Genomic DNA, 113986 nt, shown 5'->3' with positions numbered 1-113986 from the left:
GGCTTGTCCGACTGCTCGCCGACGGCCGCGAGCACGTTCGCCACCTCCTCGCCGCCCGCGTCCAGGGGCGGGATGTAGACCGCCACCACGGCGTCCACGTGCCCGTCGTCGATCGCGGCGTCGAGGGCGTCCTCGAAGTCCTCCGCCGTCGCGTCGGCCCCGAGCGCCGTGGCGCTGGTGACCGTGAGCCCGCTGGCGGCGGCCGCGTCGACTGCGAGGAGCCCGAGGGCGTCGGAGTTGCCGACGATCGCGACCCGGGGGCCGGTCGGCAGCGGCTGGTGGGCGAGCAGCTGGGCGACGTCGAACATCTCGTCGAGGGTGTCCACCTGGATGATCCCCGCCTGGCGGAACATGGCGTCCACGGCCTCGGGCGGCGCGGCGATCTGGCGTACGGCGTGGCCCATCGGCACGCCCTGGGTGCTGCGCCCGGAGCGGACCGCGATGATCGGCTTGGAACGGGAGACGCGGCGGGCGATTCGGGAGAACTTGCGCGGGTTACCGATGGACTCCAGGTAGAGCAGGATGACCTCGGTCGCTGCGTCCTCCTCCCAGTACTGCAGCAGGTCGTTGCCGGAGACGTCGGCGCGGTTGCCCGCGCTGACGAAGGTGGAGAGCCCCAGGCCACGCCCGCGCACCTTCTCGAGGATCGCCGAGCCCAGCGCACCGGACTGGCAGAAGAAGCCCGCCCTCCCGCGCGGTGGCATCAGCGGCGCCAGCGATGCGTTCAGCGAGACCTCGGAGGCGGTGTTGATCACCCCGAGGCAGTTGGGCCCGATCAGGCGCAGCCCGTAGGAGCGCGCGAGGCCGACCAGCTTGCGCTGGCGGTGGCGCCCCTCCTCGCCGGTCTCCGCGAAGCCGCTGGAGATCACGATCAGCCCGTGGACGCCCTTGGCGGCGCAGTCGAGGACGACGTCCTGCACGGCTTCGGCCGGCACGGCCACGATCGCGACCTCGACCTCGCCGGGGATGTCGCTGACGCTGGCGTACGCCGGCATGCCGGCCACGGCGTCCGCAGCGGGGTTCACCACGTAGACCCGGCCGGAGTAGTCCCCGAGCACCAGGTTGCGCACCAGCAGCGCGCCGATCGTGTCGCTGCGCCGCGAGGCCCCGATGACGGCCACGCTGCGGGCGTTGAGGAAGGCCGCGATGGACGCCGCCTCGGAACGGTGCTCGCGCGCGGCGAGCACGCCGATCGAGGTCTCGGTGGGGTCGATGTCGAACTCGAGGTGCATCACCCCCTCGTCCCAGCCGCCCTTGACGACGTACCCCTGCTCCCGGAAGACCTGGATCATCCGGCGGTTGTCGGGCAGCACCTCGGCGACGAACCTGCCCACGCCCCGCTCGCGCCCGGCCTGGGCGAGGTGCTCGAGGAGCAGCTGCGCGATGCCGCGGCCCTGGTGGGCGTCCTGCACCAGGAAGGCGACCTCGGCGCGTCCCTCCTCGACCACGTCGTAGCGCCCGACCGCGATGATCTTCTGCGCAACCGTCATCACGAACGCGACCCGGTCGCGGTAGTCCACGTGGGTGAACCGCTCGACGTCGCGGTCGGAGAGCCTGGGCATCGGCGCGAAGAACCGGAAGTACTTCGACTGGTCGGAGACCTGCGCGTAGAACTCCACGAGCCCCTCGGCGTCCTCGGGCACGATCGGGCGCAGGTGGGCGGTGCGCCCGTCCCGGAGCAGGACGTCGGCCTCCCAGTGCTCGGGATAGTCCCGGGGGGAGGGGGCTGGGTCGACGCCCGTCGCGGTCACGAGTGAAATGTACCGTCCGCGCCCCTACGGCGTGCCCCCTGATCGATCACCGGCGCCGGTTGGGAGAATCCCCCCATGGCCCGTCGTACCGCACCACCTCCCCCGGAGGACTTCGAGGAACACATCGTCGACATCGACGTCGGCGACGAGATGCGCACCAGCTTCCTGGAATACGCCTACTCGGTCATCTACTCGCGGGCCCTGCCGGACGCACGCGACGGGCTCAAGCCCGTGCAGCGCCGGATCCTGCACGCCATGCACGAGATGGGGCTACGTCCCGAGCGCGGCCACGTGAAGTCCTCCCGCGTCGTCGGTGAGGTGATGGGCCGGTTCCACCCCCACGGAGACGGCGCCATCTACGAGGCACTGGTCCGGATGTCGCAGTCGTTCTCGATGCGGCTGCCCACCGTCGACGGCCACGGCAACTTCGGCTCGCCCGACGACCCGCCCGCCGCGATGCGGTACACCGAGGCGCGGATGGCTCCCGCCGCGGTCGCGATGACCGCGACCATCGACGAGGACACCGTCGACTTCCGGCCCAACTACGACGGCCGCGAGATCGAGCCCTCGGTGCTCCCCTCCGCCGTGCCGCACCTCGTGGTCAACGGCGCCACCGGCATCGCGGTGGGCATGGCCACCAACATCGCACCGCACAACCTGATCGAGGTCGTGCAGGCGCTGCGCCACCTGGTCAAGCACCCGAAGGCCGACCTCGACGCACTGATGCGGTTCATCCCCGGCCCCGACCTGCCCACGGGCGGGAAGATCATCGGGCTGGACGGGATCCGGGACGCCTACGAGACGGGTCGCGGCACCTTCCGGATGCGCGCCACCACCCGGATCGAGTCGGTCACCCCGCGCCGCAAGGGCATCGTGGTGACCGAGCTGCCCTACGGCGTCGGCACCGAGCGCGTGATCGCGGCGATCAAGAAGCTCGTCCAGGCCAAGAAGCTCCAGGGCATCTCCGACGTCAAGGACCTCACCGACCGCTCCCACGGCCTGCGCCTGGTGATCGAGGTCAAAAACGGGTTCCACCCCGAGGCCCTGCTCGAGCAGCTGTTCAAGAGCACCGCGATGGAGGACTCCTTCGGCATCAACGCGGTCGCCCTGGTCGACGGCCAGCCCCGCACTCTCGGCCTGAAGGAGATGCTGGAGGTCTTCCTCGAGCACCGCTTCGACGTGGTCCGGCGCCGCTCGCGCTTCCGGCGCGGCAAGGCGGCCGACCGGCTGCACCTTGTCGACGGCCTGCTCGTCGCGATCATCGACATCGACGAGGTCATCCAGCTGATCCGCAGCAGCGACAACACCGAGATGGCCCGCAACCGGTTGATGGACGTCTTCGACCTCACCGAGACCCAGACCAACTACATCCTCGAGATGCCGCTGCGCCGGCTGACCAAGTTCTCCCGGATCGAGCTCGACAAGGAGCACGCGGAGCTGCTCGCCACGATCGCCGCCCTCGACGAGATCCTCGGCGACGAGAGCCGGCTGCGCAGCGTCGTGTCCGACGAGCTCGCCGAGGTCGCCAAGACGTTCGGCACCCCGCGGCGTACGGTCCTGCTGGAGTCCTCGGGGCAGACCGCCACCGCCTCGGCCACGCCGCTGGAGGTGGCCGACGACCCCTGCTACGTGTTCCTGTCCTCCTCCGGCCTGCTCGCGCGTACGACGACCCTCGACCCGCCCGGGGACGAGGGGGGCCGGGCCCGTCACGACGTGATCGTCTCCGCGGTCGCCTCCACCGCCCGCGGCGAGGTCGGGGTGCTCACCTCGGCCGGCCGGGTCGTCAAGCTCGGCGTGCTCGACCTGCCGACCCTGCCCAGCACCGCCCACCACCCCAACCTCGCGGGCGGGGCGCCGGTCGGGGAGTTCCTGACCCTCGAGGGCGAGCGCGTGCTGGGACTGACCAGCTTCGATCCCGACTCCCCCGGGCTCGCGCTCGGCACCAGGCTCGGCGTGGTCAAGCGGGTCAACCCGGAGTACCTCTCCGCACGCGACGACTGGGACGTGATCTCCCTCAAGGAGGGCGACGAGGTCGTCGGGGCCGTGGAGCTGCGCACGGGGCAGGAGAGCCTCTGCTTCATCACCAGCGACGCCCAGCTGCTGCACTTCGGGGCCGACCAGGTGCGTCCGCAGGGCCGCTCCGGCGGCGGCGTCGCCGGCGTGAAGCTGGGCGCCGGTGCCCACGTCACCTCGTTCACGGCACTGGACCCCGAGGACGCGGTCGTGGTCACGGTCTCGGGCGCGTCCTCCGCGCTGCCGGGCACCGAGGCGGGCTCGGTGAAGGTCGCACCGTTCACGGAGTACCCGCCCAAGGGCCGGGCCACCGGGGGCGTGCGCTGCCACCGGTTCCTCAAGGGCGAGGACGAGCTGGTCTTCGCCTGGGCGGGACAGTCCCCGGCCCTCGCGGCCGCCGACAGCGGCGCCCCCGTGGAGCTGCCCGACCCGGTCGGACGACGCGACGGTTCGGGCCTGCCGGGCAGCCAGCCGATCGTCGCCTGCGCCAGCCCGGTCGCGGCCGTCCTTCCGGCCGGTCCGGGTCCGGACGCGACTGCCGACGTGGCAGGGTGACCCCATGATCGGACCCCGACGCACTCGCGCCCTCTCCCTGCTCGCCCTCGCCCTGGTGGCACCCGTGCTGGCGACCGGTTGCGGCGGCGACGAGGCGGCGAAGAAGGCGGAGAAGTCGCCGACCGAGGTGATGGAGACGGCCAAGGGCAAGTTCGACGACGCCAGCAGCGTGCGCATCGCGCTGTCCACGGAGTCGACCCCCTCGGCCGGCAACGGCGTCCTCGGCGCCACCGGCGACATCGCCCACCCCGCGGCGTTCGAGGGCGACGTGAAGGTGGTCCTCAGCGGGCTCACCGCCACCGTCCCGATCACCTCGGTGGACGGGGAGGTCCACGCCAAGCTGCCCCTGCAGACGAAGTACTCCGTGATCGACCCCGCCGAGTACGGCGCCCCCGACCCGGCCCAGTTCGCGGACCCCGAGCAGGGCCTCTCCGCGCTGCTCACCCAGCTCGAAGGGCTGAAGAAGGGCGAGAAGAAGCGCAACGCGGACACGATCGTGACCACCTACACCGGCACCCTGCCCGGTGCGGCGGTCAAGCGGATCATCCCCAGCGCCGTCACCAAGGAGAGCTACGACACCAGCGTCGGCGTGGACGACAAGGGCTACGCGACGACCGTGAAGGTGACCGGACCGTTCTTCTCCGGCGGCGGCGACGTGACCTACGACGTCAAGCTCACCGACTACGACAAGGGCGTCAAGATCACCGCTCCCACGAGCTGATCGGCCGACCCCTGTGACGACCTCACGCCCCGGCCGCAGGCGGTCGAGCAGCGAACGCGCTGAGCGGGCGGTCGAGCCCCAGGAGGGCGCCACGGGGCCCTCCCGCTCCGCGAGGGTGCTGCTCGCCCTGGCTGCGGTCGCGGTCGCGTTCGCCGCGGCGGACACCTACGTCGTCGTCCTCTCCCTCCCCGACATGATGGGCTCGGTCGGCCTCAGCGTGGACGAGCTCCAGCGGGCCGCCCCGATCGTCAGCGGCTTCCTGCTCGGCTACGTCGCGATGCTCCCGCTGATCGGCCGCATCGCCGACCTCCGTGGCCGGACCCCGGTCCTCGTCGCGGCGCTGGTGGTGTTCGCCTTCGGCTCGCTGGTCACCGCAGCGGCGTACGACCTCGGCAGCCTGGTGGCCGGCCGATTCCTGCAAGGGGTCGGGGGCGGCGGACTCGTCCCGGTCACCCTCGCCCTGGTGGCCGACCTCTACCCCGCGAACCGTCGCGGCATCCCCCTCGGCATCGTCGGCGCCGTCCAGGAGCTCGGCAGCGTCATCGGCCCCCTGTACGGCGCCGTCGTGCTCTCCTTCGGCACCTGGCGCGACATCTTCTGGATCAACCTCGCCGTCGGCCTCGTCCTCGCCGCGGCCATCGTGACCATCACAAGCACGGGTAATCCCGGTCGTTCGGCAGGTCGGCACGCCGGTGAGGACCTGCCGAACGGCCGGGACCATCCGAGGTGGCGGCACATCGACTGGATCGGCCTGATCCTGCTGGTCCTGGGACTGGCCGTGATGCTGCTGGTGATGTGGCAGCCGGGCAGCCTGGTGTCCTCGGTGGAGCTGGGTGGGCCGTTCGTGCCGTTCACCAGCGGGGCCTCGATCTGGTGGTCGCCGATCGGGCTGGTGGCGATGGGCCTCGGGGTGGCCCTGGTGGCGCGGCTCGTGCTGGCCCGCAGCCCCCTGGTGGACCTGCCCGACTGGTGGCGGTCGGTGCGCGAGGCCGACCTGGTCGGCGCCGGGCTGCTCTCGCTCGCGCTGGGCGGGATCATCCTGGCCTTCGCCACCGCCGACCCCGAGGTGCAGGTTTTCTCCCCCGCGGGCCCGTGGTACCTCGCCCTCGCCGCGGTCTCCATCGTCCTGTTCGCCCTGCACAACCGCCGCTCACCCGCGCCGCTGATCCCGCACGGGGCGTTCGCGCAGCGGCCTGCGTGGGGGGCGGTACTGGTGAGCTTCTTCGTCGGCGCCGCCCTGATCGCCGCGCTGGTGGACATCCCGATCTTCGCCCGGCTCACCGTCGCCGACGGCTCCCAGATCAAGGCGGCGCTGGTGCTCGTGGAGTTCCTGGTGGCGCTCCCGGTCGGCGCCATCCTCGGCGGCGCCCTGACCCGCCGGGTCTCCGCAGGCGTGCTGACCGCGGCCGGGATGCTCCTGGCCGCCGCCGGGTTCTGGCTGATGGCCGGGTGGGGCCTGGAGTCCCTGGACCACCTGTCCTCCTCCGCGGTGCTCGCGACGACCGGCCTCGGCTTCGGCCTCGCGCTGGCCCCGGTGAACGCGGCCCTGCTGGCGAGCACCGAGGACAGCGTCCACGGCGTCGCCAGCGCCCTGCTCGTGGTCTCCCGGATGGTCGGCATGCTGGTCGGCATCTCCGCGCTCACCACGATCGGCCTGCGCCGCTACTACGCCGTACAGGTCGACATCCCCTCCCCCAACGACGTGTGCTCCGACGGCAAGACCCGGTGCGCGGAGTACACCCGGATGCTCGAGGTGGCCGGCATCGAGCAGCTCCAGGCGATCTTCCTCGGCGCCGCCATGTGCGCCGTGATCGCCGCTGCTGCGGCCATCTGGTGCTTCCGCGGCGCGAACACCCGTCAGGTCCGATCCTCCGGCCTGACCCCCACCCTGTGAGCCGTACGCCGTCGACCGGTCACCGCTCCCGGGCAGCCGGCCGCCCGGTGTTGAACGTCACGTCCTCAGGGGCTTCACAAGGGACTAGGTTCCTCCTGTGACCAGCAACGACTTCGAGGACCTGCTCGCCGCCAACCGCACCTTCGCGGACACCTTCGACCTGGCCGGGTTCGACGGTGTCGCCCACGCCGGGATCGCGATCGTCACCTGCATGGACTCCCGCATCTCGCCGCTGGGCATGCTCGGACTCGTGCCCGGCGACGCCAAGATCTTCCGCAACCCCGGTGGCCGCGTGACGCCGCAGGCCCTGGAGGCGCTCGTGCTGGGCGTCCACCTGCTCAAGGTCGAGCGCATCCTGGTGGTTCCGCACACCAGGTGCGCGATGGCCAGCTCCACCCTCGATGAGATCCGCGCCAAGGTCACCGAGTCCGCCGGCCAGGACGCGTCCTGGCAGAACTTCGGCGTCGTCGAGGACCAGCTGGAGGCGTTGCGCGACGACGTGCACAAGGTCCGCGCGCACCCGCTGATCCCGGAGCGGGTCGCGGTCGGCGGCTTCCTCTACGACGTCGACAGCGGCCTGCTCGAACAGCTCGCCTGAGGGTCGACGCCCAGCCACGGGTGACTGGCTCAGTGCCCGTCCGGCTGGCCCGGTGCGAACGGCCACTCCTCGAAGTGCCGGCACCGGCCGTCGTCGGCCGGCTCCGCCCACGGGGAGGCGAGGTAGGACGCGTCCTCGGTGAACAGCGCGGACAGCGCCTCGGTCCCCGGCGTCCGCCACAGCTCCTCGTAGCGCGTCAGCCAGCGGCGTACGTCGTCACGCTCCATGGGAAAGATCCTGCCCGAGCGTCACAATGGCGTCATGGACCTGGACCAGGCACGTGACTTCGTGCGCACTCACCACCACGCCGTGCTGGCGACCCGCAGCCCCGACCGCGTCCACCAGAGCCCTGTCCTGGTGGGGGTCGACGCCGAGGGGCGGTTGACGGTCAGCAGCCGGGAGACGGCGTACAAGACCAGGCAGCTGCGTGCCGACCCCTGGGTGCAGCTGTGCGTGATCCCGGACGGCTTCTTCGGCGAGTGGATCTACGTGGAGGGCGAGGCGGAGGTGCTCTCGCTCCCGGAGGCGATGGAGCCGCTGGTGGACTACTACCGCGGCATCAGCGGCGAGGCCGAGGACTGGGACGACTACCGGGCCGCCATGGAGCGTGATCGCCGCGTCATCCTCCGGATCACCCCGACCCGCGCCGGTCCCGACCGCCAGGGCTGAGCGCCGCGACCACCCGTCCCAGGACCGCGCCCACCAGAGCGCCCGCGGCGTTGCGCGTCATGTCACCGGCCTGGCACGCGCCGATGTCCAGCGCCGCCTGCGCGAGCTCCGCACCCAGGCTCAGTGCCAGCGCACCCAGCACGACGGGCCAGATGCGGCGCAGGGCCCACGCGGCGAAGAAGCCCGCCGGCATCAGGAGCAGCACGTTCAGCACCTGCTCGGCGTTGGTCGGCTCCAGCGCCCAGGCCCAGTCGCACGTGGGACTGCGGCGCAGGTCGACCCCTCGCCGGGCCAGGGTCAGCGCGGGGAACAGCGCCAGCGCCAGCGCGGCCGCCACGGCGACGCAGGTGCGGCCACCGCGCCAGCGGGCCCGCCAGGTGGCCACCAGGGTGAGCGCCACCAGCCCGAGCGCGGAGACGACGTAGCCCAGCTGCACCGAGCGTCGCCCCAGCAGCAGCGTGAGCAGCCCCCAGACCTGGTCCCAGGCGGCGGTGAGCGTCTCGTTGTCCACGCGCGTCAGGCGTCGATGGCGTCCGCGTCAACCTCGTAGGCGCCCGCCACGATGAAGTCCTTGCGCGGCGCCACCTCGGCACCCATCAGCAGCTCGAAGACCTCGGCGGCCTGCGCCGCGTCGTCCGCGGTGATCCGGCGCAGGGTGCGGTGGCGCGGGTCCATCGTGGTCTCGGCCAGCTGGTCGGCGTCCATCTCACCGAGACCCTTGTAGCGCTGCACGGGGTCCTTCCAGCGCACGCCCTTCTTGGTCAGCTCCGCGAGCTTTCGCTGCAGCTCGGGGTCGGAGTAGGTGTAGACGTACTTGTCCATCCCCTTCTTGGGGTTGGTCAGCTCGATCCGGTGCAGCGGCGGCACGGCGGTGAACAGCCGGCCGGCCGTCACCAGCTCGGGCATGTACTTGAAGAACAACGTGGCCAGCAGGCAACGGATGTGCGCGCCGTCGGAGTCGGCGTCGGCCATGAAGATCACTCGGCCGTAACGCGCCTGCTCGAGGTCGAAGGTGCGCCCGGAGCCGGCACCGACGACCTGGATGATCGAGGCGCACTCGGCGTTCTTGAGCATGTCGGCCACCGTGGCCTTCTGCACGTTCAGGATCTTGCCGCGGATCGGCAGCAGTGCCTGGAACTCAGAGTTGCGGGCCAGCTTGGCCGTGCCCAGCGCGGAGTCCCCCTCGACGATGAACAGCTCGGATCGCTCCACGTCGGTGGACCGGCAGTCGGCCAGCTTGGCCGGGAGCGCCGAGGACTCCAGCGCGTTCTTGCGGCGCTGGGTGTCGCGGTGCTGACGAGCGGCCAGGCGGGTCTTGGCGGCACCGGCCACCTTCTCCATCACCAGCTTGGACTGGGCCTTCTCGGCCCGCTTGGTGGAGGTGAGGAAGTTCTTCAGCTCGGCCGCCACCACCTTGCGTACGACGGCGCGCGCCGCCGGTGTACCGAGCACCTCCTTGGTCTGCCCCTCGAACTGCGGCTCGGCCAGACGCACGGTGACCACGGCCGTGAGGCCCTCGAGGACGTCGTCCTTGACCACGTCGGTGTCGTTGGCCTTGAGCACCCGGCTGTTGCGCATCACGTCGTTGAACGTCTTGGTCATCGCGGCCTCGAACCCGGCCACGTGCGTGCCGCCCTTGGGCGTCGCGATCACGTTGACGAAGGAGCGCAGCTCGGTCTCGTAGCCGGTCCCCCAGCGCAACGCGACGTCGACCCCGAGCTCGCGCTCCACGTCCTGGGGCGTCATGTGGCCCTTGGCGTCGAGCAGCGGGACGGTCTCGGTGAACACGTCGGAACCCTGGAGGCGCAGTACCTCGGTCACCGGCTCGTCGTGGCTGAGGTACTCGCAGAACTCGGCAATGCCGCCGGCGTGGTGGAACGACTCCGTCACGGGCTCCTCGCCGCGCAGGTCGGTGAGGGTCAGCTCGAGACCGGGCACGATGAAGGAGGTCTGTCGGGCCCGGGTGACCAGCTCGTCCCAGGTGAAGGTGGCGTCCTTGGTGAAGATCTGGCGGTCCGGCCAGAACCGGACGCGGGTGCCGGTCACGCCCTTCTTCACCCGAGCACCCTTGTGCAGCCCCGACTGGGGTGCGAAGTCGGTGCCCGGGCCCTCGCCGGAGAACACGCCGGGCACGCCCCGCTGGAAGGACATCGTCTGGGTCGCCGGCGGCCGGTCCACCTCGACGTCGAGTCGCGCCGAGAGGGCGTTCACGACCGAGGAGCCCACGCCGTGCAGCCCACCGGTGGCGGCGTACGAACCGCCGCCGAACTTGCCGCCCGCGTGCAGCTTGGTGAAGACCACCTCGACTCCGGAGAGCCCGGTCTTGGGCTCCTTGTCGACGGGGATGCCACGGGCGTTGTCACGGACCTCCGCGGAGCCGTCGGGGTGCAGGAACACCCGGATGTGGTCGCCGTGCCCGCCGAGGGCCTCGTCGACCGCGTTGTCGATGATCTCCCACAGGCAATGCATCAGCCCCCGGGTGTCGGTCGACCCGATGTACATGCCCGGCCGCTTGCGCACCGCCTCGAGACCCTCGAGGACGAGCAGGTGCTGGGCGTTGTAGGTGTTGTCGATTGGTCTACCTCTGGCTCTGGACGCGGCATGGCTGGCCCCACGGCTGCGGTGGGGAGCAGGTCCGAATCTACCGACCGCCGGGTGCCGCTCATCCACCGACGCGCCACCGTGGTTCGCGACACGCTCGGACACGATTCGGCAACGTTCCTCAATGCGGGCCTTGTGCGGTGTGCTGAACTAGAAAGAACGGGTACGCACACAACGAGTTGGTCCGTTTCGCCACGTTCGAGAACACGGCGCGTCAGACTCGACTCAGCGTGTGAGGAGCGCCACCACCGTCTCAACGAGGAGGTGCGCTTCCAGCAGGAAGTATCCAGCGTGGTTGACTGTTGTGACTGATGAAGCAATCGAGCGGTGGAACTTCCACTCGTCTCGGTCGTTGAGGAAGTTACCCAAACGAGAGTGAGGCCAGACGTGACTACTGCGACAGCCCCCAGCCCGGCCCCGCTCACCGCGGTGGACCGGTGTGACCGATGCGGCGCACAGGCCTACCTCCGCGTACAGCTCAAGACCGGCGGTGAGCTGCTCTTCTGTGCCCACCACGCTCGTGAGCACAGCGACAAGCTTCGCGAGGTGGCCCAGCACGTCCAGGACGAGACCGGCCGTCTGGCCGACAAGCCCTCGACCGACTGAGCGCGCCCGCCCGGAACCTGACCGAGGCCCTGGTCCCTTGTGGACCGGGGCCTCGGCCCTTTCCAGGGGTCTCCACCTGCACGTGCTGCTGACCGCGCGCCGAGGTGAGAGGGTTCGGCCATGAGCGGTCTGGAGGTCCTCGTCGCCCTGGCCATCGCCGTCGGCGTGGTCGGCGTCGTCGTGCCCGTGCTCCCCGGCTCGCTGCTGGTGCTCGGTGCGGTGCTGGTGTGGTCGTGGGATGTGGGCACCGCCACCGCCTGGATCGTCTTCGCCGTGGCGACGACCGCGATCGCCCTGGGCAGCGTGGTGAAGTACGCCGTCCCGGGGCGGCGCCTCACCGCCAACGGCATCCCGGGCTCGACCCTGATGCTGGGCGGGGCCCTGGGCATCGTCGGGTTCTTCGTCATCCCCGTGGTCGGGCTGCTGGTCGGCTTCGTCCTCGGGGTCTACCTCGCCGAGCTCCGCCGCCTCGGGAGCAGGGACGCGTGGCCCGCGACGGTGCAGGCGCTGCGCGCGGTGGGTCTCTCCATCGTGATCGAGCTGCTCGCCTGCCTGACCGCCGCGGCCACGTGGGCCGTGGGCGTCGTCCTGACCTGATGGCGGTCCTGCTCGCCCTCGGCGGCGCCCTGGCCTACGGTCTCTCCGACTTCGTCGGCGGAGTCGCGTCCCGGCGTACCTCCGTGTGGCCGGTGGCCTTCACGGCGTGCCTGGGAGCCACCCTGGGCACGCTGGTGCTCGCCGTGGCCATCCCGGGCGACCCGACCGGGGCGCACTACGCCTGGGGGCTGCTCGCGGGCGTGGGCAGCGGGACCGGCACCGCGTTCCTCTACCGGGGCTTCGCCCGCGGCCGGATGGGCGTGGTGGCCCCCGTCTCCGCGGTCGGCGCGGCACTGCTGCCGGCGACCATCGGCGTCGCCTCCGGCGAGCGACCGACGCTGCTGGTGTGGGTCGGCATCCTGGTGGCGCTGCCGGGCATCTGGCTGGTCTCCCGCGAGCCAGTCGCCGCCGATGCGCCGGGCTCCACCGCCGAGGGACTGCTGGACGGCGTGCTCGCCGGGCTCGGCTTCGGTCTTCTCTTCGCCGCGCTCGGGCAGGTCCCCGAGGCCGCCGGCTTCGGGCCGGTGCTCGGTTGCCAGGCGGTCTCCCTGGTCGCGGTGACCGCGTCGGCCCTGCTCCTGGGCGGCGACCCGCGGCCGCGGCTGGACAACGCCGGCGCCCACTGGTGGGGGCTGGGCGCAGGCCTGCTCGCCACCCTGGCCGTGGTCGGGTTCCTGCTTGCCCGACAGCTCGGCCTGCTCAGCGTCGCCGCGGTGCTCACCTCGCTCTACCCCGCAGCCACGGTCCTGCTCGCGGTGCTGTTCCTGCACGAGAAGCTGCACCGCGAGCAGTCCGTCGGCCTCCTGCTGTGCGCAGGCGCCGTGGTGTGTGTCGCCCTGGGCTAGGTGAAGATGCTCACGCCACCGGGACCGACGAGCAGCCCCGCGACGATGAGCAGGATGCCGAAGAGCATCTGCCCCCTGATCAGGGTGACGATCCCGCTGATCACCAGCACGACGGCGATGATCCAGAGAATGGTTGCCATGTTGACCTCCCAGAGTGTGCGGAGCACCCACCATGGCACCTTGAAACCGCACTTCGCCGGGTCGCCACACGTGTGACGCAGATCACTTTCGCGGCGTACTGCTTATTTGCGCCGCGGCTCCTTGCGCCACCAGCGGCCGAAGGACCCGTCGATGAGCATCATCCCCACGAAGCAGACACCCCCGGCCAGGAACGTCCAGGGGGTGCCCTCGTCGAGGATGGAGAGCACGATCAGGAGCAGCGCCAGCACCCCCACGACGTTCGCGAGGCGGGAGCGCCACTGCGGCACCGTCGGCCCGGGCGCGGTCGCCCTGGCCTGCGGTCGAGGCACGGCCGACTCAGTCGAGGTAGTCGCGCAGCACCTGGGAACGGCTGGGGTGCCGCAGCTTCGACATCGTCTTTGACTCGATCTGGCGGATCCGCTCGCGGGTCACGCCGTAGACCTTGCCGATCTCGTCGAGCGTCTTGGGCTGGCCGTCGGTGAGGCCGAAGCGCATCGAGACCACGCCGGCCTCACGCTCGGAGAGCGTGTCCAGCACGGCGTGCAGCTGCTCCTGAAGGAGGGTGAAGGAGACGGCGTCCGCGGGGACGATCGCCTCGGAGTCCTCGATCAGGTCGCCGAACTCGGAGTCGCCGTCCTCGCCGAGCGGGGTGTGCAGGGAGATCGGCTCGCGGCCGTACTTCTGGACCTCGATGACCTTCTCAGGGGTCATGTCGAGCTCCTTGGCGAGCTCCTCGGGCGTGGGCTCGCGGCCGAGGTCCTGCAGCATCTGCCGCTGGACGCGGGCGAGCTTGTTGATCACCTCGACCATGTGCACGGGGATCCGGATGGTGCGGGCCTGGTCGGCCATCGCGCGGGTGATCGCCTGGCGGATCCACCACGTCGCGTAGGTGGAGAACTTGTAGCCCTTGGTGTAGTCGAACTTCTCGACCGCACGGATCAGGCCGAGGTTGCCCTCCTGGATCAGGTCGAGGAACAGCATCCCGCGGCCGGTGTAGCGCTTGGCCAGCGAGACCACGAGTCGCAGGTTGGCCTCGAGCAGGTGGTTCTTGGCGCGGCGCCCGTCCTCGGAGATCCACTGGAGCTCGTCGAGGATCTTGGGGCTGATCTTGCCGCCCTTGGAGAGCTTCTCCTCGGAGAAGAGGCCGGCCTCGATCCGCTTGGCGAGCTCGACCTCCATCTCCGCGTTCAGCAGCGGGACCTTGCCGATCTGCTTGAGGTAGTCCTTGACCGGGTCGGCGGTCGCACCGGCGACCATGACCTGCTGCTCGGGCTCGTCGGTCTCGTCGGCGGCCGAGACGATGAAGGTGGCGGTCTTCTCGTCTTCCTTGATCGTCGGATCGGCCTTGACGTCCTTCTCGAACTGCTCGTCAGGGAGGTCGAGGAGGATCTTCTTGCCGTCGGGTCCGACAGCGGCCACCTCGGCCTGGATCTGCTCGGCGGTCTTGACCGCTGCCTTCTTGGCGGGGGCTTTCTTGGCGGCCGTCTTCTTGGCGGTCGCGCTTGACGAACTCGAGGACACGAACTACCTCTCGATTGTCGTTCAGGAACTTTTCAGGAAACTGCAGGGGCGCGACAGGACCCGTACCTGTCAACAGCCGCATTCTCATTGTGTCACGACCCCCAAGCCGGGGGCGCGCCGGTCATGCTCCGGCCGCGGCCTTCTTGGCCTTGGCGGCCTTCTTGAAGCTCCGCACGCGCTCCAGGGACGCGGCGTCGACCACGTCTGCGACCGAGCGGTAGCCCTCGAGACTGTAGTCGCCGACCACGGCCTCCCACCCCTGCGGACGTACGCCGAGCTGCTTGGCCAGCAGCGCCACGAAGATCTGGGACTTCTGCTTGCCGAACCCCGGGAGCGCGGTCATCCGCTTGAGCAGGTCGCGCCCGTCGGCCGCCTCTGTCCAGATCCGCTCGGCGTGCCCGTCGTACTCCTCCGCCACGACGCGCGCCACCGCCTGGATCCGCTCGGCCATCGAGCCCGGGAACCGGTGCACCGCCGGCGGCTCGGAGCACAGCGAGGCGAACTGCTCGGGCTCCGCGGCCGCGATCTGCGCCGGGTCGAGGTTGCCGAACCGCTCCAGCAGCTTCGCCGGTCCGGCGAAGGCACGCTCCATCGGGAACTGCTGGTCGAGGAGCATCCCGACGAGGAGGGCGAACGGGTCCTCGGTGAGTACCTGGTCGGCGTGCTCGTCGCCGGTGATGTGGATGTCCATGGCGCCATCATGCCAACGCAGCCTGTGGACCTCCCACCAGCCACTGGTGGGAGGGCAGGCGGTGCCCGCGGAGCCCGAGCTCACGACGGCCGTCGACTCGTCCCTCGCCTACAGGTAGGTGGTCGTGGGGCCGTTGATGATCGTGACCCCGGCTCCGGCGAAGTTCTCCAGGTCGGCGATCGCGGCCTGTCCCTCCGGTCCCGCGATCGCGGCCTCGAGGGCCTGCTGGTCGTCGAACGCCAGGGCGGCGATGAAGTAGTAGGGAGCGGGAGCGCCGTCCTCGGGCCCGGGGTGGGTGCCGGTGAAGGAGCGGAGCCCGGGGAACGCGAGGCCGAGCTTGGCGTGCGTCTCGGCGTAGTGCCGGTCGAAGGCCTCGGTGTCCTCGGGGTGGTTGTACATCGCGAGCAGGGTGTGGGTCATCACTCTCTCTTTTCTCGGGGGTTCTGCGGGGCTGGAGAGATGCCGGAAGGGCTGGTCAGGCGGTGGTGCCGGCCCGGCTGAGCAGGTGGGTGCTGAACCAGTCGAGCTGGACCTGCGCGGAGATCTCGAAGCCGTCGACGTACGCGTCGAAGTGGCCCCCCGGGAGGACCACGAGCTTCTTGGGCTCACGCGCCTCGTGGAACCCGTCGATCGCGATCTTGGTGGGCGTCAGCACATCGTTCTCGGCCACGCACATCAGCAGTGGCGTCGGCGCGATCAGCCGCAGGTAGGCACCGGGCTGGTACTCGGAGAACCGCTCCACGCTGCGCAGGGTGCAGGAGTTCACGTAGCTGGGGGCTCGCAGCTCGTGGGTACCGATGAACCACCTGTAGGAGTCCGGGGTCGGCAGCGCGGCGGGAGCCATCGGGTCCTCGTTGACGACGTCGATCATGGCCGGCTCGCCGCCACCGAACCGGGCACGGCGGTCCTCGTCGAACCCCGCGCGGGCACCGGCGACGAAGTCGGCACGGACCAGCTGGCGGAAGTTGGCATCCCCGTCCACGACCGGGACCTGGGCGCTGACGCACTTGACCCGGCGGTCCTGGGCGGCGACGACCAGGACGTGGCCCCCGGAGTAGGAGGAGCCCCAGATCCCGATGCGGTCGGGGTCCGTGCCCTCGAGGGTCTCCGCGAACGTGATCGCGTTGCGGTAGTCGTCGATCTGGTGACACGGGGTGATCTCGCCGCGTGGGGTGCCGTCCGAGGCGCCGAGGTTGCGGTTGTCGTAGACCAGGACGTTGAGCCCGTTGGCCGAGAAGTGCTCGGCGTACTTGTCGAGGTACATCTCCTTGACCGCTGCGAAACCGTGGCTCATCACGATGGTCGGCGCGCTGCCGCCACTGGTGGCCCGGTAGTACCAGCCGCGCAGGGTGACGCCGTCGGAGTCGAACTCCACGTCGCTGCGGTGGTCGGGGGTTGCGATGGCTGAGGGGTCGTCCAGGGTGCTGGTCATGTGGGTCCTCCGTGGGTGCGTTCCCCAGCAACCTAGGACGTGACCTCGGTCACAGCCATGCCTGCGAGTGCCGTCCTCATGACGTTGCGTGCCACGGCCCCGAGCCCCCTTGTTGGGCCCCGGGGCCGGACCTATCGTGAGGTGGCAGTGACCACGGTCACGCAGACGGGAGCTCAGATGAATGCACCCAGCGGAGCGGGCCGGGCCGCGAACCGACCCGCGACCCGTCCCGGGTCCGGTGAGCCCGATGAGTGGGACTTCCACGCCCGTTCGCGCGCCGACGCCCACGAGGCCTGGTCACGGATGCTGTCCTCGACCCACCTGCCCTGGAGCATCCAGGAGCTCACCGGCGACCCGGACACCTTCGACGCCTCCGTACGGCGACGCCATCTGGCCGACCTGGTCCTGGTGGACTGCTCGTGCGACCCCTCGACCGGCGCCCGGCGCGCCCACGAGATCTCGCAGACCGACGACGAGTACCTGGTCATGCTGATGACCCTCAAGGGACGCGAGGTCGTCGCCCAGGGGCGCGGCGAGTCCCAGCTGGAGCCGGGAAGCGTCGTGATCTGGGACTCCGCCCACCCTGCCCGGTTCGCTGTCCAGGAGCCGCTCGTCAAGCGCAGCTTGTTCGTGCCCAAGAGCGCCCTGGCCGAGGTCGGCAGCCGCGGGCTCCTCCAGACCGGGACCGTGCTCGACCGGGCCGCCCCCGCGGTGATGCTGCTCGCGGGCTACCTCGAAGGGCTCTCCCACACCCTCGACCGGCTGCCCCTGGGAGCACTGCCCGCGGCACGCAACGCGACCATCGAGCTGCTCGCCGCCGCCCTCCAGGACCTCCCGCTCACTTCCACCGACACCTCGACGGCCCTGCGCACCGCCGCCGAGACGTTCATCGAACGCAACCTCGCCGATCCGGCCCTGAGCCCTGCCAAGGTCGCGTCCCGTCTCGGGGTCTCGCTGCGGTCGCTGCATCGCGCCTACGAGGGCAGCGCCGAGAGCGTCTCGGGCACCATCCGCATCCGTCGCCTCGCCCGTGCCCGCGACGACCTCCTCGCCGGCCGCAGCGTCTCCCAGGTCGCGAGCAGGTGGCGCTACTCCGACGCCAGCCACTTCTCCCGCGCCTTCAAGAGTCACTTCGGGTACAACCCCTCCGACCTGCACCGGCTCGGCCAGGCCTCCGGGTCGGTCTAGCGCCGGCTGGCAACGGAGCCTGTGGAGCGCCCACACCGGCGGCTCGCACGAGGGCAGGCTGGGCCCATGGAGCCCGAGGTCGCAGCCGCCGTTCGCCGAGAGCTGCAGGACTTCGTGACCCGGTCCGGCACCCGGCGCACGCTGCCACCGACGTGCCACGTGGGCCACCCGGGCCGTGACCGGGTCTCGATCCCGCAGCTCACCGACGCATCGATCCCGCAGCTCACCGACGCATCGGTGCCGCTGCGCGCCGACCTGGTCGAGCGGGCGCTGGACGGGCTCGCCGAGCCCGGTGGGGCCTGCGCGTGGCTGACCCGGGGTGGCGGGCTCGAGCGGACCGACGCAGACGCGGAGTGGTTCGCGGCGTCCCTGGCGGGGTTCGGGCGCCACGGGCTGGTGCTGCCGGCGTTCTTCGTGCTCAACCGCAACGGCTGGGTCGACCTGGTCAGCGGTCGGTCGCGGGTGTGGAGCCGGATCCGGAACCGCTCCCCCGTCTCCGGCTGAGGCGCGCGAGGACCAGGTGACTCACACGGGCCAGGTGTGCACCGGCTCGTTGGCGTGCATCAGCTCCCTGTAGGCGAGCAGGGCCAGCCGCATTGCCTCCTCGCGGTCGGCGCCGGCACGCTCGTGGGCGGTCACCTTCTCGACGAACCACGAGGCACCGTTGCGGTGCAGCACGCACCGCTGCTCGATGATCGAGAGGACGCGGGAGGCCTCGTCGTGACCGACGCCCCAGCGCGAGAGCCCCTCGTAGGCCAGCGGGAGCAGCCGGCGCAGCACCAGCTCGGTGGCGCTCACCTCACCGATGCCGGGCCAGTAGACGCGTGCTTCGATGCCGTGCTGGGCGGCGACGTGGAAGTTCTCCTCCGCCGCGGAGAACGACATCCGCGACCACAGGGGCCGGTCGTCCTCGGCCAGCGCACGCGTGAGGCCGAAGTAGAACGCCGCGTTGGCCATCGTGTCGACCACGCTCGGACCGGCCGCGAGGACACGGTTCTCCACGCGCAGGTGCGGCACGCCCCCGGAGGTGTCGTAGACCGGCCGGTTCCACCGGTAGATCGTGCCGTTGTGCAGCTTCAGCTCCGAGAGCGCCGGGGTCCCGCCCGACTCCAGCACCTCGAGCGGGTCCTCCGCGTCCGTGATCGGCAGCAGCGCCGGGAAGTAGCGGACGTTCTCCTCGAAGAGGTCGAAGATCGAGGTGATCCAGCGCTCGCCGAACCAGACCCGGGGCCGGACGCCCTGCTCCTTGAGCTCCTCGCCGCGGGTGTCCGTCGCCTGCTCGAACAGCGGGATGCGGGTCTCCTGCCACAGCTGCTTGCCCAGGAGGTACGGCGAGTTGGCGCCCACCGCGAGCTGGATGCCGGCGATCGCCTGGGAGGCGTTCCAGTACGCCGCGAAGTTCTCCGGGCTCACCTGGGTGTGCAGCTGGGTCGAGGTGCAGGCGGCCTCCGGCATGATCGACTCCGAGGTCGTCCGGAGCCGTTCGACGCCCTGGATGTCGATGACCAGGTCCTCCCCACGGGCCCCCAGGATCTGGTCGCTGAGCAGCTTGTAGCGCGGGTTGGGGCTGATCCGCGAGGGACTCAGGTGGCCCTCCTCGAGCGTCGGCAGGATGCCGATCATCACCATGTTGGCGGCGACCTCGTTGGACTTGCCCTCGGCGTGGTTCAGGGCCGAGCGCAGGTCCTCCTCGAAGCCGGAGATCCCGCGTGCCCCGAGCCGTCTTGGCAACACGTTGATCTCGAGGTTGAACTGCGCGAGCTCGGTCTGGAAGTGGGGGCTCGCGATCGCCGCCAGCGCCTCGGCGCTCTTCAGCGAGGGCCTTCCGTCGCCGTCGACCAGGTTGAACTCGATCTCCATTCCGGTCATCGGGTCGTCGACGTCGAAACGCGACTCCCGCAGCATCCGCGCGAACACGTCCAGACAGCGGCGTACCTTCTCGCGGTGTCGGGTGCGGTCGGCCCGGGTGAACTCCTGCAGCTCGACTTCTTCTCCCATGGCCGAAACAGTAGTGGCCACAGGCGGGTGTCACGAGGCTCGGTCGGCCCGTCCGTGCAGCGGGGTGGATGCAGCGAACACGGTCAGCTCCTCCTGCGGGATCGGGACCCACACGCTCGGCGGCACCGCCCGGGTGAGCACCTCGGCCACGCAGTGCGCCATCGAGTAGTCGGGCTCCACCTCCAGGCACCGGTCGATCGCGCACCAGGCCAGAGCGCCGTCACCGTGCTGCCAGGCGGCGAACGCGAGCAGCGCGGACGCCCCGGGGAGCAGCTCGCGGGGGCTGCGCCGGACCAGCTCGCGCCACAGGTCGACGTGGCCAGCGGAGGTCACCCGGTCGATCTCGGCCCAGGCGACGTCACGGGTGGGGACGAGCGAGGTGAGCACCAGCACCCGGCCGGCATCGCGGGGGTGCAGCGGCTCCCGGTCCGCCAGCCGTGCGCGGATGCGCTGCTGCAGCCACTGCGCCTCGCTGCGCAGGAAGCCGTGCACGGGGTCCGCGGTCTCCTCCGAGGTCGCCACCAGGTCGGTGAACCTCGTCGCGGCCAGCGCCACCGCCACCGAGTCCTCCTCGTCGGTCCCCACCAGTGAGTCCGCCAGGTCCTCACGGTCGCGGTGGACGACGTGGCCCTCGAAGACCCGCTGCGCGGTGAACGGGTGCGTCTCGAGCTCGTACGCCGTGCCGGGGAGCCCGTCGTCGGGCACCGGGTGCCAGCGACCGTCGTCGACGCGCAGCACCTCGACGACCTCGACCCCCTCGTCGAGCAGCCGGCCCACCAGCAGCAGCGCCATCGCGTGAGCGGCCTCGGCGTCGTCGGTGTAGAGCAGGACAGCGACCCGGCGTGCCTGGTTGGCGACCACGGCCTCGAGGAGCAGGTCGGTCACCTCCTCCTGCTCCCCCGGCTCCAGCGGCAGGTCCACCCGGGCGTGGAAGCCGCCCGCGGGGGGCCCGAACGTGAGCAGGACGACGGAGTCCCGGGGATGGAAGCCCAGGACTCCGGGGACGACGGCGATCAGGTCGGTGGGCGTCCGGGCCACGAAGGTGGGCGGGTCCAGGGGCGACTCGGGTGTGGGGGTCATGCCTGTCACCCTCGGCCGTGCGGGGGACGTGCGCCGAGGCCGTCGATCGGCCTGTGCAGAACCGGTGCAGCAGGCCGGCTGTGGACGGGAGCCGGTCATGGGGCGCGCTCCCTCGTCGGCCGCTCGTGGCACGATCACGACGTGCGTTCCGAGCCGACGATCCTGCACATGGACCTGGATGCGTTCTTCGCCTCCGTGGAGCAGCGGGACAAGCCCTCCCTGCGGGGCAAGCCCGTCGTGGTGGGGGGCGTGGGAGGCCGCGGGGTGGTGGCCACCGCGTCGTACGAGGCCCGGACCTTCGGCGTGCACTCGGCGATGTCGACGGCCGAGGCACGACGGCGCTGCCCGAACGCGGCCTTCTTGTCGGGGCGCTTCCACGCCTACCGCGACACCAGCCGCGCGGTGATGGAGGTGCTGCGCTCGGTCAGCCCGCTGGTGGAGCCGTTGTCGCTCGACGAGGCGTTCGTCGACCTCGAGGCCGCGGACCTGGCGGACCGTTCGATCGCCTCGGTCAGCGCCCTGGCCCGTGACCTCAAGGCCCGCATCCGCGAGGTCACCGGCGGCATCGCGGGATCGGTGGGCATCGGCACCTCCAAGCTCGTCGCCAAGATCGCCAGCGACCTCGACAAGCCGGACGGCCTGGTGGTGGTCGCACCGGGGATGGAGCAGGACCTGCTGCGGCCGATGCAGGTCACGGTGATCCCCGGGGTCGGTCCCGCCACCGCCGAGCGCCTGCGCCGCGTCGGCGTGCACACGGTGGAGGAGCTCGAGCGGCTCACCGAGGAGGAGCTGGTCCGGCTCCTCGGGCGCGCCCACGGCGCCGGCCTCCACGCCCTGGCGCGGGCCCGGGACAGCCGCCCGGTGGAGCCCGAGCGCGAGGCGAAGTCGATCAGCGTCGAGGACACCTACGACACCGACCACGTAGACAAGCGGCTGCTCGAGGCGCTTCTCGACCGCCAGGCGGGCAAGGTCGCCGAACGGCTGCGCAAGGCACGGATCTCCGGTCGCACCGTCTCGATCAAGGTCCGGCTGCACGACTTCTCCACGGTGAGCCGCTCGGCCACCCTCTCCGAGCCCTCCGACGACGTGCGCCAGATCGCCCGGGTCGCCCGTCGCCTGCTCGCCGAGCTGGACACCTCGAGCGGCGTACGGCTGCTGGGGGTCGGCGTCTCCGGGTTCGCGGACTGGATCCAGGAGTACCTCTTCACCGAGGAGGACGACGAGGCCGCTGCCGTCTCCGACGAGGTCACCCTGGCCGCCGTCGCGGCCGCCTCAAGGCACCGCGCCTGGGCACCGGGCATGGACGTGACCCACGAGGAGCACGGCCCCGGCTGGGTGTGGGGTTCGGGCAGGGGCGTGGTCACGGTGCGCTTCGAGACCTCGGACACACCTCCCGGCCGGGTGCTCAGCTTCTCGATCGACGACCCCGCGCTGAAGCCGGTCAGACCACGCGAAGAGTGACCTGCTCCCCCGGTCGCAGCTGGGCGCAGACGGCGAGGTCCTCGAGCGCCACCACGCCGACCACCGGGTACCCGCCGGTGGTGGGATGGTCGTTGAGGAAGACCACTGGCTGTCCGTTGGGCGGCACCTGCACGGCACCCAGCACCATCCCCTCGCTCGGCAGCTCCTCGTCGTCGCGCCTGCGGATCGGCTCCCCCTCCAGGCGCAGCCCGATCCGGTTCGAGTCGCTGCCTACGGCGTACGACGACCCGTCGAGGGCCGCCAGGCTCCCCTCGGTGAACCAGTCCTCATGTGGACCGAGCCGCAGCCGGAGCACGCGCGAGGCCGGCGGCAGCCGTCCGGCGTCGACGGGCACCGGTGTCCCAAGCGGTTCCCCCACCGGCAGCTCGTCGCCGGCGGACACCGGCTCGGGTCCCAGGCCCGAGAGCAGGTCCGTGGAGCGCGACCCGAGCACAGCGGGCACCTCGATGCCGCCCGAGACGGCCAGGTAGGCCCGCAGTCCCTCGGTCGGCGCCCCGAGCTCGATCTCGGCCCCGGGAGGCACGGAGACCGCACTCCCCCACTCGCTCGGACGGCCGGCAACGCTCACCGCGACCCGGGCGCCGGTGACGGCGATGGTCAGGCCCGTCCGGGCCCGGACCCGCAGCTGCCCGGCCAGGCACTCCAGCGTCGCCGCGGACTCGTCGTTGCCCACCAGCCGGTTCGCCAGCCGGTGTGCCGGCTCGTCGAGCGATCCCGAGCGCGGGACCCCGAGATGCGCCAGACCGGGACGACCGAGGTCCTGCACGGTCACCTGCGGACCGACGTCGAGCACCTCCATGCACCGTTCAGCTCCCACTGCTGCTCGCCTCCACGAACCGCACCCGGGTGCCGGGCGCGAGCAGGGCCGGAGGATCGCGGTCGAGGTCCCACAGCGGCGCATCGGTGCGTGCGACCAGCTGCCACCCACCCGGCGAGGACCGCGGGTAGACGCCGGTGAAGGCGCCGGCCAGTCCCACCGAGCCCGCCGGGACCCGGGACCTCGGGTCCTCGCGGCGCGGCACGTGCAGTTCCTCGGGCAGGCCGCTGAGGTAGGCGAAGCCGGGAGCGAAGCCGCAGAAGGCAACGACGAACTCGGTCTCGCGGTGCAGCCGGACGACCTCACCGACCTCCATCCCGCAGTGCTCGGCGACCGACTCCAGGTCGGGACCGTCATAGGTCACCGGGAGCTCGACGAGGTCACCGTCGGCACCGGCGTCCGGGTCGGGCTGGTCGAGCGACCAGCCGGCGAGCAGCCTGCCGACCTCGCCGGGTTCCCGTACGCCGTCCAACAGGAGCGTGCTCGCCCCCGGGACGACGTCGGTGCAGCTCAGCTCGCCGTTGTCGCGGCGACGCAGGACCTCGGCGTACGCCGCGCGGACAGCGTCGGGCCCCTGGCACTGGAGCAGCAACCCGTGGTCACCGAAAGGCCGGACATCCATCTCGAGGATCCTCGCAGAGAAGCCGGCGCCGCCGCAGCCCGCGGGCCGAGGCGACCTCGGACGTAGTCGTGGGGTCCGCGGGAAGTATGAGTTGCCGCGGACCCCACTGGTGGGACGACGTGATGTGACGTCCCGGACCAGCGACCCCACGGGCTTCGGCCGTCCACACCACCGACGGCTCCGACGGGTCTCCTCGCCGGGCTGATCCCACGGTCCTCATCTGGTCCACCGCTGCCCTGACGGGCTCGGTGCCCATTGTTCTACGCGACGGCGGGACGAGCGCACAAGACCCTGACCGCGCGGGAACCCGACATTTCCACCGCGCTGCGGCGTTGCCCACAGGGACTCGGGAGCCCTCCACAGGTTCGCGCCGTTTTCCACAGGTTTTCTCCGTGCTCTGTGGAAAACCCGGTCACCCGGACCGTGCTGCTCCCGCCCAGGCAACGAGGCGGTGCCCGGTCCCCTCCAGTGCTGCTCGCACGGCGCCGGCGGTCCGGACCGCACCCGGTGAGTCACCGTGCACGCACAGCGACTGGACTACACCGCGCAGCGCCATCTCGACCGCGTTCCTGGCGACCGCATCGGCCCCCTCCACCAGTGCGCCCGGCTGGTCGCGCGGCACCAGCCGGCCCTCGTCGGTGTACCCCCGGTCCGGGAAGCCCTCCGCCACCACGGTCCGGCCCGCGGCCCGGGCCAGCCGCAGGATCGCCGACCCGGGTAGACCCAGCACCGGCAGGGAGCCACTGCCGCGCAGCACGGCGGCCGCCTGCCCCTCGTCGTCGACCACCCTGTTGTAGAGCGCGCCGTGCGGCTTCAGGTAGGCCACCTCGATGCCACATTCCCCCGCGATCCGGGACAGGACCTCCACCTGTTCGGCCACCCAGGCCGCGAGCAGGTCGCCTTCCACGTCCATCGAACTGCGCCCGAAGTTCTCCTTGTCCAGGTATGAGACCTGGGCTCCCACCACCACCCCGCGCGCAGCGGCGGACTCGCACACCCGGCGCATGGTGTCTTCGTCACCGGCGTGGAACCCGCAGGCGAGGTTGGCGCTGGTGACCACCTCGAGGAGTCCTTCGTCGTCGGTGACGCCCTCCCCGAGGTCGGCGTTGAGGTCGATCCGCATGGCAGAAGTGTGCCCGTTTTCCATCGCCGGGCGTGCGGTGGCCCGAAGGCGTGCCGGGGGCCGCCATCGCTGAGAACTGACTGAGAACTCGCGTACGCCGCAACTTCGCGGGGTACTAGCACGTCTACAAGGGTGAGAGGCGGATTTCGGGCCTCACCCCCGACACGGTCGGGAATCCCGTACCACCGCACTGTGTTGGACCAACAGGACCAGCCGTACCGGTCCACCTGCAGAAAGGGAAAGGCCGCCATGACCACCACCACCACCCGCAACGACCGTGAGATCGAAGGACGCGACAGCGTCGGTCTCTACCTCGACGAGATCGCACGGACACCGTTGCTGGACGCCGCGACCGAGGTCGAGCTCTCCAAGACCATCGAGGCGGGGCTGTTCGCCGCGAAGCTCCTCGAGGAGGGCCGGGTAGGCAGGCGGAAGGGTGGTGCTCCCAAGCTCGCCACCGAGGAAGAGCTCACCTGGTTGGCCGAGGAGGGCGAGCGCGCACTGCAGCGGTTCATCAACGCCAACCTGCGGCTGGTCGTCTCGATCGCCCGCAAGTACGGGCGCAGCCAGATGCCGATGCTCGACCTGATCCAGGAGGGCAACACCGGGCTGATCCGCGCCGTGGAGAAGTTCGACTACGCCAAGGGCTACAAGTTCTCCACCTACGCGACGTGGTGGGTGCGCCAGGCGATCACCCGCGGAATCGCTCAGCAGGCACGCGTGGTGCGGCTGCCGGTGCACGTGGTCGAGGAGCTCAACCAGGTGGGCTCGGCCCGTCGTACCCTCGAGCGCCAGCTGGGCCGGGCACCCGACCCCGAGGAGATCGCGGTCGAGCTCTCCATGGATCCCGAGCGCGTCCTCGACCTGATGGCCTGGGGCCGGGACCACGTCAGCCTCGACACCCCGATCGACGAGGACGGCGACACCTCGCTGGGCGACCTGATCGCCCAGGAGAGCTCGCCCGGTCCGGACCTGACCGTGCTCGACACCGAGTCGCGTGACCGGCTGAGCACGCTGGTCGGGTTGCTCGACGACCGCTCCGCGGACATCGTGCGCTCGCGCTACGGCCTGGTCGACGGGCGCCAGCACAAGCTGGCCGACATCGGCGCCCGCCACGGCATCTCGGCCGAACGGGTCCGGCAGCTCGAGCGTGAGGCGATCGCGAAGCTGCGCCGCCTCGCCGATCCCGACCTCGCCGCCTGAGCACAGGCCTCAGACCGCTCGACGGACCGGGCCGGTTTGCTCACCCAGCTGATCCGGGACCCGTCGAGACCACTTCCGCGAAGACCTCCGCGACGCGCGCGCGGAGGTCTTCGCGCGTCCCGCTGTTCTCGATGACGTGGGTCGCGATCGCGCGCCGGTCCTCGCGGGACGCCTGTGCCCGGATCCGGGAGCGGGCGTCCTCCTCCGTCCATCCCCGGTCGCGCGTCATCCGCTCGACCTGCAGCTCTTCGGGAGCGTCCACCACGATCACGGCGTCGAAGGTCCCGGCGCGACCGCTCTCGGCGAGCAGCGGGATGTCGTGTACGACGACCGCGTCCTCGGGCGCCTGTTCCTCGAGCTCGACGATGCGCTCGAAGACCAGGGGGTGCACGATCGCCTCGAGACGCCTCCGCGCCTGCTCGTCGTTGAAGACCAGCCGACCCATCGCGGGCCGATCCAGCTCACCGTCGGGACCGAGCAGCTCCTCGCCGAACTCCTCGACCACGGCCTGCAGCCCCGGGGTGCCCTTCGCGACGACCTCACGTGCGAGGGCGTCCGCGTCGATGATCACCGCACCGAGCTCGGCGAGAGCGGTGGAGACGGTGCTCTTGCCGGAGGCGATGCCGCCTGTGAGTCCTACGCGTGTGGTCACCGGGCGATCATCGCAGCACGAGTCCGGAGACGTCCCTCGGCCCCGCGGCGCCGGCGCCGACTGAGGGACTCGGTGCCCGGAACCGGACGAGCGGGTTCAGGAACCGGCATCGGGCTCGTCGGGCTGCTCGCGCCGGAGCCGCCGCTCGAGCTTCGCCTGCTCCTCGCGAGCCCGCTCCAGCTCGGCCTCGCGGTGCCGGCGGCGCTGTTCCTCGGCACGCTCGCGCACCCTGCGCAGGAACGCCTCGTCGTCCTCCGGGCTGGTCGCCGCCGCGCGTCCGGGCCGGTCGTACTCCGGGAACCCCGGCGCGGCGCGCTTCTGCTGTGCTCGCCACGACGCCCCCCGGGGCCGCCCTGCCAGCAGGTAGGCCACCGAGCCGGCGAACGGGAAGAACAACACCAGCAGGATCCACGCGACCTTGGGCAGGTTGCGGACCTCGTCCGCGCTGCGGGAGATCACGTCGACCAGGCAGTAGATGCACAGCGCGAGCGTCACCAGGCCCAGGGCCAGCTCCAACCGGATCATGACCGAGAGTGTGCCGCAGGCGAGACGGGGGCGTCTGCGGTTCGGCGTACACGTCTCGCTCCTGGCACGGCAACCTGCCTCTCCACACACGGCGTGAGGTGTGCGAAGAGGCAGGTCGGGTTCATCACCTGGGAAACTGCCCCCGGCCCGTCGGTCACTGCGGGGCGGAGGCTGGCAGGATCGGCGGCGTGGATTCGCTGGACCTCGCTCCCGGCTCCCGGGTGGCGCTGCTCGTGCCGGGCTCGGTGGCGTACGCCGAGCTGGTGATCGCGCTGCTGCGCCGGGGCGTGTTCCCGGTCCCGATGGACGCGAAGCTGACCGCGAGCGAGCGGTCGATGCTGCTCGAGGACCTCGACCCGGCGGTGGTGGTGAGCACGCCGGAGCAGCTCGACGCCCTGGGCCGAGTCGTGGCCGGCGACCTCGCCGGGCCTCCGCTCGGCCGGCCGATCCACCTCACGAGCGGCACCACCGGACGACCCAAGGGGGTCTTCTCGGGGCTGCTGGCGACACCGGAGGCGGAGGCGCTGCTGGCCGAGGAGCGCGACCTGTGGGGGTTCGCCGAGGTGGACGTGCACCTGGTGCTGAGCCCGCTGCACCACTCGGCCCCGCTGCGGTTCGCGACCGGCACCCTGCTCGCCGGCGGCCGGGTCGTGGTCCCCGGGCCCTTCGACGCCGCGGTCGTCACCGAGGCGATCCGCGAGCACCGGCCGACCACGATGTTCTGCGTCCCGGCCCACCTGCAACGGCTCTTCGGCCACTGGGACGAGCACGGCACCCCCGACCTGTCGTCGTTCCGGCTGGTCGCCCACGCCGGGGCGCCGTGCCCGGAGTGGGTGAAGCGGCGCCTGGTCGCGGACTTCCCCGAGGGCTCCACCTGGGAGTTCTACGGATCCACCGAGGGGCAGTTCACCGCCTGCCGCAGCGAGGAGTGGCTGCAGCGGCCCGGCACGCTGGGGAGGGCGCGACCCGGTCGCACGATCACGGTCGACGAGGAGGGCCACCTGTGGTGCGCCGTACCTGCCCATGCGCGGTTCACCTACCTCGGCGACCCGGACAAGACAGCCGCCGCCTGGCGGGAGACCGACGCGGGACCCGCGTTCACCGTCGGGGACCTCGGACGGATCGACGAGGACGGCTACGTCTTCCTCGACGGACGGCGCGAGGACCTGATCATCAGCGGCGGCGTGAACGTCTACCCTGCCGAGGTGGAACGCGTGCTCGGCGAGGTGGCTGGAGTCACCGACCTCGCCGTCTTCGGGGTGGCCGACGAGGACTGGGGCCAGCGGGTATGCGCGGCCGTGGTCGGCGAGGCGGGCACGGCCGACCTGGAGGCGCATGCGCGGGAGCACCTCGCGCCCGCGAAGCGGCCCAAGGAGTACCACCGGGTCGACGCCCTCCCCCGCACCCCCACCGGGAAGGTACGCCGCCTCGACCTGCCCGACCTCGTCGAGGACGGGCGCTGATGGGCTTCACCAAGGCCGAGCTGGCGCAGTTCAACGGTGTGGAGGTCCCCGACCTGCTGCCCGAGGACCTGCGGCTGCTGTTCGTCGGGATCAACCCGGGCCTGTGGACGGCGGCCGTGCAGGCGCACTTCGCCCGCCCCGGCAACCGCTTCTACCCCGCGCTCCTGCGGGCCGGGATCCTCACCGAGCCGGTGGCCCCGTCGAAGGGGATGAGTGAGAACGAGCGCCGCCACCTGGAGTCGCGGGGACTCGGGATCACCAACCTGGTCCCCCGCGCGACCGCCGGTGCCGCCGAGCTGACCCCGGCCGAGCTCCGCGAGGGCGGCGAGCGCCTGCGAGCGCTGGTGCGCGCACGCAGACCGCAGGTCGTCGCCGTCGCCGGCATCACCGCCTACCGGCACGCGTTCGGCCGGCCGAAGGCGACCGCCGGCCGCCAGGACGAGCCGTTCGAGGGCGCCGAGCTGTGGGTCGTCCCCAACCCCAGCGGCCTGAACGCCCACGAGAACGTCGCCTCGCTCGCCGAGGCCTACGCGGCCGCCGGCCGGGCCGCCGGGATCATCTGACCTCTCCCGTACGGGAGCCGCAGGGGACGACGCCGAGCACCCCTTGAACGTGCCGGAGCCCGGCCCCCACGCATGGGGACCGGGCTCCGGAACTGGGTTCAGCCTGCGGGTCAGACGCCCCCGCCGGTCAGCTTCTCGCGCAGTGCCTGCAGTGCCTCGTCGGAGGCGAGCGAGCCGCCCTCGGCCTCGGAGCCACCGTCGGCGTCGCCGCGGGTGTCGCCACCGCTGGAGTAGGACGTCGCCTCGCCGGCCTCGGCCTCGGCCTGCTTGGCCTCGCCCTGCTGCTTGAGGTGCGCCTCCCAGCGAGCGTGCGCCTTGGCGTACTGGTCCTCCCAGGTCTTGCGCTGCTCCTCGAAGCCCTCGAGCCACTCACCTGTCTCGGGGTCGAAGCCCTCCGGGTAGATGTAGTTGCCCTGCTCGTCGTAGGTCGCTGCCATGCCGTAGAGGGTCGGGTCGAACTCCTCGCCCTCGACCGCGGTGGCGGTCTCGTTGGCCTGCTTCAGCGACAGCGAGATCCGGCGACGCTCGAGGTCGATGTCGATGATCTTGACCATGACGTCGTCGTTGACCTGGACGACCTGCTCGGGGATCTCCACGTGGCGCTCGGCCAGCTCGGAGATGTGCACCAGGCCCTCGATGCCCTCCTCGACGCGGACGAAGGAACCGAAGGGCACCAGCTTGGTGACCTTGCCCGGCACGATCTGGCCGATCTGGTGGGTCCGGGCGAAGTGCTGCCACGGGTCTTCCTGGGTCGCCTTGAGCGACAGGGAGACGCGCTCGCGCTCCATGTCGACGTCGAGCACCTCGACGGTGACCTCGTCACCGACGGTGACGACCTCGCTCGGGTGGTCGATGTGCTTCCAGGACAGCTCGGAGACGTGCACCAGGCCGTCGACGCCACCGAGGTCCACGAAGGCACCGAAGTTGACGATCGAGGACACGACACCCTTGCGGATCTGGCCCTTCTGGAGCTGGGTGAGGAAACCGTGACGGACCTCGGACTGGGTCTGCTCGAGCCACGCGCGACGCGAGAGCACGACGTTGTTGCGGTTCTTGTCGAGCTCGATGATCTTGGCCTCGAGCGTCTGGCCCACGTAGGGCTGCAGGTCGCGCACGCGGCGCATCTCCACCAGCGAGGCGGGCAGGAAGCCGCGCAGGCCGATGTCGAGGATCAGGCCGCCCTTGACGACCTCGATGACGGTGCCCTCGACGACGCCGTCCTCTTCCTTGACCTGCTCGATGGTGCCCCAGGCGCGCTCGTACTGTGCGCGCTTCTTGGACAGGATCAGCCGGCCTTCCTTGTCCTCCTTCTGGAGAACGAGGGCCTCGACCTGGTCACCGACCTTGACGACCTCGTTGGGGTCGACGTCGTGCTTGATCGAGAGCTCGCGCGAGGGAATGACACCCTCGGTCTTGTAGCCGATGTCCAGCAGGACCTCGTCGCGGTCGACCTTGACGATGGTGCCTTCGACGATGTCACCGTCGTTGAAGTACTTGATCGTCGCGTCGATCGCGGCGAGGAAGTCCTCCTCCGAACCGATGTCGTTGATGGCGACCTGCGGAGCGTCGGAAAGAGTGGGGGTGATTGTCATAGGGAAAGAGGAACCTTCGGGTGGATAGAAGTCGTACGGGCACGCGCAGAGGCCCGTTTCACCATCACGATTGTTGGTTCGTTGCCCTACACGGTTTCCCGCAACGGGCCGACAGCGAGCGAGAGGCTGCTACGTCTGAGACTCAGGCAGACTTCTGGCGCATCGCACAGTCTATCCACGCACCCCATCGAGCGTCCAACCGAGCGGGTCCCGTCCCACACCCGGCCGCCCCGGCGCCAGCTAGGACCCCTCGACGACGAGTACGCCGGAGGCCTCCGCGGCCACGGTGACCGGGTCACCGGAGGTGAACGCACGCGCCTGCGAGCTCGGCATCTGGGCAACGACCGCGACCCCGTCGCGAGTGGTCAGGTGCACCCGGGAGAACGGCCCCAGGAACTCCACGCTGGCCACCCGGTCCGTCCCCTGGGGGTCGGCGGTCACGGTCACCGCCTCGGGGCGCAGCATCGCGACGCCGCTCCCGGACGTGATCGAGCCCTCCAGCACCGCGACCCGGGAGCCCAGCAGCTCGGCGACCTCACCGTCCACCCGCGCGGCGACCCGGTTGCTCAGCCCCACGAAACCGGCGACGAACGGGGTCGCGGGACGGGTGTACAGGTCCGCCGGGGCAGCGAGCTGCTCGAGCCGGCCCTGGTTCATCACCCCCACCCGGTCGGCGACCGCGAGCGCCTCCTCCTGGTCGTGGGTCACGAACAGCGTCGTCGTACCGACCTCCGTCTGCACGCGCCGGATCTCCTCACGCAGCTGGACCCGCACCTTGGCGTCGAGCGCCGAGAGCGGCTCGTCGAGCAGCAGCACGCTGGGACGGATCGCCAGCGCGCGTGCCAGCGCCACCCGCTGCTGCTGCCCGCCGGAGAGCTGGCTGGCGTACTTGTCGCGGTGCTCTGCCAGCCCGACCAGCTCGAGCATCTCCTGTGCCCGCCTGCGGCGTTCGGCCCCGCCCTGGCCGCGCAGCTTGAGGCCGAAGGCGACGTTGTCGAGCACGGTCAGGTGCGGGAACAGGCTGTAGGCCTGGAAGACCATGCCCATGTCGCGCTTGTTCGCCGAGACCCTGGTGAGGTCCTTGCCACCCACCAGGACCGTGCCGGAGGTGGCCTCGTCGAGCCCCGCCAGGATCCGCAGCGCCGTGGTCTTCCCACAGCCGGACGGCCCGAGCAGTGCCACCAGCTCTCCCGGCTCGATCGCCAGGGTGAAGCCGTCCAGCGCACGGACGGTGCCGTAGACCCGGGTGAGGTCCCTCAGCTCGACCGCCAGGCTCGATCCTGGCGTCGACGCGGTGGCGGTGGCCGGGCTGGGCGAGGTCATCGGGCTCCTTGGGGCTGCTGGGCGGTGAGGGCTGCCATGGCAGGGTCCCCGGCGTCGGCACCGGGACCGGCACCGGGCCGGCCACCGCGACGTCGGCGACGGGTCAGCAGGGCGAGCACTGAGAGCAGGACGAAGCCGAACAGCAGCGTGGCGAGCGAGGCCGCGACCGAGGTGGGCCCGTCGGACTTGCCGATCTGCACGATCGCGACCTGCAGATTCTGGTAGCCGCTGAGCGACGCGATGGTGTACTCCCCCAGCACGACGGCGATCGAGATGAACGCCGCGGACAGGATCCCCGACCAGATGTTGGGGACCACGACGCGCAGGATCGTGGTGGTCCAGCCGGCGCCGAGCGACCGCGCCGCCTCGGTGAGCGTCGCCAGGTCGATCGAGGCCAGGGCAGCGTCGATCGCGCGGTTGGCGTAGGGCAGCACCAGCACGACGTACACGAAGGTCAAGGTGAGCGTGGACTCGCCGAGGAAGTAGGTCACCCACTCGTAGACCCCGCGCATCCCGACCACGATCACCAGCGCCGGGATCGTCAGCGGCAGCAGGCACAAGAAGTCGACCATGCCCTTGGCCCAGGGCGCGCGCAGCCGCACCCAGATCATCGTCGGGACCAGGATCAGCAGCATCCCGACCACCGTGAGAGCGGCCAGGGCCAGCGAGATCGTGATCGCGGAGTAGAGCGTGTCGTCGCGGACGAGGTTCTCCCACGCGGCCAGGGTCCGGCCGCCCTGGATGAGGTTGCGAGTGCTGAAGTCGGCCATCGCGACCAGCGGGAACAGGAAGAACACCCCGAACAGCGCGAGCAGGACCACCCGCACCACCCGGTCGCGGGTCCGGGCACGTCCTTGGGCGCGACTCACTGCAACCACCTCGACGTACGCCGCACCAGGGCGCTGTAGGCCACCATCACCACGGCGACCACCACGATCATCTCCAGCGCCAGCGCATAGGCGAACCCGGCCTGGCCGAGGACCACCTCGCTGGTCAGCGCGGCGCGGATCAGCAGCGGCAGGATCGGGCTCCCCTGGCTGACCAGCGCCGCCGCCGTGGCGTAGGCGGCGAACGCGTTGGCGAACAGCAGCAGCGCCGAGCCGAGGAAGGCCGGGGTGAGCAGCGGAATCGCGACCTCGCGCCAGTACTGCCACCTGGTCGCGCCCAGGCTGACGGCGGCCTCGCGCCACTGCTCGCGCAGCCCCTCGAGGGCAGGCAGGAACACGATCACCATCAGCGGGATCTGGAAGTACGTGTAGACCAGGATCAGCCCGCTCAGGCTGTACAGCCAGCCGGAGCCGGCGAGGTTCCACCCGAGGTGCTCCTGGGCCCACAGGGTGAGCACCCCGTTGAGGCCGATCGTGGCGACGAACGCGAACGCCAGCATCACCCCGCCGAACTGGGCCAGCACGCTGCAGATCGAGACCACCGTGCGCCGGAACAGCGAGCTCGGCGGGCTGCTCACCACCAGCCAGGCCAGCACCGCCCCCAGGGTGGCGCCGAGGACCGCGGTGGTGCCGGAGAGCAGCACGCTCTTCCACAGCGCCGAGAGGGCGGTGCCGGTGAACAGCGCCTCGATCCGCCCGGTCGAGAACACGCCCTGGTCGTAGACCGAGCCGACCACCACGGTGATCGTGGGCACCAGCAGGAAGACGAACACGAACGCCAGGAACGGCACCAACGGCAGAGCCTCGCGAGCCCTGCGACTGATGCCGCCCCCAGCGGTACTGCGTGCCATCGCTCGGATCAGCCGACTGCCTTGGCCCAGTTGGCGGTGAGGTACTTCGTCGCCTTGGCGCTCTGCTCCTCGGTGACGATCACGGGCTCACCCTTGACCACCGGCAGCGCGTCGTAGGCCTCCTTGTCGATGGTGCCGTCCTTGACCATCTGCTCGGCCCGGACCGGACGGGCCCCGCCGGCGAGCCACAGGTTCTGGCCCTCGTCGCTGTAGAGGAACTCCTCCCACAGGCGCGCGGCAGCCGGGTTCGGAGCGAGCTTGTTGATCGCCTGGAAGTAGTAGCCCGCGACCGCGGCGCCCTCGGGCACGACCACCTTCCACGAGGGCAGCTTCGCGGTCTCGGCCGCGTTCAGGTAGTCCCAGTCGATGACGACCGGGGTCTGCCCCGACTCGATCGTCGCGGCCGTCGGGTCGACCGGCAGGAAGTTGCCGGCCGCCTTGAGCTTCTCGAAGAAGTCGACGCCGGGCTTGATGTCGTCGGCGGACCCGCCCTGGGTCAGCGCCGCCATCACCACCCCGGAGAACGCGGCGCCGGCCTGGGTCGGGTCGCCGTTGAGCGCGACCTTCCCCTTGAAGTCGGGCTTGAGCAGCTCGTCCACCGTGGTCAGGTCCGGGACCTTCTTCGAGTCGTAGCCGATGGACATGAACCCGCCGTAGTCGTTGACCCAGGCGCCGTCCGGGTCCTTGTACTGCTCGGGGATCGAGTCGAACTCCTCGACCTTGTACGGCGCGAACATCTCGGTGTTGGCCAGGGCCACGGACTGGCCGAGGTCGAAGACGTCGGGGGCCGTGCTCTTGCCCTTCTGCTGGTTTGCCGCGTTGATCTCGTCCTGGCTCGCCCCGTCGGGGAGCTGGGAGGTGATCTTGACGTCGTACTTCTCCTGGAACCTCTTGATGATCGCGCCGTAGTTGGCCCAGGTCGGCGGCAGCGCGATGACGTTGAGCTTGCCCTCCTTCTCGGCCGCCTTGACGAGCTCGTCCATGCCACCGAAGTCCGCGGCCGAGGTCGCCTCCGACGCCTTGCCCCCGGACTTGGTGGTGGAGCTGTCGTTGTCCTTCTCCGGCGGCGAGCACGCCGCGAGCGAGGCGGCGACTGCGAGCGCGAGCGTGGTGGCAAGAAGCTTGTGTGGTCTCTTCATGGCGGCGAACCTTCCAGTGAGCGGGTGCGCCACGGTGTCGTGGCGGTGGCCCCGGGGCGACGCTTTGATGAAGGTAACCCTGCGAGGGGGCCCGAGTCGGGCAAGCGCGCCCCTTCCAAGTGTTGCGCGTCGGGTGTGGACTAGCCTTCGACTGTGTCTGGAGTCCGCCCCGAACGACGCCCCGTCGACGAGGCAGAGTCGTTGCTCGCCAACCGCGCCGACTGGGATGCCTACGCCGACGAGTACCAGGCCACCCACGGCGAGTACCTCGGCGACGCCGGCTTCCTGTGGGGGCCCGAGGGGGTGCGCGAGGACACGGTGCACGCGCTCGGTGAGGTCAGCGGCAAGGCGGTGCTCGAGATCGGCTGCGGCGCCGGCCAGTGCTCCCGCTGGGTGCTCGCCCACGGCGGGCTGCCCGTCGGCATCGACGTCTCCATGCGCCAGCTCCAGCACGGCCGGCGCATCGACGAGGAGCACGGGGTCGCCGTACCCGCGGTGTGCGCGACCGCCGCACAGCTGCCCTTCGGGGACCTGAGCTTCGACGTGGTCTTCTCCGCCTTCGGCGCGCTCCAGTTCGTCGCGGACGCGCCGGCCCTGGTCGCCGACGTCGCCCGGGTGCTGCGGCCGGGCGGGGTCTTCGCCTTCTCCGTCACCCATCCGACGCGGTGGATGTTCCCCGACGACCCCGGCGAGGAGGGGCTGGTCGCCGCGCACTCCTACTGGGACCGCACCCCCTACGTCGAGGTCGACGACGAGACCGGTGCGACGCGCTACGTGGAGCACCACCGGACCCTGGGCGACTGGGTGGGCACACTGTCGCGCAACGGGTTCGTGCTCACCGACCTGCACGAGCCGGAGTGGCCTGCCGACCACGACCGCACCTGGGGCGGCTGGAGCCGGGTCCGGGGCATGCTGACACCCGGGTCCGCGATCTTCGTCTCCAGGCTCTCCGCCTGAGCAACGACAGAGCCGCTGCCGGACCGTGTGACCGGTCGGGCAGCGGCTCGTGTCGTGTCGGGGTCGGAACCCCGGATCAGCCCTGGTGTGCGCCGACCTTCTGCTTGCGGCGCGGTGCGTCGTCGTCCGCGCCCGAGGAGCGGCGGCCGCTCAGGAGCAGCAGCACGCCGGCGCCGATCAGGCAGATCAGGCCGCCGGTGATGCCGACGATCGGGATCGTCCTGGTGATCAGGTTCAGACGCGAGATGTTGGCCTTCGCGTCGTCCGCGTTCGTCTTGGTCTGGGCGTCGGTGAACGCGAGCTGCAGGTCGAGGACCTTGTCGCCGTCGTCGAGGTAGCGCTGCTGGTCGTCGGTCTGGTTCAGGATCGAGCCGGTCCGCGGTTCGACGTAGATCTCCTTGACGTCGTCGTAGGTGCCGTTGATCCCCTCACCGATCTCGATGGGCGCATCCTTGATCTCGACCCGGTAGAGGTAGGTCTCGATGCCGCGGATGCTGACCGAGCGCACGTACTCGGCGTCGACGGCCTTGCCTGCCGTGCCGTCCCAGTACGGGTAGGTCTTCTTCTCGGCGTCGAAGGGCCACTTGTTCATGAGGCCCTTGTGCTCGCTCGCGTCCGCAGGCAGGTACTTGCCGTCGTTGACCGCCAGCGCGGTCTCGCGGTCGGTGGCGAACACGTCGGTGTCGGCGGAGATCAGCCGGTCGTCGGTGCCGTCGACGCACGCAGGCGGGTCGTCGCGGTCGATGACCAGGCAGGAGCTGTTGGCCCAGGCCACCACCTTGTCGTCGGAGATCTTCGAGTCCGTCTTGGTCTCGTTGGTGGCCTTGACGGGGTTGCTCTCGAGCTCCCCGGTCGCGGTGTTCAGCTTCTCGGCCTGGCCGCTGAGCTTGGTGGTCGTGCTGACGTCGAGGGGGGTCTTCTTGACCATCCCCGGTGCCCACAGGGCCGCGATCAGCCCGGCGACCAGCAAGAAGCCGCCCAAAGCGAACAGCACCGGAATCAATTTGCGCATGTAAGTGTCCCTCCCAGAACGATCGTCGCCGCACCGTAGCGCACGAAGCACTCAGATGGTGAGACCTTGGGGCGTCGTCTTTGATCAGTGGTCCAGCTGCCGATCGCGGGCTACCGGTCCGTGGGGGCCACGGGTCCGGGCGGCAGTGGCGGCCCGACGGGACGGCGCATGTCATAGTCGCTCCGTGTCCCGTCGTACGCCAGCGCTCGCACCATGACCGCGCCCGTCGCCGCCGAGGAGACGACGTCACGCGGCACCGGGGCCCTGACGACACTGCCCGCCCTGGACACGATGCGTGCGGTCGCGGCCATCGCGGTCGTGGCGACGCACGCCTCGTTCTGGGGCGGCGCCTACAGCCAGTCGCGCTTCGGCACGGCGCTTGCGCGCCTGGACATCGGCGTCGCGATCTTCTTCGTGCTCTCCGGCTTCCTGCTCTCCCGGTCCTGGCTGGAACGCCACGCGCGTGGCGCACCGGCGCCCTCGACGGGGCGGTACCTGTGGCGACGTGCGCTGCGGATCATGCCGGTCTACCTGTTGGCGGCCACGGGCGCCCTGCTGCTGCTCCCCGGCAACGACGAGGCCTCCCCCGGGCTGTGGCTACGGACCCTGACGATGACCAACATCTACCTCGACGACCGGCTGCCGGACGGTCTCACCCAGACGTGGAGCCTCGCCACCGAGGGGGCCTTCTACGTGCTCCTGCCGGTGATCATGTGGGCGACCCTGTCCCGGCGGCGCCACGGCCGCCCGTCCGCGGGCAGGACGGGCACCGTCGCCGTGCTGCTGGTGTTGCTGAACGCGGTGTGGCTGCTGGACCTGGCCGAGCGCCTGGAGGTCGTCAGCCCCCTGGCCGCGCTGTGGGTGCCGTCGTACCTGACGTGGTTCGCGGTGGGACTCGTCCTCGCTGCCTGCCACGTGCGCGTCCGGCAGGCCGGCCGGAGAAGCGACGACGGCGGCGATCCCGGCGACGACCTGGGCAGGTTGGCGCCACTGCTGCAGGTGATGGGGCGTTCGCCCGGTGTCTGCTGGACCGCGGCCCTGGCGCTGTTCGCCATCTCCGCGACTCCGTTGGCAGGCCCGTCCTCGCTCACCGCCCCGAGCCTGGGCGAGGCCGTGACCAAGAACCTGCTCTACGCCGCGACGGCCGGACTGCTGATCCTGCCGTGCGTCTTCGCCCCTGCGTCGGGACGGTTCGTGCGCGTGCTGTCCCTGCGCCCGCTACGGCACCTGGGGCACCTCTCCTACGGCCTCTTCTGCGTCCATCTCGTCATCCTCGAGCTGGTGGCCCGGGGCCGCGGCATGGCGCTCTTCGAGGGGCGGACCTTCGAGCTCTTCGCCCTCACCTTGGTGATCAGCCTCCTGGTGTCCGAGGCGCTGTACCGGCTCGTGGAACGACCGGCGATGCGGCTCAAGGACCTTCCCGGTCCCCGGAGGGGCAGGTCGGTGGACACCAGCAGCCCCAGCGCCGCGGCAACCAGCAGCTGAGGTGCGCTCAGGACGCCCGCCCATCCCTCGAGTGAGCCCAGCGGGCGTTGCCAGTAGAAGACTGCCGCGGTCGCAACGAGCAGTCCGCTCATCCAGGAGACGAGGTCGGGGTGCACGCGGCGCCTGAGCAGCGCGGTCGCTCCCACGGCGGCAGCGCCACACGCGAGTGCCCACCAGCCGGCCATCACGCCGAGCGCCAGCACTCCGCCGCCGGCCAGGACCCACGGAGGAATCCGTCGCGCTCCGAGCGGCGGCTGGGACCCGGGACGTCGCCTGAGCCACCAACCGGCCGCCGCCAGCAACGCCAGCAGCACGCCGCCGAGGGCGAGCGAGGCCCGGTAGAGCCGGTCGGGCGCGAACGAGAGCTCCACCCGGTCCACCTGCCCGTCGAGCCGCCAGCCCTGCTGCCAGCCGTCCACGGTCACCCGGGTAGCAGTGCCCTCCCCCTTCACCGCGGCGACCCATCCGGTGCTCTGGTTCTCGCGTACGGCGGCGATCCGCGGTTTCTCCCCCGACGGCACCACGAGCTCGCGCTCCACCGGCGACGCACCGGAGAGGGAGAGCGAGGAAACGGCCGCCTCCGGAGGCGTCCGCGTCCGCATGACCACCCGTACGCCGCGGAAGGCCGGCGCCGGAGCGAGCACCACCCGGGTCGACCCCGACGGGACCTCGATCCGGGGCGGGCCACACACGGTCGCGGGCAGCATCCCGCCCTCGAACAGCTGGCGGGGTGAGGCGGTCACCGTTGTCGGATAGAGGTCGTCGCCCACCCGCAACGTCGGGCCGTACGCACAGCCGACGTCGACGGGCGTCTCGGAAAGGGTGATCGGCAGTAGGCCGGTCCCCCCGAGCCGAAGCTCACTGACACCCACGCCGACGCGCTCCCGGCTGCCGTCGGCGCGCAGGTTCCTGGTCTTCTCGACCTTGGTCAGACCTATGTCGACGCGCGTGGCCCGGAACGGCTCCACTCGGGCGGTCCCGGTCTCGTCGAGGTCGACGATCTGGCTTCCCCCGGGGTACACCAGCTCGAGGCGTGTCGCCCGTGACGCCGCCGCCTGGCGGTCCAGCTTCACCTGGACCGAACGGACCGTCCGCTCGGCCAGCCACTGGACCGACAGGGTCGGGCGATCGTCGTCGGCATCGGCGATCCAGGTGGTTCCAGAGTCGCCGTCGATGGCGGCCACGGCGGACGCGCGGGCGTCGTCGACCGCGGTCGACGACGCCCGCACGTTCACCAGCTGGTCACGCTGGATCAGCCCCTGGAGAGCGGCCCCGTCCACCGGGGCAGCCTTCGCGGAGATCTCGTAGGACGCGCCGACGCCGAGCCGCAGGGTGCGGTCGAGGGCTCCCGGCTCCTCCCCCACGCGACCGCGCCCGACCCCGCACCGCACGTCCACCCCGACGTTCACGCAGGCGTCACGCCAACCGGAGGTGGCGGACAGCAGGATGGAGTCAGGAGCCCCCCAGCGGGCGGGCACCCGCGGGAGCTCCAGGGTCCTGTCCACGTCGACCCCGGGGACCTGGATCTCGGCGACGGACAGGTGGCTTCCCGCCGGCTCCGCACTGGCGACCTTGATGCTCGAGGTCCTCCCGGGCGGGAGCTGGATCGTCACGGCCTGACCGGGCAGCGCCACCACCGGCTTGCTCGACCCGCGGTCCGTCTCCACGCGCAGACGCGCAGCGGCGTCCTCGTCACCGGGCTCACCGCCGAGGACGACCACGATGCTCGGCACGCTGCGGGGGCGCTCGAGCCGGATCCCGATCCAGGGACGGCGCGCGCCCGGATCGCCGGATTCCCACGCGGTGTCGAGCAGGCCGTCGAAGGCGGCGAACGGCAGCGTCTCCGGCAGCACGGCGTCTGGAGTGTCGGCGAAGGCCCGGGAGGACGACGCGGACACCTCCCGTGCCCCCAGGATCCGGGCCCTGGTCTCCCACCGGCCGTCGTCCATGGTGTAGTCCCGCGCCGGCGCCCCCCGGCGCCCCTCGTCATCGCCCTCGAGGGTGGCCGACTTCCCGTTCTGGATGCGTGCGAAGTTGGCCTCCCGACGACGCAGACCATCGGTGAGGACGAGTCCCTCGTGGTCGGCTCCCTCGGTGGCGTCGACCGCCAGCACGGCGGGCTCGTCCCCGATCAGGTCCGACTCGATCAGCCCGAGGAGGTCCTCCGGGCCTCCCACGACGAGAGGAGACCGGGAGGCCACGACGGCCTTCTCCGCGCCGTCCACCTCGTAGATCTCCACGGCGGGGTGCCGACCGGTCCACCCGTCGTTGACCACCGTGTCGCGCAGCTTGCCGTCGAGGCGGGCCTGGGTGCCCACCCGCGGACCGAACCTGGCCACTGGCCGGATCCCGGGGGAACCGTCGAGTGCCTGGTGCACGAGCACCGGTGCCGGTGCTTCACTCGGTCGGAGGTCGTTGCGGACGACGAGGTGGCCGATCCCCGCCCGGCGCAGGTAGCCGGCAAGTCCGGTCGAGGGACGTCCGGAGCTCAGCTGGGCCTCGATGGCGTCGAGCATCCGGATGTTGCCGGCCGGGGCGAGGGGTACGGCGTTACGCACGGCCCAGGGCGAGCCGGCGAGCGGCTGGAGCGGCTCGTCGTCGGGGTCGCCCCAGAGGTAGTAGCCGAAGCTGGACCCGGGCACGAGCACGGCGGTGGCATCCTTCGAGTTCTCGGCCAGCCAGTCCGCCGTACGCGCCCAGTAACCGGGGATCGACTCGAAGTCGTTGGCTGCACCCAACCGGCCGGACAGCGCCGGACCGGCGACCCCGACCGCGGAGACCACGCACAGCAGCAGCACGTTCGCGTAGACCAACCGCTCGCCGACGAGTCCGGCCCACCTGCGCCGGGTGCCCCGTTCCCGGACGGCTTCCGAGGCCCTGGTTGCCATCACCGAGACGAGGTGGGCGAGGCCCAGCACGAGCGGCAACCGGATCACGAGGTCGAACTTGTGCACGTTGCGCAGGGGGGCCAGCACCCCGTCGAGCGCGCTGCGCTCCGCGTCGCTGAACCAACCCTGGAGCGCACCACCGTGGCCTGCGGTCACCATCAGCAGCCCGACGAAGGTCGACACGACGAGGAACCGGCGGTGCGGGTTCCTCGCCAGGGTCAGGCCGGCGATCCCGAACAGCAGGAGCACCCCACTGTTGAGCGCGAGATAGCTGGTCGAGACGAGGTCGTTGCCCGCCTGCCAGGTCCCGTCGACGTAGGGCACCCAGTGGGAGGTGCCGCGAAGGGCGTCGAAGAGCGTCGTGGGGAACGTGGTCACGGAAGCCGTCTCGATGTAGTCGAGGAACGGCGGGCTGTAGCGGCCGAGCAGCAGGAGCGGCACCAGCCACCAAGCGGTTCCCACCAGCACGAACACCGGCCACCAGGTCATCATCGAGCGTCGGCGGGGACCAGGCGTCCGGGTCAGCAGCCACAGCACACCGAGCGGGATCACCGCGAACGTGGCTGCTGCGTTCACACCGCCGACAGCGGCCACTGCCAGGGCGGAGAGCAGGGCAGCTGTCCTCGGGGACCCTCTCTGCGACCCGATGACGAGCGGGACCAGCACCCAGGGGGCGACCGCACTCGGCCAGGCCTCGATGGAGATCGGTCCGAGCAGGGTCAGGATCCGCGGCGACAGCGCGTAGACGAACCCGGCGATGAGGCGACTCGTGGGCGAGCCCAGGCCCAGGACCCCGGCCAGCTTGACCACGCCGAGGAAGGCCACCACGAGCAGCAGGGACCACCACAGCCGCTGGACCGCCCACCCGGGCACGGACAGCACGTCACCGAGCCAGAAGAACGGTCCCATCGGGAACAGGTAGCCGTAGGCCTGGTTCTGGACCTGGCCGAACCCGCCCTGGGGGTCCCACAGGTGCAGCGACCGGGCCAGCAGACCGGCCGGGTTCACGACCAGGTCGAGCTTGGTGTCACCTACGATCCGGCCGGGTCGCTGCGAGAACGCCACCGCGACGAGGACGAGACAGCACGCCGCCAGCCGGAAGCGCCAGGTGACTCGATCCGGTGCGGTGGTGGGGTCGATCATCGCCTCTGGAGCACGATGACCAGGTTCCAGGTGACCAGCTCACGCAGGACCGGGAGCCGGGTCAGCCACCGGGCGAACCGAGGGTTGTAGCGCGGGATCACGTCCAGCACCTCGGCCTCCGTCTGCCGGCGTGCCCAGTCCGCCCCCGCCTTGACCGTGACCGGGAACAAGGACTCGCCGAAGCGGTTCTTCGGCTCCCGCCCGTGCCGGCGGCGGTAGCGCTTCCGGGCGCGCATGCCGCCGAGGAAGTGCCAGGGCGCGGTCTCGTGCCCGCCCCAGGGGCCGTACCAGACGGTGTACGACACGAACGTCACGCCACCGGGCCTGGTGACCCGGACCATCTCCTCGGCCATCCGCCACGGGTCGGAGACGTGCTCGAGCACGTTGGAGGAGTAGCAGACATCGAAGGCGCCGTCGGCGAACGGGAGCTGCATGCCGCTGCCGATCACGGTGCCGGAGGCGATCTCACCCAGGCCGGACAGCTCGCCGACGTCGGCGTCGAGGGCGAAGTACGTGGCTCCCGCCTCCTCGAAGGCACCGCGGAAGTAGCCGGGGCCACCTCCGACGTCGAGCATCCGGCTCCCCGGCAGATCGGTGTACTGGCTGACGTGGCCGACCGCATCCTCGGCGAGCGCGCCGTAGAACACCTCGGGCTGGGTCTGCTCGACGCGGAACGCGCGGAAGAGCCGCACGGAACGGCGGAGCGTGGGCGCCCAGGGCTGCGGTTTCCGAGTGAGCGGCTCTGGCACCCGGCGACTCTAGCCGATGCCGACTCCGGCCGCGGGGTCCCCACGGCCGGTCACCTGGCGCGTCGACAACGGCTCGCGTGAGCCCCACCAAACCTCACCTGCCGGCGCCGCACGGGCTAGCGTGGCCCCCTACGCGTCCCGACAGCGACGAACAACGAGGGCCCAGTGAAGCTGATCGTCCAGATCCCCTGTTTGAACGAGGAGGAGACGCTTCCGTCCGTCCTCGCCACGATCCCGCGCGAGGTGCCGGGCATCGACGAGATCGAGATCCTCGTCATCGACGACGGCTGCACCGACCGCACGGTGGCCGTGGCGCGGGAGCACGGCGTCACCCATTTCGTCCACCACGCTCGCACGCAGGGCCTGGGCCGGTCGTTCAGGGACGGCGTCGTGCGCTCGCTGGAGCTGGGCGCAGACATCCTCGTCAACACCGACGGCGACAACCAGTACCCCCAGGAGCGCATCCCCGATCTCGTCCGCCCCATTGTGGAGGGCCGGGCAGACCTCGTGATCGCCGATCGCCAGACGCACCTGATCGATCACTTCTCACCGTTCAAGAAACTGCTCCAGCGGGTGGGGAGCGCCGTGGTCAACCGGGCAGCGGGCACCGAGCTCCCCGACGCCGCCAGCGGCTTCCGGGCGTACTCGCGGGAGAGCCTGATGGTGCTGAACACGTTCACCCGGTTCAGCTACTGCATGGAGACGATCATCCAGGCGGGCAACAAGCGCCTGAAGATCGACAGCGTCCCGGTCACGACCAACGCCAAGTCCCGCGAGTCACGACTGTTCCGCTCGACACCGGAGCACGTGGCGAAGTCGATGGCGGCGATCGTCCGGTCCTACATGATGTACAAGCCGTACGTGCTGTTCGCCTGGCTCACCGGAGTCTTCGGCCTGCTGGGGATGATCCCCTTCGTGCGGTACGGCGTGCTGTGGCTGCGCGACCGGGAGGACGGCCACCTCCAGTCGCTGCTCCTCGGGGCGCTGCTGCTGATCCTCGCCTTCATGAGTGTGATGCTCGGGGTGATCTCCGACCTGATCCGCACCAACCGCGAGCTGATCGAGGACAACCTCGAGCACACCAAGCGCAATCGCTTCCGCGTCCCCTACCCGGGGGTGGACCTCCCCCCGCCGGAGACAGCACTCGCGCGCGACCGAGCGGCCAGACCCTGAGCGAGGACCGTCGGGCAGCGTGGCCGCGCCGCCGGCTGCTGCGAGTACTGCTCGCGATGCTGGTCGTCGTGGGTTGCGGCTACCTGCTGGCCAGGGAGAGCGGTGACCTGGCGACAGCCGCCCGACAGCTGAGCCCGGCACGGGTGGGCCTCGCGGCCATCCTGGCCATCGCCGGGAGCATGTGCATGGAGCGCACCTGGCTGGCGCTGCTGCGCGGGTTCGGGGTGCAGGTCGGCACCCGTGACGCCGCCACCGTCTTCTACACCAGCCAGCTCGGCAAGTACGTCCCCGGCTCGGTGTGGCCGGTGGTGGCCCAGGTGAGCCTCGGTGCGCGTTGGGGAGCACCTCGCAGGGTGATGCTCGCGGCGAGCATCCTGCTGCTCACGATGCTGACCGTCACCGGGATCGTTGTCGGGGCGGTGCTGCTGCCCTGGTCCAGCCCCGACGGGCTGGGCAGGTACTGGTGGCTCCTCGTGCTGCTCCCCCCGCTCGTGGCCCTGCTCCACCCGCGGATCGTGAGCCTTCTCCTCGACCGGCTCGCGCTGTGGTCCGGGCGCGAGCGGCTCGACGCACGGATCTCCACCAGCGGCTTGGTTCGCGCCGGCTCGTGGGCCGTGCTGGCCTGGGTGCTGCTCGGAGCCCACCTGCTCGCATTGATGAGCGCCTACGGCCGCCTCGATCCGCTCGACGCCGCAGTGGCGGTCGGGGGGATCGGCCTGGCGTGGGCGGCGGGACTGGCGTTCATACCGGCCCCGGCGGGGGCCGGGGTCCGGGAAGGGGTCCTCGTCCTGACCCTGGGACCAGTGGTGGGCGCTGACGCCGCGGTGACCGTTGCCCTCGCCTCACGGGTGCTGCTCGTTCTCGCCGACGTCGCACTCGCTGCGGCGAGTCTCGGACTGCGGGGCCTGCGTGGCCTCAGGGGCGCGAGAGCAGAGAGGTCTGCTCGGGGTACGGCAAGGTCGGCGTCAGACCGGCGCACACCTGCTCGACGAGACCAGAGCGTGTGATCGCGTCCCGGTAGCGTCGCCGACGGCTGTTGTCGAACACGATGAGCCCGTCGGCAGCCAGCCTGCCCACCGCGGCGGCCAGGCACGCCTCTCGAGCACGGCCGTCGATGACCACGAGGTCGAACGACCCGGGCACCTCGTCGATGGCAGCGACGTACCGGGCGAAGTCCAGCCCCTCGTGGCCCTCCTTGCGCGAGGGCACCGACGGGTCGGCACTCGGCACCGGCTCGACCACGCGCACGGACGCGTTCGGGTGACCGGCCAGCGCGAAACCCATCAGCTCGGCGAAACCGGCGTGGTGCTCGACGCTGTGCACCTGTCCGCTGCGCCGTGCCAGCCACACCGTGCTGGCGCCCGAGCCGTACTCGAAGACCCTCGCCGGGGCCGAGCGGGCGGCAAGCCACTCCTCCACCGTCGTGAGCGCGCGGTAGGTCCACCACGGCACGTCGAGCTCGGCCATCGCCTGCGAGTCGTGCACGAGCGTCAGGCTGTGTGCCCAGTGCCGCCAGCGCCGGTCCAGCGGAGGTGCCTCGGCGTCGAGCCCGAGGCGGTCCAGCGTGCGGCGTACTCCCCGGGCGGACCCGGCGTACACGCTCTTCATCGTCGCGAGGGACCGCATGCGCGAAGCGTAGTGGTTGGCCGGTCGTCACTGCTCAGGGCACGGGGACGCCGACGTAGGTGTGCACCAGGCAGAAGTTGGTCTCGGGGTCGCTCGACTCGAGCTCGATCACCGCCGGGATGCCCGTGTCGAGACGGCGATGCAGCTGGACGAGCGTCCCCTTCAGCTCCAGCTTGGGTGAGCCGCTGGTCACGGCCAGCTCCTCCCCGTCCTTGTCGAGCACCGACATGGTCACCCGATTCGCTCGGGGCTGGTAGAGCTCGAGCTGCAGGAACCACTCCTTCGCCCTGTTCACCTCGGCGAGCGGGATGCGAGTGGTCCCCTCCCCCCTGACGAAGATGCCGCAGCCCTGGATGCGTGGGCTCTTGTAGTCAGCCACCGACAGGAACTTGGCATTCACGAACTGGCCGGATCCGTCGACCGTCAACCTGTCCTTCGACGGGCCGTCGAAGTCCGCCGACGCGCCCCCCAGGCCCAGCAGATCGGAGAGGAACATCTCGGAGATGTAGGGAACGATGGCCTCCGGGAGCAGCGTGTCGTAGAGCTGCACGCTGGGACCGCGCTCTTCAGCGTTCCGCAGGACGTTCGCGGTGTAGTCCCGCGCCGGGTTCTGCCAGAACCGCTCGGCGAACCTCACCGTGGACAGGGCACAGGACACCAGGAGCAGGACCACGGCCCCGCTGACCAGCGCCCGTCGTCGGCGCTCGTCGAACCACCGGCCGGCGGCTCGGGAGCCCGTCCTCGCCGGCTCGCTGGGGGGCTTCGCCCCGAACGCGAGCGCGATCCCGAGAGCGAGCGCGAGCGGGACGTAGTAGCTGTACCGCAGGATGCTGGGCAGCACTTCCCCCAGCCACCAGCGACCGGATCCCACGAGCACCAGGCTTCCCATGGCGGTCCACACGGGGATCAGCCACGCGACCAGCGCCAACCGGCCGGTTCGCCGCACGCTGAGCGCGATCAGGCCCAGGAGCGCCACCTGCCCGAGGACCAGCAGGAACAGCGGTGGCTCGGCGTACAGGCTCCACTGATGAGGAAAGGAGTAGTACTGCCACGGGCCTCCCACGAGCGCCGGACCGAGGATGACCAGCCACCCCTGTCCCGCGAGCCAGAGGCCGTCGCCGATCGAGAAGTCCGAGTCCGGGCTGTTGTAGTCACCGGCCAGGTACAACGTCGCGAACACCGCGCCGGCAGCCGCGAGGACGACCCACCCCCGCCACAGGCTGAGCCCGCCCTGTACGCGGTCGCGCCACGGCCCCTGCTGCAGGAACACGAAGGAGAGGAGCGGCAGGAGGACGACCATCGGCAGCGACTGCTGGGCGAACGCGAGCATGATCAGGGTCAGGACCGCGACGACCACGGCGTCCACCAAGCGGCGTTCTCGGGTGTACCGCACCTGAGCGAGCAGGGCGCCGACGAGGCACGCTTGTCCGATGCCCAGTCCGAGACCGCTGTTGAGGGCTGCCATGCCCGGCACCAGGTAGGGACTGAACGCGTAGCCCACCAGCACCACCCAGAGCCAGGGTCGCGCACCCACGAGTGTGCGGAGGAGTCGCCACAGGAGCACGGTGGTGAGTGCCTGGAACGCGAGCCGGATCAGCACGGTGAACCACCACTCGAGCGGGACCACCCTGTTCAGGAGCCAGTACACGAGCCGCTGGGCAGCACCGAAGTGACCCCCGAGCGTGCTGGTCAGGTAGTCCCAGCTGAGGCCACGGCCATTGGCGTAGGCCAGGTTCGGCAGGTCCGCTGCGCTGTACCAGCCGCGCAGCATGATGAAGCCGAGCCACGTCGCCTGACCGACCACGATGGCCGACAGGGCCAGCTGTTCTCGCGAGAGCGTCACAGAGACGTGCGGTGGCGTTCGCTCTACGGACTCCTCGGAGACGCGAGTCGTGGTGCTCGACATGGCGCGCAGGCTATCCCACGAACCCGCCCGAACCGGGCGACCCTGCTGACGCGCCCTCGGGGCCTGACAGCACCCGTCCGCACACGAGTCCCACGACCAGGGCCGCGAGCACAGCGGACCCTTCAGGGGGTACGACGGCCGAACCGGGGATCGCGATCAGGACGGCGATGGCCAGCGCCGCGATGCACGCGCCCGACACCTCTCGCACGCCGCGGCCCCGGGTCAGGTGTCCGAGGACACCACCTGCGGCAAGCGGGAGGGACACCACCGCCATCGCCAGCAGCGTCACCAGCTGGGCGACCCTCCCCAGCGGCCGCTCCTCCGGGCCGTCGAGGGGCCCGTGATCCAGCACCTGGGCCCGGCGTCCTCCGCGCCGAGCCTGTGCCAGCAGCAGGATCGCGAGGACGACGAGCCCGCCGGCCAGGACCAGCCCACCGACCACGGCCACGCGGAAACCGGTCTGGGGTGCGTAGGACAGCTCCACCACGCCCGTCGTGCCCGCTGGCACCACGAAGCCTTGACGCCACCCGTCCGAGACGACCGGGTCCAGCTCGACCCCCGACACGCTCGCTGTCCAGCCGCGGTTGAAGCTCTCCCCGAGCGCCAGGAGGGACGGGGAGTCCACGGAGACGTCCACGCGCCGCTTCGTGGCCGACCACGAGAGAACCCGCGGCTGCCTGGTCGGGGCCGCGACGGTCGTGGGCGGCGGCGCGAGGACCAGGCTCGTCATCGCGAAGCCGGCGGGGTTCGTGACGCGGATCCGGTGGGTCCCGGCAGGCAACGTCGCGTTCTGGTCCCCACACGGGACGACCTCGAGCTCGGCGCCCGACCGCACGGCGCGCAGGGTTCCCGCCAGTCGGGTCTGGACCGTCTGCCCGGCGACCTCGACGGTCGGACCGAAGCCGCAGGCGGCGCCGGTCGGGCCGTCAAGGTCCGGGCGGTGCACGAGGTCCCCGATCCCGGTCACGTCCAGCTCGGAGATGCCGACTCCTTCGGGCCCGGCGCCCCCGACGGCGCTCACCAGGAGCTGGCGGGTGCGCACCGGGCGCATCTCCCCAGCCTCGGGGCCGGTGGTCGCCACCACCTGCGGTTTCCCTGTTCCCGGGCCACCGTCGACCAGCAGCTTCTCCGGCAGCCGACCCGGGTTGCCCGACGACGTCGTCGCCATCACCCCGGTGACCGTGCGACGAGGCCCCCACCTCAGCTGCAACCCGGCCCTCAGGTCCCCCGGGGCAGAGGTCCATCCGGTCTCGGAGAGGCCATCGACTGCGCCGGCGGCCGTGACGGCAGGGTCCCCGGCGAACGTCGAGGTCCCCGTGACCCGCACGAGGTCGTCCCCCAGCGGCGCGAAGAGCCTGTCCAGGTCGGGTCCGTTGGTGGCGATCGCACTGCCGCCGACACGCCACGTGCCCGCCTCGCTCACCGTGATGTCGCGGTCGAACCCGGGCGTCTCGGAGGTCTGAACCTGCCGACCGGAGCCGCACCTGACCCTCCCGTCGTCGGCGGCGACCGAGCAGGCCCGCCGCGGGGCCTCGCTCGAGGCGAGCACGGCGGTCCTCGACGACATCGCTCCCGGCAGCACCAGCGACCGGGTGATGTCGTGCCCGGCGATGCGTACGTCGGCCAGCCGGACCTGCCCGGTGTCGGACGCCGCATCCAGGACGGTGACGCGGAGCCGGGTGGCCGAGTCGTCGCCGAGCCGAAGGTTCGGCAGGGTCCCGTCCGCTCGCACCTCGGCGACCTCCGACCGGTCATCGGTGGCGACCCGTACCGACGTCACCGAGCTGCCGCCGACGGTGTCGAAGGTGAGCGACACGTCATCCACCGTCGTGGGCCGTTCGAAGTCGACCTCGATCCACTGACCCCGAGGGCGGGAGAACGGGGCGCTCGCCCAGGCGGTGTAGATGGACCGGTCGAACGCCGAGTAGGGATGTTCCTCGGGTCGCACGGCGCCGAAGACGTCGGCGTACCCGGCGGAGCTCGAGGCCACGATGCTGGCGGCCCCCTCGTACCGGGCTACCGTCCGGTCCTCCGGCACCGCCTCGTCGACGTAGTCGTGCGCCGGCCGGTCCACCCGGTACCGGTCACGCGCCGTCATCACCCCCGAGCCGGCCTCGTGAGACCTGCCGAAACTGCGCTCCACCCTGCGCAGACTGTCGGTGACGACATCGGGTCGCTGGCCGTCGGCGGCCAGAACCACCGCCTGCTGCTCGCCGGCGAGCCCGGCCGCCCGTACACCGGGCACCACCTCGGGACCACCGGAGACCACGACGCGCCGGTCCCAGTCCTGCAGCTCGACGCGCGGGTCGCCCTGCTGTGCGAGCTCGTAGACCTCGATCGCGGGCCCCCCGTCGTCGCGCTCGCCGAACGTGCCGGAGACCCGGGCCCCGGGCACGTGGGTGATCGCGCTTCGGACCGACCCTGCCTCCCCGGCATCCGTCTGGTCCGAAGAGAGGTCGTGCCGCACGATTACATGGGTGATCCGCATGCTGCGGAGGACTTCCGCCACACGATCCTGGGGCCGAGCCTCGGACATGGATGCCTCGAGAGACTCCAGGAGGCGCACGGTGCTGGCGGGTGCGACCGAGAGCTGCGCCCGGGACGTCCACGGCGCTGGCTCCAGCACCTGGATCGGCTCGTCGATGGTCCGCCCCCACGACTGCAGGGGGAACGTGGGGCCTGGGAGCACCAGGGTGCGCGTGGTCCGGCCCCGGTCCTCGATGTGGGCCACGGCCTCGCGCCAGCTCTGCGGCAGGTCGGCGAAGCCGTCATCGGTCCGCATCGAGCCGGTGATCGCCGGTCCGGCGGCCGTGACCACCAGTGCCGTGACCACGCTCACGGCGGCCACCCGCGCCGGCCCGCGCCACGGGGAGGACCGCCACAGGCGGGGCAGCCCCTGGGTAACCAGGGCACCGAGTCCAAGTGCCAGCGGGAGGCGCACCAGGGGGTCGAACTTGTGGATGTTGCGCAGCGGTGCCAGGACGGTGTCGAGGGCGTGGAGCCAGGCGTCCGAGAACAGCGACCCTGCCCACCCGCCGCTTCCGGCCGTGAGGATCGCGAGCCCGCCGAGCACCGACCACACGAGCACCCGTCGCTGCCACAGCTCCCCCCGGAGCAGGCCCACCAGCCCGAGAGCGGCGACCAGCACGCTCGTGACCAGCACCCATGACGAGGACGCCAGCTCGTAGCCGCCGGTCCAACCGAGCGTCCCGCCGTCCGGGAAGAAGGCCACCCAATGACTCGTGCCGCGCAGCGCGGAGAGCCAGCCGATGGGTCCGGCGGTGTTCTGCGCCGACTCGATGAAGTCGAGGAACGCCGGCGCGTAGGAGCCGAGCAGGAGCAGCGGGACCACCCACCACAGTGAGGCCGCCCCGACCAGGGCTCCCCATCCCACCAGGTCACGGAGCCGTCGAGCGAGGGTTCTTCCGGCGCCGAGGGCGAGCAGCAGAGCCGGGAACACCAGGCACGCCACGACCAGGGTCGCGTTCTGCCCTCCCATGAAGGGGATCGTCGCCGCCGAGAACACGAACGCCACCCACGCACGTTGCCGGCCTCGGAGGTAGAGCACCAGGGGCAGGACCGTCCAGGGCAGCACCGCAGCCGGGAGGGTCTCGCCACTGAGCCCGCCCACGGTGGTCAGGACCCGCGGCGCGAGCATGTAGGTGAGGCCGGCGAAGATCGCCCCCGTGGCGCCGATGCCCGGCCAGCGAGCCGCCAGGCGGCGGGCACCCTCGTAGGCCAGCAGCATCACCAGGGCAGACCAGAGGCGTTCCCAGACCCACATCGGCACGCCGAGCAGGTCGCCGACCCAGAAGAAGGGCCCCATCGGGAACAGGTAACCCGAAGCTTGGTTCTGCAGCCCACCGGCGGCCGAGTCGCCGTTCCACAGGCTCAGGCTGCGGTGCATGAACCCGCCGGGATCGAACTGGAGGTCGAGCTTGGTGTCGAAGGTGATGCGTCCGGGTTGCTGGACCAGGTTGAGCGCCAGCGTCGCGATCACGACGGCGAGCGAGGCCAGCGTGTGTCGCGCGGTTCGTGCGCGCGCGCCCAGTCGCCCCAAGACAGACGCGTCGTCCGACACTGCGCCTGCCTCCCTGTAGGTCCCCACCCTGCGCGCGGAGTCTATATGCTGCCCCGGCACCCCGATCCGGCCACCACACCTGAGGAATGCCCTTCATGCCGCTGCCCGCGACCGCCCCGTTCACCGAGGTGTGGGAGCACGCGTCCGAGGTCTCGGGCTGGCTGACGCGGGCCCAGGCACAGCTGCTGTGGGACAGCGCCGACGATCTCCCGGACGAGCCGCTGGTGGTCGAGATCGGCAGCCATCAGGGCCGGTCCACGGTGATCCTGGCCGCGCGGGTCCGGGAACACGGCGGCACGGTCGTCGCTATCGACCCCTTCGTCGAGGGCCGCCTCTTCGGCGGGTCCCGGACTCGGGACCTCTTCGAGAGCAACATCGCACGCGCCGGGCTCGGGGACATCGTGGAGCTGGTCGCGGAGTACAGCACCCGGGCACGGCCCGGCTGGACCCGTCCGATCGACTACCTCTACATCGACGGCAAGCACGACTACTGGACGCTCTCCGACGATCTCGAGTGGGCGAGGCACATGCCCCCGGGATCCCCCGTGCTGATCCACGACTGCTACTCCTCTATCGGCGTCACGCTCGGGATCCTCGCCCACGTGCTGCCCTCGCGCACGTTGGTCTACGAGCGCAGGGAGGGGTCCTTGGCGCTCTTCCGGGTCGGCAAGCCGACCCGCGCGGACAGGATGAGGATCGTCGCGGAGCTGCCGTGGTGGCTGCGCAACGTCGTGATCAAGGTGCTGCTCCGGCTCAGGCTCCGCCCCGTGGCCGCGCGACTGTTCGGCCACCGGAGTCCGTACGACCCGTACTGAGCGAGCAGGCTTCGCCCCACTACGGCAGGTGGTAGATCCGGCGCTCGAGGATCGGGTCGTCGGCGCGGTGGTAGTCGGGCTTCACCACCGCGTTGAACCGGATCCGCTGGTCACGCCGGCGCCGCCGGGTCCGCCAGGTCAGCACCGAGGTCACCCCCTGGACGGCCACTGCCTCCCAGCCGCGGCGGTGCCCCTCGGCACGCATCGCCTCGGCCGCGAACTCCGGTGCCAGCTCACCCTCGACGCGCACTCGGATCGACCGCGACCAGTGCAGCTGGATCACGCGATGGTCGAACTTGCTGTTCAGCACCGCGTCCAGGGAGCGGCGGACACCGGCCCGGTCGATGTAGGCATCGATCTCCGCGTCGAAGTACGGCGCGTCCTTGGCCGTGAAGACCAGGGTGGGCCCCTCGGGGCCCTCCTCCAGGCGGCACCACCACAGGTGGCTGGGGAAGTCCACGATCTTCGCGCTCGCTGCCTCGGGGACCTCGATGTACCCCGCTCGGGCCACGCGCTGGAGCTCTCGTACGACGGCCTCCGGGTCGGTGACGTGCTCGAGCAGGTTGGAGCAGATCGCATAGTCGAAGACACCGTCGGCGAACGGCATGTCCGCGGCGTCCGCATCGAAGAGCGGGCGGCTCACCCGCGCGTGCTTCCTGCCGGAGCGCTGGGCCGCGAACTCGGCGCCGGCGTACCGGTCCAGCAGCACGTCGGCGCGCCAGGACGGCTTGTCGCCGCTGCCGACGTCGAGGACCAGTGCGTCCTCGGGCACGGGGACCTCGAGTCGGCGTTCACGAAACAGCTTCCACTTCGCGGCCCACGACATGGCGGGAGTATGGCAGCCGCAGACCCCGCCGCCGCGCCCGCACCAGCCTGGATGCCGACTCCCCGCGCGTTCGGGGCAAGAGCGACGAATCACCGGTAGCATCCGCTTCCATGCAGGGACAGAGTCCCGCGCCAGTCCGTGATCGCCACGTCGTGATCTTCAACTGGCGCGACACCGCCAACCCGGAGGGCGGCGGTTCGGAGCGATACACCGAGACGATGGCCCGCGGACTCGTGGAGCAAGGCGCACGCGTCACGATCTTCTGTGCAGCCCACGACCAGGCTCCCGCGGACGAGGTCGTCGACGGAGTCCGCTACGTACGTCGCGGCAACCACCTCGACGTCTACGTCAAGGGCGTCTGGAACCTGCTCCTGCGCCGCTTCGGGAAGGTCGACGTCATCGTGGACGTCCAGAACGGCCTTCCCTTCTTCACCCGCATCGCGACGCGCAAGCCGGTGGTCGTCCTGGTCCACCACGTGCACCGGGAGCAGTGGCCGGTCGTCTTCCCCGGCCTCATGGGCAAGATCGGCTGGTGGATCGAGCGCACACTGGCGCCCAGGCTCTACCGGAGGTCCCAGTACATCGCGGTCTCCCGCGCCACCAGGTCCGAGCTCGTGAGCCTTGGAGTGGACAAGAAGCGGATCGCGATCGTGCACAACGGGACGGCCGCGGCGCCATCCGTCGACGAGGTGCGCAGCCCCACCCCTGCCCTTGTCGTCGTCGGCAGGCTGGTGCCGCACAAGCAGGTGGAGCACGCGATCGACGCCGTCGTGGCACTGCGGGCGAACCACCCCGACGTCCGGCTCTCCGTCGTGGGGAGCGGGTGGTGGGAGGACGACCTGCGCAAGTACGCCGCGGAGGTGGGGGCCGGGGACCTCGTCACCTTCGAGGGCCAGGTCTCCGAGAGGCGCAAGCACGAGATCCTCGCGAGGTCGTGGCTGATGCTGCTGCCGTCCATCAAGGAGGGCTGGGGCCTGGTCATCGGGGAGGCCGGCTCCCACCGCGTGCCGACCGTTGCCTATGCGTCGGCGGGCGGGACCACCGAGTCGGTGGCGCACGGCCACTCGGGGCTCCTCGTCGCCGACCAGGCCGAGCTCACCAAAGCGGCCAGTGAGCTGGTCGAGGACGCGGACCGCCGGGAACGCCTCGGCGACGGGGCCTACGAGATGTCGCGATCGTTTGCCTGGGAGCACTCGCAGGCCTCGTTCGCGCAGGTCCTGGCCGAGGTCCTGGCAGGCCGTCGCGTCTGTGTGGAGGACCCCGAGGTCCCGGCTGCCACCTGAACCGATGACCGGCCCAGGAGAACAGCCCGGACATGCGAATGACCCGGCCCAGGGGGCCGGGTCATCGGTGAGAAGTCTGGTCGTCCCCGCACGCCGGGACCGCCGTCAGCTCAGTTGGTGTTCCCGTAGTCGATGTTCACCGGCTGCGTCACGTCGGTCGGCGACTGGTCACCGGGACTGGTCTGCGCGGTGATCAGGCTCACGATGGTCACGGCTGCGACGGCGCCACCCGCGCACAGGCTGCCGATGGTGGCGATGATTGATGTTGTTCCCACGATTCAAGACCCTCCCTGGACTCGGGCTGAACTGTAACAGCGGGATTGTCATTTGTACCTAGCCACGCGAGACCGATTCCACACGCGTCGAATCGCCATGGCCAGCCCCGCGAGCAGCGGGACGCAGAAGGCCAGCCATGCCGCACCCATCAGCCACGGCCAGGCCCGTGGCGTCGCCACGTCGGGAGCGCCGCGAAGCTCCTGGACCTCCAGCCCGGCGCCGCTGAACAGGCTGCGACCGGCGACCTCCGGCGAGGCGCCCGCGGACCTGTCGGTGACCACGAACCCGATCCCCAGCGTGCGTAGTCGCGCGGCGCGCTGCTCCGGGGTGGGCCGGGCCAGTGCCCGGGCGGCCGCGCGAGCCCGGGGGTCCTCCCCCGCGATCCTGCGACCCGAGACGTAGAGGTCGTCACCGGCGAGGAAGTCGGGTGTGAGGTAGCGGCCCAGCGGGTCGAGCACCTTGTGCCCGTCGTTCCAGGCCGGCTGCCGATAGCTGCTCAGCGGCAGCAGCAGCACGTCCCCGCTCTCCCCCCTGGCCCTGGCCTCCTCGGCCGCCGAGGCGATCACCGCCCGGGCACGGGCGTGGTCCTGCGGGTAGTCCACCGCGGAGAGCCGGCCGGAGAGACCGAAGGCGGCGTCGGGCATGGTCGCCAGCGGCACCAGCACCAGCGCCAGCACGATGGAGGGACGGGCCGCCGGCACCAGCCACGAGCACAGTCGGGCGGCGCCGTACCCCGCGGCGACCGCGAGCAGCGGTGCGCACAGGGCGAGGAGCCGGCCGCCGTCGCGCACCAGTCCCGCTCCGGGCACGTTGGCGACCAGCCAGGCGGTCTGGTCCGGTAGCGCCCAGGTGAGTACGCCGATCCCCCACCCGATCCCCCAGCAGCACGCGAACGCGACAACGTCGCGACGGCCAGTACGACGCGCCCAGTCACCCACGCCGAGGGCGACGAGCGCGACCACGAACACGAGCGCCACCCAGGCGAGCGTGCCCGTGCGGGAGTCCGGGACCACGTCCGCGTTCCAGATGCCCCCGAGCCCCAACGCGGCCAGCGGGGCGGGCAGCGATCCCTCACCGCGCAGCGCGAAGAACCGGGCGCCGTCGGGGTCCGTGAGCGCGCTGGAGGCGTGCAGCAGGCCCGAGACGATCCAGGGCGCGTTGGCAGCGGCCAGCAGGGCGACGATCGCGCCGACCCGACGGGCCGCACGTGTGAGCGCGAAGGCCACCAGCGCCACCGCCGCCACCAGGCCGGCGCTCGCACTCAGGCTCGCCAGTGGGAGCAGGAACCACAGCCGTGTCGGCAGCCTTCCTGACTCGCGCCAGGTGCGTGCCCCCTCGATCAGCCAGGGCAGCGCCGCGTAGGTGATCAGCACCGGCCAGTGCCCGATCAGCAGCCGCTCGGCCACGAACGGGTTCCACTGGTAGAGCGTGATTGCCACCAGCTGGGCGGGCAGCGACCCGGGCGCGGTGATCCGGGCCGCGCCGATCCCGCCGAGCACGAGCACCCCCAGCAGCATCAGCTTCTGCAGCAGCATGCCGGGGACCACCTCGTCGAGGACCGCGACGACCGCGTCGGAGGGCACCGCACGCGGCAGTCCCGACCCCACCCCCAGGAAGTCGGGGCGCAGCGCCAGGTCCGGCACCCAGACCATGTCGTAGCTGAGCACGTAGCCCGGCGCCAGGGCCGGGCCGAGCATCAGCAGGGCCAGGACGAGTGCCCAGGACCAGAGCAGCAGGCGGCGCCAGTGGGCCACACCTGCCTCCTCGTCCTGCACTACCGGGTCGTCTCCGCGGCCGCCTCGAGGCGCGCTCTGCCGGGGTACCTCGCTCGCGGTCGACACGATCCAACCACTCTCCCGCCGTCGGCCTGCGGCACCGGGGTCCCCGTAGGATTCATCGCTGTGAAGAAGCAGCCCACGATCCTGCGCGGCGGCATGGTCATCGCGGTCGCGATGGGCGTGATGAACGTGGCGACGTACGGCTTCACGATCATCGCCGCACGCTTGCTCGGCCCACGCGACTACGGCGCCCTCGCCGCGGTGATGGGGCTGCTCCTGGTCGTCAACGTCGTGGCGCTCGCCCTCCAGGCCACCGCCGCGCGGCGAATCGCCTCCACGCCGGGCAACGTCCAGCAGATCGAGAGCGTCATCCTGCGGGTCGGGACCCGGGCTGCGGCCGGTGTGCTCGTGGCCTGCCTGGTGATGTCGCCGGCGATCAACGCGCTCGTGCACCTGGACAGCCTCGGGACCGCTGCACTCCTCGCGTTCGCCGCCGCTCCGCTGACCCTGATGGGCGCCCAGGCGGGCATCCTCCAGGGCGAGCGCCGGTGGGCGGCGCTCGCGCTCATCTATGTCGGTGCCGGTGTTCCCCGGCTCCTGATCGGCACGGCGCTGATCCTGTGGCGGCCCACCGAGCTCGTGGCGCTCGCCGGGGTGGCCCTGGCCGCCTACGTGCCCGTGCTCGTGGGCTGGTTCGCCCTGCGCCACCCGCGCGAGACCGGTGACCTCTCACCGGACCACTCCGCCGGCGCCATGTGGCGCGAGACGTTCCACAACTCGATCGCGCTGCTTGCCTTCTTCGCGCTCTCCAACGTCGACATCCTGGTGGCACGCAACGTCCTCGACGCCCACGACGCCGGTCTGTACGCCGGCGGGCTGATCCTGGTCAAGGCGGTGCTCTTCCTCCCCCAGTTCGTTGTGGTGCTGGCGTTCCCCTCCATGGCCGACGCCTCCGCTGCCAAGGCCACGCTGTTCAAGAGCCTTGCCGTCGTGGTGCTGCTCGGCGCTGCGGCCTCGCTGGGCGTTCTGGTGCTCTCCGGGCTGGCGGTGGCCTTCATCGGTGGTGAGCAGTACTCAGCGATCCGCGACCAGCTGTGGGTGTTCGCCCTGCTCGGCACCGTGCTCTCGATGCTGCAGCTGCTGATCTACAGCGTGCTGGCCCGCCAGGCCCGGCGGGCGGTGCTCCTGGTCTGGGTCGCCCTGCTGTCCGTCGTCGCGCTGGGGCAGCTGGCCCACTCGGTCGCTGAGCTGGTCGTGCTGGTGCTCGCCGTCGACGTAGCGCTCCTGCTCACCCTGCTCGCGGTGGCCGCGCTGCGGGCGCTGCCCCCGGCCGGTGTGGATGTGGACGGCTCAGGGCCTGCCTCAGTGGGCGGCGGCGTGCCAGCTGGGACCGGTGCCGACCGAGACGTCGAGGGGCACGGTCAGGTCGGCAGCTGAGGCCATCTGCTCGCGCACCAGCGCCTCGAGGGCCGCGCGCTCCCCCTCGGCGACCTCGAAGACGAGCTCGTCGTGCACCTGCAGCAGCATCCGCGACCCCAGCTGCTGCTCGCGCAGCGCACCGTCGACGTTGAGCATGGCGACCTTGATCAGGTCGGCCGCGGAACCCTGGATCGGGGCGTTCAGCGCCATCCGCTCGGCCATCTCCCGGCGCTGGCGGTTGTCGCTGGTCAGGTCCGGCAGGTAGCGCCGGCGCCCGAGGATCGTCTCGGTGAAGCCGGTACGCCGCGCCTCGTCCACGATGCTCGCGAGGTAGTCGCGCACGCCGCCGAAGGTCTCGAAGTACTCCTCCATCAGACCGCGCGCCTCGCTGGTGTCGATGCGCAGCTGCTGGGAGAGACCGAACGCGGACAGCCCGTAGGCGAGGCCGTAGTTCATCGCCTTGATCTTGGCGCGCATCTCACCGGTGACCTCGCCAGGATCGACGCCGAAGACCCGGGCAGCGGTCACGGAGTGGAAGTCGTGACCGGAGCGGAACGCCTCGATCAGGGCGGCGTCCCCGGACAGGTGCGCCATGATCCGCATCTCGATCTGCGAGTAGTCGGCCGTGAGCAGCTCGGAGAAGCCGGGACCCACGACGAACCCCTCGCGGATGCGCCGCCCGGCCTCGGTGCGCACCGGGATGTTCTGCAGGTTGGGGTCGGTGCTGGAGAGCCGTCCGGTGGCGGCGATCAGCTGGTTGAACGTGGTGTGGATCCGGCCGTCTTCGGCCACGGTCTTCAGCAGGCCCTGGACGGTCTGGCGCAGCCGGATCGCGTCGCGGTGCTCGAGCAGGTGCTCGAGGAACGCGTGCCCGGTCTTCTCGTAGAGGCTCTGCAGCGCGTCGGCGTCGGTGGTGTAGCCGGTCTTCGTGCGCTTGGTCTTGGGCATCTCGAGCTCGTCGAAGAGGATCACCTGGAGCTGCTTGGGCGAGCCGAGGTTGACCTCCTTGCCGATCACGGCGTACGCCGCATCAGCGGCCTCGCGCACGCGCACCGCGAAGCCCTCCTCGAGCTCGCTGAGGAGATCGTGGTCGACGGCGATGCCGGTCTGCTCCATCCGGGCGAGCACGTCGATCAGGGGCAGCTCGACCTTGGTCAGCAGACCGGTGCCGCCGCGCTCGTCCAGCTCGAGGTCGAGGGCGGTGGCCAGGTCGAGCACCGCGCTCGCGTGCAGCATCGCGGTGTCGGCGGTGGTGTCCTCCTCGATCCCGTCCAGGCTGAGCTGCCCGTCGTCGGTGGTCCCCTGCCGCAGCTCGCGCTTGAGGTAGCGCACGGTGAGGTCGGCGAGGTCGTAGGAACGCTGGTCGGGACGGGCGAGGTAGGCCGAGAGCGCCGTGTCGCGCTCGAGCCCCAGCAACGGCCACCCGCGGGCGGCCAGGGCCAGCATCGGGCCCTTCGCGTCGTGGAGCACCTTCGGCTGCCCGGGGTCGCCGAGCCAGGAGACCAGCGCGGCGTCGTCCTCGGGGGTGATGCCCTCGGTCGCGACGTGGGCGGCGGCGCCCTCGGTGGTGGCGAGGGCGAGTCCCAGCACGTCGCCGGTGCCCGAGCCCCACGTGCCCTCGAGGTGGACGCCGACCCGCTCGCCGGTGCGGGCGTGCTCAGCAAGCCAGTCGGCCACCTGGCCGGGCGCAAGGCGGGTCATGTCGAGGGCGAAGCCGGAGTCGTCGATCTCCTCCTCGGACTGCAGCGTCTCGAAGAGCCGGTCGCGCAGCACCCGGAACTCGAGGCCGTCGAAGAGGGTGTGCACCTCCTGGCGGTCCCACGGCTGGATCGCCAGGTCGCCGGGGGCGAGCGGGAGGTCGAGGTCGCACACCAGCGCGTTGAGCTGGCGGTTCCTGATCACGTCGTCAAGGTGCTCGCGCAGGCTCTCGCCGGCCTTCCCCTTGATCTCCTCCGCGCGGTTCACGACGTTCTCCAGGCCGTCGTAGAGCGTGATCCACTTCGCGGCGGTCTTGGGACCGACCCCGGGCACGCCGGGCAGGTTGTCGGAGGTCTCGCCGACCAGGGCGGCCAGCTCGGGGTAGCGGGCGGGCGGCAGGCCGTAGCGCTCCTCCACGGCGGCAGGCGTCATCCGCTTCATCTCCGAGACGCCGCGCATCGGGTAGATGACCGTGGTGGTGTCGTTGACCAGCTGGAAGGAGTCGCGGTCCCCGGAGCAGATCAGGACCTCGAAGCCCTCGGCAGTCGCCTGCGTCGCGAGCGTGCCGATGATGTCGTCGGCCTCGAAGCCGACCTTCTCGATGAAGGGGACGCGCAGGGCGTTGAGCACCTCCTTGATCAGCGAGACCTGGCCCTGGAACTCGTCGGGGGACTTCGCCCGGTTGGCCTTGTAGTCGGCGTACGCGTCGGCGCGGAAGGTCGCCCGCGAGACGTCGAAGGCGACCGCGAGGTGGGTCGGCTGCTCGTCGCGGAGCACGTTGATCAGCATCGCGGTGAAGCCGTAGACCGCGTTCGTGTGCTGCCCGGTCGTGGTGGAGAAGTTCTCCACCGGCAGCGCGTAGAAGGCTCGGTAGGCCAGCGAGTGACCGTCGAGCAGGAGGAGGCGGGGACGGGCGGGGGTGGAAGGCGACGCTGACACGGATTCGACCCTAACGGTTGACGCCGACAGGTGGCTCGGCGGAGGGCAGTCCGGCCAGGCTCAGGCGGTGTCCTGGCGACGACGCATGGAGCGACGCTGGGCCAGCACCTCGACGAGGTGCCGGTTGCCGCGCTGCCCGCGCTCGGGGGTGAGCTTCTTGCGCAGCCCGGCGACGCTGGAGTGGCGCACCGTCCCGAGCGTGACCAGCCCGAGCCGGGCGAAGAAGCGGTTGGTCTCCCGGTTGCCGTCGGTGATCGCGGTGACCTCGTGGATGTCCTTCTCCTCGGCCCAGGTCACGGCGGCCTCCAGCAGGGCGTGGGCGTAGCCGTGCCGCCGGAAGGGCTGCGAGACGACGAGGTAGGAGGTGTGCACGGCCGACTCCATCGACAACGGGGAGACCGGGCCGCGGGAGAGCTTGACCGCCGCCACGATGCGGCCCTCGTGCTCTGCGACGAGCAGTCGCTGGTCCGGGTCGGCAGCCACGGTGGCCAGGGCGCGCTCGGCGTCCTCCAGCGTCCTTCCGGGATGCCCTCCCGGACGCGGCGTCACGCACCAGATCTTGATGAGGGCGTCGGCGTCGTCAGGGCACGCGTCACGGATCTGCGGGGGTTGGCGCGCCATGGATGCCCCTTCCCTGCTGTCGCTGTGACCGGACATGATCTGCGGCGACGGTGAGAGACTGACGCCGCTTTGGATGAACACTAAAGGAGATTGGGTGCTCCCCGGAATCGGTACGGCCGTGAACGTTGTCACGGTGCTCATCGGCAGCACGGTCGGCGTACTCGTGGGACACCGCCTGCCCGAGCGCACGCGCAAGGTGGTCACCGACGGTCTGGGCCTGGTCACCCTGCTCATCGCCGGCACCTCGGCCATGGCCGTGGGCGACGAGGTGCTCAGCGACGCGGTCGGCTCCTCGGCACCCATGCTGATCGTCCTCGGGGCCGTGCTCATCGGCGGGATCACCGGGTCGCTGCTGCGGATCGAGGACCGGCTGGAGGGGTTCGGCGGGCTGCTGCAGCGTGCCGCCGTACGCCGCTTCGGGGCCGGCGGCGGGAGCGAGGCGCGGGAGCGGTTCATCCAGGGTTTCGTGATCAGCTCGCTGGTCTTCTGCGTCGGTCCGCTGACGATCCTGGGCTCGATCAACGAGGGGCTCGGCAACGGCGCGGACCAACTGCTGCTCAAGTCGGCCCTCGACGGCTTCGCCTCGATCGCGTTCGCGGCCTCCTTCGGCTGGGGCGTCGCGGCCAGCGTCCTGGCGCTGATCGCGATCCAGGGCAGCCTCACCGCCCTGGGAGCCGGGCTCGGCAGCTTCGTGCCCGACGCCCACCTCAGCGCGCTCACGGCCACCGGCGGCCTGCTCCTCGTCGGGGTGGCCCTGCGCCTGCTCGACCTCAAGCAGGTCAAGGTCGCCGACCTGCTCCCGGCACTACTGGTCGCCCCGCTGCTCACCGAGCTGGTGATCGCGCTCCGCTGAGCGGGCGGCCAGCGGATCCGGACCCAGCCAAGTCACTCGCCAGGAGCGGAGACGTTCCCCATGTCCGGGCCGTGGGAGACGACGCCGTCGGCGACCTGGCGCATCGAGAGCCGCAGGTCCATCGCGGTCTTCTGGATCCAGCGGAACGCCTCCGGCTCGCTGAGCCCGAGGCTCTGCTGGAGCACGCCCTTCGCGCGGTCGACGGTCTTGCGCGTCTCGAGGCGCTCGGTCAGATCGGCGACCTCGGACTCGACCTGGCGCAGCTCCTGGAACCGGCTGACCGCCATCTCGATGGCCGGCACCAGGTCGGTGTGGTCGAAGGGCTTGACCAGGTAGGCCATCGCCCCGGCGTCGCGCGCCCGGTCCACCAGGTCGCGCTGGCTGAACGCCGTGAGGATCACCACCGGGGCGATCCGCTTCGCCGCGATCAGCTCCGCGGCTGCGATCCCGTCGAGCCGGGGCATCTTCACGTCGAGGATCACCAGGTCGGGCAGGTGCTGCTCGACGAGCTCGACCGCCTTCTCCCCGTCCTCGGCCTGGCCGACGACGTCGTACCCCTCCTCGGCCAGCATCTCGGCGAGGTCGAGCCGGATCAGCGCCTCGTCCTCGGCGATCACCACCCGGCGGCGTACCCCCGGGCCACCGGTCCCCGCAGTCTCTCGGCTCGCTGTGCTTGGGCCCGTCGACGCACCCGGACGGCGTGAGGGAGGCGGGCCGGGGACGGCGGGCGGAGTGGCGGTCACATGCGGGAGGTTAGCGCCACCCGGGCTCCGGTACCGTTGGCGCTCGTCACGCCGGGTTGGCGAAATCGGTAAACGCAATGGTCTCAAACACCATCGTCTGAAAAGACTTGTGGGTTCAAGTCCCACACCCGGCACCACGCACCACCTCCCCGTCCCCCTGTTCCAGCAGGGCGGGACGGTCCAGGAGGGCGCGCAGGGCACCCCGATTCTTCCCGATCGAGGTCGAAGTGGGTTAGTCCAGTTGACCATTCATGTTTCGACTCGGCTACGAACGGCCGTGATCCTTGACACTCCCTCCCCCTGCGAGAAACCTTCTCGCAGCGGTCTCGTCCGAGGCCCGACACACGTGGCCCGCAAGGGCCCCGGTCAACGGAGGAAATTGCATGCGGACTCGCCCCCTGGCGAAGCTTGCCGCCATCGGTCTCGTAGGCGCACTCGCGCTCACCGGTTGCGGAAGCTCGGAGAAGAAGGACGAAGACTCGGGCTTGAGCGGCGGTAGCGGTGCCAGCAGCGGCGACACCTACACCATCGCGTTCCAGGGCCCGTTGTCCGGTGACAACCAGCAGCTGGGCATCAACGAGGTGCAGGGCGCCGAGCTGGCCATCAACCAGGCCAACGAGAGCGGCGACCTCGACTTCAAGCTGAAGCTGCTCAAGGCCGACGACATCGGCGACCAGTCCAAGGCCCCCTCGGCCGCCCAGCAGGTCCTCCAGGACTCCACCGTGGTCGGCGTCGTCGGCCCCGCGTTCTCCGGGCCCACCAAGGCGGTCGCCAAGACCTACGGCGACGCGAACGTCGGGCTGATCAGCCCCTCGGCCACCAACCCCGACCTGACCGCGCAGGGCTTCACCACCTTCCACCGGATCGTCCCCGCCGACAACGTCGAGGGCGTCCAGGCTGCCGACTGGCTCTCCAAGAAGGCCAAGAAGGTCTTCGTGATCGACGACCTGAGCGAGTACGGCAAGGGCGCGGGCGACCAGGTCCGGGCGCAGCTGAAGAAGAACGGCACCGAGGTCATCTCCGAGGGCGTCGACGCCAAGACCGACGACTACGGCCCGATCGCGACCCAGGTCGCCCGGTCCGGCGCGCAGGCGATGTTCTACGGCGGGTACGACGCCCAGGCCGTCAAGCTGGCCAAGGCACTCAAGGCGGCCAACTTCAGCGGGATCCCGGTGGGCGGCAACGGCGTGAAGTCGTCGGTGTTCTCCGACGGTGCCGGTGCTGCCGGTGACGGCTGGTTCTTCTCCTGTGGCTGCCTCGACGCCGTCACGGCCCCCGGTGCCGAGGACTTCACCGCGGCCTACAAGGAGGCCTACCAGGACGACCCGTCCACGTACTCCCCCGAGGCCTACGACGCTGCCAACGCCATGATCGAGGCCATCAAGGCCGCCAAGGCCGACGGCGAGGTCACCCGTGAGTCGGTGGCCAAGGCGATCAAGGAGCTCGACTACAAGGGCATCACCACCACCATCAAGTTCCAGGAGAACGGTGAGCTGGAGGAGTCCTCGCAGGTGATCAACCTGTTCGAGCAGAAGGACGGCGCGATCTCGGTCGTCGGAGACATCCGGGAGCAGAGCTGACCTCACGGGGTCAGAGCTGCACTTGACATGACACGAAGCGGTGCGCGCGCCAACCGGCGGGCGCACCGCTTTGTGTGAGCAAGAGATCCATTCCGCTCCATGTGTGCCTGGGAGGGCGACCGGCGAATGCAAGACTTCCTCAACTTCCTCGTTCTCGGACTGACCCGAGGTTCGATGTATGCGCTGATCGCGCTGGGCTACACGCTCGTGTACGGCGTGCTGCAGCTGATCAACTTCGCGCACAGCGAGGTGTTCATGGCCGGTGCGTTCGGCAGCTACCTGGTGGTCAACCAGGTGGCCGGCGACACCTTCCTGCCCTGGTACGGCGTCATCGGGGTCCTCCTGCTGGGCCTCGTCTCCGGCGGGGCCGTGGGCGCCGTGGTCGCACTCGGTCTCGAACGCGTGGCCTACCGGCCGCTGCGCCGCCGCGGAGCACCCCGGCTGGCCTTCCTGATCAGTGCGATCGGGATGTCGTTCTTCCTCTCCCAGCTCGCCGGCAAGCTGTTCAACCGGCAGAAGAACAACTTCTTCCCCTCCTACTTCGACGCCAACAAGCGTCTCCTCGACATCGGGGGCGTCCACATCACGCTCCTGCAGGTGATCATCGTGGTCTCCGCGGTCGTGATGATGGTCTTCTTGGACCAGCTGGTCTCCCAGACCAAGCTGGGCCGCAGCATCCGCGGCGTGGCCGAGGACGCACCCACCGCAGCCCTGATGGGCATCGACATCGACCGCACCATCGCGCGCACGTTCATCATCGGCGGCGCCCTCGGTGGCGCGGCCGGATTCCTGTTCGGCACCGCCTTCGGGTTCTTCAACACGATGGGCTTCATCCCCGGCGTCAAGGCGTTCGCCGCCGCCGTCCTCGGTGGCATCGGCAACATCCGCGGCGCCATGCTGGGAGGCCTGCTCCTCGGGGTGGTCGAGGCCCTCGTGCCCACCGCCCCCTGGTCGGGCGGACAGTCCTGGATCGGGCTGGAGTGGACCGACGTGGTGGCCTTCGTGGTCCTGGTCCTGATCCTGGTCTTCCGACCATCCGGCATTCTCGGCGAGCGTCTCGGGAGGGCCGCATGAAGCGCGAATCGGAGCTCAGCATCCACCTCAAGCGCCTGGGCAGCTGCCTGTTGCTCGGCTTCGTCCTCGCGCTCATGATCGGCAAGCACGAGGGCAGCCAGAGCGACTACGGGTACGCCTTCCGCGAGGCGGTCCTCAAGCCACGCATCTTCGTCTTCCTCGGCATCGGCGTACTGGTCTACCTGCTGGTGACGTTCTGGCCGCGCGTCCAGCCCTACCTCAAGCGCCCGGGCGTGCGTCCGCTGGCCGCGGGCGCCATCACGGTGCTCGCCGCCAACGCGCTGCTGCGCTGGACCGACAGCGGGCAGATCGACGGTGGCAAGCTGGGCGCCCTCGCCAAGGCCTCGGCCGACACCGGGGCCCTGGACTTCCTGACCCGGGCGTTCTTCGGCACCATCGTGCCCGGCACCCCCTGGATCCTGCTGGTGGTCGTGGTCGTCCTCTCCGCCGCCGCGATCGTCCTGGGCAACAGCACGATCGCCTGGACCACCGCCGGCCTCTCGGCGCTGGTCGGCTTCTGGGGGCTGTACGCGCAGATCCAGGTCCGGGACTTCCTCGGCGCCCCCGACCACTCCACGGGCGCCCTGGTGGCCCTGCTCGGCTACCTGACCATCACCACGTCCACGGTGGTGATGGCGCGGTCCTCGGCCAAGGTCGCCGACACCCGCGGCTTCATCGACGAGGTCTTCTCCTGGCGTCCGGGCCTGCCGCTGGTGGTCCTCGGGCTCGTGGTCGGCCTGATGTCGATGCTTTGGGCGTCCTGGTTCTCCCCCACCAACACCAACGACTCCCTGCTCGACCTCAGCTCGCGCTTCTCCGGCTCCGGCATCAACGGCCTCACCTCGGCGTACCTCAGCTGGCTGGTGTGGGTGCTGTTCCTGGCCACGGTGGGCATCGCCGGCGCTGCGACGTACCTGCGTCGCCGCGACCTCGGCTGGGTGACGCTGGTGCTGGGCGTCGCCTCGGTGCTGATCACCCTGATGGTGCTGCACGACTTCACCGCCGTCGCCGCCGAGGCCGGCTTCGACGGGGTCACCAAGGCGTGGAAGAACACCGGCGTCGGTGGCTGGCTGCTGTGCGCGGTCTTCACCATGCTCGCCGGTGCGGGCTGGATCGTGGCCACCCATGAGAAGACCGACGACGTCGTGGTCACGGCCGCGCTCGACGGCGACTCCGACCACCTGGCCACGACCTCGGCCAACTTCGGCAAGGTCGCCCTGTTCGTGGTCATCGCCGCAGCGCTGTTCTACCCGCCGATGGCGACCCCGTTCTGGCAGTCCGTGCTGGTCTCCCAGATCGGCATCTACGTCCTGCTCGCGATCGGGCTCAACGTCGTCGTGGGCTGGGCCGGGCTGCTCGACCTCGGGTTCATCGCCTTCTACGCGATCGGCTCCTACACCACGGCGTACCTCGTCGGGGCGCTGCCGGTGAAGCCCCCGGAGTGGCTGATCCTGCCGCCGCTCGCGGCGATCCCGTTCGCGATCGTGATCTGCCTGATGGCGGGCGTGACCCTGGGTGCGCCCACGCTGCGGTTGCGCGGCGACTACCTCGCGATCGTCACCCTGGGCTTCGGCGAGATCATCCGGATCGCGGCGGTCAACAACCCCGGCGGCTTCACCAACGGTCCCCGGGGCGCGATCAACATCCCGCACCCCGAGATCGACCTCGGCTTCTTCTCGTTCAAGTGGGGCCTGGACTCCTTGCCCTACTGGTACCTGCTGCTGGTGCTGGTCTGCCTGATCGTGCTGCTGTTCACGCGCCTGGAGAACTCCCGGCTCGGGCGCGCCTGGGCCGCGATCCGCGAGGACGAGGTGGCGGCGCAGGCCACCGGCATCAACACGATGCGGGTCAAGCTGCTGGCGTTCGCGATCGGCGCCTCCACCTCGGGTGTGGCCGGCGTGTTCTTCGCCAGCCAGGTCGGCGTGATCAGCCCGGACAACTTCCTGCTGAACAACTCGATCCTGGTCGTGGCCTACGTCGTCTTCGGCGGCATGGGCTCGCTCCCGGGCGCGATGGCCGGTGCCGCCGTACTCACCTGGCTGCCGGAGTTCCTCAAGGACCAGGTCCCCGCCGAGGACCGGCAGATGTGGATCGGTGCGGTTATCTTGCTGATGATGATCTTCCGTCCCGCCGGCCTCATCCCGGCCAAGCGCCGCAAGGCCGAGCTCTCCGGGCTCGACCGTCCCAGGAGTGCCGAACCCGCGGTCGTCCCGGCCGCCGAGGGGAGCTGAGATGACCACGACCGCACCCGAGCACGCCGAAGGCGCGACGACCCACGACATCGTCTACGACGTCAAGGACGTCACGCTCCGCTTCGGCGGTGTCACCTCGCTGAGCAACATCTCCCTGGAGATGCGCCGGGGCGAGATCCTGGCGGTGATCGGGCCCAACGGCGCCGGAAAGACCTCGCTGTTCAACTCGCTCACCGGGGTCTACACCCCCCAGGAGGGCACCATCACCCTGGCTGCCCGGGTCGGCGACTCGATGCAGAGCGTGCTCGGCAAGAAGACGCACGTGATCAACCGGATGGGCGTGGCCCGCACCTTCCAGAACATCCGGCTGTTCCCGGCGCTCACCGCGCTGGAGAACGTCAAGGTGGGGGTCGAGACCCGGCAGAAGGCCGGCCCGATCGCGGCGATGCTGGGGATGCCCTGGCAGCGGCGCGAGGAGCGCGAGTCGACGGAGAAGGCCTACGAGCTGCTGCGGTTCGTGGGGCTCACCCGTCGCGCCAACGAGCTCGCCGGCTCGCTGGCGTACGGCGAGCAGCGGCGCCTCGAGATCGCCCGCGCCCTCGGGACCGACCCCGGCGTGATCCTCCTCGACGAGCCGGCCGCGGGCACCAACCCCGTGGAGAAGCAGGAGCTGGCCGCGCTGATCCAGAAGATCAACGTGGAGGACAACATCTCGGTGCTGCTGATCGAGCACGACATGAAGCTCGTGATGTCGGTCGCGCACCGCCTGATCGTGCTGAACTTCGGCGAGAAGATCGCCGAGGGGACCCCCGAGCAGATCCAGCGCGACCCCGCGGTGGTCGCCGCCTACCTCGGTACCTCCGAGGACGAGGCGCAGGCGATGACCGAGGGCCTCGAGGTCCACGCGATCGAGGTGGACGAGTCCGTCCTCGACGAGCCCGGCGGCCCCACCGGCACCGACCCCCAAGGAGAGAAGCGATGAGCCTGCTCGAGGTCGATGACATCGAGGTGCGCTACGGCGCCATCCGCGCGCTCAAGGGCGTCTCCTTCCACGTGGAGGAGGGCGAGGTCGTCGCGCTGCTCGGCGCCAACGGTGCGGGCAAGACGACCACCCAGAAGACCGTCTCGGGGATGATGCGGCCCTCCCTCGGCGAGATCCGGTTCGACGGCCTCCGGATCGACGGGCTGCCCGCGCACGACCTGATCAGCCTGGGCATCTGCCACGTCCCCGAGGGCCGGCGGGTGTTCCCCCGGATGACGGTGGCCGAGAACCTCGAGATGGGCGCGTTCCGGTTCAAGCGGCCCGACCAGCAGGTCCTCGCGCGCTGCTACGAGTACTTCCCGCGGCTGCTGGAGCGCAAGGCACAGCTGGCCGGGACGCTGTCGGGTGGTGAGCAGCAGATGCTCGCGATCGCGCGCGCCCTGATGGGCAAGCCCCGGCTGCTGCTGCTCGACGAGCCCTCGATGGGGCTCGCCCCGCTGATCGTCCGCCAGATCTTCGACATCGTCCGCGAGATCAACTCCACCGGGGTCACGGTGCTGATCGTGGAGCAGAACGCCGCGCAGGCGCTCTCCCTGGCCGATCGTGGCTACGTGCTGGAGACCGGCGAGCTGGTGCTCTCGGGCACCGGCCAGGAGCTGCTGGCCGACGACCGCATCCGCGCCGCCTACCTCGGCGAGGAGATCACCGCCTGAGCGGTGGCCCCCCTCTGCGATTGAGGTGTGATATCGGCAGCCCTCCGGGCCGACTGGTGCGTCCCATCCGCGCGGATCGCGGCATGGTCGGGCGGATGCCCGCTGGGCGGAATGGTCGGGCGGATGCCCGCTGGGCGGAATGGTCGGGCGGATGCCCGCTGGGCGGAATGGTCGGGCAGAGCCCGTATGGCGGCCGTGGAGTGCGTTCAGGAACCATCCGACCAGTTGGGAGCCCAGGCAACGAGTCGGTCAGCGAACCCGTCGGTGTCGTGGGGCGAGCGAATCGGGCGACCGCGGTAGAAGGATGTGCCGCTGCGGGCAGTCAACGTAAGTTGACGATCATAGAGAAGTCAACTAGGGTTGACCGCATGGCCGATGTTGATCTTGCATGGATCACCGAGCACACCGATCCCCTCCAAGCGTTGCGCGAAGCGACCGCGCTGCGCCGCCGACTGGAAGGACACGAAGAGGTCCTGGTCCACCGTGCCCGCGTGTCAGGGACCACGTGGGCACAGATTGCCGAGGCGCTCGGCGTCTCGAAGCAAGCCGTCCACAAGAAGTACGGGGGCCGGCACCTGTTCGGCCGCACGGAGGCATGACGATGATCAACTCGCTCCTTGACGATCTGTCAGGACGAACAGCGCAACGACTCGGCGCTGGACAGCGTGGTGTCGTGGTGGTGGGTGCGCTGCACGGCAGGCAGTCCGCAGTGCACGGCGCAGATCCCGGCACGCAGTTCGAGATCGGTTCCATCACCAAGACGTTCACCGCGCTCGCCTTGGCCCAGCTCGCCGTGCGCGGCGTCGTGGGGCTGGACCAACCCCTGAGCGACCTCCTACCTCGTGACATCACGGCCCCCCAGCGCGGCGGCGAGGTCATCAGGCTGAGGCACCTGGCCTCCCACACTTCTGGGTTACCAAGGCTTCCCAAGGGGACCCTGCCATGGGGCCTGTTGCGAGCAGACCCCTACGCCGGATGCACCGGCGAGCTCCTGATGGACGGGTTGCGGCGCACCCGTTTGCGATCGGTGCCCGGCACCCGCTTCTGCTACTCCAACCTCGGCGCCGGCTTGCTCGGATTCGTCCTGGCACGCCACACCGAGACCGACTACGACTCGCTCGTCCAGGCCGAGATCTGCCGGCATCTGGGCATGACAGACACCCGCGTGGTCCTCGATCTCGAAGGCGCAGCCCGGTTGGCCCCCGGTCACTCCCGCACGGGACGACCACGCCCACCGTGGCACCTGGCCGCCCTCGCCGGTGCCGGCGGCCTTCACTCGACGGTTCCCGACCTGCTCAGGCTCGCGCGGGCCCACCTCGGCCCCGCCCCCGAAGAACTCGCCGAAGCGATCGCTCTCAACCGCACGACCGCGCACCGCATCAACGCACGAGCTGCGATCCATCCCGGCTGGATCGCAGCCAACCTGCCGCGCACCCAGCATCGAGTCATGTTCCACAGTGGCGGCACGGGTGGATATCGCAGCCTGCTGGCTATAGCCCCCGAACACGGCGCCGCAGTCGTGATCCTCAACGCCAACAACCGACCCGTGGATCGTCCCGGCCTCAAGCTGCTCGGGCAGATCATCGACTCCGGACCCGGATTCGGGTCCGATCCCGTCCCGGCCGCCGCCTGACCGACCTGACGTGGGTAGAGAGCTCGGCGAAGTAGCGACCGGTCGCAGTCGGCGGAGTCAGCCAACGGATCCCGCGCATTCACGTGCCCCGCCCTGCGGCGCACGACTCCGGATGCAACGGATGATCGCCTCAACTAACCGATGCGTCCGACGTCAGAGGCACAACATGCTCGGCACTATCACACCTCAATCGCATAGGGGGGCGGTGGCGGCGCGGCCGCGATCAGAGTCGGCGTCAGGGCTGGCGGCGGTACGCCGGCGCGACGCCCTTGATCGCGTCGCCCATCCGGTGGATCCGCAGGGCGTTGGTCGATCCCGGTATGCCCGGAGGCGCTCCGGCGATGATCACCACGAGGTCGCCCTCCTTGACCCGCCCGATCTTGAGCAGCTGCTCGTCGACCTGGCGGACCATCTCGTCGGTGTGCTCGACCCTCGCCGTCAGGAAGGTCTCCACGCCCCAGCTCAGCGAGAGCTGGGAGCGGACCACGGACTCGGGGGTGAACGCCAGGACCTGGATCCGGCCCCGGTAGCGAGCCAGTCGTCGCGCGGAGTCGCCGCTCTGGGTGAACGCTACGAGGTACTTCGCACCCACCCGCTCGGCCACCTCGGCTGCGGCCTTGGCGATCACGCCACCACGGGTCTTCGGCTGCCAGTCGATCGCGGCCATGTGGTGCAGCTCGTGGTCCTCGGTCGAGCTGATGATCCGTGCCATCGTCCGCACGGTCTCGATGGGGTACTCCCCCACGCTGGTCTCCCCGGAGAGCATCACCGCGTCAGCGCCGTCGAGGACCGCGTTGGCGACGTCGGAGGCCTCGGCACGCGTCGGTGCCGGGTTGGTGATCATCGACTCGAGCATCTGGGTCGCCACGATCACCGGCTTGGCATTGCGCCGCGCCTTCTCGACCACCCGCTTCTGCAGGAACGGGACGTCCTCGAGCGGGCACTCCACGCCCAGGTCGCCGCGCGCCACCATGAAGCCGTCGAAGGCCTTGATGATCTCGTCGAGGTTCTCGATGGCCTGCGGCTTCTCGATCTTGGCGATGACCGGCAGCAGCACACCCTCCTCGCGCATGATCTTGCGGACGTCGTCGGCGTCCGCGGCCGAGCGCACGAAGGACAGGGCGATGAAGTCGACCGTCAGGTGCAGGCCCCAGCGCAGGTCCTCGATGTCCTTCTCCGACATCGCCGGCACGCTCACCGGGACACCGGGGAGGTTGATGCCCTTGTGGTCGCTGACGCGCCCTCCCGTGACCACGACCGTGTGCACGTCGGTCCCGCTGACCTCGACCACCCGCAGGCGCACCTTGCCGTCGTCGATCAGGATCTGGTCGCCCGCGCCGACGTCCCCGGGAAGCCCCGGGTAGGTCGTGGGGGCGACCTCGTTGTCGCCCTCGATGTCCCGGGTCGTGATGGTGAAGGCCTGACCGGTGGTGATCCGGGTCGACCCCTCCCGGAAGCGACCGAGCCGGATCTTGGGGCCCTGGAGGTCCACGAAGATCCCGACCCCGTGGCCGCTCTCGTCCGAGGCCTGCCGCACCCGGCGGTAGATCTGCTCGTGGTCGGCGTAGGTGCCGTGACTGAGGTTGAGCCGGGCCACGTCCATGCCGGCGTCGACGAGCTCACGGATCCGTTCCGCGGATGAAGTAGCCGGACCAAGGGTGCACACGATCTTTGCTCTTCGCACCCGCCGACCCTATCCGGCCGGACTTGAACGATCCAAGGCGACCGCCCACCAGATGCGCCCGGGTTCCCTGCCGGGGACCCGGACGCATCGGTGCGGTCAGTTGATCAGGCGGTCAGCGGCCGCTCGGCCGGCGAGACCGGCGCGTGCAGCGTCGTGGTGCCGGTGAGCCAGGTGTCGACCGCGGCTGCGGCCGCGCGGCCCTCGGCGATCGCCCAGACGATCAGCGACTGGCCACGGCCCACGTCACCGGCGACGAAGACGCCCTCGACCGAGGAGGAGTACCCGTTGTCGCGGGCCACGTTGCCGCGCTCGTCGAGCTCCACGCCCAGCTGCTCGATGAGCCCTTCGCGCTCCGGACCGGTGAAGCCCATGGCGAACAGCACCAGCTCGGCCGGGATCTCGCGCTCGGTCCCCTCGACGTCCTGGAACTTGCCGTCCTTGAACTCCGCGTCACAGACCCGCAGCGCCCGGACGTTGCCGTCCTCGTCGCCGAGGAACTCCTGGGTGGAGATCGAGTAGACACGCTCGCCGCCCTCCTCGTGTGCCGAGGAGACGCGGAAGAGCATCGGGTACGTCGGCCAGGGCTGGTTGCCCGGACGGGTCTCCCCCGGCCGGTCCATGATCTCCAGCTGCGTGATCGACTTCGCGCCCTGACGGATCGAGGTGCCCAGGCAGTCGGCGCCGGTGTCGCCGCCGCCGATGATCACGACGTTCTTGCCGGCAGCGCTGATCTGTCCCTCGACCGTCTCGCCGAGCGAGGCCCGGTTGGACTGCGGCAGGAACTCCATCGCCTGGTGGATGCCGCCGAGGTCACGCCCCGGTGCGGGCAGGTCGCGGGCAGCCGTCGCCCCCATCGCCAGTACGACGGCGTCGTAGCGCTCCAGGAGCGCCGGTCCGGTCATCGCGGCCCCGACGTCGACGCCGGCGCGGAACACGGTGCCTTCGCGCCGCATCTGGTCCAGCCGCCGGTCGAGGACCTTCTTCTCCATCTTGAACTCGGGGATGCCGTAGCGCAGCAGGCCGCCGATCTTGTCCGCGCGCTCGTAGACCGCGACGGTGTGCCCGGCGCGGGTGAGCTGCTGCGCGGTGGCCAGGCCGGCAGGGCCGGAGCCGATCACCGCGACGGTCTTGCCCGAGAGCCACTCAGGTGGCTGGGGGCGTACGGCGCCGGAATCCCATGCGCGGTCCGCGATCGTGACCTCGACGTTCTTGATCGTCACGGGATCCTGGTTGATGCCGAGCACGCAGGCCGTCTCGCACGGAGCGGGGCAGAGCCGGCCGGTGAACTCGGGGAAGTTGTTCGTGGCGTGCAGCCGCTCGATCGCCGCGTCCCAGTCGTCGCGCCAGACGAGGTCGTTCCACTCCGGGATGATGTTGCCCAGCGGGCAACCCTGGTGGCAGAACGGGATGCCGCAGTCCATGCAGCGTCCGGCCTGGGTCTTGATGATCGGCAGCAGGGCCCGGCCCGGCCCACCGGGGTAGACCTCGTTCCAGTCCTGCTTGCGCTCCTCGACCGGGCGCCGCTCGGCGACCTCGCGGCCGTTCTTGAGGAAGCCCTTGGGGTCAGCCATGAGCAGGCACCTTCCTTGATGCAGTGACTTCGGGCACGGACCGGCTCTCACCCATGGAGCGAATCCATCATCGCGGTGGCGACCTCGTTCTCCTCGAGCCCGTCGGCCTCGGCCTTCGCCTTGGCCTCCATCACGACGCGGTAGTCCCGCGGGATCACCTCGGTGAACCTGGTCAGCGCGGTCTCCCAGTCGGCGAGCAGCTCCTCGGCGATCTCGGAGCCGGTCTCCTCCAGGTGCGTGCGCACCAGGTCCTCGAGCTCGCCGGCCGCGTCGCCGCTGACCGGGCCGAGCTCGACGAGCTCCTTGTTGACCCGGAAGTCCTTGAGGTCCAGGACCCAGGCGACACCGCCGGACATGCCGGCGGCGAAGTTGCGTCCGGTCTTGCCGAGGACGGCGACCCGGCCACCGGTCATGTACTCGCAGCCGTGGTCGCCCACGCCCTCGGTGACCACGGAGGCCCCGGAGTTGCGGACGGCGAAGCGCTCCCCCACACCTCCGCGGATGAAGATCTGCCCCGAGGTCGCGCCGTAGGCGATCGTGTTCCCCGCGATGATCTGCTTGGACGCCTCGAAGGTGGCGGCGCGGTCGGGACGTACGACGATCCGGCCTCCCGAGAGCCCCTTGCCGACGTAGTCGTTGGCGTCGCCCTCGAGCCGCAGGGTGATCCCCTTGGGCACGAACGCCCCGAAGGACTGCCCCGCCGAACCGACCAGGGTGATGTCGATGGTGCCCTCCGGCAGCCCCTCGCCCCGGTAGCGCTTGGTCACCTCGTGACCCAGCATCGTGCCGACGGTGCGGTTGACGTTGCGGATCGACACCTGGGCCCGGACCGGCTCACCGTTCTCCAGCGCGTCCGCGCTGAGCCGGATCAGCTCGACGTCGAGCGCCCGGTCGAGACCGTGGTCCTGCGGCTTGACGTTGCGCCGGGCCGTGTCCTCGTGCAGCTCGGGCACGTGGAAGATCGGCGAGATGTCCAGCCCGGCGGCCTTCCAGTGGTTGACCGCCTCGGCGGCGTCGAGCACGTCGGCGTGGCCGATCGCCTCGTCGAGACTGCGGAAGCCGAGCTCGGCGAGCAGCTCACGAACCTCCTCGGCGACGTACTCGAAGAAGTTGACGACGTGCTCGGCCTTGCCCGCGTACCGCTCACGCAGCACGGGGTTCTGCGTGGCCACTCCCACCGGGCAGGTGTCGAGGTGGCACACCCGCATCAGGATGCAGCCGGAGACCACGAGCGGAGCCGTGGCGAAGCCGTACTCCTCGGCGCCGAGCAGGGCCGCGACGATGACGTCCCGGCCGGTCTTGAGCTGGCCGTCGGTCTGCACGACGATCCGGTCGCGCAGGCCGTTGAGGAGCAGCGTCTGCTGGGTCTCGGCCAGGCCGAGCTCCCAGGGTCCGCCGGCGTGCTTGAGCGAGGTCAGCGGCGCGGCACCCGTGCCACCGTCGTGGCCCGAGATCAGCACCACGTCCGCGTGCGCCTTCGAGACACCCGCGGCGACCGTGCCGACACCCACCTCGGCGACGAGCTTGACGTGCACGCGCGCCGACGGGTTGGCGTTCTTGAGGTCGTGGATCAGCTGGGCCAGGTCCTCGATGGAGTAGATGTCGTGGTGCGGCGGCGGGGAGATCAGGCCGACGCCCGGCGTGCTGTGCCGGGTCTTGGCCACCCACGGGTAGACCTTGTTGCCCGGCAGCTGCCCGCCCTCGCCCGGCTTGGCGCCCTGGGCCATCTTGATCTGGATGTCGTCGGAGTTGGTCAGGTAGTCGGAGGTGACGCCGAAGCGTCCCGAGGCAACCTGCTTGATCGACGAGCGGCGCTCGGGGTCGTAGAGACGCTCCGCGTCCTCGCCGCCCTCACCGGTGTTCGACTTGCCGCCGAGCCGGTTCATCGCCACGGCCAGCGTGGTGTGCGCCTCCTCGGAGATCGAGCCGTAGGACATCGCACCGGTGGAGAACCGCTTCACGATCTCGGAGACCGGCTCGACCTCGTCGATGTCGATCGGCTCGCGGCCGGTGGCCTCGGAGTCCTTGAACCGGAACAGCCCGCGCAGCGTCATCAGCCGCTCGGCCTGTCCGTTGACCCGGGCGGTGTACTGCTTGAACACGTCGTACTTGCCGGCCCGGGTGGAGTGCTGGAGCCGGAAGACGGTCTCGGGGTCGAACAGGTGCAGCTCACCCTCGCGGCGCCACTGGTACTCCCCGCCGACCTCGAGCTCGCGGTGGGCCGGGGCGATGCCGCCGACGGGGTACGCCGTGCGGTGCCGCAGCGCGACCTCCTCGGCGATCACGTCGAGGCCGATGCCACCGAGCTTGGAGGTGGTGCCGGTGAAGTACTGGTCGACGAGCTCCTGGGAGAGGCCGAGGGCCTCGAAGATCTGCGCGCCGGTGTAGGAGGCGACGGTGGAGACGCCCATCTTCGACATCACCTTCAGGACGCCCTTGCCCAGCGACTTCACCAGGTTGGCGACGGCCTTCTCGGGCTCGACCTTGACGTAGTAGCCGTCGCGAGCGAGGTCCTCGACGGTCTCCATCGCCAGGTAGGGGTTGACCGCCGCGGCGCCGTACCCGATCAGGGTGGCGACGTGGTGCACCTCGCGGACGTCACCGGCCTCGACGATGACGCCGACCTGGGTGCGGGTCTTCTCTCGCACCAGGTGGTGGTGAACGGCTGCGGTCATCAGCAGCGAGGGGATCGGCGCCTTGGTGGCGTCGCTGTGCCGGTCGGAGAGCACGATCACGCGGGCTCCGGCCGCGATCGCCTCGCTGACCTCGGTGCAGATCTCCGCGAGCCGGTCGGCCAGGGCGGCCCCGCCGCCCTTGACGTCGTAGAGACCGCGGGAGACGTGGGTGATGAACCCCGGCATGTCGCCGTCGTGGTTGATGTGCCGGATCTTGACCAGCTCGTCGTTGGTGATCACCGGGAACGGCAGCACCACCTGCCGGCACGAGGCCGGCGTCGGGTCGAGCAGGTTGGCCTCGGGGCCGATGGTGCCGTTGAGGCTGGTCACCAGCTCCTCACGGATGGCGTCCAGCGGCGGGTTCGTCACCTGCGCGAACAGCTGCGCGAAGTAGTCGAACATCAGCTTGGGCCGGTCGCTGAGCACGGCGATCGGGGTGTCGGTGCCCATCGAGCCGATCGGCTCGGCCGAGGTGTTGGCCATCGGCGTCAGCAGGACGCGCAGCTCCTCCTCGGTGTAGCCGAAGATCTGCTGGCGCCGGGTCACCGAGGCGTGGGAGTGGATCACGTGCTCGCGGTCGGCGATGTCGGCGAGCTTGATCAGCCCGGCGTGCAGCCACTCGTCGTAGGGGTGCTCCTCGGCGAGCTCGGTCTTGATCTCCTCGTCCTCGATGATCCGGTGCTCCTCGGTGTCCACGAGGAACATCCGGCCCGGCTGCAGCCGGCCCTTGCGGACCACCTTGGCGGGATCGATGTCGAGTACGCCGACCTCGCTGGCCAGCACGACGAGGCCGTCGTCGGTGACCCAGTAGCGCGAGGGACGCAGGCCGTTGCGGTCCAGGACGGCTCCGACCTGGGTGCCGTCGGTGAACACCACGCACGCGGGCCCGTCCCAGGGCTCCATCAGCGCGGAGTGGAACTCGTAGAACGCACGGCGCTTGGCGTCCATCTCGGTGTGGTTCTCCCACGCCTCCGGGATCATCATCAGCACCGCGTGGGGCAGGCTGCGACCGCCGAGGTGCAGCAGCTCCAGCACCTCGTCGAAGGAAGCGGAGTCCGAGGCGCCGGGGGTGACGATCGGGAACAGCCGCTCGAGGTCGCCCGGGATCAGGTCGGAGTCGAGCAGCGCCTCGCGGGCGCGCATCCAGTTGCGGTTGCCCATCACGGTGTTGATCTCGCCGTTGTGGGCGATGAACCGGAACGGGTGCGACAGCGGCCAGCTCGGGAAGGTGTTGGTCGAGAAGCGGGAGTGCACGACGGCGATGGAGCTCTCGACGCGCTCGTCGACCAGGTCGGGGAAGACGTGGTCGAGCTGGTCGGTGGTGAGCATGCCCTTGTAGGCGATCGTGCGGCTCGACAGCGACGGGAAGTAGGCGTCGGTCTCGCGCTCGGCGCGCTTGCGCAGGCAGAAGGCCAGCCGCTCCAGGCCCATGCCGAGGATCCGGCTGCCGGTGGCCGCCACGAACAGCTGGACGAAGGTGGGCATGCAGTCCAGGGCCGTCTGTCCCAGGGAGGACGGGTCGGTCGGGACCTCGCGCCAGCCGAGGACGGTGAGCCCCTCCTCCGCGGCGATCTCCTCGATGCGCTCGCGGATCTTCGCGACCTGCTCGGCGTCACCGGGGATGAACGCGGTGCCGGCCGCGTAGGAGTTCTTCGCCGGCAGGTCGAAGTCGACGACCTCGCGGAAGAACTTGTCAGGGACCTGCATCAGGATCCCGGCGCCGTCACCGGAGTTCGGCTCGGCGCCAGCGGCACCGCGGTGCTCGAGGTTGCGCAGGGCTGTCAGCGCCATGCTGACGATGTCGTGGCTGGGAACGCCCGTGAGTGTGCCCACGAAGGCCACGCCACAGGCGTCGTGCTCGTGCGCCCCGTCGTAGAGCCCCTGGGGCGGCGGGAATGCCTGCATGTGCATTCTCCCGTCGTCGATCGGCGCACTCCGGGTGACCCACGGGAGGTGCGAGGTGAGTGAGCATGCGTGTGCTGCTGGGACGACATTGGCCCATGCGGATTTTCAGCCTACAGGAGGTCTTCGGGGTGCTCCCAGCCCGATTCGCGAGACGAACTTCTCACTCTGCGGGCGGTTCAGGCGGCGTCGTCGACCGCAGCCGGGCTCCGGCGGCGGCGTACGAGATCGACACCGGTCATCACCAGCGCCAGCGCGGAGAACGCGAGGAGCACGGCGGCCCGCTCCGGGTGCACCAGCGAGGTCGCGAGGACCACCACGAGGAAGACCACGCACCACTCCTCGCGGGCGCCGTACTTCAGGCCCACCAGGACCGCCAGGCCGACGGCGAGACGGACCAGGGTGAGCACCAGGAACCACAACGGCAGGTCGTCCTTGAACAGGTCGAGCACCCCGAAGAGCATCAGGGCGGGCACTGCGCGCACGGCCCAGACCAGCGTCCAGGCCCGCGGCTGCTCCTCGGGCTTCTCCCGCGACGGGCTGTCGGCCTGGCTCACGGTGCGTCGCCGGTGGAGCGGGGTGCCACGGACGGCGTGCCGGTCTCGGACGGCTCGCCGCCGGTGGTGCCGTCAGCCGGCTCCCGGCCCTCGCGGTACGGCGAGGGCTCCCGGCCCGGGCCGCCGCGGTGCCGCAGCGTCGTCACCACGAAGTACGCCGCCGCCAGCGTGAACAGCACGATGGAGGTCCACACGTTGAACCGCAGGCCGCCGACGTCCTGGAGCTCGACCGGGTCGATCCGCAGGTCCTCGATCCAGCCGCGGCCCAGGGTGTAGAGCATCACGTAGAGCGCGAACACCCGCCCGTATCCGAGCCGGAAGCGCCGGTCGGCCCAGAGCAGCAGCGCGATCGCAGCCAGGTTCCACAGAGCCTCGTAGAGGAACGTGGGGTGGAAGGTGGCGAACTGCTCGTAGCCGCTGGGGCGGTGGTCCGCGTCGATCTCCAGGCCCCACGGCAGGGTCGTCGGCTTCCCGAACAGCTCCTGGTTGAAGTAGTTGCCGAACCGGCCGATCGCCTGGGCGAGCAGCAGGCTGGGGGCCAGGGCGTCGGCGGCCGGGCGGACCAGGATGCCGTTGCGCCAGCAGTAGAACCAGGCGCCGAGCAGCCCACCCGCGATCGCGCCCCAGATCCCCAGGCCGCCGTTCCAGATCTGCAGCGCCCCCCAGGGGTCCTTGCCCTCGCCGAAGTAGAGCGCGTGGTCGGTCGCGACGTGCCACGCCCGGGCACCGATCAGTCCCGTGGGCACCGCCCACAGGGCGAGGTCGCCGATCTGGCCGGGCTGGCCACCGCGAGCGACCCAGCGCCGCTCACCGGTCCACACGGCCGCCACGACGCCGAGGATGATCGCGAGGGCGTAGGCCCGGATCGGCAGGGGCCCGAGGTGCCAGACACCCTCGGACGGGCTCGGGATGGACAGCACGGTCATCTGTGCGACTAGCTCGTTCATCGGTCCGCCTTCAGGATTGTGCGCAGGTCCTCGGCCATGTCCGCGGGCGAGGTCGCCCCCGTCCAGACCAGGTCACCGGCAGCCTCGCGCACCGAGACCACGACCGTCGAGTGGTCGACCTCGTAGCCGCCGCTCGGCAGCTTGCGGCCCTTCTTGACGTGCACGGACATCGGCTCGGCAAGGGCGTTGATCTGGTCCAGCGAGCCGGTCACGCCGATGAAGGTGGGGTCGAACCGGTCCAGGTAGGTGCGCATGGCGGAGCGGGTGTCACGGGCGGGGTCGGTGGTCACGAACGCGACCTGCAGCTGCTTGCGCTCGGACTCGCTGAGCCTGGTCATCGCCGAGGCGATGGTGCTCATCACGACCTGGCAGATGTCGGGGCAGTTGGTGTAGCCGAAGAACACCAGGGTCCGTCGCGGCTGCTTCGACAGGTCGAACGGCTTTCCCTCGGTGTCGGTGAGCTCGATCGCCGGGACGGCGTACGGCTTCGGCAGCGCGATGCCCTTGTAGCCGTCGTCGTTCGAGCTGGTGACCGTGGCCGCGGGACCGGTGTCCTCGGTCGCGCCGCAGCCCACGAGCAGCAGCGCCGTCACCGCGGCCACGAGCCCTCGAGCGGCCCGGCTAGCCACGGCGCACCCCCGCGGCGAGGTCCTCGGTGAGCGTGGCCAGCGCCTTGAGGCCGGCCGCGTGGTCGGGCCCGTCCAGCAGGGTCCTGACGAAGGCCGAGCCCACGATCACCGCGTCCGCGTAGGCGGCCACCTCGGCCGCCTGGTCACCGTTGGAGACCCCGAGCCCCACCCCGATCGGGAGGTCGCTCACCGCGCGGGTGCGGGCGACCAGCGGGCCGGCGAGGTCCGAGGTGGTCGCGCGGGCACCGGTCACCCCCATCACCGCGGTCGCGTAGATGAAGCCCCGGCAGGCCTGCGCGGTGTAGCGCAGGCGCTCCGGCGTCGACGACGGAGCCACCAGGAAGATCTTGTCCAGGTCCCGGGCGTCGGCCGCGGCGATCCACTCCCCCGCGGAATCGGGAGTGAGGTCGGGGGTGATCAGGCCAGCGCCGCCGGCGCTGGCGAGGTCGGCGGCGAACCGGTCCACGCCGCTGCCCTGCTCACCGCTCCTGCGGCCGTAGTGCTCCACCGGGTTCCAGTAGGTCATCACCACGGTCGGGGTGCCGGTCGCGGCGACCGCCTCCACCGTCCGCAGCACGTCGCTGGTGCGGACGCCGCCCTCGAGGGCCTGCAGCGCCGCGGCCTGGATGGTGGGGCCGTCCATCACGGGGTCGCTGTAGGGCAGGCCGACCTCGATGATGTCGCAGCCGGAGTCGACCATCACCTTCATCGCCTCGATCGAGCCCGCGACGGTCGGGAAGCCGGCGGGCAGGTAGCCGACCAGCGCGGCGCGGCCCTCGTCCCGGGTCCTCGCCAATGCGCTCGCCGTGCCCACTGGGTTGCTCACTTCGCACCTTCCGCGATCTGTCGTTCGGTCGCGGGCTGCGGGGTGCCGTCGGTGCTCGCCTGGCCCAGCCCGAACCACTCGATGGCCGTGCCCATGTCCTTGTCGCCGCGCCCGGAGAGGTTCACCAGGATCGTCGACCCGGGGCGCTCCCGGGCGAGCTCGACCGCTCCGGCGACCGCGTGCGCGGACTCGATCGCGGGGATGATGCCCTCGGTGCGCGCCAGCAGGGCCATCGCGTCCATGGCCGCAGCGTCGGTCACCGGCCGGTACGTCGCCCGGCCCGTGTGGGCCAGGTGGGCGTGCTCGGGGCCGACCCCGGGGTAGTCGAGACCGGCCGAGATCGAGTGGGACTCCACTGTCTGCCCGTCCTCGTCCTGGAGCACGTAGGTGCGCGCGCCGTGGAGCACACCGACGTCACCGGCCCAGATGGTCGCGGCGTGCCGATCGGTGTCGACGCCGTCGCCGGCGGCCTCGAACCCGAAGACGTCGACGGACTCGTCCTTGAGGAAGGCGGTGAACAGGCCGATCGCGTTGGACCCGCCACCGATGCACGCCACCACCGAGTCGGGCAGCGCGCCGGTGAGCTCGAGGCACTGCTCACGCGCCTCGTCGCCGATCCCGCGGCAGAAGTCGCGGACCATCGCCGGGAACGGGTGCGGGCCCGCCGCGGTGCCGAAGCAGTAGGCGGTGTGGTCCACGCTGGAGACCCAGTCACGGATCGCCTCGTTGATCGCGTCCTTGAGGGTGCGCGACCCCGAGGTCACCGGAATGACCTCCGCGCCCAGGAGCTGCATCCGGGCCACGTTGAGCGCCTGCCGGTCGGTGTCGACCTCGCCCATGTAGACGGTGCACTCCAGCCCGAGGTACGCCGCAGCGGTCGCCGTCGCGACCCCGTGCTGCCCGGCACCGGTCTCGGCGATCATCCGGGTCTTGCCCATCCGCTGGGTGAGCAGCGCCTGGCCGAGGACGTTGCGGATCTTGTGCGCGCCGGTGTGGTTGAGGTCCTCGCGCTTGAGCAGGATCCGGGCACCCGCGTGCTCGCTGAGCCGGGTGGCCTCGAACAGCGGGCTGGGCACCCCGGCGTACTCCCGCAGCAGCCGGTGGAACTCGTCGGTGAACGTCGCGTCGGCCATCGCGTCCTGCCAGGCCACCGTCAGCTCGTCGAGGGCGGCCATCAGCGCCTCGGGCATGAAGCGACCACCGAAATCGCCGAAGCGGCCCTCGGCGTCGGGGCCGTCCAGGTGTGGCTCTGGGCTCATCGGACCTCTCCTCCTGCAACTGCGCCTGCGGCCCTGATCGCGGCCACCGCGGCGCGGGGGTCACCATCCTTGACCAGCGCCTCGCCGACGAGCACCACGTCGGCTCCTTCGGCGGCGTAGCGCGCCGCGTCCTCGGGTCCTGCGACCCCTGACTCGGCCACCTTCACGACGTCGCCGGGAAGCTGTGTCGCCAGGCGCCCGAACACGTCGCGGTGGACCTCGAGGGTCTTCAGGTTGCGGGCGTTGACCCCGACGAGGTCGGCGCCCACCTCGAGGGCGCGCACCAGCTCGTCCTCGTCGTGCACCTCGGTCAGCACGGTCAGTCCCAGCTCCCGGGCCTGCTGGTGCAGCTCCCCCAGCAGCGACCCCTCGAGCGCCGCGACGATCAGCAGCACCAGGTCGGCACCGGCGGCGCGTGCCTCGTGGAGCTGGTAGCCGGTGACCACGAAGTCCTTGCGCAGCACCGGCGTGGGCACGGCTGCGCGCACGGCACGCAGGTCCTCCAGGCTGCCGCCGAAGCGGCGCTGCTCGGTGAGCACCGAGATCGCGGCGGCACCCCCCTCGGCGTACGCCGTGGCGAGGGCAGCCGGGTCGGCGATGTCGGCCAAGGCCCCCTTGCTCGGGGAGCGGCGCTTGACCTCCGCGATCACCGAGAGACCCGGCGCACGGAAGGCCGGCATCGGGTCCCGCGGCGCGGGCAGCTCCCGGGAAGCGGCGACGAGCTCGGCCTCGCTGGTGCGCGCCTGGCGCACGGCGAGGTCCTCGCGCACGCCGGCGACGATGTCGTCGAGCACGGACATGCAGGGACCCCCGAAGCGAGCTGAAGACGGACGTGGATGAGGGACTGCGCCGAGGCAGCCGCCAACCCCAAGGTTCTCACACACGGGGGAATGGATAGATTCGTGTGGTCTAGGGCGACACGCTTGGGCGTACTGCGAAGGGACACCAGATGAGCAACGACTACCCACCTCCCGGTTCCGGCCAGGACCCCGACGACGAGTCCCGCCAGCCGCCACCGCCGCCCGGGCCGCAGTGGAACCCGCAGTCCGCCGGCACCCCGCCGCCGAGCTACGGCGAGTCCGAGCCCCCCGGGTACGGCCAACCCGGCTACGGGCAACCCGACTACGGGCAGCCTGACTACGGGCAGGGCCAGCCCCCGGCGTACCCGCCGCCGCCCCCCGGCGCACCCGGCAACTACGGCCAGGGCGGCTACGGCCAAGGGGGTTACGGACAAGGGGGTTACGGACAGGGCGGCTACGGCCAGGGCGGCTACGGGCAGCCCCAGCAGACCTCCCCGCTGGCGATCGTCTCGCTGGTCCTCGGCATCGTCGGCATCTGCTGCGGCCAGCTGTTCGTGCTGAGCATCGGTGCCATCGTCACGGGGTTCATCGCCCGCACCCAGATCAAGCAGTCGCCCCAGCTCAAGGGTGACGGGCTCGCCCTCGCCGGCCTCATCGTCGGCGTCATCGGCATCCTGGTCGGCATCGGCTACTGGGTGCTGTTCGCCGTGGGCGCGCTCGACGGCGCGGTCACCCTGGACACACCCTAACCGTGAGCCGGTCCGGCTAAGGGGCCAGCCAGCTCCCCCAGGCGAGGTTGCGGAGCACGCTGAACGCGACCACCGCCACCACGGCCAGCCCGATCCAGACCGCCGTGAGCCGGCGTGCCCGCGCGGGCACCCGGGCACGGACGGCCGGGCCGCCCGACCACGCGCGCGCCGCCCACCGCGACCACCAGAGCAGCAGCACCGGCACGGCGAGCACGAACAGCAGGTTGCTGCTCAGCGCACCCAGGAGATCTGCGTTCGTCAGGTCGTTCACGGCTCGCAGGCCACCGCAACCGGGGCAGTACTGACCGGTCAGCGCCAGCCAGGGACAGCCTCCCCAGCTGCCCGAGACGTGCGGGTCGCGGAAGTGCAGCGCGAGCGTGGACCCGCCGATGATCGCCGCGGTGAGCACGGGTCCGCGCATCCGCTCCCGGCGCGTCCGCGCCGCCGGCGAGGTGCCGGGTTCAGGGAGCCAGGTGGCGGGGTGCTCCATGCGTCACGAGCAGGCGGTCAGTGCCTGCTGCTGCCGTAGCCGATCTTGGTGAGGATGCCGAAGACGACCAGGCCGATCGGGACCAGCACCACGCCGACCCAGAAGGTCAGCCAGCTGCCGGCCATCAGGCCGATGCCGCCCACCACGAACCCAGCGAGGGCCACGACGACCGCTGTCCACGCTGCTGGGGTGTTGCCGTGGTTGTCGGACATGGAGCTCCTCGGGTCGTCGGTTGCGTAGGGGGGTGGCTACGTCTGCTGCATTCTAGTGGGGCCGCAGCCGGGAGCGCGCCAGCGGTCACCCACGGCCGGTGTCGGTGGGATCGCGTCCCTCGTCCTGGGCGCGCCACAGGTCGCGCTCCGGCTCCAGACCGCCCTCACCGACCGTGGACGCAGGGGCCCCGGGGGCGTCGTACCGGCTGCCCATCTCGGGCCACCGGCCGACCAGGCGTACGGCGAGCACCGCCGGGACCACCGCCACGACCGCGCACACGGCCGTGGTCACGAACCAGCCGTTGAACCCGGTGTCGGGGGCTCCGCGGCCCATCAGCTCGTCGAAGGAGTCCCGGGCGGCGTCGGGAAGGGTGAGGTAGCCGGCGATGACCGAGCCCACCAGGGCGAGAGCCGCGACCAGGGTCAGCCATGCGAAGACCCGGCGCACCAGTCCGCGCGTGACCAGCAGCACTCCCCAGGTGGCCAGCAGGACCAGGCTGACGGCAGCGGCCAGCGGATACCGGGTGCCGGTGTCCATGGCGGCCACCGCGCCGTCGCCGGAGGAACCGTGCCCGCCGCCACCGATCCAGGGCTTGGCGCTGCCGACCGCGGCCAGGACCGAGGAGGCGAGGCCGAGCAGGACCACGGGACCGAACGTGCCGCGTCCCGGTGCCGGTTCAGTCACCGGGAGGCCCACCGAGCAGGAGGTCGCGGTCGAAGCAGGTGTCGGCACTGGTGTGGCAGGCGGCCCCGGTCTGGTCGACCTTGACCAGCAGGGTGTCCCCGTCGCAGTCCAGCCGGACCTCGACCACGCGCTGGGTGTGCCCGGAGGTCTCGCCCTTGACCCAGTACTCCCCGCGCGAACGGCTCCAGTAGGTGCCTCGACCGGTGGTCAACGTGCGGTGCAGCGCCTCGTCGTCCATCCAGCCGAGCATCAGCACGGTGCCGGTGTCGTGCTGCTGGACCACGGCGGGGACGAGCCCGTCGGGGGTGCGCTTGAGTCGCGCGGCGATGGCGGGGTCCAGCCCGGACGCGGCTGCGGGACCTGGCTGGGACGGCTGGCGGTCAGTGGTGCTCACTCCCCCAGTATCCGTGACCGGTGTCCGGGACCCGCCCCGGGCGCGCTACGGCCTGCCCGGGTGCCCGTCCCGGCTGCCTTCCGGGCATTCTTCCGGACATTCTTCCGGGCAGCCGAACGGGCAGCCACCCGGGTGAGTGGCTGCCCGTCCGGAGGGGGTCAGAGGTTGATCAGAGGTTGATGGGACGCAGCACGCGGTCGATGCCGTGGCCGATCTGGCGGCTGTTCTTGTTGATGTTGCGCGCGTTCTTCTTGATCACGGCGTTGCGGGCGTCGGGGTCGCGGTCGACCAGCGCGATCCGGCCGTGCTTGCGCACGTTGACGCCCAGGGTGGCGCCCTGAGCCGTCTTCAGGGTGGCGCCGTCGGCCTTGCGGGCCTGGGCGTAGGTGATCCGGGCCCCCGGGACCACGTGGTAGAGCAGCACCTGCTCGATCGTGTCGACGCCCGCGGCGGCGACGAGCTTGTTGAAGGTGCCGGACTCCCGCGCGGGCAGCTTCCCGGTGAGGCTGTGCACGAGGCGGCGGAAGGCACGGTCGGTCGGCAGGAAGGCCGTCAGGGTCACCGAGCCGTCCGCGAGCACGGCCACCGCGCTGTCCGGCTTGGCCTTCAGCACCGCGCCGACGGCCTTGTCGAGCACGTCGTAGTCACCCCAGTTGCGGTCGAAGCGCTGCCCGTCGGCGGCGAGCACCGTGGCGAGGCTGCGCTGCTTGAGGGCCTTGCCCGCCTGGGCGGGCGCCGGGGCCGCGCTCGCGGCGTTGGCAGGAGTAGCGGGAAGCACCGTGAACATCGTTCCGACCACGGCAGCAGCGAGGGACGAGCTGAGCAGTTTCTTCATGGGATGTGCCTTCCTCGGGTGGATGGGCGGCCGGGTTCGGTGGTTTCCGACCCGCTCCATACGAGGTCTTCGGTGCCCGTGTCCCCGCGGTTTGGCGCGAGGTTGAAGTTTCTTCGACTTTTTTCGGCTACCGGGACTGCTGGGCCACCCAGGAGCTGTGCAGCCGGGCGTACACGCCGGGCACGCCGTCGTCGTCGTGCTGGTGGACCAGCTCGGCGTGCGGGCCGCGCTGGACCACGCGCCCCTGGTCGAAGACGATCACCTCGTCCGCGCTCTCCGCGGTGGAGAGCCGGTGCGCGATCGTCACGCTGGTGCGGCCGGACATCAGCCGCTCGAGGGCACGCCCGATGCGCATCTCCAGGGCGGGGTCGACCGCACTGGTCGCCTCGTCGAGCACGAGCAGGTCGGGATCGGCGAGATGGGCACGGAGCAGGGCCACCAGCTGCCGCTCCCCCGCGGAGAGGGACTCGCCGCGCTGCCCGACGCGGGTGTCGAGTCCCCACGGCAGCCCGTCGAGCCAGTCCCCGATGCCGAGCTCCTCCGCCGCGGCCACGATCTCCTCGCGAGTGGCGTCGGTGTCGCCGTACCGGACGTTCTCGAGCAGGGTGGAGTCGAACAGGAAGCCCTCCTGCGGCACCAGGACGACCCGCCTGCGCAGGGAGGCGAACTCGACCTCGCGGATGTCGACGCCGTCGAGGCGCACCACCCCCGAGGTGGGGTCCATCAACCGGGTGAGCAGCTTGGCGAAGGTGGTCTTGCCGGAACCGGTCTCCCCCACCACGGCCACCCGGCTCCCGGACTCGAGGTGCTCGGTGACCTCGCGCAGGACGAGCGGGCCCCCGGGGTAGCCGAAGGAGACGTCCTCGAACTCCACGTCCATCGCACCGCGCGGCAGCGACTGGCCCGAGGGTCCGGGATCGTCGAGGTCGGCGGGGGTCTCCAGGATGCCGATCACCCGGCGCCAGCCCGCGATCGCGTTCTGGGCGTCGGTGAGCACCTGGGTGCCCATCTGCACCGGGCCCACGAACAGCGTCACCAGGAACGCGAACCCGATCACCTCACCGGAGGTGATCTTGTCGTCGAGCCCGAGCATGATCCCGAGGATCAGCACCCCCGCGTTGGCCAGGCCGGCCGAGACGCCGCCGAGGCTGAACGAGAACGCGGTCAGGCCCTGTGCCTTGGTGGCGGCGACCCGGTTGACCGTGATCGCCTCGTCGATGCGCTCCTGGGTGCGCTCCTCGATGCCGTAGGTGCGCACCGTCACCGCGCCCACCACTGGCTCGGAGATCGCGGACAGCATCGCCCCCACCGAGCGCCGGACCACCCCGTAGGCGGCGGAGAGCCGCTTCTGGAAGTAGCCCAGCGAGAGGAACAGCGGCAGGAAGCAGATCCACACCAGGATCGTGAGCTGCCAGGAGTAGAACAGCATCACCACGGTCGCGAGCAGCACCTGACCGACGCTGATGATGCCGAAGACGCCGCCGAAGACCAGGAACTGCGAGACCTGGTCGACGTCGCTGGTCACCCGGGAGACCAGGGCCCCGCGGTGCTCGGTGTTCTGGGTCAGCAGGGGCAGGTCGTGCACGTGCCGGAACGCCTTGATCCGCAGCGTGGCCAGTCCCCGCTCGGAGGCGGTGAACAGCCGCGCGGTCATGAAGTACGACGAGACTCCCGTCGCCACGATCGCGAGCGCCGCGAGCACCGCCATCATGCTCACGAAGGACACGTCGACGCCGTTCGGGCCGTTGAGCCCCCGGTCCAGGGTCTGCTGTACCGAGATCGGCACCACCACCCGGCCGGCGGTGCCGATCACCGCGAGCAGCAACGTCCAGCCGTAGCCGGCCGAGAGCTCGGGCGAGAACGCCAGCCCTCGCCGGATCGTCTCGATGGCGCCGATCTCCTCGCCGCTGTCCACACTCGTGCCGAGGGCGGTGAGGTCGTCCGGTTCGAGGTCGGCTCCGTCGGAGCTCGTCGTCGCGGTGCTCACGGGGCCACCTCCTCGGTCTCGTAGGCGTTGACCAGCGTCGCGTAGTCGGGGTTGCGTCGCAGCAGCTCCTCGTGGATGCCGCGATCGGCGATCCGGCCGTCGTGGAGGAAGAGCACCTCGTCGGCCAGCGCGATGGTCGCCTTGCGGTAGGCGATCAGCAGCAGCGTGGAGTCGCCTCCGCGACGGCGCATCGCCTCCAGGATCCGGGCCTCGACCTCGGGGTCGACGGCCGAGGTGGCGTCGTCGAGCACGAGCAGTCGCGGGCGGCGTACGAGCGCGCGGGCGAGGGAGAGCCGCTGCCGCTGCCCGCCGGACAGCGTCGCGCCACGTTCGCCGAGCCGGCTGTCGAGGCCGAGCGGCAGCGCCGCGACGAACCCGTCCGCCTGGGCCGTGCGCAGCGCCTCCCAGACCTCCTCGTCGGGCAGGTCCGCGCCGAGGGTGACGTTGCCGCGCACCGTGTCGTCGAAGAGGAACGCACTCTGCGGCACCAGCGACACGTGGCCCGCGAGCTCACCGGGCGCGAGGTCGCGCAGGTCCTGCCCGTCCACCCGGATCGATCCGCGGTCGGGGTCGACGAGCCGGGTGACCAGGGAGGTCAGCGTGCTCTTCCCCGACGCCGTGGCGCCGACGACCGCCACCGTGCGACCGGGCGGCACCGAGAAGTCGACCTCCTCGAGCAGGCGCTGGCCCTCCACGTAGGTGTAGCCGAGCCCGTCGACCTCGAGCGCGATGCCCTCGGGCCGCGACGACATCCGGGCGTCGCCGTACGTCGTGTCGCTGACCGTGTCCAGCACCCGGTGCACCCGCTGGTAGCCGACCACCGAGCGCGGGAACTCCCCCAGCAGCCACCCGATCGACCTGATCGGGAAGGCCACGATCGTGAGCAGGTAGGCCACCGTGACCACGTCACCGGGGTCGGCGGCGCCGGAGCGCACGCGCAGCACGCCCACACCCAGCACCGCGAGCACCCCGAGGTTGGGCAGGCTCTCCAGGAAGGGGTCGAACGCAGCGCGGATGCGACCGGCCCGGATGCCCTCGTCGCGCAGCACCCGCGCCTTGGCCGCGAAGCGGTCGGTCTCCTCACTCTCCCGGCCCAGCGTCTTGACCACCATGGCGCCGTCGAAGGACTCGTGGGCGATCTCGCTGAGCTCTGCGCGCAGCGCCTGGATCCTGGTGAAGATCGGCGAGGACATCCGCTGGAACCAGACGTTGACCAGCATCACCAGGGGGAAGACCAGCAGTCCGACCACGGCCATCGCGATGTCGGTGAACAGCATCTGGGCGATTGCGATCACCATCATCGCCAAGGTGCCCACCGCCATCGGCAGCGGCGCGATCGGCGCCCAGGCCGCCTCGACGTCGGAGTTCGCGTTGGAGAGCAGCTCACCGGTCGGGTGCTTGTGGTGCCACGACATCGGCAGGTCGAGGTACTGGCGGGTGACCTCGCGGCGGTAGGCGGCCTGCATCCGGTACTGCATGATCCCCGCGCCCAGCCGTCGCGCCACGATGCCCACGGCGCGCAGGATCGCGACGCCGAGGAACAGCGCGAGGATGGCGATCAGCCCGCCGGTGGTGGTCGCCCCGGTCTCGAAGGCGGGCAGAACGACGTGGTCGGTCGACCAGCCCAGGACCCAGGCGTCGGCCACGGTGAGCGCGCCGAACAGCACGCTGCCGAGCGTGGACAGGGTGAACACCCAGGGTTCACGCCGGATGGCGACCCCGAGCACGCGGAAGCCGCCCAGCAGCGTGGAGGCGGTCTTGGCGCTGCTCAAGGACGCAGCGGTTCAGGTGAGGTCGACACAACGAGTGCAACCCTAGAAGGGGGTCCATGCATTCCACACATCACCTTCCGTGTGCTGCGACTGCCGGGTCGTCCAACAGGGCCGAGCGCCCTAGGATCACTACATGGAGCCGATGTCGCGCACTGAGCGCGCAGCCCTCTGCAACACCGCGCTCGAGTCCGGGGAGCATGCCCCGACCCTGTGTGGCGGCTGGACCGTCAAGGACCTGGTGATCCACCTGCTGGTCCGCGAGCGCGACCCGATCGGCGCATCGGGGATCCTGGTGCCGAAGCTGGCAGGGGTGACCGAGCGTGCCTCGCGCCGCCTGCACCGGCAGGACTTCACCGCGCTGGTCGAGCGGGTGCGGAGCGGACCGCCGAAGTGGTCCCCGATGGCGGTCCCGCCGCTGGACCGCGCGGTGAACACGTTGGAGTACTTCGTCCACCACGAGGACATCCGCCGAGCGGCCCCGGGCTGGGCGCCGCGCGAGCTGACCGACCGGGAGCAGAAGGCGATCTGGAAGTCCGTCGCCGTGGCCGGCCGGGGCCTGGTGCGTGGGGTCGAGGCTCCCGTCGAGATCCGCTGGTCCGCCCCGAACGGGCCGCGCACGGCGGTCCTGCGCAAGGCGCCCGGCAAGGACACCGGCCCCGCCGTGGTCAGCGGTCCCCCTGCGGAGCTGGCGCTCTTCCTGTTCGGGCGGGACCAGTACGCCGGCCTGGAGTTCACCGGTCCCGAGGACTCGGTGGCCGCACTGCGCGGGGCGACGCTCGGCCTCTGAGCCGGTCTGGGGCCCTGAGGACCGCCGGGAGAACCGCCGGGTCCGGCAGGGCCACGAGGTGCTCACGCACGCCCGCGAGGAACTCGGCGCCGAGGGCGGTGACCGAGAGCTCCTTGCGCTTGGCGCCGGTGCGGGGAGCGTCGACGTCGCTGCTGCTCAACAGACCGGAGTCCTCGAGCCGCTTGAGTGTCCGGTAGAGACCTCGCTCGGTGACCTGCCACCCGGTGGTGTCCGTGACCGCCTGCGCCACGGCACCGACCCCCACCGGCTGCTGCCCTGCGACCACGGCCAGGATGACCGGGGTGAGCATCGACTTCTTGTAGGTCTCGACCCACGAGTCGACTCGGTGGGAGACCCACTCCTCGCTCTCGCCGGGACGCCGCCCGGACACGCTCAGTCCTCCCAGCCGCGGCCCAGGACCGACCCCACGAGGTGGATCAGGAGTCCGGTCCCCCAGGCCGCGCTCATCACCAGGGTGGCGCCGAACCACGGGGTCGCCAGCAGCTCGTGTGCAGCGGCGTCGAAGCCGCCGTCACCCGAGCCGTGCGCCAGGGTGGGCAGCACCGCATGCGCGTTGAACGAGGTCGTCACCGTGACGAAGGCGATGGCGTGGACCAGGACGGCGCCGAAACGCACGTGCGCCAGCCGGTGGCGGTTCCCCCGGGCCCAGACTGCGGCAGCGACCGCGACCAAGGCGGTCAGGATGCTGGCGAGGACGGTGATCTCGCCGCCGGTCGTCGCGATCACGGCCTGGACCAGGACCATGGCCGCGACCAGGGCGAGCGTGTACGGCAGCAGCAGTGACCGCGCGTCGGTGCGCGCTTCGGCATAGGTTGTCATGCAGGTACTGTACCAATGGTTCAGTACCTGCGGAACGAACAGTAAGGTCCGCTCAGTGCACCATGATGTGCACGTGGTCGAAGTGGTTGGCGGTCGCCGACCCACGGTCCGACATCGGCCGGAAGCCCTCTCCGGAACGCTGGCTGGTCCAGATCCGCTGCGCCCAGATGATGTCGAACAGGTCGAGCTCGGCGCGGTGGGCGTAGAGGAAGTCCGCGAGCCGCTGGCCGAGGGATGAGCTGGTCACCATGAAGTCGATGGCCTGCCCGTTCACGTGCTCACCGTGGCCGTCCTGGCCGCCGTACGACGAGAGCTCGGGGAACGCGGCGCACGCCGCCCGGTAGACCTTCACCGCGGAGGCCTGCAGCCCGGACTCGATCGAGGAGCCGTCCGGGCACGGCTGGTTGCTCAGGCCGATCGCCTCGGGAGCCTTCTTGCGGCTGAGGTAGTCGGCGGTCACCCAGCGCGGCACCTGGTTCACGATGACCTCCGCGAACCCGCCGGTGCGACGTCCGGTGATCGCCACCTGCTTGCCCTCCTGGAGCAGCCCGGCCACTCGCGCCTTCGCCCGCGGCTCGATGCGCAGGTTGAGGTCACCGGTGGTCCACAGCTTGCCCTTGGGCTTCGGCAGCCGGTTGTTGACGAGGGGGACGCGGGCGGTGGAGCGCGAGGTGCCCAGCGTCCGGTCCATCACGCCGCGGGTGGCGTCCTGGGCGAGGCGGTCGGTGGCCGGCGTCGCCGAGGCCGCACTCACGGCCGGAGCGGGCCGGGCGGCGCTCGGACTGGTCGGCTCGGACCGGCCCAGGTCCGTGGTCACGACCCCGGTGCCGACGGCGAGGACGGTGACCAGGGGCGCGGACGCCAGGCTCAGCACGCGCCGGCGGTTCGTCTCCGACTCGACGGCGTGCCTGCCACGGGAGCTGGCTCGCAGCCTTCGTTGGAGCACGGGTGTTCCTCATCGTTCGGGGGCAAATGACCCGAACGATGCAACCACGACAAGCGATCAACTAACTACACCTGTCTACCGAACTGTGCAGTGAGTTATCCCACGCCACCAGGCTGACGGAGCGTCGGCATCCGTCGTGGCGGTCAGCCCCCGGAGGTCTCCGAGGCGTCCTCGCGCAGCACCAGGCGGGTGCCGTCGGTGTCCTCGAGCCAGCCCTCGGGAAGGGCCACGCGCTTGCGCTGACTCCCCTGGCGGCCACGCGGTGCCCCCAGCGCGGAGACGGGGAACTCGGCGCCCGGGTCCAGCTGGGCCCGCAGCTCGTCGATCTCGGCCAGCGTGGTCGCCAGCGCCAGCTCGCGTCGCAGGTCACCGCCCACGGGGAACCCCTTGAGGTACCACGCCACGTGCTTGCGGAACTCCTTGCAGCCGCGCTCCTCACCCATGTGCTGGCACAAGAGCTCGGCGTGGCGACGCATCATCGCGCTGACCTCCCCCAGCCGCGGGAGGCTCGTGGGCTCGGCTCCCCCGTCGCCCGGGCCCGCGAACGCGGCGGCGAGGTCGCGGAACAGCCAGGGCCGCCCCAGGCACCCGCGACCGACCACGACACCGGCTGCCCCGGTCTGCTCGACCATGCGGATCGCGTCGGCCGCCTCCCAGATGTCCCCGTTGCCGAGCACCGGGATGTCCACGTGCTCGACCAGGCGGGTGATCGCGTCCCAGTCGGCGACGCCGGAGTAGCCCTGGATCGCCGTACGCCCGTGCAGGGCGATCGCCGCGGCCCCGGCCTCCTGGGCGATCCGGCCGGCGTCGAGGTAGGTGAGGTGGTCCTCGTCGATGCCCTTGCGCGTCTTCATGGTCACGGGGACGTCGTAGCGCGCCGCGGCCCGGACGGCGGCCTGGAGGATCTCGCCGAGCAGCGTGCGCTTCCACGGGAGTGCTGCGCCGCCGCCCTTGCGGGTCACCTTGGGCACCGGGCACCCGAAGTTCAGGTCCACGTGCGCCACGCCGTACTCCGCGCACAGGATCTCGGTGGCCCTGCCGACGTACGCCGGGTCGGTGCCGTAGAGCTGCACCGAGCGCACCGTCTCGGCCTCGTCGAAGACCAGCATCTTGCGGGTGGTCTCGTCGCCCTCAACCAGCCCGCGGCTGGTGATCATCTCGCAGACGTAGAGGCCGGCCCCCTGCTCGCTGCACAGGCGGCGGTAGGCGGCGTTGGTGATGCCGGCCATCGGGGCCAGCACCACCGGCGTGGCCACCTCCAGCGGCCCGAGTCGCAGGGTGCGGGGGCGGTCCTCGGTGAGGGGGGTCGACGTGCTCAGGGCTGCGCCTTCTTCTGGGCCTTCTTCTGGGCCTGCTTCTTGGCCTTCTGCTGGGCCCGCTGCTGGGCCTTCTTCTGGGCCTGCTTCTGGGCCTTCGTCAGCACCGGGGGCTGCACGGTGCCCTTCCAGGTGATCGGCTCGAAGGCCTGCAGCGGCCGGTAGCTCATCTCCTCCAGCGTGCCGGCTTCCGGCACGAAGTAGACCATGCAGCCCTGGTAGGTCTTCCCCGCGCCGAAACCCTCGGGCAGCGGCGTGGAGGGGCACCGTGGGAAGGGGGTGCTGAACGAGGAGGGGCGGATCAGCGAGTTGGCCTGGTCCACGGCGTACAGCGGGACGCCCATGCGGCTGAGGTCGCCGGTGCCGACGTTCTCGACCCGCACCCGCACGTAGTAGGGACGCGACTTCTTGGTGGCGTCGTCGAGCTGGAAGGCCGCGAAGTCGGCGAGCTGCCCGGTCTGCACCGAGTCGACGGTCAGCGACAGGACCGAGCTCCGCTCGGTGTTCGGCTCGTAGGCGACCACCGCCGACTGGGCGAACCCGAGCTTGGTGCCCGCGGCGGTGAGGGTGACCCCGTCGGGGACCTCCACGTTGCCCGTCGGCAGGACCGCCTTCGGCTTCGCATCGGAGCCCTTGCCGTCACCACCGCCGCACCCCGCGAGGACCAGAGCGGGCGCGAGCAGGACGGCGGCGAGGCGCATGCGGGAACGACGAAGTGAACTCACGCGCACATTGTGCCTCCCGCGGGACGGGAACGCCGAACTTCAGCGCACCCGGCCCCGACGCGTCGGGAAGCTCAGCAGCCGATCAGGCGCTCGGCGAACCAGCTGCGCACACCCTCCAGGGAGATGCGCTCCTGAGCCATCGAGTCACGCTCGCGGACGGTCACCGCTCCGTCCTCGAGGGTGTCGAAGTCCACGGTGACGCAGTAGGGGGTGCCGATCTCGTCCTGGCGGCGGTAGCGGCGCCCGATCGCACCGGAGTCGTCGAACTCGACGTTCCACAGCGCGCGCAGCTCGGCAGCGAGGTCCTTGGCCTTGGGGGTCAGTGCCTCGTTGCGGCTCAGCGGCAGCACCGCGACCTTCACCGGCGCCAGCCGCGGGTCGAGCTTGAGCACGGTGCGCTTGTCGACCCCGCCCTTGGTGTTGGGCGCCTCGTCCTCGGTGTAGGCGTCGACCAGGAACGTCATCAGGCTGCGGCTCAGCCCGGCGGCCGGCTCGATCACGTAGGGGTAGTAGCGCTCGTCTGCGGCCTGGTCGAAGTAGGACAGGTCCTGGCCGGAGTGCTCGGCGTGGGTCTTGAGGTCGAAGTCGGTCCGGTTCGCGATGCCCTCGAGCTCGCCCCACTCGGACCCGGCGAAGTTGAAGCGGTACTCGATGTCGACGGTCCGCTTGGAGTAGTGGCTCAGCTTCTCCTTCGCGTGCTCGTAGTGGCGCAGGTTGTCGGGGTTGATGCCGAGGTCGGTGTACCAGCGGGTGCGCTCGTCGATCCAGTACTGGTGCCACTCCTCGTCCTCGCCCGGCTTGACGAAGAACTCCATCTCCATCTGCTCGAACTCACGGGTGCGGAAGATGAAGTTGCCCGGGGTGATCTCGTTGCGGAAGCTCTTGCCGATCTGGCCGATGCCGAACGGCGGCTTCCGACGCGAGCTGGTCACCACGTTCTGGAAGTTCAAGAAGATGCCCTGCGCGGTCTCGGGGCGCAGGTAGTGCAGCCCGGACTCGTCCTCGAGCACGCCGAGGTAGGTCTTGAGCAGGCCGGAGAACTGGCGCGGCTCGGTCCACGCCCCGCGGGTGCCGCAGTTGGGGCAGGCCAGCGTGGAGAGATCGACCGAGTCGGGGTCCTCGATGCCCTTCTTCTCGGCGTACGCCTCCTGGAGGTGGTCGGCGCGGAACCGCTTGTGGCACGACTGGCACTCGGTCAGCGGGTCGCTGAAGGTGGCGACGTGGCCCGAGGCCTCCCAGGTCTGGCGGGGCAGGATCACGCTGGAGTCGAGGCCGACGACGTCCTCACGGGCCTGCACCATCGAGCGCCACCACTGGCGCTTGATGTTGTCCTTGAGCTCCACGCCCAGGGGGCCGTAGTCCCAGGCCGACCGGGTCCCGCCGTAGATCTCGCCGCAGGGATAGACGAAGCCCCGACGCTTGGCGAGGGAGACGACGTTGTCGACGGCGGACGGGGGCGGCTTGGCCAAGGTGGTGCTCCTGTAGATCTCGGGGGGAAGCCCGCAGTCTAACGAGGTGCCGGCGCCGCGCTCACCCGAGTTCGCGCGGCCACGACTCGTTGAGCTCGCCGTCGAGGGACTCGTAGGCCGACGGCTCGTCGATCGCCCTGCTCAGCAGCTGGACGGCCCCCATCTTCACCTCGTACGTCGACAGCGCCCGCCGGTAGCTGCCCACGTTGCGCCAGCGCGTGACCATCGTCCACAGGGTGGGGTCGTCGACGTTGCGGCCGAGCTGGCCCTCGACGTACCCCTTCTGCTGCGCGAGCACTGCGTACGCCGCCTCGAGATCGGCGCGGAACGAGCCCGCGTCCTCCTCGGGCACCCGGAACCTGTTCACGACCAGCACGCGGTCGACCCTACGCAGGGGCCTCGGCCAGCGACGAACCGGTTTGGGCGCCGCGGGCGACAGCGCCCTCGTTTTGACAATGATTTTCATTAGGGATGACAATGGTTCTCATGAAGAAGGTCGTGATCAGCGCCGTCACCGCGGCAGCGCTCTCCCTGAGCGGCTGCGCCGCGTTCTCCGACGCGGGGCCCTCCTCGGACGAGGACCTGCAGGTCGTCGCGGCGTTCTACCCGCTGCAGTACGTCGCGGCACGAGTCGCCGGCGACCGGGCCGAGGTGTCCAACCTGACCAAGCCCGGCGGCGAGGCCCACGACGTGGAGATCCCCGTGCGGGAGAGCGCGTCGATCGTGGACGCCGACCTCGTGGTGTACCAGCGCGGCTTCCAGCCGGCGGTCGACGACGCCGTGGACCAGAACGCGACCGGGCGCACCGTCGACGCCGCCGAGGTCGCCGACCTCGAGGAGGTCGAGCACCACGGCGCGGACCACGGCGACGAGGGCGACGAGGGCCACGAGGGCCACGACCACGGCAACCTCGACCCGCACTTCTGGCAGGACCCGCTCCGGATGGCCGAGGTCGGGGACGCGGTGGCCGAGCAGCTCGCGAAGGCAGACCCGGACGGCGCGGCGGCGTACACCGCGAACGCGAAGGCGCTGCGCGCCGACCTCACCAAGCTGGACGAGGACTACCGCGCCGGGCTCGAGAACTGCCAGCGCTCCACGGTGGTGGTCCCGCACGACGCGTTCGGCTACCTGACGAAGTACGGTCTTGAGATGGAGCCCATCGCCGGCCTCTCCCCCGGCGCCGAGCCCACTCCGGCGGACCTGGCCCGGTTGCAGCGGCTGATCCGCAGCGAGGGGCTGACCACCGTGTTCACCGAGCGGCTGACCAGCCCGCGGCTGAGCAAGTCGCTGGCCGAGGACATGGGGGTCAGGACGGCGGTGCTCGACCCGCTCGAGGGCCTCAGCGACGAGACCGCGGACGAGGACTATCTCTCGCTGATGCGAGCCAACCTCGCCGCGCTGGAGGAGGCGAACTCGTGCCGGTGAGCGGACCTCCGGTGGACCTCGAGGGTGGCGCGGTCGCGATCGGTGGCCGGCCGATCCTGCGCGACGTCGGCATCCGGGTCCAGGACGGCGAGTTCGTCGCCCTGATGGGAGCCAACGGCTCGGGCAAGTCCACGTTGGTGCGCGCGCTCACCGGGCTGCTGCCGCTCTCCGCAGGGTCGCTGCGGCTGTTCGGAACGCCTTTCGACTCCTTCCACGACTGGTCGCGGATCGGCTTCGTCCCCCAGCGCTCCGGCGCCACCTCGGGCGTCCCCGCCTCCGTGTGGGAGCTGGTCGCGTCCGGCAGGCTGAGCCGGCGAAAGCTGCTGCGCCCGCTCTCCCGGACCGACCGCGCCGCGATCACCGAGGCGATCGAGGTCGTGGGGCTGACCGAGAAGACCAAGGACGGCATCTCCCAGCTCTCCGGCGGGCAGCAGCAGCGGGCCCTGATCGCGCGCGCCCTCGCCGGGCAGCCGGACCTGTTCTTCCTCGACGAGCCGACGGCCGGTGTCGACCTGGCCAACCAGGTCGCGCTGGCCGACGCGCTCCGCGTGCTCAAGGAGCGCGGCGCGACCATCGTGCTGGTGGCCCACGAGCTCGGCCCGCTCGCTCCCCTGATCGACCGCGCCGTGGTGATGCGCGACGGCCGGGTGGCCTACGACGGCGCCCCGCTCGGCGACCACGAGGTGCACGACACCGTGTTCGCGGAGCCGCACACCCATCACCACCACCCGCTGCAGGACCACGACCACCTGCCGCGCCACGACCACGCCCCCCACGTCGCCTCTCCCCTGGAGAGTGACTGAGATGGACCTGTTCAGCTACGGCTTCATGCAGCGGGCCCTGCTCGCCGCCCTGTTCACCGGGCTCGCGGCGCCGGCCGTCGGCACCTACCTCGTCCAGCGGCGGATGGCGCTGATGGGCGACGGCATCGGGCACGTCGCGGTGACCGGGGTGGCCCTCGGTCTGCTCACCGGCGCCTCCCCGACCTGGACCGCGGTGGTGGTGGCGATCCTCGGCGCGGTGCTGATCGAGGTGATCCGCGAGCGTGGACACACCAACGGCGACGTCGCGCTGGCGCTGCTGTTCTACGGCGGCCTGGCCGGAGGTGTGCTGATCACCGGTCTCGGCGGGCAGAGTGCCGCGCGGCTCCAGGAGTACCTCTTCGGCTCGATCACGACGATCTCCCCCGGTGACGTGCTCGTCACGATGGCACTGGCCGTGGCCGTGATCGTGCTCTGCGTGGGGCTCGCTCCCCAGCTGTTCTCGGTCGCGCACGACCAGGAGTTCGCCCGTGTCTCGGGCCTGAAGGTCCGCGCGTACAACCTCCTGGTGGCCGTGCTCGCCGCGGTGAGCGTGACCGTCGCCATGCGCACCGTGGGGCTGCTGCTGGTATCGGCCCTGATGGTGGTGCCGGTGGCGACCTCGCAGCAGCTGACCCGCTCGTTCCGCACCACGCTCGGGGCCGCGATGGTGCTGGGCACGCTCGCCTCGGTCGGTGGGCTGGTGGTCTCGGCGTTCCTCAGCGATCACGCCACGGTGGCTCCCGGTCCCACGATCGTGCTGCTGTCCCTCGCGGGGTTCGTCGCCACCTGGCCGATCGGGGCCTGGCTGCGTCACCGCGCGCGGCTGCACGCACCCTTCGCCGCGGAGGCAGGCGAGGACCACTGCACGGCCGACGAGCAGCACGAGCACGACCACGGCCCGGCCTGCGGCCACCCGGCGGTCGAGCACGGCGATCATGTGGACTACATCCACGACGGACACCGGCACGCTCCGCACGGAGGGCACTATGACGAACACTGACCCCACCCTGATCCGGGGCGCCTCCGCCGGTCGACCGACCCGACAGCGCCGCGCCATCGCCGCTGTGATGGCGACCTTCGACGACTTCCGCAGCGCCCAGGAGATCCACGGGCTGCTCTCCCAGCAGGGCGAGCAGGTGGGACTTTCCACCGTCTACCGGGCGCTGCAGGCGCTGGCCGAGGCCGGCGAGATCGACTCGCTGCGCACCGAGTCCGGCGAGAGCATCTACCGTCGGTGCAGCGGCACCCACCACCACCACCTGGTCTGCCGCTCCTGCGGCGCCACCGTCGAGGTCGAGGGCCCCGCGGTCGAGAAGTGGACCCGCTCCGTGGCCGCCGAGCACGGCTTCTCCGACGTCAGCCACACCCTGGAGATCTTCGGCACCTGCGCCACCTGCTGACCCACCCGCCGACACGTCCCATCTGAGAACCCAGACCCCGCCGACACGTCACAGCTGAAACCCCGAGTCGCGCCGAGACGTCACAACTGGAAGAGCCGGGCGGGGCGAAGCGCCCTGGGCCCCGCGGTGTCGAGCCCGACCGACGTACGGGCTACTGCGACCGCTTGCGCCCGTCGAAGAACTCCGTGATCCGGCCGGCAGCCTCGGCGCCTCCACGGGTGCCGCGGGCGACCATGCTCTCGGCGAAGAGCCCCTCGGCGATCCCCATCTCCTGGATCCGGGGGATGCCGTTGATGATCGCGTAGTTCGCCATCGGCGGATTCTCCGCGATCTTGCGGGCGAGCTGCACGGCCCGCTCAAGCCCGGCTCCGGCCTCCTCCGCGTAGTGGACGAGCCCGACAGCGAGGCCTTCGGCCCGGTCGACCACACGGCCGGTCAGCATCATGTCCACCACCCGCGATGCGCCCATGATGCGCGGGATGCGGACCGACCCACTGCCGCCGAGGAAGAGGCCGCGCTGGGGCTCCGGGAGCTCGAAGAACGTGGAGGGCTCAGCGACCCGGAGGTGGGTGGCGCTCGCGAGCTCGAGTCCCCCGCCGATCACTCCGCCCTTCAGCACCGAGATCACCGGCACCTCGCCGAACTGGATCAGGTCGAAGGCGCGGTGCCACCGGCGGGACCGCCGCAGACCGTCCTGGGGATCAGGCGAGCGAGCCGACATCAGCTCCTTGAGGTCGAGGCCGGCGCTGAAGTGGTCGCCCACGGCATGCAGTACGACGGCGCGGCATCCCTCGGGGGGACGCTCGAAGAACTGCTCCAGCCCGCGCACCATCTCGTCGTTGATCGCGTTGCGTGCACGGGGCCGGTTGAGCGCGACGGTGACGATGTCGTCGGTGCGTTCGATGGCAATGAGGTCGGTCGTGGTCATGTCGTGTCCTTGATGTCGTGGTCGGTCAGGAGTCGATCGCGATGACGGACGCGGACACGTGGTCGGCGAAGAGCTCCGCGACCTCCGCCCGTCGCCGTTCCAGGACGGCGCGCTGACTGACGTTGCCCTTCTCGCTCATCTCGCCCGCGGCCCGGTCCGGAGGCTCGCTCAGGAGGAGCAGTCGGCGTACCCGGGTGCTGGATCCCGGGTGTGCCTGGTTGTAGGCGGCCAGGCTCCGGACCAGCTCGGCACGCACCTGGTCCGAGCTGCTCGGGTCGATGCCTTCTCCGAACTGATCGCGGCAGGCGTCAGCGTTCAGCCAGCCGAGCAGGGCGACGTAGGGCTGGTCGGCACCGGCGACGACCACGTCGCGCAGGAGCGGCGCAGCAGCCTCGAGTACGGCGAGCCGCAGCTCGTCGACCCGCACGAACGTGCCGGACTGGAGCTTGAACTCCTCGCTCACCCGGCCGGCGTAGGCGATTCCCTGGTTGGGGTCCTCCGGGTCGACCCACGTCGCCGCGTCGCCCATGAGGAACCACCCCTCCTCGTCGCGCATGTGCTCGGTGAGCTCCGGCTGCCCCAGGTAGCCCGGGGTCACGGTCTCGCTGCGCACCCGGACCTCGTAGCGGTCGGCGCCGAGCGGGACGAGCTTGAGCTCGATCCCGGGCTGCGGCAGGCCGATCAGGCCCGCACGCTCGCTCGGCCAGTGCACGAAGGCGCAGGCAGCCGTCGTCTCGGTGGACCCGTAGCCGGACCCGAACGGGATCCGCAGGCCGGTGTGCGCCACCGCGTGCTCCTGGAAGCGCGTGTAGATCTCGTCGGGCAGGCGAGCTCCGGAGTACGTCGCGCGGGTCAGGCGGGCGAAGAAGTGCCGGGCGAGCTCGGGGTCGGCGTCCATCGCGTCGACCAGCATCCCGAACCCCAGCGGCATGCTGCTGAAGCTGGTGGGAGAGATCTCGCGCAGGTTGCGCAGGGTCTCGCCGAACTCCGCCTCGGTGGGCCGTCCGTCGTCGATGTAGAGCGTGCCGCCTGCCTCGAGCACGCGGTTGAAGATGGCCGTCCCGCCGGCCACGTGGCTCCACGGCAGCCAGTCGATGCTCACGGGAAGGTCGTCACCGGGGCGCCGGGCGATCAGCATGGAGTTCGAGGCGATCGCCGTGACCAGCATCCGCTGGGTGACGATGACCGCCTTCGGCACCCCGGTCGACCCGGAGGTGAACTGGTACTTCGCCACCGTGTCCAGGTCGATGGCGGCGATCGAGCTCTCCACCTCGGAGGTCGGCGCCGTCTCCGCGAGTCGAGCGAACGGCACGTGCTGCGGGTCCGCCGCCCCGTCGACGGCCACGACGATGCGGCCTTCGCCGACGAGCGCGAGCGCGTCCGCGACAGCGGCGGCGTCCTGCACGAACAGCACCGCCGGATCGACGAGATCGACCATCGCCTGCAGCTTTGCGTGGTCACCTCCCTGGGCGGCGTACGCCGGGGTGACGGGCGCGTACGGCATCCGGGCCTGCATCGCGGCGAGCTGGACCACCGCGTGCTCGCGCGAGTTGCCGCTGAGCACCATCACCGGCCGGCCTGCGACCCCGAGGTCGAGGAATGCCTGCGTCAGTGAGTCGACCTGGCGGAGCGCGTCGCCCCAGGTGAGCGTGTGCCAGGCCCGATCCGCCCCGCGCCGTTGGGCGATCCAGACCCCGTCCGGTCGGGTGCGGCCGTTGCGGCGAAGCAGGGACGGCACGTGGTCGACGCGGTCCACGAGGGGCACCCGGCTGCGCACCAGCAGGCAGCCGTCGGCCCGCTGCTCGGCCTCGATGTCGCGCTTGAGGAAGGGCAGCTCTCGGAAGGGTGCCGGCGACGGCGTGACGGTGCGTGCGACTGACATGATCGAGACGCTAGTGAACGGCCACAGGAGGCACTGACCTTCTATCACCCAACGGGATACGTGCTGCGCGAGCGATGAGGCGCCCCTAGCGTCCCTGACATGCCCCAAGCAACGACGCCCTCGACGTACGTCGCAGGCATCTTCGAGCACCCGATCCGGCGGGCCGTCCACGAGACGGTCGCCGATCTCCACACCGATGTCGCGCACGGCGCGCTTGCGGACGCGGGGCTGACCCTTGCCGACGTCGACGGGTACTTCTGCGGTGCCGACGCACCGGGCCTCGGTGGCGCGACCATGGCCGACCACCTCGGCCTGGACCGGCTGCGGCACATGGACACCACGGAGTCCGGCGGCTCGTCGTACCTGCTCCACGTGCGTCACGCCGCACAGGCGATCGCCGACGGGAAGTGCGATGTCGCACTGATCACGATGGCCGACACTCCCCTGGCTCGAGGCGGCGGCCTCGGCCTCAGTGGCGTCGACGCCTCCGCGGTGCCCAGCGGGCCCTACACCGCCGGCCTCCCCAAGGGACCCATGTACGCCTACGGGATGGTGGCCCGCCGTCACATGCACGAGTTCGGGACCACCCCCGAGCAGCTCGCGTGGGTCAAGGTCGCGGCCTCCCACCACGCCCAGCACAACCCGAACGCGAAGCTGCGCGACGTCGTCACCGTCGAGGACGTGCTCGCCTCCCCCATGGTCGCCGACCCGCTGCACCGGCTCGACTGCTGCGTGGTCACTGACGGGGGCGGCGCCCTGGTGCTCGTCCGCGACGAGATCGCACGTGATCTCGCCCGGCCCAAGGTGCGCCTCGCCGGCTCCGGCGAGGCCGTCAAGCACCCGCACGGCGGCACCGGCGACCTGGTCACCTCGGCGGGAGCTCGCTCGGGTCCGGCGGCCTTTGCGGAGGCCGGGATCTCGCCCGCCGACATCGGGTACGCCTCGCTCTACGACAGCTTCACGATCACGGTGATCGTCCAGCTCGAGGACCTGGGCTTCTGCGCGAAGGGCGAGGGCGGCGCCTTCGTCGCCGACGGCAACCTGATCTCGGGCCAGGGCACGCTCCCGTTCAACACGGACGGCGGCGGACTGTGCAACAACCACCCCGGGAACAAGGGGGGAATGCCCAAGCTCCTCGAGGCGGTACGACAGTGCCGCGGCGAGGCGCATCCCGCCGTACAGGTCGAGGACCGCGAGTTCGTCCTGGCCCACGCGACCGGCGGCATGATCGCCAGCAGCCATGTCTCGGCAACCACCATCTTCCAGGCGGAGTAGACCCATGCGCAGGAAATCCCGATCCACCCACCCTGCGCCCGTTCGTACGGCGCACGACGAGCCGTACTGGGAGGGGACCGCGCAAGGCGTGCTCTCCTTCAAGCGCTGCCAGGACTGCGATCGACCCCATTGGTACCCGCGCCGCCGGTGCCCCCTGTGCGGTTCGGACCGAACCGTGTGGGAGGCCGCGAGCGGCACCGCCACGCTGTACTCCTACTCGATCGTGGCCCGCTCGCGACGACCGCGTGCGGCCGCGATCGTCGAACTGGCCGAGGGCCCCCGGATGAGCACGGTCCTCGCGGACTGCGACGTGCACGCGATCTCCATCGGCGAGGAGCTGCGGGTCGGGTTCGAGGAGGCCGAGGACGGCTCGGCGCTGCCGTACTTCACCACCGTGGCGGCGGATCGAGCGCGCGAGTACGCCGCCGAGTCCCTTGCGATGTCGCGGACCGTTCCGGACGTCGACCTGGCACTGGCGCGCGAGGTGGCCGAGGTCGGAGTGGTGGGCGCCGGCACGATGGGCACCGGGATCGCGAAGGCCCTGCTGGCCGGTGGGGCGCAGGTCACGCTCGTCGATCCCGACGGCCCGGCCCGGGAACGCGCGCAGGGCGACATCGAGGCCTACCTCGACCGGCTCGAGCTGCCCCGCACAGGCTTGCGCATCGAGGACGCGATCTCCAGCCTCGGCGAGGCCGACCTGGTGATCGAGGCGGTCTGGGAGCAGCTCGCCCTCAAGCGGTCGGTGCTGGCCGAGCTGGCGGCCGCGACCAAACCCGACTGCATCCTGGCGACCAACACCTCCAGCCTCGACCTGGACGACCTGGCTGAGGCGTCGGGACGCCCCGATCACGTCGTGGGGCTGCACTTCTTCAGCCCTGCCCACGTGATGAAGCTGGTCGAGGTGGTGCGCGGCCGATCCACCGACGCGGCCGTCCTGGCCACCGCGATGGAGCTGGTACGCCGGGTCGGCAAGACGCCGGTCGTCGTCGGGGTCTCCCCCGGGTTCGTGGGCAACAGGATGATGTTCGCCCGCAACCGCCAGGCCGAGGCCCTGCTCCTCGAGGGCGCCTTCCCCGAACAGGTGGACCGGGTCGTGCGCGAGTTCGGGCTCCCGATGGGTCCCTACGAGATGCTCGACCTCGGCGGCGGGATAGAGCTGAGCTACCGCCGCCGGCAGGAGACCGGCGAGGAGAAGTGGCTGGTCGACGAGCTCTACCGCCGCGGCCACCGCGGTCAGCGCACCGGTCGCGGCTACTACCGCTACAAGGAGGGTGACCGCACCCCCCGCCCCGACCCCGAGGTGTCCGCCGTGGTCATCGAGGCCTCGGCGCGCGCCGGAGTCGAGCGGCGCCGCATCCCCGACGCCGAGATCGCCGATCGCCTCATCCTGCCGATGATCAACGAGGCGGCCCTGCTGATCGAGGCAGGAGTGGTCAACCGGCCGAGCGACGTCGACGTGGTCTGGCGTCACGGCTACGGCTGGCCGGACTGGAAGGGCGGCCCGCTCCACTACGCCGACCAGATCGGGATCGGGACCGTCGTCGACCGCCTCAGGCAGCTCGCGGCACAGCACGGTGAGGGCTTCACGCCCGCTCCGCTGCTCGTGCGCCTGGCCGAGGCCGGCGCCGGCATCCTCGACAGCACCCCCGGCCCACACGAAACGACCACAGAGGGGTCACCCGCACAGTGACGACGTACCGATTCCCGCTCGCAGACTGGCTCTTCGTCCTCAAGGACCTCCTCCACATCGACGAGCGCCCGGACCTCCGTGGGCTGGAGGACGTGACCGCCGACGACGTGCGGGACCTCCTCGGCGAGGGTGCCCGCTTCCACGAGGAGGTCCTTGCCCCGCTGAACCTCGCCGGCGACCACGAGGGTGCACACCTCGTCGACGGCAGGGTGCGCACGCCCGAGGGCTTCCCCAAGGCCTGGGACCTGTACCGGCAGGCCGGGTGGCACGTCCTCAACGTGCCGGCAGACATCGGCGGCGGTGGTCTCCCGAGCGTGGTCACGCTGGCGCTCGGCGAGCTGCGCAGCGCGACCGCCCAGTCGTTCGCGATGTACGGCGCCTTCTGCGGCGTGGCCGGGACCATGATCGCTGCCCTGGGCGAGGACTGGATGCGCGCTCACGTGGTGCCGCGCCTGGTGGGCGGCGACTGGACCGCGACGATGTGCATGACCGAGAGCCAGGCCGGGTCCGACCTCAAGGAGCTGCGCACCCGTGCCCAGCAGGAGCCTGACGGCACCTGGCGGATCCGGGGCGAGAAGATCTTCATCTCCGGCGGTGACCACGACCTGACGGAGAACATCGTCCACATCGTGCTGGCCAAGGTCGTCGAGCCCGATGGCACGGTGGCCGAGGGACTGGCCGGCGTCGGCGTCTTCCTGGTCCCGGCGCGCGAGCTCGACCCGGCCACCGGGGCACTGGGTGGACCGAACGGTGTCCACGTCGACGCCATCGAGCACAAGATGGGCATCGAGGGCAGCGCCACCTGCGCGCTGCGCTTCGAGGGCGCGGTCGGCTGGCGGATCGTGGATCCCGCCAAGACCGGCGTAGCGGGATCGATGGGCCCGATGTTCTTCCTGATGAACAAGGCGCGGCTGGGCACGGCGCTGTCCGGCATCGCCTACTCCGAGCTGGCCTACCAGTACGCGAGCGCCTACGCGCACGAGCGGCTCTCCGGACGTGCACCCGGCGGCGCACGACGACCGGACCTCCGCGCAGACCCGCTCGTCGTCCATCCCGACGTACGCCGGCTGCTGCTGTCCACGCGCGCCTTCGCCGAGGGCGGCCGTGCCCTGGCTGCGCGGGTTGCGCTCTGGCAGCTGGAGGCCGACTCGATCGGCTCACCGGTCGCCGCCGACCTGGTCAAGCTGTTGTCGCCGGTGCTCAAGGCGTACTTCACCGACAAGGGGCTGCAGTCGACGGTGGACTGCCAGCAGGTGCTCGGCGGACACGGGTACATGCGCGACCACCCGGTCGAGCAGTGGGTGCGGAACTCGCGGATCGGCCAGATCTACGAAGGCGCCAACGGCATCCAGGCACGTGACCTGGTCCGCAACCGGCTGGTCTCGCGCAACGGGAGCACCACGGACGCGTTCTTCGGTGTGATCGACTCGTTCCTCGCCGCCGCACCCAGCGACCTGGTCGAGCTCGCCCCGCTGCTCGGACCGATCAGCGAGGCCACGGTGGAGCTGCGCAAGGCGGTGGCGATGATCGCCGAGGTCGACGAGACGGAGGCGACCGCGGTCTCCTACGACCTCCTCACCGCGCTGGGCACCCTGGCCGTCGCCTGGACCTGGGCGGAGTGCGTCGTCGCCGCAGCCGCCACCGGCGACGACCAGCTGCTCGCCAGCAAGTCCGCGCTCGCCCGGATCTGGATCGAGCGCGAGCTCCCACTGGTGGAGGCCCTGTGCAAGCGCATCCAGTACGGCGGCCGCGCGCTCACCGACCCGCTCGACGCATGGATCTGAGCGGGCCGGACGAGCGCTGCCGCCGTACCGGGTGGGTCAGTAGCCGAGGAGCTTGGCCGCGAGGTCGTTGAGCACCTCGGTGGCTCCGCCGCCGATGCCGAGGATGCGGGCGTCGCGGTAGTGACGGTCGATCTCCGACTCGCGCATGTACCCGGCGCCACCGTGGATCTGGACGGCCTCGCTGACCACCCACTCCACGGTCTCGACGGCGGTGTTCTTCGCCATCAGGGCATCGAGGATCACGTCGGGGTCGGTGACCGAGCGCTCGACCGACTTCTCGATGGCCGCGCGCGTGAGCGTGCGCGCCGCGGACGTACGACGGTGCATCTCCACCAGCTTGTGCCTGATCACCTGGCGGCTGACCAGCGGCTTGCCGAAGGTCTCGCGCTCCTTGGCGTAGCGCACGGCGAGGTCGAGCGCGCGCTGGGCGGTGGCGTAGCCCTGGAGGGCGAGACCGAGGCGCTCGTTGACGAACTGCTGCATCAGCAGGATGAACCCGCCGTTCTCCTCCCCCACCAGGTTGGCCGCGGGGACGCGGACGTCGGTGAAGCTGAGCTCGGCGGTGTCGGAGCAGTGCCAGCCCATCTTGCGCAGCGGGCGGGCGACCTCGAACCCGGGAGTGCCCTTCTCGATGACCAGCAGGCTGACCCCGCCGAAGCCGGACTCGCCGGTGCGCACCGCGGTGGTGACGAAGTCGCCGCGCACCGCAGAGGTGATGAAGGTCTTCGCGCCGTTGACGACGTAGTGGTCGCCGTCGCGGACCGCGCGCGTGGTGATGTTGGCGACGTCGCTGCCGCCGCCGGGCTCGGTGACGCCGAGCGAGCCGATCAGGTCGCCGGCCAGGGTCGGCCGGACGAACCTGTCGATCAGGTCGGGGTTGCCGCTGTCGATGATGTGCGGGACCGCGATGCCGTGGGTGAACAGCGACGCGATCACGCCGGCGCTGCCGCCTGCCTCGATCACGGCCTCGGTGACCACGGCCGTGTCGATGGCGTTGCCGCCCTCGCCGCCGACGGCCTCGTCGAACCCGACGCCGAGGATGCCCGCGGCCGCGGCGCTCTTGCTCAGCTCGCGAGGCAGCTGCCCCTCGTCCTCCCACTGCGCGAGGAGCGGGACGATCTCGCGGGTGGTGAAGAGGGTGACGGCGTCGCGAAGTGCCTTGCGTTCGGGGGTGTTCCAGGCGTCCATGGTCTGCTTCCTTGCTGGTTCGGTTCGGGTGGGGTGAAGGTCTGGTTGGGTCAGCGACCGGTCCAGCGTGGCTCGCGCTTCTCGGCGAACGCGGCCACGCCCTCGCGGGCGTCGTCGGAGAGCAGCACGGGGCTGGCCAGCTCGCTCTGGCGGGCGAATCCCTCGTCGGCGGTCCAGGTGGGTGCGGTGTCGACGACGTGCTTGCCGACGCTGACCGACAGCGGCGCGTTGGCGGCGATCCGGCGGGCCAGGTCCAGCGCGGTGGGCAGCGCCTCTCCGTTGGGGACCACCGAGTTGACCAGCCCGAGCGCGGCCAGGCGCTGGGCAGGCAGCGGGTCCCCGACGAGCGCGAGCTCCAGGGCGACTGCGCGGGGCAGCCGGGTCGCCGTACGCCACAGGCCGCCGGCGGCGGCGAGCAGGCCGCGCTTGACCTCCGGGAGGCCGAAGGTCGCGTCCTCACCGGCCACGATGAGGTCGGCGCACAGGGCGAGCTCGAAGCCTCCCGCGAGCGCCGGTCCCTCGACGGCGGCGATGGTGGGCTTGGTGGGCGGTTCGGCGGTGAGCCCGAGCGGCCCACGGCGATCGGTCACCGGCATCTCGCCCCGGTTGGCCGCAGCGAGGTCCATCCCCGCGCAGAACGTGTCGCCGGCTCCGGTGAGCACGATGACCCGGACGCCTCCGTCGGCCTCGGCGTCGTCGACTGCGCGCTCGAGCAGCTGCGCGGTGAGCCGGTCGATGGCGTTGCGCGCCTTCGGGCGGTCCAGCGTGATCACGAAGACCTCGTCGCTGTCGCGGTGGGTGCGCAGCGGAGCCGCCGGCGGCTCCGGCAGCGGCTGGCGCTCGTCACCGAGCACCACCCGGTCGTCCTCGATGCGGATGCTGCGCCGCAGCGGGTCGGTACCGATGAGCAGCGCCACGTCCTCGCGGCCCTCGCGGCGCAGCAGCACCCGCTCACCACCGGGCGTGATCGCGGAGACGATCGCCGCCTCGGCGTGGCCGCTGCGGTCGTGCGGCACGGTCACCGCCTCGACGACGGCGGCGTCGTCGAGCTCGGTGCGGACCGGACGGGAGGCGGGTCGCTCGAAGGCCGGCTTGAGGTGCTCGAACCGGGCCGTGGGCGGCTTGGCCGAGTAGATGCCGATGGCGTGCTTGGTCGCGTACCAGCCCAGTGAGCTGGACAGGCCGTACTGCTCCGGGCTCTCCCGCAGCATCGGCACCATCGTGGAGACGGCGTGCAGGCCGTAGTTGTTGCCCGGTCCACCGGCGGAGGTGAGCCCACCGGTGACGCTGAGCGGACGGTCGGGGTCCTGCCAGGGCAGGCCGAGGGCCTGCGCCCCGAGCTGCACCGCTGCCGGGAAGCAGGAGTACAGGTCGACCGGGCCGAGGTCGTCGACCCCGATCCCGGCGTGCCCGAGCGCCGCGGCACCTGCGGCGGCGATCGCGGGCGAGCTCGCGAGGTCTGCTCGCTCGGAGACGAACCACTCGTCGGTGGCCGAGGCGCCGGCGTGCAGGAAGACCCAGCGGTCCTGCGGCACCCCGAGCGCGTGCGCGGCGGCGACGCTGGTGACGATGGCGCCGGCAGCGAGGTCGACCTGCAGGTTGGCGCACATCAGCTTGGTGTACGGGTCCGAGACGGCACGGTTGTCGGGGGTCGCCGTGGCGATCTCCTCGGCGCTCCGCTCGGTGGGGTCCCACGCGAACGGGTTGCCGGCCGCGACAGCGCTGTTGCGGGCCCAGAGGTCGGCGATCCGGGCCCGGTGCTCCTCGGTCGAGGTGCCCGCAGCGCCACGCAGCGCCGACTCGATCAGGGCGTAGACGTAGATGGGGGCACCGAGCCCGACGCTGGTCTCCCGCTCGTTGTTCGCGGGCCGGTCCACGCCGATGACGCGGTCAGGAGCGGCGTCGTCCGGCTGGCGGGTCCAGTCGGGCTCGCGGCCGTCGCGCTGGAGGGCCGCCACGGTCGCGCCCGCTTCGGCGCCGCTGACCAGGACGACGTGCGCCTTCCCGTCGGCGACCTGCTGGGCGGCGTCGTTCAGGGAGAGCTGGCCGCCGTCCCCGCCGTACGGCGAGGTCTGCACCGTGCCCGCCTCCTCGGCACCGACCAGCCCGGCGACCAGGCCCGCCTGGTCGGGGTAGGTCCACGAGGCACTGGGCACGGCGTAGACGAGGTCGGCCCGGGCCAGGACGTCGGCCTGCGCTCCGGAGTCCGCTGCGGCGGCGCGAAGGGCCTCGACGGCCATCGCGACCGGCTCCACCGGGTTCGTCAGGTCAGGGGTACGCCGGACGACCTGCCCGACGCCGATCACAACCGGGGTCGAGGGCTCCAGCAGCTGCCCGGTGCGTTCGTGGAGGACCGGCTCGTCGGCGATCCGCGCCCGGCCTCCCCCGCCGTCCACTAGACCGGAGAGGACCTCGAGCGACTCGGTGAGCGCGGTCTCCACGCTGCGTACGGCGGTCAGGCCGACCGGTCCGCGCACGGGCGGTCCGTCCAGCGCTCCGTCGAGGCGCACGGCCGTCCCGGTGGGGGTCGCGAGCACCGTGCACCAGAGGCCGACGGTGATCCCCATCGGTCCGGTGCCGCGCAGGTCGAAGCCGCTCTCACCGGCCTCCTGCACCCGCCAGCGCACCTGCGCCGGGATGTCCATCAGCTTGATCTGCTGGACGAACTCCTCACCCGACGCCATCCGGGAGGCACGCTCCCCGCGCCAGGACAGGTGCAGCGTGAGCCACTCGTGGGCCCGGTCCAGGTCGGTCACCAGGTCCACGACCGTCTCCGGGGTCGCTGCGACGAGTCGTTGCGCGTGCACCTGTCGGGCGTACTCCGCAGCGCCGGCGGGCGTCGGGACGGACACCTGCTCGGCTCCGGTCGGGTCGCCCGCAGCGCCGACGCCGACAGCGGTCCGCACCCTCTGGGTGAGGTCCCCAGCAGCGATCCGGGCGGTCTGCGTGAGCACGGGCAGCAGGGTGCGGGCGGAGGCGATCACGGTCTTGCCGCGTCGAGGACCAGGCATGTTCGTCAACTTTCCGTCCGATCAGACTGTTTCGCACATCATGCTCGGCCGCTCCCAGTTCGCGCAACCCGGGGTCGGCCTCGACCGGGGATAGGGTCGGCGCATGGCGGCCCCCCGACGTACCCAGCAGGAGCGGTCTGCCGCGACCCGTGCACTGCTGCTCGAGGCTGCCTACGAGTGCCTGCTGGAGGGCGGGTACGGCGCCACCACCGTCGGCGCGGTCCAGCAGCGAGCCGGCGTCGCGCGCGGCACCCTGCTCCACCACTTCCCCACTCGCGGCTCGTTGATGGCCGGTGTCGTCGAGGACATCATCGAGCGCCGATTCGCGGTGCTCACCACGCCGGTGGACGACGTCCCTGCGGCGAGCTGGGACGAGCTGGTCGACCTGGTCTGGGACGAGCTCCAGGAGCCTGCGTTCACGGCCGCACTCGAGCTCTGGGTCGCGGCCCGGACCGACGCGGATCTGCGTGAGGCCCTGCTCCCGCTCCAGGAACGGATCTTCGGGACCGTCCACCGCAACGTCACCCGCCTCGTCGGCGCCGAACGCCCGCAGACGACGATGCTCGTGCAGTTCACCATCGACCTGCTCACCGGCTCCCACCTCTCCGGCATCCTGGCCCCGCGTGCCGGGACCTCCGAGGTGATCCAGGCCTGGAAGCAGGCCCTGCGGATCCTGGGAGACGCGGACGTCGCCGAGGTCAGCGCGACAAGTCGAGAACGCTGAAGAGAGCCCGTCAGCCCTGCTCCCGCACGGCCAGCTCGCCGAGGGCCTCCACGACGGTGAGCCGGCCGCCGTCTCCCGGATCGGGGTCGGGGAGGATCGGCTCCGGGTCAATCAGGTAGACACAGTGACCGTCCAGCGTGAGCCGCCGCACCACCTCCAGCAGCATCCTGCGGGCCACGTCGTCGATCGAGTGGACCATCGTGAGGTCCAGGACGACCTTTGCTTCCGCGA

At 70.9% G+C, this 113986-nt stretch carries 100 protein-coding genes, 1 tRNA gene and 2 pseudogenes (2 of these 103 only partly in view); 41 read left to right on the top strand and 62 right to left on the bottom strand.

What is annotated here, in order from left to right; translation table 11 throughout:
- On the bottom strand, window positions 1-1751 hold the 5' portion of the coding sequence (locus AC4BGC_RS20115; protein ID WP_490557371.1) for a bifunctional acetate--CoA ligase family protein/GNAT family N-acetyltransferase. 964 nt of this gene lie to the left of the window's left edge; 1751 of the gene's 2715 nt are visible here — the first part of the coding sequence; it begins with the start codon at window positions 1749-1751; its stop codon lies off the left edge, out of view.
- 75 nt (window positions 1752-1826) lie between these two features.
- Here AC4BGC_RS20115 and AC4BGC_RS20110 point away from each other — a divergent pair, with 75 nt between their 5' ends.
- The 4 genes from AC4BGC_RS20110 to AC4BGC_RS20095 all read left to right on the top strand — a co-directional run bounded on the left by AC4BGC_RS20110 (window position 1827) and on the right by AC4BGC_RS20095 (window position 7532).
- The gene (locus AC4BGC_RS20110; RefSeq protein ID WP_490548642.1) at window positions 1827-4319 is read left to right on the top strand and encodes a DNA gyrase/topoisomerase IV subunit A; all 2493 of its coding nucleotides are present in this window, start codon (window positions 1827-1829) and stop codon (window positions 4317-4319) included.
- A 4-nt stretch (window positions 4320-4323) separates the two neighbouring features.
- Complete coding sequence (locus tag AC4BGC_RS20105) at window positions 4324-5040, top strand: LppX_LprAFG lipoprotein (RefSeq protein ID WP_490548641.1); 717 nt, start codon at window positions 4324-4326, stop codon at window positions 5038-5040.
- A gap of 13 nt (window positions 5041-5053) precedes the next feature.
- A complete protein-coding gene (locus tag AC4BGC_RS20100) occupies window positions 5054-6934 on the top strand; it encodes an MFS transporter (protein WP_490557370.1) in 1881 nt (626 codons plus the stop codon).
- A 97-nt stretch (window positions 6935-7031) separates the two neighbouring features.
- Window positions 7032-7532 (top strand): beta-class carbonic anhydrase, encoded by a 501-nt coding sequence (locus tag AC4BGC_RS20095; protein ID WP_490548639.1) that lies wholly within the window; start codon window positions 7032-7034, stop codon window positions 7530-7532.
- A 29-nt stretch (window positions 7533-7561) separates the two neighbouring features.
- Here the strand turns inward: AC4BGC_RS20095 and AC4BGC_RS20090 are convergent, their stop codons facing one another.
- Window positions 7562-7759, bottom strand: coding sequence for a hypothetical protein (locus tag AC4BGC_RS20090; RefSeq protein ID WP_490557368.1), 198 nt, complete (start codon window positions 7757-7759; stop codon window positions 7562-7564).
- 34 nt (window positions 7760-7793) lie between these two features.
- Between AC4BGC_RS20090 and AC4BGC_RS20085 the strand changes: the two genes are divergently transcribed.
- Window positions 7794-8201: a PPOX class F420-dependent oxidoreductase gene (locus AC4BGC_RS20085; RefSeq protein WP_490548637.1), complete on the top strand. Its 408-nt coding sequence runs from the start codon at window positions 7794-7796 to the stop codon at window positions 8199-8201.
- Here the strand turns inward: AC4BGC_RS20085 and AC4BGC_RS20080 are convergent.
- Window positions 8164-8712 carry a VanZ family protein gene (locus tag AC4BGC_RS20080; RefSeq protein WP_490548636.1) on the bottom strand — a complete coding sequence of 183 codons (549 nt, stop codon included), beginning with the start codon at window positions 8710-8712 and terminating at the stop codon, window positions 8164-8166. The two genes, AC4BGC_RS20085 and AC4BGC_RS20080, sit on opposite strands and share 38 nt — an antisense overlap.
- Window positions 8713-8717: 5 nt before the next feature.
- Window positions 8718-10775 (bottom strand): DNA gyrase/topoisomerase IV subunit B, encoded by a 2058-nt coding sequence (locus tag AC4BGC_RS20075; RefSeq protein ID WP_490557602.1) that lies wholly within the window; start codon window positions 10773-10775, stop codon window positions 8718-8720.
- Window positions 10776-11189: 414 nt separating this feature from the next.
- Between AC4BGC_RS20075 and AC4BGC_RS20070 the strand changes: the two genes are divergently transcribed.
- From AC4BGC_RS20070 to AC4BGC_RS20060, 3 genes are all read left to right on the top strand, one after another.
- Window positions 11190-11408 (top strand): DUF7455 domain-containing protein, encoded by a 219-nt coding sequence (locus AC4BGC_RS20070; RefSeq protein WP_490548635.1) that lies wholly within the window; start codon window positions 11190-11192, stop codon window positions 11406-11408.
- Between the two features lie 120 nt (window positions 11409-11528).
- Window positions 11529-12005: a DUF456 domain-containing protein gene (locus tag AC4BGC_RS20065; RefSeq protein ID WP_490557367.1), complete on the top strand. Its 477-nt coding sequence runs from the start codon at window positions 11529-11531 to the stop codon at window positions 12003-12005.
- Window positions 12005-12850, top strand: a complete 846-nt coding sequence (locus tag AC4BGC_RS20060) for an EamA family transporter (protein WP_490557366.1) — start codon at window positions 12005-12007, stop codon at window positions 12848-12850. The genes AC4BGC_RS20065 and AC4BGC_RS20060 overlap by 1 nt, the downstream gene beginning before the upstream one ends.
- On the opposite strand, the gene AC4BGC_RS20055 is transcribed toward AC4BGC_RS20060, so the two are convergent.
- The 6 genes from AC4BGC_RS20055 to AC4BGC_RS20030 all read right to left on the bottom strand — a co-directional run bounded on the left by AC4BGC_RS20055 (window position 12847) and on the right by AC4BGC_RS20030 (window position 16635).
- Window positions 12847-12990 carry a GPGG-motif small membrane protein gene (locus tag AC4BGC_RS20055; protein WP_490548632.1) on the bottom strand — a complete coding sequence of 48 codons (144 nt, stop codon included), beginning with the start codon at window positions 12988-12990 and terminating at the stop codon, window positions 12847-12849. The genes AC4BGC_RS20060 and AC4BGC_RS20055 overlap by 4 nt on opposite strands.
- Before the next feature lie 102 nt (window positions 12991-13092).
- Entirely contained in the window at window positions 13093-13320 is a 228-nt protein-coding gene (locus tag AC4BGC_RS20050) for a hypothetical protein (protein WP_490548631.1), read from the bottom strand.
- Between the two features lie 7 nt (window positions 13321-13327).
- Window positions 13328-14512: an RNA polymerase sigma factor gene (locus tag AC4BGC_RS20045; protein WP_490548602.1), complete on the bottom strand. Its 1185-nt coding sequence runs from the start codon at window positions 14510-14512 to the stop codon at window positions 13328-13330.
- 121 nt (window positions 14513-14633) lie between these two features.
- Entirely contained in the window at window positions 14634-15203 is a 570-nt protein-coding gene (locus AC4BGC_RS20040) for an HhH-GPD-type base excision DNA repair protein (protein ID WP_490557365.1), read from the bottom strand.
- 108 nt (window positions 15204-15311) lie between these two features.
- A complete protein-coding gene (locus AC4BGC_RS20035; RefSeq protein ID WP_490548600.1) occupies window positions 15312-15623 on the bottom strand; it encodes an EthD family reductase in 312 nt (103 codons plus the stop codon).
- A 55-nt stretch (window positions 15624-15678) separates the two neighbouring features.
- Window positions 15679-16635, bottom strand: a complete 957-nt coding sequence (locus AC4BGC_RS20030; protein ID WP_490557364.1) for an alpha/beta hydrolase — start codon at window positions 16633-16635, stop codon at window positions 15679-15681.
- Between the two features lie 177 nt (window positions 16636-16812).
- On the opposite strand from AC4BGC_RS20030, the gene AC4BGC_RS20025 reads away from it, so the two are divergent.
- Together AC4BGC_RS20025 and AC4BGC_RS20020 are read left to right on the top strand one after the other, a co-directional pair.
- Window positions 16813-17823 carry an AraC-like ligand-binding domain-containing protein gene (locus AC4BGC_RS20025; protein WP_490557363.1) on the top strand — a complete coding sequence of 337 codons (1011 nt, stop codon included), beginning with the start codon at window positions 16813-16815 and terminating at the stop codon, window positions 17821-17823.
- A gap of 66 nt (window positions 17824-17889) precedes the next feature.
- Window positions 17890-18327 (top strand): hypothetical protein, encoded by a 438-nt coding sequence (locus AC4BGC_RS20020; RefSeq protein WP_490557362.1) that lies wholly within the window; start codon window positions 17890-17892, stop codon window positions 18325-18327.
- 21 nt (window positions 18328-18348) lie between these two features.
- On the opposite strand, the gene AC4BGC_RS20015 is transcribed toward AC4BGC_RS20020, so the two are convergent.
- Together AC4BGC_RS20015 and AC4BGC_RS20010 are read right to left on the bottom strand one after the other, a co-directional pair.
- Window positions 18349-19821, bottom strand: coding sequence for a glutamate-cysteine ligase family protein (locus AC4BGC_RS20015; RefSeq protein ID WP_490557361.1), 1473 nt, complete (start codon window positions 19819-19821; stop codon window positions 18349-18351).
- Window positions 19822-19851: 30 nt separating this feature from the next.
- Window positions 19852-20901 (bottom strand): DUF4192 domain-containing protein, encoded by a 1050-nt coding sequence (locus tag AC4BGC_RS20010; RefSeq protein WP_490557359.1) that lies wholly within the window; start codon window positions 20899-20901, stop codon window positions 19852-19854.
- A gap of 141 nt (window positions 20902-21042) precedes the next feature.
- On the opposite strand from AC4BGC_RS20010, the gene AC4BGC_RS20005 reads away from it, so the two are divergent.
- Complete coding sequence (locus AC4BGC_RS20005; RefSeq protein WP_490557358.1) at window positions 21043-22362, top strand: DNA polymerase IV; 1320 nt, start codon at window positions 21043-21045, stop codon at window positions 22360-22362.
- Here the strand turns inward: AC4BGC_RS20005 and AC4BGC_RS20000 are convergent.
- From AC4BGC_RS20000 to AC4BGC_RS19990, 3 genes are all read right to left on the bottom strand, one after another.
- The gene (locus AC4BGC_RS20000; protein ID WP_490557357.1) at window positions 22343-23182 is read right to left on the bottom strand and encodes a 5-oxoprolinase subunit C family protein; all 840 of its coding nucleotides are present in this window, start codon (window positions 23180-23182) and stop codon (window positions 22343-22345) included. The genes AC4BGC_RS20005 and AC4BGC_RS20000 overlap by 20 nt on opposite strands.
- A 7-nt stretch (window positions 23183-23189) precedes the next feature.
- Entirely contained in the window at window positions 23190-23822 is a 633-nt protein-coding gene (pxpB, locus tag AC4BGC_RS19995; protein ID WP_490557356.1) for a 5-oxoprolinase subunit PxpB, read from the bottom strand.
- A 412-nt stretch (window positions 23823-24234) separates the two neighbouring features.
- On the bottom strand, window positions 24235-24945 hold the full coding sequence (locus AC4BGC_RS19990) for a LamB/YcsF family protein (RefSeq protein ID WP_490557355.1): 711 nt from the start codon (window positions 24943-24945) through the stop codon (window positions 24235-24237).
- Between the two features lie 249 nt (window positions 24946-25194).
- On the opposite strand from AC4BGC_RS19990, the gene AC4BGC_RS19985 reads away from it, so the two are divergent.
- A complete protein-coding gene (locus AC4BGC_RS19985) occupies window positions 25195-26148 on the top strand; it encodes a sigma-70 family RNA polymerase sigma factor (protein ID WP_490548590.1) in 954 nt (317 codons plus the stop codon).
- A 40-nt stretch (window positions 26149-26188) separates the two neighbouring features.
- Here the strand turns inward: AC4BGC_RS19985 and coaE are convergent, their stop codons facing one another.
- Both coaE and AC4BGC_RS19975 read right to left on the bottom strand, forming a co-directional pair.
- On the bottom strand, window positions 26189-26800 hold the full coding sequence (gene coaE / locus AC4BGC_RS19980) for a dephospho-CoA kinase (RefSeq protein ID WP_490548589.1): 612 nt from the start codon (window positions 26798-26800) through the stop codon (window positions 26189-26191).
- A 96-nt stretch (window positions 26801-26896) separates the two neighbouring features.
- Window positions 26897-27325 carry a PLD nuclease N-terminal domain-containing protein gene (locus AC4BGC_RS19975; RefSeq protein WP_490557353.1) on the bottom strand — a complete coding sequence of 143 codons (429 nt, stop codon included), beginning with the start codon at window positions 27323-27325 and terminating at the stop codon, window positions 26897-26899.
- A gap of 188 nt (window positions 27326-27513) precedes the next feature.
- On the opposite strand from AC4BGC_RS19975, the gene AC4BGC_RS19970 reads away from it, so the two are divergent.
- Entirely contained in the window at window positions 27514-28788 is a 1275-nt protein-coding gene (locus tag AC4BGC_RS19970; RefSeq protein WP_490557352.1) for a class I adenylate-forming enzyme family protein, read from the top strand.
- On the top strand, window positions 28788-29351 hold the full coding sequence (locus AC4BGC_RS19965; RefSeq protein ID WP_490557351.1) for a mismatch-specific DNA-glycosylase: 564 nt from the start codon (window positions 28788-28790) through the stop codon (window positions 29349-29351). Before AC4BGC_RS19970 ends, AC4BGC_RS19965 begins: the two co-directional genes overlap by 1 nt.
- 110 nt (window positions 29352-29461) lie before the next feature.
- On the opposite strand, the gene rpsA is transcribed toward AC4BGC_RS19965, so the two are convergent.
- The 5 genes from rpsA to AC4BGC_RS19940 all read right to left on the bottom strand — a co-directional run bounded on the left by rpsA (window position 29462) and on the right by AC4BGC_RS19940 (window position 35143).
- Window positions 29462-30943: a 30S ribosomal protein S1 gene (gene rpsA / locus AC4BGC_RS19960; RefSeq protein WP_490557350.1), complete on the bottom strand. Its 1482-nt coding sequence runs from the start codon at window positions 30941-30943 to the stop codon at window positions 29462-29464.
- 240 nt (window positions 30944-31183) lie between these two features.
- Complete coding sequence (locus AC4BGC_RS19955) at window positions 31184-32266, bottom strand: ABC transporter ATP-binding protein (RefSeq protein ID WP_490557349.1); 1083 nt, start codon at window positions 32264-32266, stop codon at window positions 31184-31186.
- The gene (locus AC4BGC_RS19950; RefSeq protein WP_490557348.1) at window positions 32263-33135 is read right to left on the bottom strand and encodes an ABC transporter permease; all 873 of its coding nucleotides are present in this window, start codon (window positions 33133-33135) and stop codon (window positions 32263-32265) included. Before AC4BGC_RS19950 ends, AC4BGC_RS19955 begins: the two co-directional genes overlap by 4 nt.
- The gene (locus tag AC4BGC_RS19945) at window positions 33132-33944 is read right to left on the bottom strand and encodes an ABC transporter permease (protein WP_490557601.1); all 813 of its coding nucleotides are present in this window, start codon (window positions 33942-33944) and stop codon (window positions 33132-33134) included. Before AC4BGC_RS19945 ends, AC4BGC_RS19950 begins: the two co-directional genes overlap by 4 nt.
- Before the next feature lie 68 nt (window positions 33945-34012).
- Window positions 34013-35143 (bottom strand): ABC transporter substrate-binding protein, encoded by a 1131-nt coding sequence (locus tag AC4BGC_RS19940; protein ID WP_490557347.1) that lies wholly within the window; start codon window positions 35141-35143, stop codon window positions 34013-34015.
- 153 nt (window positions 35144-35296) lie between these two features.
- Between AC4BGC_RS19940 and AC4BGC_RS19935 the strand changes: the two genes are divergently transcribed.
- Window positions 35297-36100: a class I SAM-dependent methyltransferase gene (locus AC4BGC_RS19935; RefSeq protein WP_490557346.1), complete on the top strand. Its 804-nt coding sequence runs from the start codon at window positions 35297-35299 to the stop codon at window positions 36098-36100.
- Between the two features lie 76 nt (window positions 36101-36176).
- Here AC4BGC_RS19935 and AC4BGC_RS19930 read toward each other — a convergent pair whose 3' ends face one another.
- On the bottom strand, window positions 36177-37112 hold the full coding sequence (locus AC4BGC_RS19930; protein ID WP_490548579.1) for a PorA family protein: 936 nt from the start codon (window positions 37110-37112) through the stop codon (window positions 36177-36179).
- Window positions 37113-37325: 213 nt separating this feature from the next.
- Between AC4BGC_RS19930 and AC4BGC_RS19925 the strand changes: the two genes are divergently transcribed.
- Window positions 37326-38597 (top strand): acyltransferase family protein, encoded by a 1272-nt coding sequence (locus tag AC4BGC_RS19925; RefSeq protein ID WP_490557345.1) that lies wholly within the window; start codon window positions 37326-37328, stop codon window positions 38595-38597.
- Between the two features lie 836 nt (window positions 38598-39433).
- Here the strand turns inward: AC4BGC_RS19925 and AC4BGC_RS19920 are convergent.
- Window positions 39434-42628 (bottom strand): annotated as a pseudogene (locus AC4BGC_RS19920) (DUF3367 domain-containing protein); the annotation flags it as partial.
- The gene (locus AC4BGC_RS19915) at window positions 42625-43377 is read right to left on the bottom strand and encodes a class I SAM-dependent methyltransferase (RefSeq protein ID WP_490557343.1); all 753 of its coding nucleotides are present in this window, start codon (window positions 43375-43377) and stop codon (window positions 42625-42627) included. The gene AC4BGC_RS19915 and the pseudogene AC4BGC_RS19920, both read right to left, overlap by 4 nt.
- Window positions 43378-43542: 165 nt before the next feature.
- Between AC4BGC_RS19915 and AC4BGC_RS19910 the strand changes: the two genes are divergently transcribed.
- Together AC4BGC_RS19910 and AC4BGC_RS19905 are read left to right on the top strand one after the other, a co-directional pair.
- A complete protein-coding gene (locus AC4BGC_RS19910) occupies window positions 43543-44550 on the top strand; it encodes a glycosyltransferase family 2 protein (RefSeq protein WP_490557341.1) in 1008 nt (335 codons plus the stop codon).
- A gap of 56 nt (window positions 44551-44606) precedes the next feature.
- Window positions 44607-45557 (top strand): lysylphosphatidylglycerol synthase domain-containing protein, encoded by a 951-nt coding sequence (locus tag AC4BGC_RS19905; RefSeq protein ID WP_490557340.1) that lies wholly within the window; start codon window positions 44607-44609, stop codon window positions 45555-45557.
- Here the strand turns inward: AC4BGC_RS19905 and AC4BGC_RS19900 are convergent.
- The 3 genes from AC4BGC_RS19900 to AC4BGC_RS19890 are packed head-to-tail and all read right to left on the bottom strand — an operon-like array spanning window position 45466 to window position 52082.
- Window positions 45466-46176, bottom strand: coding sequence for an O-methyltransferase (locus AC4BGC_RS19900; protein ID WP_490557339.1), 711 nt, complete (start codon window positions 46174-46176; stop codon window positions 45466-45468). The two genes, AC4BGC_RS19905 and AC4BGC_RS19900, sit on opposite strands and share 92 nt — an antisense overlap.
- 34 nt (window positions 46177-46210) lie before the next feature.
- Window positions 46211-48082, bottom strand: a complete 1872-nt coding sequence (locus AC4BGC_RS19895) for a hypothetical protein (RefSeq protein WP_490557338.1) — start codon at window positions 48080-48082, stop codon at window positions 46211-46213.
- Window positions 48083-48092: 10 nt separating this feature from the next.
- A complete protein-coding gene (locus tag AC4BGC_RS19890; protein WP_490557336.1) occupies window positions 48093-52082 on the bottom strand; it encodes an alpha-(1->3)-arabinofuranosyltransferase domain-containing protein in 3990 nt (1329 codons plus the stop codon).
- A 176-nt stretch (window positions 52083-52258) separates the two neighbouring features.
- Between AC4BGC_RS19890 and AC4BGC_RS19885 the strand changes: the two genes are divergently transcribed.
- Entirely contained in the window at window positions 52259-52978 is a 720-nt protein-coding gene (locus AC4BGC_RS19885) for a class I SAM-dependent methyltransferase (protein WP_490548571.1), read from the top strand.
- 19 nt (window positions 52979-52997) lie between these two features.
- Here AC4BGC_RS19885 and AC4BGC_RS19880 read toward each other — a convergent pair whose 3' ends face one another.
- Window positions 52998-53804 carry a class I SAM-dependent methyltransferase gene (locus AC4BGC_RS19880; RefSeq protein ID WP_490548570.1) on the bottom strand — a complete coding sequence of 269 codons (807 nt, stop codon included), beginning with the start codon at window positions 53802-53804 and terminating at the stop codon, window positions 52998-53000.
- Window positions 53805-53914: 110 nt separating this feature from the next.
- On the opposite strand from AC4BGC_RS19880, the gene AC4BGC_RS19875 reads away from it, so the two are divergent.
- Window positions 53915-55087, top strand: coding sequence for a glycosyltransferase family 4 protein (locus tag AC4BGC_RS19875; RefSeq protein WP_490557335.1), 1173 nt, complete (start codon window positions 53915-53917; stop codon window positions 55085-55087).
- 110 nt (window positions 55088-55197) lie between these two features.
- On the opposite strand, the gene AC4BGC_RS19870 is transcribed toward AC4BGC_RS19875, so the two are convergent.
- Complete coding sequence (locus AC4BGC_RS19870) at window positions 55198-55362, bottom strand: hypothetical protein (RefSeq protein ID WP_490548568.1); 165 nt, start codon at window positions 55360-55362, stop codon at window positions 55198-55200.
- Between the two features lie 48 nt (window positions 55363-55410).
- Window positions 55411-57117 (bottom strand): MmpA family trehalose lipid delivery protein, encoded by a 1707-nt coding sequence (locus tag AC4BGC_RS19865; RefSeq protein ID WP_490557334.1) that lies wholly within the window; start codon window positions 57115-57117, stop codon window positions 55411-55413.
- Between the two features lie 147 nt (window positions 57118-57264).
- Here AC4BGC_RS19865 and AC4BGC_RS19860 point away from each other — a divergent pair, with 147 nt between their 5' ends.
- Entirely contained in the window at window positions 57265-58578 is a 1314-nt protein-coding gene (locus AC4BGC_RS19860) for a lipopolysaccharide biosynthesis protein (protein ID WP_490557332.1), read from the top strand.
- On the opposite strand, the gene polA is transcribed toward AC4BGC_RS19860, so the two are convergent.
- Together polA and AC4BGC_RS19850 are read right to left on the bottom strand one after the other, a co-directional pair.
- The gene (gene polA / locus AC4BGC_RS19855; RefSeq protein ID WP_490557330.1) at window positions 58504-61197 is read right to left on the bottom strand and encodes a DNA polymerase I; all 2694 of its coding nucleotides are present in this window, start codon (window positions 61195-61197) and stop codon (window positions 58504-58506) included. The genes AC4BGC_RS19860 and polA overlap by 75 nt on opposite strands.
- A gap of 60 nt (window positions 61198-61257) precedes the next feature.
- Window positions 61258-61818: a GNAT family N-acetyltransferase gene (locus AC4BGC_RS19850; protein WP_490557329.1), complete on the bottom strand. Its 561-nt coding sequence runs from the start codon at window positions 61816-61818 to the stop codon at window positions 61258-61260.
- 118 nt (window positions 61819-61936) lie between these two features.
- Here AC4BGC_RS19850 and AC4BGC_RS19845 point away from each other — a divergent pair, with 118 nt between their 5' ends.
- Window positions 61937-62671: a DUF554 domain-containing protein gene (locus AC4BGC_RS19845; protein WP_490548563.1), complete on the top strand. Its 735-nt coding sequence runs from the start codon at window positions 61937-61939 to the stop codon at window positions 62669-62671.
- Window positions 62672-62703: 32 nt separating this feature from the next.
- Here AC4BGC_RS19845 and AC4BGC_RS19840 read toward each other — a convergent pair whose 3' ends face one another.
- Entirely contained in the window at window positions 62704-63288 is a 585-nt protein-coding gene (locus AC4BGC_RS19840; RefSeq protein ID WP_490557327.1) for an ANTAR domain-containing response regulator, read from the bottom strand.
- Window positions 63289-63464: 176 nt separating this feature from the next.
- Between AC4BGC_RS19840 and AC4BGC_RS19835 the strand changes: the two genes are divergently transcribed.
- The 8 genes from AC4BGC_RS19835 to AC4BGC_RS19800 all read left to right on the top strand — a co-directional run bounded on the left by AC4BGC_RS19835 (window position 63465) and on the right by AC4BGC_RS19800 (window position 71588).
- A tRNA-Leu gene (locus AC4BGC_RS19835) sits at window positions 63465-63551 on the top strand.
- A 348-nt stretch (window positions 63552-63899) separates the two neighbouring features.
- Window positions 63900-64994 (top strand): branched-chain amino acid ABC transporter substrate-binding protein, encoded by a 1095-nt coding sequence (locus AC4BGC_RS19830; RefSeq protein ID WP_490548561.1) that lies wholly within the window; start codon window positions 63900-63902, stop codon window positions 64992-64994.
- 99 nt (window positions 64995-65093) lie between these two features.
- On the top strand, window positions 65094-66068 hold the full coding sequence (locus tag AC4BGC_RS19825) for a branched-chain amino acid ABC transporter permease (protein WP_490548560.1): 975 nt from the start codon (window positions 65094-65096) through the stop codon (window positions 66066-66068).
- Window positions 66065-68299 carry a branched-chain amino acid ABC transporter permease gene (locus tag AC4BGC_RS19820; RefSeq protein WP_490557326.1) on the top strand — a complete coding sequence of 745 codons (2235 nt, stop codon included), beginning with the start codon at window positions 66065-66067 and terminating at the stop codon, window positions 68297-68299. The genes AC4BGC_RS19825 and AC4BGC_RS19820 overlap by 4 nt, the downstream gene beginning before the upstream one ends.
- 1 nt (window position 68300) lies before the next feature.
- Window positions 68301-69242: an ABC transporter ATP-binding protein gene (locus tag AC4BGC_RS19815; protein WP_490557325.1), complete on the top strand. Its 942-nt coding sequence runs from the start codon at window positions 68301-68303 to the stop codon at window positions 69240-69242.
- Window positions 69239-69955, top strand: coding sequence for an ABC transporter ATP-binding protein (locus AC4BGC_RS19810; protein ID WP_490548557.1), 717 nt, complete (start codon window positions 69239-69241; stop codon window positions 69953-69955). The genes AC4BGC_RS19815 and AC4BGC_RS19810 overlap by 4 nt, the downstream gene beginning before the upstream one ends.
- Window positions 69956-70323: 368 nt before the next feature.
- Window positions 70324-70554 (top strand): hypothetical protein, encoded by a 231-nt coding sequence (locus tag AC4BGC_RS19805; RefSeq protein ID WP_139071059.1) that lies wholly within the window; start codon window positions 70324-70326, stop codon window positions 70552-70554.
- Window positions 70551-71588 carry a serine hydrolase domain-containing protein gene (locus AC4BGC_RS19800; RefSeq protein WP_490557323.1) on the top strand — a complete coding sequence of 346 codons (1038 nt, stop codon included), beginning with the start codon at window positions 70551-70553 and terminating at the stop codon, window positions 71586-71588. The genes AC4BGC_RS19805 and AC4BGC_RS19800 overlap by 4 nt, the downstream gene beginning before the upstream one ends.
- A 235-nt stretch (window positions 71589-71823) precedes the next feature.
- Here AC4BGC_RS19800 and pyk read toward each other — a convergent pair whose 3' ends face one another.
- The 9 genes from pyk to trpC all read right to left on the bottom strand — a co-directional run bounded on the left by pyk (window position 71824) and on the right by trpC (window position 84438).
- Window positions 71824-73272: a pyruvate kinase gene (pyk, locus tag AC4BGC_RS19795; RefSeq protein WP_490557321.1), complete on the bottom strand. Its 1449-nt coding sequence runs from the start codon at window positions 73270-73272 to the stop codon at window positions 71824-71826.
- Between the two features lie 104 nt (window positions 73273-73376).
- The gene (locus tag AC4BGC_RS19790; RefSeq protein ID WP_490548555.1) at window positions 73377-74843 is read right to left on the bottom strand and encodes a glutamate synthase subunit beta; all 1467 of its coding nucleotides are present in this window, start codon (window positions 74841-74843) and stop codon (window positions 73377-73379) included.
- A gap of 47 nt (window positions 74844-74890) precedes the next feature.
- A complete protein-coding gene (gene gltB / locus AC4BGC_RS19785; RefSeq protein WP_490557319.1) occupies window positions 74891-79423 on the bottom strand; it encodes a glutamate synthase large subunit in 4533 nt (1510 codons plus the stop codon).
- 176 nt (window positions 79424-79599) lie between these two features.
- On the bottom strand, window positions 79600-79977 hold the full coding sequence (locus AC4BGC_RS19780; RefSeq protein WP_490548553.1) for a hypothetical protein: 378 nt from the start codon (window positions 79975-79977) through the stop codon (window positions 79600-79602).
- Window positions 79974-80924: a prolipoprotein diacylglyceryl transferase gene (lgt, locus tag AC4BGC_RS19775; protein WP_490557318.1), complete on the bottom strand. Its 951-nt coding sequence runs from the start codon at window positions 80922-80924 to the stop codon at window positions 79974-79976. The genes AC4BGC_RS19780 and lgt overlap by 4 nt, the downstream gene beginning before the upstream one ends.
- Window positions 80921-81553, bottom strand: coding sequence for an SCO family protein (locus tag AC4BGC_RS19770; RefSeq protein ID WP_490557317.1), 633 nt, complete (start codon window positions 81551-81553; stop codon window positions 80921-80923). Before AC4BGC_RS19770 ends, lgt begins: the two co-directional genes overlap by 4 nt.
- Window positions 81546-82379: a tryptophan synthase subunit alpha gene (trpA, locus tag AC4BGC_RS19765; RefSeq protein WP_490557316.1), complete on the bottom strand. Its 834-nt coding sequence runs from the start codon at window positions 82377-82379 to the stop codon at window positions 81546-81548. The genes AC4BGC_RS19770 and trpA overlap by 8 nt, the downstream gene beginning before the upstream one ends.
- Window positions 82376-83638, bottom strand: a complete 1263-nt coding sequence (gene trpB / locus AC4BGC_RS19760; RefSeq protein ID WP_490548549.1) for a tryptophan synthase subunit beta — start codon at window positions 83636-83638, stop codon at window positions 82376-82378. The genes trpA and trpB overlap by 4 nt, the downstream gene beginning before the upstream one ends.
- Window positions 83635-84438: an indole-3-glycerol phosphate synthase TrpC gene (trpC, locus tag AC4BGC_RS19755; RefSeq protein ID WP_490557314.1), complete on the bottom strand. Its 804-nt coding sequence runs from the start codon at window positions 84436-84438 to the stop codon at window positions 83635-83637. The genes trpB and trpC overlap by 4 nt, the downstream gene beginning before the upstream one ends.
- 149 nt (window positions 84439-84587) lie before the next feature.
- Here trpC and AC4BGC_RS19750 point away from each other — a divergent pair, with 149 nt between their 5' ends.
- Window positions 84588-85187, top strand: a complete 600-nt coding sequence (locus AC4BGC_RS19750) for a DUF4190 domain-containing protein (RefSeq protein ID WP_490557313.1) — start codon at window positions 84588-84590, stop codon at window positions 85185-85187.
- Between the two features lie 16 nt (window positions 85188-85203).
- On the opposite strand, the gene AC4BGC_RS19745 is transcribed toward AC4BGC_RS19750, so the two are convergent.
- The 7 genes from AC4BGC_RS19745 to AC4BGC_RS19715 form a co-directional block, all read right to left on the bottom strand.
- Window positions 85204-85677, bottom strand: a complete 474-nt coding sequence (locus AC4BGC_RS19745; RefSeq protein WP_490557312.1) for a DUF2752 domain-containing protein — start codon at window positions 85675-85677, stop codon at window positions 85204-85206.
- A gap of 17 nt (window positions 85678-85694) precedes the next feature.
- Window positions 85695-85889 carry an HGxxPAAW family protein gene (locus AC4BGC_RS19740; protein ID WP_490548545.1) on the bottom strand — a complete coding sequence of 65 codons (195 nt, stop codon included), beginning with the start codon at window positions 85887-85889 and terminating at the stop codon, window positions 85695-85697.
- 85 nt (window positions 85890-85974) lie between these two features.
- Window positions 85975-86574 carry a Trp biosynthesis-associated membrane protein gene (locus AC4BGC_RS19735; RefSeq protein WP_490557311.1) on the bottom strand — a complete coding sequence of 200 codons (600 nt, stop codon included), beginning with the start codon at window positions 86572-86574 and terminating at the stop codon, window positions 85975-85977.
- Window positions 86567-86914, bottom strand: coding sequence for a phosphoribosyl-AMP cyclohydrolase (gene hisI, locus AC4BGC_RS19730; RefSeq protein WP_490557600.1), 348 nt, complete (start codon window positions 86912-86914; stop codon window positions 86567-86569). The genes AC4BGC_RS19735 and hisI overlap by 8 nt, the downstream gene beginning before the upstream one ends.
- 223 nt (window positions 86915-87137) lie before the next feature.
- Window positions 87138-87803, bottom strand: coding sequence for a fasciclin domain-containing protein (locus tag AC4BGC_RS19725; RefSeq protein ID WP_490557309.1), 666 nt, complete (start codon window positions 87801-87803; stop codon window positions 87138-87140).
- Window positions 87804-87930: 127 nt separating this feature from the next.
- Complete coding sequence (locus tag AC4BGC_RS19720; protein WP_490557308.1) at window positions 87931-89790, bottom strand: ABC transporter ATP-binding protein; 1860 nt, start codon at window positions 89788-89790, stop codon at window positions 87931-87933.
- The gene (locus tag AC4BGC_RS19715) at window positions 89787-91562 is read right to left on the bottom strand and encodes an ABC transporter ATP-binding protein (RefSeq protein ID WP_490557307.1); all 1776 of its coding nucleotides are present in this window, start codon (window positions 91560-91562) and stop codon (window positions 89787-89789) included. The genes AC4BGC_RS19720 and AC4BGC_RS19715 overlap by 4 nt, the downstream gene beginning before the upstream one ends.
- Before the next feature lie 133 nt (window positions 91563-91695).
- Between AC4BGC_RS19715 and AC4BGC_RS19710 the strand changes: the two genes are divergently transcribed.
- Window positions 91696-92349, top strand: coding sequence for a TIGR03085 family metal-binding protein (locus AC4BGC_RS19710; protein WP_490557306.1), 654 nt, complete (start codon window positions 91696-91698; stop codon window positions 92347-92349).
- Here AC4BGC_RS19710 and AC4BGC_RS19705 read toward each other — a convergent pair.
- The 7 genes from AC4BGC_RS19705 to AC4BGC_RS19675 form a co-directional block, all read right to left on the bottom strand.
- Window positions 92294-92740 (bottom strand): PadR family transcriptional regulator, encoded by a 447-nt coding sequence (locus AC4BGC_RS19705; RefSeq protein WP_490557305.1) that lies wholly within the window; start codon window positions 92738-92740, stop codon window positions 92294-92296. The two genes, AC4BGC_RS19710 and AC4BGC_RS19705, sit on opposite strands and share 56 nt — an antisense overlap.
- A gap of 2 nt (window positions 92741-92742) precedes the next feature.
- Window positions 92743-93189 (bottom strand): hypothetical protein, encoded by a 447-nt coding sequence (locus tag AC4BGC_RS19700; protein WP_490557304.1) that lies wholly within the window; start codon window positions 93187-93189, stop codon window positions 92743-92745.
- A gap of 52 nt (window positions 93190-93241) precedes the next feature.
- Complete coding sequence (locus AC4BGC_RS19695; RefSeq protein ID WP_490557302.1) at window positions 93242-94135, bottom strand: VldE C-terminal domain-containing protein; 894 nt, start codon at window positions 94133-94135, stop codon at window positions 93242-93244.
- A gap of 143 nt (window positions 94136-94278) precedes the next feature.
- Window positions 94279-95391: a tRNA dihydrouridine synthase DusB gene (dusB, locus tag AC4BGC_RS19690; protein WP_490557301.1), complete on the bottom strand. Its 1113-nt coding sequence runs from the start codon at window positions 95389-95391 to the stop codon at window positions 94279-94281.
- Window positions 95392-95450: 59 nt separating this feature from the next.
- Window positions 95451-96176 carry a hypothetical protein gene (locus AC4BGC_RS19685; protein WP_490557300.1) on the bottom strand — a complete coding sequence of 242 codons (726 nt, stop codon included), beginning with the start codon at window positions 96174-96176 and terminating at the stop codon, window positions 95451-95453.
- Window positions 96177-96247: 71 nt separating this feature from the next.
- The gene (locus tag AC4BGC_RS19680) at window positions 96248-97645 is read right to left on the bottom strand and encodes a glycine--tRNA ligase (protein ID WP_490557299.1); all 1398 of its coding nucleotides are present in this window, start codon (window positions 97643-97645) and stop codon (window positions 96248-96250) included.
- A 61-nt stretch (window positions 97646-97706) separates the two neighbouring features.
- Window positions 97707-98021, bottom strand: coding sequence for an antibiotic biosynthesis monooxygenase family protein (locus tag AC4BGC_RS19675; protein WP_490548532.1), 315 nt, complete (start codon window positions 98019-98021; stop codon window positions 97707-97709).
- A 95-nt stretch (window positions 98022-98116) separates the two neighbouring features.
- On the opposite strand from AC4BGC_RS19675, the gene AC4BGC_RS19670 reads away from it, so the two are divergent.
- Genes AC4BGC_RS19670 through AC4BGC_RS19655 form a run of 4 tightly spaced genes read left to right on the top strand, consistent with a single transcriptional unit; the run spans window position 98117 to window position 101273 of the window.
- Complete coding sequence (locus AC4BGC_RS19670; RefSeq protein WP_490557298.1) at window positions 98117-99070, top strand: metal ABC transporter substrate-binding protein; 954 nt, start codon at window positions 98117-98119, stop codon at window positions 99068-99070.
- Window positions 99067-99873 carry a metal ABC transporter ATP-binding protein gene (locus AC4BGC_RS19665; protein ID WP_490557296.1) on the top strand — a complete coding sequence of 269 codons (807 nt, stop codon included), beginning with the start codon at window positions 99067-99069 and terminating at the stop codon, window positions 99871-99873. The genes AC4BGC_RS19670 and AC4BGC_RS19665 overlap by 4 nt, the downstream gene beginning before the upstream one ends.
- 1 nt (window position 99874) lies before the next feature.
- Window positions 99875-100873: a metal ABC transporter permease gene (locus AC4BGC_RS19660; protein WP_490557294.1), complete on the top strand. Its 999-nt coding sequence runs from the start codon at window positions 99875-99877 to the stop codon at window positions 100871-100873.
- On the top strand, window positions 100860-101273 hold the full coding sequence (locus AC4BGC_RS19655) for a Fur family transcriptional regulator (protein ID WP_490548528.1): 414 nt from the start codon (window positions 100860-100862) through the stop codon (window positions 101271-101273). Before AC4BGC_RS19660 ends, AC4BGC_RS19655 begins: the two co-directional genes overlap by 14 nt.
- A 151-nt stretch (window positions 101274-101424) precedes the next feature.
- On the opposite strand, the gene AC4BGC_RS19650 is transcribed toward AC4BGC_RS19655, so the two are convergent.
- Both AC4BGC_RS19650 and AC4BGC_RS19645 read right to left on the bottom strand, forming a co-directional pair.
- Window positions 101425-102201 (bottom strand): crotonase/enoyl-CoA hydratase family protein, encoded by a 777-nt coding sequence (locus AC4BGC_RS19650; protein WP_490557293.1) that lies wholly within the window; start codon window positions 102199-102201, stop codon window positions 101425-101427.
- 25 nt (window positions 102202-102226) lie between these two features.
- On the bottom strand, window positions 102227-104083 hold the full coding sequence (locus AC4BGC_RS19645; RefSeq protein WP_490557292.1) for an AMP-binding protein: 1857 nt from the start codon (window positions 104081-104083) through the stop codon (window positions 102227-102229).
- A 99-nt stretch (window positions 104084-104182) separates the two neighbouring features.
- On the opposite strand from AC4BGC_RS19645, the gene AC4BGC_RS19640 reads away from it, so the two are divergent.
- From AC4BGC_RS19640 to AC4BGC_RS19625, 4 genes and pseudogenes are all read left to right on the top strand, one after another.
- Entirely contained in the window at window positions 104183-105358 is a 1176-nt protein-coding gene (locus AC4BGC_RS19640) for a thiolase domain-containing protein (RefSeq protein ID WP_490557290.1), read from the top strand.
- Window positions 105324-105518 (top strand): annotated as a pseudogene (locus tag AC4BGC_RS19635) (zinc ribbon domain-containing protein); the annotation flags it as partial. The gene AC4BGC_RS19640 and the pseudogene AC4BGC_RS19635, both read left to right, overlap by 35 nt.
- Window positions 105519-105533: 15 nt before the next feature.
- Window positions 105534-107048 carry a 3-hydroxyacyl-CoA dehydrogenase NAD-binding domain-containing protein gene (locus AC4BGC_RS19630; RefSeq protein ID WP_490557599.1) on the top strand — a complete coding sequence of 505 codons (1515 nt, stop codon included), beginning with the start codon at window positions 105534-105536 and terminating at the stop codon, window positions 107046-107048.
- Window positions 107045-108832, top strand: coding sequence for an acyl-CoA dehydrogenase family protein (locus AC4BGC_RS19625; RefSeq protein WP_490557288.1), 1788 nt, complete (start codon window positions 107045-107047; stop codon window positions 108830-108832). Before AC4BGC_RS19630 ends, AC4BGC_RS19625 begins: the two co-directional genes overlap by 4 nt.
- A gap of 36 nt (window positions 108833-108868) precedes the next feature.
- Here AC4BGC_RS19625 and AC4BGC_RS19620 read toward each other — a convergent pair whose 3' ends face one another.
- A complete protein-coding gene (locus AC4BGC_RS19620; protein ID WP_490557287.1) occupies window positions 108869-110020 on the bottom strand; it encodes an acyl-CoA dehydrogenase family protein in 1152 nt (383 codons plus the stop codon).
- Between the two features lie 50 nt (window positions 110021-110070).
- Window positions 110071-113031, bottom strand: a complete 2961-nt coding sequence (locus AC4BGC_RS19615) for a crotonase/enoyl-CoA hydratase family protein (protein ID WP_490557286.1) — start codon at window positions 113029-113031, stop codon at window positions 110071-110073.
- Window positions 113032-113134: 103 nt separating this feature from the next.
- Between AC4BGC_RS19615 and AC4BGC_RS19610 the strand changes: the two genes are divergently transcribed.
- Window positions 113135-113755, top strand: coding sequence for a TetR/AcrR family transcriptional regulator (locus AC4BGC_RS19610; protein WP_490557285.1), 621 nt, complete (start codon window positions 113135-113137; stop codon window positions 113753-113755).
- Between the two features lie 10 nt (window positions 113756-113765).
- On the opposite strand, the gene AC4BGC_RS19605 is transcribed toward AC4BGC_RS19610, so the two are convergent.
- Window positions 113766-113986: the end of a glutaminase gene (locus AC4BGC_RS19605; protein WP_490557284.1), read on the bottom strand. 1066 nt of this gene lie beyond the right edge of the window; the window shows 221 of its 1287 coding nt (coding positions 1067-1287); its start codon lies off the right edge, out of view; it ends in the stop codon at window positions 113766-113768.

It is taken from the genome of Nocardioides sp. Z38_18, assembly GCF_058215695.1.
Note: the sequence above shows the minus strand (reverse complement) of the source record. Positions and strands in the feature narration are given on the sequence as shown.

What these genes read in the sequence shown, in the direction of transcription:
- AC4BGC_RS20110 (WP_490548642.1), top strand. Translation starts at nt 1,827, where the DNA reads ATGGCCCGTCGTACCGCACCACCTCCCCCGGAGGACTTCGAGGAACAC.
- AC4BGC_RS20105 (WP_490548641.1), top strand. Translation starts at nt 4,324, where the DNA reads ATGATCGGACCCCGACGCACTCGCGCCCTCTCCCTGCTCGCCCTCGCC.
- AC4BGC_RS20090 (WP_490557368.1), bottom strand. Translation starts at nt 7,759, where the DNA reads ATGGAGCGTGACGACGTACGCCGCTGGCTGACGCGCTACGAGGAGCTG.
- AC4BGC_RS20085 (WP_490548637.1), top strand. Translation starts at nt 7,794, where the DNA reads ATGGACCTGGACCAGGCACGTGACTTCGTGCGCACTCACCACCACGCC.
- AC4BGC_RS20065 (WP_490557367.1), top strand. Translation starts at nt 11,529, where the DNA reads ATGAGCGGTCTGGAGGTCCTCGTCGCCCTGGCCATCGCCGTCGGCGTG.
- AC4BGC_RS20060 (WP_490557366.1), top strand. Translation starts at nt 12,005, where the DNA reads ATGGCGGTCCTGCTCGCCCTCGGCGGCGCCCTGGCCTACGGTCTCTCC.
- AC4BGC_RS20055 (WP_490548632.1), bottom strand. Translation starts at nt 12,990, where the DNA reads ATGGCAACCATTCTCTGGATCATCGCCGTCGTGCTGGTGATCAGCGGG.
- AC4BGC_RS20040 (WP_490557365.1), bottom strand. Translation starts at nt 15,203, where the DNA reads ATGGACATCCACATCACCGGCGACGAGCACGCCGACCAGGTACTCACC.
- AC4BGC_RS20035 (WP_490548600.1), bottom strand. Translation starts at nt 15,623, where the DNA reads ATGACCCACACCCTGCTCGCGATGTACAACCACCCCGAGGACACCGAG.
- AC4BGC_RS20030 (WP_490557364.1), bottom strand. Translation starts at nt 16,635, where the DNA reads ATGACCAGCACCCTGGACGACCCCTCAGCCATCGCAACCCCCGACCAC.
- AC4BGC_RS20025 (WP_490557363.1), top strand. Translation starts at nt 16,813, where the DNA reads ATGAATGCACCCAGCGGAGCGGGCCGGGCCGCGAACCGACCCGCGACC.
- AC4BGC_RS20020 (WP_490557362.1), top strand. Translation starts at nt 17,890, where the DNA reads ATGGAGCCCGAGGTCGCAGCCGCCGTTCGCCGAGAGCTGCAGGACTTC.
- AC4BGC_RS20015 (WP_490557361.1), bottom strand. Translation starts at nt 19,821, where the DNA reads ATGGGAGAAGAAGTCGAGCTGCAGGAGTTCACCCGGGCCGACCGCACC.
- AC4BGC_RS20010 (WP_490557359.1), bottom strand. Translation starts at nt 20,901, where the DNA reads ATGACCCCCACACCCGAGTCGCCCCTGGACCCGCCCACCTTCGTGGCC.
- AC4BGC_RS20000 (WP_490557357.1), bottom strand. Translation starts at nt 23,182, where the DNA reads ATGGAGGTGCTCGACGTCGGTCCGCAGGTGACCGTGCAGGACCTCGGT.
- pxpB (WP_490557356.1), bottom strand. Translation starts at nt 23,822, where the DNA reads ATGGATGTCCGGCCTTTCGGTGACCACGGGTTGCTGCTCCAGTGCCAG.
- AC4BGC_RS19990 (WP_490557355.1), bottom strand. Translation starts at nt 24,945, where the DNA reads ATGCGGATCGACCTCAACGCCGACCTCGGGGAGGGCGTCACCGACGAC.
- AC4BGC_RS19985 (WP_490548590.1), top strand. Translation starts at nt 25,195, where the DNA reads ATGACCACCACCACCACCCGCAACGACCGTGAGATCGAAGGACGCGAC.
- AC4BGC_RS19975 (WP_490557353.1), bottom strand. Translation starts at nt 27,325, where the DNA reads ATGATCCGGTTGGAGCTGGCCCTGGGCCTGGTGACGCTCGCGCTGTGC.
- AC4BGC_RS19965 (WP_490557351.1), top strand. Translation starts at nt 28,788, where the DNA reads ATGGGCTTCACCAAGGCCGAGCTGGCGCAGTTCAACGGTGTGGAGGTC.
- rpsA (WP_490557350.1), bottom strand. Translation starts at nt 30,943, where the DNA reads ATGACAATCACCCCCACTCTTTCCGACGCTCCGCAGGTCGCCATCAAC.
- AC4BGC_RS19955 (WP_490557349.1), bottom strand. Translation starts at nt 32,266, where the DNA reads ATGACCTCGCCCAGCCCGGCCACCGCCACCGCGTCGACGCCAGGATCG.
- AC4BGC_RS19940 (WP_490557347.1), bottom strand. Translation starts at nt 35,143, where the DNA reads ATGAAGAGACCACACAAGCTTCTTGCCACCACGCTCGCGCTCGCAGTC.
- AC4BGC_RS19930 (WP_490548579.1), bottom strand. Translation starts at nt 37,112, where the DNA reads ATGCGCAAATTGATTCCGGTGCTGTTCGCTTTGGGCGGCTTCTTGCTG.
- AC4BGC_RS19925 (WP_490557345.1), top strand. Translation starts at nt 37,326, where the DNA reads ATGACCGCGCCCGTCGCCGCCGAGGAGACGACGTCACGCGGCACCGGG.
- AC4BGC_RS19905 (WP_490557340.1), top strand. Translation starts at nt 44,607, where the DNA reads ATGCTGGTCGTCGTGGGTTGCGGCTACCTGCTGGCCAGGGAGAGCGGT.
- AC4BGC_RS19900 (WP_490557339.1), bottom strand. Translation starts at nt 46,176, where the DNA reads ATGCGGTCCCTCGCGACGATGAAGAGCGTGTACGCCGGGTCCGCCCGG.
- AC4BGC_RS19895 (WP_490557338.1), bottom strand. Translation starts at nt 48,082, where the DNA reads ATGTCGAGCACCACGACTCGCGTCTCCGAGGAGTCCGTAGAGCGAACG.
- AC4BGC_RS19885 (WP_490548571.1), top strand. Translation starts at nt 52,259, where the DNA reads ATGCCGCTGCCCGCGACCGCCCCGTTCACCGAGGTGTGGGAGCACGCG.
- AC4BGC_RS19880 (WP_490548570.1), bottom strand. Translation starts at nt 53,804, where the DNA reads ATGTCGTGGGCCGCGAAGTGGAAGCTGTTTCGTGAACGCCGACTCGAG.
- AC4BGC_RS19875 (WP_490557335.1), top strand. Translation starts at nt 53,915, where the DNA reads ATGCAGGGACAGAGTCCCGCGCCAGTCCGTGATCGCCACGTCGTGATC.
- AC4BGC_RS19850 (WP_490557329.1), bottom strand. Translation starts at nt 61,818, where the DNA reads ATGGCGCGCCAACCCCCGCAGATCCGTGACGCGTGCCCTGACGACGCC.
- AC4BGC_RS19825 (WP_490548560.1), top strand. Translation starts at nt 65,094, where the DNA reads ATGTGTGCCTGGGAGGGCGACCGGCGAATGCAAGACTTCCTCAACTTC.
- AC4BGC_RS19820 (WP_490557326.1), top strand. Translation starts at nt 66,065, where the DNA reads ATGAAGCGCGAATCGGAGCTCAGCATCCACCTCAAGCGCCTGGGCAGC.
- AC4BGC_RS19815 (WP_490557325.1), top strand. Translation starts at nt 68,301, where the DNA reads ATGACCACGACCGCACCCGAGCACGCCGAAGGCGCGACGACCCACGAC.
- AC4BGC_RS19810 (WP_490548557.1), top strand. Translation starts at nt 69,239, where the DNA reads ATGAGCCTGCTCGAGGTCGATGACATCGAGGTGCGCTACGGCGCCATC.
- AC4BGC_RS19805 (WP_139071059.1), top strand. Translation starts at nt 70,324, where the DNA reads ATGGCCGATGTTGATCTTGCATGGATCACCGAGCACACCGATCCCCTC.
- AC4BGC_RS19800 (WP_490557323.1), top strand. Translation starts at nt 70,551, where the DNA reads ATGACGATGATCAACTCGCTCCTTGACGATCTGTCAGGACGAACAGCG.
- AC4BGC_RS19790 (WP_490548555.1), bottom strand. Translation starts at nt 74,843, where the DNA reads ATGGCTGACCCCAAGGGCTTCCTCAAGAACGGCCGCGAGGTCGCCGAG.
- gltB (WP_490557319.1), bottom strand. Translation starts at nt 79,423, where the DNA reads ATGCAGGCATTCCCGCCGCCCCAGGGGCTCTACGACGGGGCGCACGAG.
- lgt (WP_490557318.1), bottom strand. Translation starts at nt 80,924, where the DNA reads ATGAACGAGCTAGTCGCACAGATGACCGTGCTGTCCATCCCGAGCCCG.
- trpB (WP_490548549.1), bottom strand. Translation starts at nt 83,638, where the DNA reads ATGAGCCCAGAGCCACACCTGGACGGCCCCGACGCCGAGGGCCGCTTC.
- trpC (WP_490557314.1), bottom strand. Translation starts at nt 84,438, where the DNA reads ATGTCCGTGCTCGACGACATCGTCGCCGGCGTGCGCGAGGACCTCGCC.
- AC4BGC_RS19750 (WP_490557313.1), top strand. Translation starts at nt 84,588, where the DNA reads ATGAGCAACGACTACCCACCTCCCGGTTCCGGCCAGGACCCCGACGAC.
- AC4BGC_RS19745 (WP_490557312.1), bottom strand. Translation starts at nt 85,677, where the DNA reads ATGGAGCACCCCGCCACCTGGCTCCCTGAACCCGGCACCTCGCCGGCG.
- AC4BGC_RS19740 (WP_490548545.1), bottom strand. Translation starts at nt 85,889, where the DNA reads ATGTCCGACAACCACGGCAACACCCCAGCAGCGTGGACAGCGGTCGTC.
- AC4BGC_RS19725 (WP_490557309.1), bottom strand. Translation starts at nt 87,803, where the DNA reads ATGAAGAAACTGCTCAGCTCGTCCCTCGCTGCTGCCGTGGTCGGAACG.
- AC4BGC_RS19710 (WP_490557306.1), top strand. Translation starts at nt 91,696, where the DNA reads ATGGAGCCGATGTCGCGCACTGAGCGCGCAGCCCTCTGCAACACCGCG.
- AC4BGC_RS19700 (WP_490557304.1), bottom strand. Translation starts at nt 93,189, where the DNA reads ATGACAACCTATGCCGAAGCGCGCACCGACGCGCGGTCACTGCTGCTG.
- AC4BGC_RS19670 (WP_490557298.1), top strand. Translation starts at nt 98,117, where the DNA reads ATGACAATGGTTCTCATGAAGAAGGTCGTGATCAGCGCCGTCACCGCG.
- AC4BGC_RS19660 (WP_490557294.1), top strand. Translation starts at nt 99,875, where the DNA reads ATGGACCTGTTCAGCTACGGCTTCATGCAGCGGGCCCTGCTCGCCGCC.
- AC4BGC_RS19655 (WP_490548528.1), top strand. Translation starts at nt 100,860, where the DNA reads ATGACGAACACTGACCCCACCCTGATCCGGGGCGCCTCCGCCGGTCGA.
- AC4BGC_RS19650 (WP_490557293.1), bottom strand. Translation starts at nt 102,201, where the DNA reads ATGACCACGACCGACCTCATTGCCATCGAACGCACCGACGACATCGTC.
- AC4BGC_RS19645 (WP_490557292.1), bottom strand. Translation starts at nt 104,083, where the DNA reads ATGTCAGTCGCACGCACCGTCACGCCGTCGCCGGCACCCTTCCGAGAG.
- AC4BGC_RS19640 (WP_490557290.1), top strand. Translation starts at nt 104,183, where the DNA reads ATGCCCCAAGCAACGACGCCCTCGACGTACGTCGCAGGCATCTTCGAG.
- AC4BGC_RS19620 (WP_490557287.1), bottom strand. Translation starts at nt 110,020, where the DNA reads ATGGACGCCTGGAACACCCCCGAACGCAAGGCACTTCGCGACGCCGTC.
- AC4BGC_RS19615 (WP_490557286.1), bottom strand. Translation starts at nt 113,031, where the DNA reads ATGCCTGGTCCTCGACGCGGCAAGACCGTGATCGCCTCCGCCCGCACC.
- AC4BGC_RS19610 (WP_490557285.1), top strand. Translation starts at nt 113,135, where the DNA reads ATGGCGGCCCCCCGACGTACCCAGCAGGAGCGGTCTGCCGCGACCCGT.